Source organism: Pelagibius sp. 7325 (genome assembly GCF_037652055.1).
Taxonomy (GTDB): Bacteria; Pseudomonadota; Alphaproteobacteria; order Kiloniellales; family Kiloniellaceae; genus Pelagibius.
Genome location: NZ_JBBKAH010000002.1, coordinates 1239490 through 1353221 on the forward strand (window position 1 = coordinate 1239490; position 113732 = coordinate 1353221).

A 113732-nucleotide genomic window follows, 5' to 3' on the forward strand; every position below is an offset into this window, starting at 1 on the left:
CCTGGGCGTGGCGCGTGCCGCACAACGTCGCCGCGCCCTGCGCGCTCATCGGCACGTCCAACTTCTTTGAATTGGCCGTCGCCGTGGCGATCGGCCTCTTCGGGCTCAACTCCGGCGCGGCGCTGGTCACGGTGGTCGGCGTCCTGGTTGAGGTCCCCGTCATGCTTTCGCTGGTCGCCTTTGCGAACCGGACGCGAGGCCAGTTTCCGGCACAGGCCGAAGAGGTATCGGACACCGCTTCAGCGCCGCTGCGTGTGCAGGAGAGCAAGCGATGAAGGCTTGCCGCTTCAGGCGGCAGCTTTGAAGTAGTCTGGGTATTCGCGCCGCATCTCTTCGATGCGCTTGACGGAGCCGGCCAGATGGTCGCGCATGGCCTCCTGGGCGGCCAGCGGATTGCCCGCCTCGATCGCTTCCAGAACCGCCCAATGGCCCCGCATGATCTTGCGGACCTTGCCCTCTTTCGGCAGATCCAGTCGTCGCAGGCGGGAAAGGTGCCCGGCCTTGGCCTTCAGCATGGCATGCAGGTTCATCTGGCCGACACCGGCAAAGAGCGTCTGGTGGAACGCTTCGTCCAGGTCATTGAAAAGGCTGATCTCGTCGAGATTGTCTATCAGCGTCTCCTGCATGGTGAGGATCGCCCGCGCCTTTTTCAGTAGCACCGGATCGGGTGCCTCTGCCAGCCGCCGTGCCACCTCGGCCTCCACCGCAACACGCAGGAAGTGCACTTCGTAAAGTTGGGCAACGTCGATCTTCGTCACCACGGTCTTGGACTGCGGGATGATCCGGATCAGACCGTCCTGCTCCAGGCGCTGCATGGCTTCGCGGATCGGCGTCAGGCTCACGTCGAACTCCTTGGCCAAGGCGACGCGCGACAGTGTGGCCCCTGGGGGCAATTCCAGGCTGACGATACGCCCGCGCAGGATCTCGTAGATGCGCTGGGCCGCTGGCGCGGACTCCGTCCGGCTGGCGAGGAATCCCCCGGCCCGTGCCAGGCGATCTTCCGAATTCGGAAAGGCCATGTGAGCAGCCTGCTTTCTGCGCGAGACGGTCGAACAGGAACCTGGGCTCTAGATAGCGCAAGAATGTCGTTGATTCAACTAGTCAACTAATATACTAGTTGAGCGCTCAAACGAGGCTGCCGCGAAGCCGCCTCCAAACAAGAACGCTCCAAGGGGAGGAAGCGCTATGGAATTCAATAAATTCGCCGGATTCGCCAAAGTTCTGGCCGTCGCGACGGCCGTGAGCATCGGCCTTGGCGCCGCGGCCGAGGCAAGGACCCTCAAGGTGCAGACCAGTTCGACCGCCAGCCACTTCACGCTGGCTTTTCTGAACGAGAAATGGGTCCCGAAGCTGAAGGAAATGACTGGCGGCTCGCTGGAGATCGAACTGCTGCCGATCACGGCCGTGGTGCCGCACCGCGAGACGCCGGAGGCGGTCTCCATGGGCATCCTCGACGGCGATCTGACCTCGATCAACTACTTCGCCGGCCGCGATCCCGCCTTTGCCCTGATGGGCGATCTCATCGCCGGCTACGACAGCGCCGATCAGATCCAGACCTATTGCGCCGACGGCGGCGGCAAGGAAATGCTGCAGAAGCTCTACGACAAGTTTCAGCCGGGCGTGAAGGTCGTGGGTTGCGGCGCCTACGCGCGCGAGGCCTTCGTTGCCAAGGTACCGATCCGCGGCGTCGCCGACTTCAAGGGCGTGAAGGTGCGCTCGCCGGAGGGTCTCGCCGCTGAGATCTTCAAGCGCGCCGGCGCCGCGCCGGTATCGCTGCCCGGCTCGGAGGTCTACACGGCGCTGGAGAAGGGCGTCATCGACGCGGCCGACAATTCGGCCTATGCCAACAACGACGCCAACGGCCTACACAAAGTGGCCAAGTATCCGATCTTCCCCGGCATTCACTCGACACCGATTCTCCAATTCACCGTGTCGCAGAGCGCGTGGGACAAGATGACCCCGGCCGAGCAGGCTTCGCTGGAGACTTGGTACCTGGCCGCCTATAACGATATGCGCCGCATCGTCGACATGGAAGATCGCGCGCTGGTCGCTCGCGACAAGGCGGCCGGCGACCTCACCATCATTGATTGGCCGCAGGAGGAGCGCGACAAATTCCGTGAAATCGCCGTCGGTGCATGGAAGGACTTTGCCGCGTCCTCGGAGATGGCTCAGCAAGTCTACGACTCGCATATCGCGTTCATGAAACAACTCGGCCTGCTGGGACAGGATTTCTGAGCAACGGCTCGCGCCGGCTCCGGCTGCGCCGCTCGGCGTTGCCGGGGCCGGTATGAGCCTTGCCCCCCTGAGCCTCTTGCCTTCAGCGGGCTCGCCCGCGAACACGAAGGGCCTTCTTCACCCACCGCCGATCCGCCGTCTGGGCGGGCGGCAATGGTCGCAGCGATGACAAATTCTCCGCAAGCCCTCGCCGACACCGACATCGAGATCGCGTCTGACGATCCGTTGCATGACGACGTCGCGCTGCCGCGGTCGCGCTATGGCGTTATAGATCACATCAGTCACTTCTTCGGCCTTGTCGTCTCGGTGCTCTACCTGATCGCCGCCTGCGCCACCCTCTGGGAAGTGATCGCGCGCTACGTGTTCAATGCGCCCACCCAGTGGGCATTTGAAGTGGTCATGGTCCTCTGTGCCGCTTCATGGATGATCTCATCCGGCTACGTCACGCTAAAGCAGCGTCACATCGGCATCACCGTGTTTCACATCCTGGTTTCGGATCGGACACGCTGGTGGCTTGATCTTTTCGCAAACATCGTCGGCATTATCGCGCTCTTCCTGCTGTTGAGCGATGCGACGATCCGCGCCTATACCGCGCTCACCCACGTCGAGCGCACCGGCAGCGCCTTCAACTCGCCGATGCCGATGCTTCTGAAGTCGCTGCTCGTGGTGGGCGGCTTCCTCTACCTAGGGCAGCTGACGGTTAACCTGCACCGCCAGTTCACCTCGCCGGCCCTGCGCGGTGCAGTGAAGGCGCTCGGCGCCCTCATGGTCTTCTACTTCATCGTCGGCCTGCTCGGACACTATGGCGGCGCCGACAGTCCCTTCGCCGCCGTGCAGGCTTTCTTCTCGACTATCGGCGTGGCGCTCGACCCCAGCCAGGCGCTCGATGCGCGCTCCTACGACCTCGGCACCATTTCCCTGATCATGGTGGTGCTGCTGGTGCTCCTGATGATGACCGGCATGCCGCTCGGCATCGTCACCCTCATCGTCTCGGTGCTGATGGCAGTGGCTTTCTTCGGGCCGCGCGGACTCTACCTGGTGTCCACCAACGCCGCCGGCCTGCTCGACCACTACTCCCTGGTGGCCATTCCCTTCTTCGTGCTGATGGCCTCGATCCTGGAGCGCGCCGGCATCGCCGAGGATCTCTTCGACGCCATGTCGATTTTCGCCGGCAACCTGCGCGGCGGAGTCGCCGTGCAGACCGTGGTCGTCGCGGTCATTCTCGCTGCGATGTCTGGCGTTATGGGCGGCGAGATCGTCATGCTGGGGCTGGTCGCCCTGCCGCAGATGTTTCGCCTCGGCTACGACCGCAAGCTCACCATCGGCCTGATCTGCGCGTCCGGTGCCCTGGCGACGCTGATACCGCCGTCGATCATCATGATCGTCTACGGCCTCTCGGCCGAGGTCGGCATCGGCGATCTCTTCATGGCCGGCGCGGTTCCGGGCGTCATGCTGGCGGTCTTCTATGCGCTCTACGTTCTGCTCCGCGTGAACCTCAACCCGAAGCTGGCCCCGACCGCCAAGGAGGTCGAGGCCATGACCGGCAAGTCCAACAAGCTGTCGCGCGCGCGGATGAACGCGGTGATGCTCTGCATTGGACTGATCGGCGCGGTGATGGGCTCGATCTACGGCGGCATCGCCTCCGTAACCGAGGCGGCGGCCGTCGGCTGCATCGGCGCCATGGTGGTGGCGGCCGTCCGCCACGAGATGAAATGGCCGGTCCTGCAGGCGGCGCTTGTCGGCTCGATGGCCACCGTCGGCACCATCATCTGGCTGATCCTCGGTGCCATTTCGTTCGTCGGCATCTTCAATCTGGTCGGCGGTGGCGACTTCATGCGGTCGCTGTTCCTCGACCTCGGTTTGCCGGCGATGGGCGTCATCCTCGTCATGATGGCGATCCTGGTGGTGCTCGGCACTTTCATGGAATGGATCGCCATCGTCTTCATCACGGTGCCTGTCTTCGCGCCGGTGGTGATGAGTCTTGCGCCGGAACTGGGCCTCACCGAGGACCAGGCGAAGATCTGGTTCGGCGTCCTTTTCGTCATGAACATCCAGATATACTTCCTGTCGCCGCCCTTCGGTCCGGCCTGCTTCTGGCTGAAATCGGTGGCGCCCAAGGACGTCACGCTGCAGGAGATCTTCATCTCGGTTCTGCCGTTCATAGGCCTGCAGATCATCGGCCTTGTGCTGGTGATGATGTTCCCGCAGATCGCCCTGTGGCTCCCCGAAACTCTGAGCAACTGAACGAGAAGGCAAGGAGAGTGAGATGATCGGACGCGACAGCAAGGCGGATATGGATGCTTACGGGCTCTGGCCCTGGGCGGCTGGTGTCCTGCTGGCGGCGCTGCTGATCGGTGTGATGTTTGCCCTCGCCAAGGGCTTTGCGTGATCGAGTGATCCAATGACCGTGTCTAAGACGAGCAAGAAGAAGTACAGCGACCTGCGCAGCGCGCGCTGGATGGCGCCGGATGACCTGCGCTCCTTCGGCCACCGCTCGCGCACCATGCAGATGGGCTATGCGCCGGTGGACTGGGAAGGCAAGCCGATCATCGCCATCATCAACACCTGGTCCGATGCGCAGCCCTGCCACATGCACTTCAAGCAGCGGGTGGAGGACATCAAGCGCGGCGTCCTCCAGGCCGGCGGCTTTCCTCTGGAGCTGCCGGCGCTGTCGCTGTCCGAGAATTTCGTGAAGCCGACCACGATGCTCTACCGCAACATGCTGGCGATGGAGACGGAGGAACTGCTGCGTTCCCATCCTGTCGACGGCGCCGTTCTCATGGGCGGTTGCGACAAGACCACGCCGGGCCTGGTGATGGGCGCCCTCTCCATGGGCATCCCCTTCGTCTACGTCACCGCCGGGCCGATGCTGCGCGGCAACTACAAGGGCCAGGTGCTGGGTTCGGGAACCGATGGCTTCAAGTTCTGGGACGAGCGCCGCGCCGGCACCATGAGCAAGGAGGACTGGATCGGCGTCGAGGGCGGCATCGCACGCTCCTACGGCCACTGCATGACTATGGGCACGGCCTCCACCATGACGGCGATCGCCGAAGCGCTGGGCCTCACCCTGCCGGGGGCCAGTTCCATTCCCGCCGCCGATGCCAACCACCAGCGCATGTGTGCCGCTGCCGGGCGGCGCATCGTCCAGATGGTGTGGGACGACCTGACGCCGGACCAGGTCGTCACCGAGGCCGCAGTGAAGAACGCCGTGACCGTCGCGATGGCCATGGGCTGCTCGACCAACGCCATCATCCACCTGATCGCCATCGCCCGCCGCGCCGGCGTGCCGCTGGAACTGGACGACCTGGATCGGATCGGACACACCACGCCGGTGATCGCCAATGTCCGCCCATCGGGCAAGACCTACCTGATGGAGGACTTCTTCTACGCCGGCGGCCTGCGCGGCCTGATGAAGACGCTGGGGGACAAGCTCGACCTCTCGGTCCTCACGGTTTCCGGCGAAACGCTCGGCCAGGGGCTGGAAGGGGCGGAGGTCTACAACGCCGACGTCATCCGTCCGCTGGACAATCCGGTCTACCACGAGGGCTCGCTGGCCGTGTTGCGCGGCAACCTCGCGCCGGATGGGGCCGTCATCAAGCCGGCTGCCTGCGACCCGAAGTTCTACCGGCACAGCGGCCCGGCGCTGGTGGCCGACAGCTATGCGGAACTCAAGAAAATCATCGACGACGAGGATCTGGATATGAGTCCCGATACGGTGCTGGTGCTGCGCAATGCGGGGCCGCAGGGCGGGCCGGGCATGCCCGAGTGGGGCATGATCCCGATGCCCAAGGCGCTGCTGAAGCACGGTCATCGCGACATGCTGCGCCTCTCCGACGCGCGCATGTCCGGCACGTCGTTCGGCGCCTGCGTCCTTCATGTGGCGCCGGAAGCCTATGTTGGCGGGCCGCTGGCCCTGCTTCGGAGCGGCGACATCGTCGATGTCGACATTCCCAACCGCAGCCTCAACATGCGCGTCCCCGAAGCGGAACTGGCGCGCCGCCGCGCCGAATGGACACCGCCGCCGCCGCGCTACGGCCGCGGCTACGGCTGGATGTTTGCCAAGCACATCGAACAGGCCGACAAGGGCTGCGACTTCGATTTTCTGAAAGCAGAGTTCGGCCCGCCGACGGGCGAGCCGGAGATCAACTGAGATGGACGAGCGTACGATGACCGAGTTGAAGCCGCAGACCCGCGAGAAGCTGATGAACGTCTCGGTCGCCACCCTGGCGACCGCCCTCTTCAAACGGGGCTTCCGCAACCAGACGATCCAGGACGTCCGGCCGGTGCGGCCGAAGGGCCGCAACATGGTCGGCCCCGCCTATACCCTACGCTACATTCCGGCGCGCGAAGACCTGAACCAGATCGACGTGTTCAAGAATCCGGATCACCCGCAGCGCAAAGCGGTGGAGGTCTGTCCGCCGGGCGCTATCCTGGTGATGGACAGCCGCAAGGACCCGCGCGCCGCCTCGGCCGGCGACATCCTGGTGACGCGCCTGCAGATGCGCGGCGTTGCCGGTGTGGTGACCGACGGCGGTTTCCGCGACGCCATGAAGATCGCCGAACTCGACATGCCCGCCTATCACAACCGGCCGTCCTCGCCGACCAACCTGACACGCCACCAGGCGTTGGACCTCAACGTGCCGATCGGCTGCGGCGATGTGCCGGTCTTTCCCGGCGACGTCCTGGTGGGCGATGACGAGAGCGTCATCGTGATCCCGGCTCACCTGGCCGACGACATCGCCCAGGAGGCACACGAGATGACCGCCTACGAGGATTTCGTCTCGGAGCGGGTGAAGGCCGGCGCGACCATCGTCGGGCTGTATCCGCCCACCGATCCGGCGAACCTCGAGATCTTTGCCGCCTGGCGCAAGGAAAAGGGCCGCTGAGGCCATGTACATCGGGGAGCAGATCATCAACCCAACGGCGGAACGCCTGCGGCTCTCGACCCAGCTGGGCGTCGGACACGTGGTGCTCGATACGCGGCCCAATACGCAGATCGAAGGGGATGACGGCAATTGGGATGCCGCGAAAGTGGCCGGCTATCGCAAGTGGGTCGAAGGTTTCGGCCTCACTCTCGAGTGCCTGGCGCTCGACGTCGGGTCGTTCCTGCTCGACACGGTGTATGACCGTCCGCGTGCCGCTGGACGGGCGCAGAAGCTGCGCGCGGACATTCGCGCCGCGGCCGACGGCGGCCTCACGATGCTGAAGTATAACCTGCAGATGGTCGGAATCACCCGCACCGGGCGCCGTTCCGGACGCGGCGGCGTTCTCGAGAGTGCCTTCCGCGCCGCCGACTACACGGTGCAGGCCGACCGCGCCCACTCCTATTGGGGCGTCGGCCATCCCGGCGGTGGCGTTGCCGGCGCCGACATCGCGGTGAATGCCGTCGGCACCGCCGAGGCAGTCGGCCAGGTGATCGCCGAGGAGACCAGGGGCGTCACCGCTGCGCAGGCCTGGTCCGCCCTGGAGCAGCTGGTGGAGGCGATACTGCCGGCGGCGGAAAGGGCGGGCATCCGCCTCGCCGCGCACCCGCACGATCCCGCCTTTCCCAAAGGGGGACTCAACGGCGTCGAGCACGTCGTCGGCTCCATCGAAGGCATGGAGCGTTACCTCGACCTGGCGCCGGAAAGCGCGGCGCACGGCATCAACTTTTGCCAGGGTACTGTCGCCGAGATGTCGTCCGAGCCCTCGCCCTATGTCAGGGAGGCGATCCGCCGCATCGGCGGTCGCGGGCGCATCTACATGGTGCACTTCCGCAATATCAAGGGCGGCTTCTGCGACTTTTCCGAATGTTTCCCCGACGATGGCGACGTCGACATGGCTGCCGCCATCCGCGCCTACCGCGCGGTCGGCTACCAGGGCATCCTCTGCCCCGACCACGTGCCGGCCTCCGATCTGGATCCGGCGCGGGAACGCTTCTTCGCCTTCGCGCTGGGTTACACCAAAGGGCTGCTGCAGGCGGCATGAGTATGCAAAACCATTCGCCCGTCATCCGCCTCGATGCGGCCGACAACGTCGTCGTCGCCCGTGCCGATATCCCCAAGGGTGCCTTCCTCACGGCGGAAGGCGTGACGACCTTGCACGACGTGCCGCTGGGCCACAAGATCGCGACGCGACCCCTGGTCAAGGGTGAGCCGGTGCTGAAGTACAATACCGTCATCGGCTTCGCCGGCGAGGACATCGCGCCGGGCAGCTGGATGCACAGCCATAACGTGCTGATGGACGAGTTCCAGAAGGACTATCGCTTCAGCCAGGACTACCGGCCGACCGAACTCTTGCCGCCGGCCGAGCGTGCGACCTTCCAGGGTATCCGCCGCCCGGACGGCCGCATCGGCACGCGCAACTATATCGGCATCTTCATCACCGTGAACTGCTCGGCGACCGTCGCGCGTCGCATCGCCAATTACTTCGACGCGGAGCGTCTCGCCGACTATCCCAACGTTGACGGCGTGGTGCCCTTCGTGCACGAGCAGGGCTGCGGCATGGAGATGACCGGCGAGCCGATGGACCTGCTGCGCCGCACCCTGGCCGGCTATATCCGCCATCCCAATATGGCCGGTGCCGTGGTGTGCTCGCTCGGTTGCGAGCGCAACAACCTCGCCCGCTTCTTCGAGGAGCAAGCGCTGGCCACCGGCAAGACGCTGAAGACGGTGACGATGCAGCAGGTCGGCGGCACCGCGGCCGCCATCGAGGAGGGCAAGGCTCTGGTTCGCGATATGCTGGCGGAGGTCGACCAGGTGACCCGTGAGCCGTGTTCCGCCGAACACATCACCGTCGGCCTGCAGTGCGGCGGCTCCGATGGCTTTTCGGGCCTCTCGGCGAATCCTGCCCTCGGCAAGGCGGTCGATATTTTGGTGCGTCACGGCGGCACCGCCATCCTCTCCGAAACGCCGGAGCTTTTCGGCGTCGAGCACACGCTGACAGCACGGGCGAAGACGCCGGAGATCGGCCGCAAGTTCGTCGAGCGCATCGAATGGTGGCTCGACTACAGCAAAGGGCGCGACACCCAGATCAACGGCCGCGTGTCGCCCGGAAACAACGCCGGCGGTCTCGCCAACATCATCGAGAAGGCGCTGGGCGGCTCCAAGAAGGGCGGCTCCAGCGGCATCAACGCGGTCTACCGCTACGCTGAGACGGTCCGCGAGCACGGCCTCGTCATCATGGACACACCCGGCTACGACCCTGTATCCGCTACCGGCCAGATCGCCGGCGGCGCCAATCTCATCTGCTTCACCACGGGCCGCGGTTCCTGCTTCGGCTCCTTCCCGGCGCCGACCGTCAAGCTCGCCACCAACACGCCGATGTACCAGCGCATGATCGGTGACATGGACATCAACTGCGGCACGGTGATCGACGGTACCGCGACGCTGGACGAGATGGGAGAGGCGATCTTCCGCACGCTGCTGACGGTCGCCTCCGGGGAGAAGTCGAAGAGCGAGGCGCTTGGTGTCGGCGAGGACGAATTCGTGCCTTGGCCCATCGGCGTGCTAGCCTAGAGAGACCGATGGGACACAGATCAGTCGGAAGATACTCGACAAGCCGCCGACGCATCGGCAGGAATAGTCGATCACCCCTATTTCGCTCCGGCTGTCGCCTGGCATCGTCTGCGCCAGGCCGCGGAGCGAAGCAAGTAAGAGGACGGACAGGATGACTCTCGAACTGACCGGAAAGCACCTGATCGCCGGCGACTGGGTCGCGGGCAAGGAAACCTTCGACTCGGACCCTGCCACGGGGCCCAAGCGCGCCTTTGCCGTAGGCACGCCGGCCGACGTCGACGCCGCCTGCAAGGCGGCGGAGGAGGCGTTCTGGGATTATGGCTATTCGACCCGTGCCGCGCGCGCCGCCTTTCTCAACCGCATCGCCGACGAGATCGAGGCGCGCGGCGCGGCCATCACCGAGATCGGCTGCCAGGAGACCGGCCTGCCCGAAGCGCGCCTCAACGGCGAGCGCGGCCGCACCACCGGCCAGCTGCGGCTCTTCGCCAGCCACATCGAAAAAGGCGACTACCTGGACCGCCGCCATGACGCGGCACTGCCCGACCGCCAGCCGCTGCCGCGCCCCGACCTGCGCATGATGCAGCGCCCGATCGGGCCGGTCGCCGTCTTCGGCGCCTCCAACTTCCCGCTTGCCTTCTCGGTCGCCGGCGGCGACACGGCGGCGGCGCTGGCCGCCGGCTGCCCGGTGGTGGTGAAGGGTCACTCGGCGCACCCGGGCACCGGTGAGATCGTGGCCCAGGCGATTGCTGCCGCCGTGAAGGCCTGCGGCGTTCCTGCCGGCGTCTTTTCGCTGATCCAGGGCGGCAACCGCGCCGTCGGCCAGGCCCTTGTGCAGCATCCGCTCATCAAGGCGGTGGGCTTCACCGGCTCGCTGGCCGGGGGCAGGGCGCTGTTCGACCTCTGCGCCCAGCGGCCAGAGCCGATCCCCTTCTTCGGTGAGCTGGGCTCGGTCAATCCCATGTTCCTGCTGCCGCAGGCGCTTTCGGCGCGCGGTGGCGAAATCGCCAAGGGCTGGGCCGGGTCGCTGACCATGGGCGCCGGACAGTTTTGCACCAATCCGGGGATCGCCGTGGCCGTTGACGGTCCGGCGCTGCAGGATTTCGTCGCTGCGGCCTCCGCGGCGCTGGAGCCGACGGCACCGCAAACCATGCTGACCGATGGCATCGCCGCGGCCTACCGCAGCGGGCGCGATCGGGTGCGCGGCTCTGCGGGTGTGCGCGAAGTGCTGACCAGCACCTGCGATCAGCGCAATGCCACGCCCTACCTCTATTCGACGACCGGCAAGGACTGGCTGGCCAACGAGGAACTGGGCGAGGAGGTCTTCGGTCCGCTCGGCCTCGTGGTCGCGGCCAGCGGTTTTGACGAGATGGTGACTATTGCCAGGAGCCTGCAGGGCCAGTTGACCTGCACCCTGCACATGGACGACGGGGACAGCGGCGACGCGCGGCGTCTCATGCCGATCCTGGAGCGCAAGGCCGGCCGCATCCTCGCCAACGGCTTCCCGACGGGCGTCGAGGTCTGCGATTCCATGGTGCACGGCGGCCCCTATCCGGCATCGACCAATTTTGGTGCCACCTCGGTCGGCACCTTGTCGATCCGCCGCTTCCTGCGGCCGGTCTGCTACCAGAACATGCCCTCGGCGGTCCTGCCCGCCGACGTCGCCTGAGGGAGGTCTCGTCTTGCAGCTGCCCCGGAACGCCTTCAAACATGCCATTCTCTCCGGCAAACAGCAGGTCGGCCTGTGGTGCATGCTGCCCGGCAGCTTCGTGACCGAGGCGCTGGCCGGCGCGGGCTTCGACTGGCTGCTGCTCGACACCGAGCATTCGCCGGCTGATCCGCTGACAGTGCTGCCGCAGCTGCAGGCGGCGGCGGCCTATGACGTTTCAGCCGTGGTGCGGCCCGCCGCCAACGATCCCGTCCTCATCAAGCGCCTGCTGGACAGCGGCGCCCAGAGCCTGCTGGTTCCCTATGTGCAGTCGGTCGCCGAGGCGGAGGCGGCGGTTGCCGCCGTGCGCTATCCGCCTGAGGGCATTCGCGGCGTCGCCGGCCTGACGCGGGCCAGCCGCTTCGGCCGCGTTGCCGGCTATGCGCAGAAGGCGGCGAGCGAAATCTGTCTCCTGGTGCAGGTGGAGACGCAGAAGTCGCTCGACGCCATCGAGGACATCGCTGCGGTCGAGGGCGTCGACGGCATTTTCATCGGCCCCGGCGACCTCTCGGCGAGCCTCGGTCATCCCGGCGAGCTTTTTCATCCGGAGGTCGTCGCAGCGGTTGAAGGCGCCATTTCCCGTGTGGCGGCGGCCGGCAAGCCGGCGGGCGTGCTGACCTACGACATCGACTTCGCGCGTCGCTGCATGGAGCTCGGTTCCCTGTTCACGGCGGTGGGCGCCGACCTCGCGATCCTGACGCGCGGGGTCGACCGGCTGGCGGCGGAGTTCAAGAACGGCTAGCATGGCACCGTTGCCGCGGCGCCACGGCGGCAGCCATTCCTGATCGTTCGCCCACCATCAACTCCGCCGGGAGTGCCGCCCGAGGCATGTCCGAGTCATCCCGACTTTCCGCCGTGGCACAGCCTCTGCAGGGCCGCGACCGCTTTCTCGTCGCGCTGTGCCTGCTGGCGGTGATGGGGCTGGAACTGCTGGCGCGCCTCAGCGGGTCGCAGGCAATCCAGTACGCAGCCTATGCTGCGGTCGGTGCCACCGTGCTCGCCGCGGTGCGCGACCTCGGGCTGCGGGAGAAGTACCTGCTGACGCTTTGCATGGTCCTGACGCTGCTCACGCTGTGGCTGCATCCGGACCCGCCCGCGGTGCTGCTGGCGGGGCTCGATCAGGCTGCGTTCCTGATGGCTTTTCTGCTGCTGCTGAACCTGCTGCACGAGGCCGCGTCAACCTCGCCCGCCGTCGCGCGCTGCGGCGAGTATCTCACGCGCCAGCAGCCGGGGCGGCGCTATTACGCCCTCAACTTCGGTGCCGCGATCATGGCGGTGCTGTTCAATGTCGGCGTGGTCAGCTTCCTGGTGCCGCTGATCCAGCGGGGCATCGAGGCGGGGACGCCCGGCGATGCCCGCAACCCGATTCGCGAGCGGCGCCAGATCAGCGCCATGCTGCGCGGCTTTGCGTGGTGTGTTATCTGGTCGCCGACGGCGATCGCGCCCCTGGCATTGATGGAGTTGATCCCCGGCACCAACCGGCAGGTCTGGATCGCCATCGGCTTTTGCATCTTCGTCGGCCTGCTGGTACTCGGCGCGCTGGAGGACCGTTTCGTGTTCCGCGCCTACCGGCCGCAGACTAAGCCCGCGACCCCGCTCTTCCCGCGGCAGGCCGCCTTCCGCTTTCTGCTCGCCTGCAGTTGGCTGTTCGGCATGAGCGCTGTGGTCATGCTGCTGTCCGGCGAGACGGTGGTGTTCGGCCTCATGGTCTCTTGTCCGGTGATGCTGGTCGGCTGGCTGCTGGTGCAGAACCTGGGTGCGCCGGAAGGAGCCTGGGCCGCCACCGCGGGCCGGCTGCGGGTCATTGCCTTTTCGAACCTGGGCGGCGCCGCTCCGGTCGCCATCACCCTGGCCTGTTCCGGTTACGTCGGCCGCGTCGCGGCAGCGCTGATCCCGGCGGCTGCCTGGGCAGAAGTTCTCGGCCTCGATGCCATGCCCGACTTCGTCTTTCTCGCGCTGCTGCCGGTCGCTGTCGCCTCGCTCAGCCTGCTGGCGCTCAGTCCCATCATGATGGCGGTCTTCTTCGGCAGCCTGGTCGGCAGCCTGCCGGTACTGCCGGCCGATCCCACGCTGATTGCGTTGGCGATTTCCTGCGGCTGGGCGCTCTCTATGACTTTCTCGCCCTTTGCCACGGTCGTTTTGCTCATCAGCCGGGTGGGAGAGATCCCGCCCCGGCGGCTGACCTGGCAGTGGAACCTCGGTTTCACGGCGTTGGCGGCGGTTGCTCTCGTGCCGGTCTTCGCCCTGCTCACCGGCGGCCGCTAGATCCCGCGGCAGCCCGCACGTAGGGGGGCTTGACCTTCCCGTGACTGGAAACCCCATATCTGGGAGACCGGCCGGCAATCGCGCCGCTGGAACAAGTGGGATTCGTTTCATGTCAGGCACATCGCAGCCATCCCCCGTACGCGGGCATGTTCCTCATCATCATGAGGGGGAGGTACCCGTCGTGCGCGATCCGGTCTGCGGCATGACCGTCGACCCGGCCGCCGGCAAGCCGACCCACGAACATGACGGCCACGTCTTCCACTTCTGCAATCCCGGCTGCCGCGACAAGTTTGCCAAAGCGCCCGAGGACTACCTGACGGCCAAGGACCCGGTCTGCGGCATGAAGGTGGACCGCGCCGCTGCCCGCTACATGGCGAAGCATGAAGGACAACGCTTCTATTTCTGCTCGGCCGGCTGCCAGTCGAAGTTCGAGGCCGAGCCGGCGAAGTACCTGGACGGCCGCGCGAGGCCGGAACCGATGCCGAAGGGCACCCAGTACACCTGCCCGATGCACCCCGAGATCGTGCAGGACGGCCCGGGCGACTGCCCGCTCTGCGGCATGGCGCTGGAGCCCATGGGCGTGCCGACCGGCGAGGAGGGCCCGAATCCCGAATTGGTGGACTTCACGCGCCGCTTCTGGATCGGTGCGGCACTCACCTTGCCGGTGCTGGTTCTCGCCATGGCGCCGCATCTCGGTCTGCCGCTGCGCCAGATGCTGGGCGAGGCCACGGCTTCATGGGCGGAGCTGGTCCTCGCGACGCCGGTGGTGCTCTGGGCCGGATTGCCCTTCTTCGTGCGCGGCTGGAAGTCGCTAGTCAACCGCAGCCTCAACATGTTCACCCTCATCGCCATGGGCGTCGGTGCGGCCTACCTGTTCAGCCTGGTGGCGACCTTAGCGCCGGAGATCTTCCCGGCCGGCTTCCGCGACGCCCAGGGCCACGTCGCGGTCTACTACGAGGCCGCGGCGGTGATCGTGGTGCTGGTGCTGCTAGGCCAGATGCTGGAGCTGCGGGCGCGCGAACGCACCGGCGGTGCCATCCGCGCGCTGCTCGACCTTGCCGCCAAGACAGCGCGGGTGATTCGACCCGACGGCCGCGAGGAGGAGATCCCCCTGGAGGAGGTTAAGGTCGGCGACCACTTGCGGGTGCGCCCGGGCGACAAGGTGCCGGTCGACGGCACCGTGGTCGAAGGTCATTCCTCGGTCGACGAGTCCATGCTGACCGGTGAGCCGGTGCCGGTGGAGAAATCCAAGGGTGACAAGGTGACCGGCGCGACGATCAACGGCAGCGGGTCGCTGATCATCGACGCCCGGCGCGTCGGCGCCGACACCGTCCTGTCGCAGATCGTCGAGATGGTAGCCGCGGCCCAGCGCAGCCGTGCGCCGATCCAGAAGCTGGCCGACCAGGTCGCCGGCGTCTTTGTCCCGGCTGTAGTGGCGGTTGCCGTGGTCGCCTTCGTCGCCTGGTCGATCTGGGGGCCGTCGCCGGCAATGGCCTATGCCCTGGTGGCCGCGGTCTCGGTTCTCATCATCGCCTGCCCCTGCGCCTTGGGCTTGGCCACGCCGATGTCGATCATGACCGCCACCGGTCGCGGCGCGCAGGCCGGCGTGCTGATCAAGAACGCCGAGGCGCTGGAGCGCTTCGCCAAGGTCGACACCCTGATCGTCGACAAGACCGGCACCCTCACCCGGGGAAAGCCGGCGCTCTCCGCCGTGCTGCCCGAGGACGGCATCGAAGAGAATGAACTGCTGCGGCTCGCCGCCGCGCTGGAGCGCGGCAGTGAGCACCCCCTGGCCGAGGCTATCGTGAACGGTGCTGAAGACCGTGGCCTGTCCCTGCCGAAGGCCGAGGACTTCCAGGCGGTGACCGGCAAGGGCGTGACCGGCCGCGTCGAGGGCAAGGCTGTCGCTCTCGGTAACGCCGCCCTGCTGACCCACCTTGGCCTTGAGGGGCGCCACGCCGCCGAAGCGGCGGACGGCCTCCGAGATCAGGGCGAGACGGTGATGTTCGTAGTCATCGACCAGAAGATCGCTGGTCTGGTCAGCGTCGCCGACCCCGTGAAGGAAACCACCCCCGAGGCGCTCAAGGCGTTGCACGCGGAAGGGCTGCGGATCGTCATGGTGACCGGCGACAACGAGCGCACCGCGAGGGCGGTGGCGGGCCGTCTCGGCATCGACGAGATTCGCGCCGATGTGCTTCCCGAAGACAAGGCGCGCATCGTGAAAGAGTTTCAGGCCGAAGGCGCAAGAGTTGCCATGGCCGGGGATGGTGTGAACGACGCGCCGGCGCTCGCGCAGGCCGACGTCGGCATCGCCATGGGGACCGGCGCCGACGTCGCCATCGAGAGCGCGGGCTTCACGCTGGTGAAGGGCGACCTCACCGGCATCGTGCGGGCGCGGCGCCTTGCCCAGGCGACCATGCGCAACATCCGCCAGAACCTTTTCTTCGCCTTCGTCTACAACGCGGCGGGTGTGCCGATCGCCGCCGGAATCCTCTATCCCTTCCTCGGCCTCCTGCTGTCGCCGATGATCGCGGCGGCGGCAATGAGCCTGTCTTCGGTATCCGTCGTAGGCAATGCTCTGAGATTGAGAAGGGTGGATCTGTGATCCTCGGGGGTCTACGCATGCCTGCGCGACGGCCCTACGCGGTCAGGCTGCCGTAGATGAAGGAAGCGCCGCCGACGACGATTAGCACCTCGATGAACAAGGTGTGGATGCGGATGTCGGTGCGCTTGACGATCCAGGCGGCGACCCAGGTGCCGGGGATCGTGCAGAGGCCCATGATGAAGGCGATGACGAAGAGCGAGGGCGTCAGCGCCTCCAGGCTGCCGAAGAAGATGATCTTGGCCAGGTTCACGATGACGGCGATCGCGCCGTCGGTTGCCAGCAGCGCCGGACCGGTCAGGCCGAAGCCCATGAGAATCGGCAACACCAGCATGCCGGCGCCGACGATGATGCTGGAAAGGAAGCCGAAGGCCCCGGAAACCGCGATGACCATCGGCTTGCTCGGCTCCATCATGCGCCCGGCGGACCAGCGCCTGAGCGGCACCGAGGCGATGAGGATGGCGCCCAGTATGCCCTGTATCAGGTCGGACTCCATGCGTACGTAGAGCAGCGCGCCCAATGCCGAGGCGGGCACCGCGGTGCCTGCTATCAGCGCGATGCGCTTGGGCTGTATGTACTCGCGATAGAACCACGCACGGCTGGCATTGTTGATCAGCATCAGCACGGAGATCACCGGCACCACCGCCTTAGGCCCGATGATCGGCGTGATGAACAGCGTGATGATCATGCCCGATCCGACGCCGCTCATGCCGCCCAGCGCCGCCGCGACGAAACACACCCCGACCACCAGCAGGACGGTCAGCGGCGTCAGGCCGGGCAGCAGTGCGTCGAGCGTCTCCAAGCGGCGTTCCTGCCTCAGGAACCGGGCCGGCGCAGCGCCGCGGCGGAGAAGGGCGCAGCGTCATCGAACAGGCCGGTGGCAAAATTCTCCAGTGCCTCGGCGGCGCCGTCGGGACGCCCGGCAAAGCGGAGGTTGGCGCGCGCCTTGGCCAGCAGGTCCGCGCGGGTCATGCGTTCCTTGGCGCCGCCGCGCATCTGGCCCTGGCGTTCTTCCACCACGCGGCCGTCGGTCAGTTCGGCGCGGATGTGGCCGGTATAGTTGGCGGGATACTCGTTATCGGGATCGATGACGTAGGTGACCTTGCCGGCCAGCGCGAGCGCGCGCGGGTCGCGCACGGCCGCGTCGGTGAACTGGGCGAGGCCGGCATCGCCGTGGATGAAGCCGGCGGCAACGCAGTAGGGCGAGGAAAATTTGGCGGCGTAGGCCGTTGGGGGTGTCTGCTTCGAGGCCAGCGGCTCCCACAGGCGGTGCACCGTGCCCTCGCCCACCTCGCAAACGATCGACTTAACGTCTTCCGGCTTTACGCCCTGGCGTGCCAGGCGGATCGCGCAATCGACGTAGGGCTGGGTCATGGTGCCGCAGGCATAAGGCTTGAAAGCGACATTGGCGGTTTCCCAGCGGCTGCCCAGCGCACCGGTCAGCCACGCGAAGTCCGGCTGGATCGACGGCGCGAAGGCGCTGAACAGGCCGTGGGTTCCCTCAAAGACCGTAGCCGGTCCGCGGAATCCGGCGGCACCCATCTGGGCGGCACGCAGGCCCGCCTGCGCCGCCCAGCCGGGGTGCATGCGCTTGGTCCAGGTGCCGTCGGCGAGATACTCGATGATGCCGGAGGACATGGAGCCAGCGACGCCCAGGGTGTCGCGGATCTGCGCGCGGTTTTGGCCCATCGCGGCGGCCACACCGGCGGCCGCGCCCATGCAGCCGAGGATCGCCGTCGGATGGAAGCCCGCCGAATGCACCGCTTTCTTGGCGACCAGGCCCAGGCGGCAGGCGATCTCGATCCCGACGACGATGCCCTTGGCGACGTCACGCGCCGGAAGCTTCATCATCTCGCCAGCCGCCGCGAGGGCTGGCACGATGACCACGCCGGAATGCACCGGGCAGCCCTCGTAGGTGTTGTCGTAGTCCTCGCCGTGGCCGCAGGTGCCGTTGATGACCGCTGCCGCGGCGCTCTCGAAACCCTCGGCGAGACCGAAGACCGTGCAGTCGCCCCGCTGGTCGAAGGCTTTGCGCACCGCCTGGCCGTAGTCCGTATCTAGCGCCGCCACGGTCAGGCCGATGGTGTCGATGATGGTGTTCTCGGCCTCGCGCCGTGCCGCTTCGGGAATATCCGTCGCCGTCAGTCCCTCGATCCAGGTGGCGAGGGATTCCGAAACGCTCGGGACGGTAGAGTTTGCGGCCATGACTGATCCTTCGGACTGGTATTCGACTAGTGGCGGAAGCGGGCGAGGCCGGCGAGGTCGGGCTGTTCGCCGAGGTCCTGGCAGAAACTGAGCAGCGCCTCGGCTTGCGGCCGGCTCCAGCCGCCGTGAGCGGCATTGGCGAAAAACTTGGCGACGATGTCGGCGTCGCTCAGCGGCTCGTGCATGCCACCGCGCATATGCGGCTGGCGCCGCTCGACCACCTGGCCATTCTTCAGCGTTACCCTGATGTGGCCGCTATAGTTGCGCGGGTATTCGTTGTCGGGGTCGATGATGTAGGAAATCCTGCGGGCCAGGGCCAGGACGCGCACATCCTTGGCCTTTTCATCGGTGAACTGGGCGAGGCCGGCATCGCCCTCGTAGAAGGCGACGGCCATGCAGAAGGGCATGGAGAACTTTGCGGCGTAGCCCGATGGCGGCTGGTGCTTGGCGGCCAGGGGTTCCCACAGGCGGTGCACCAGGCCCTCACCGGTCTCGCAGACGATCGACTCGATATCTTCGCCTTTGATTCCCTGCTGTGCCAGTTGGATGGTGCAGTCGATGTAGGGGTGGATCATGGTCCCGCAGGCGTAGGGCTTGAACACCACGCGCTCCATATACCAATTCTCTCCCAGACCCTCAGTGAGATGGCTGTAGTCGGGCGTGGCGGTCGGCGCGAAGGCCTTGAAGAAGCTGTGGCCGCCCTCGAAGACCGTGCGCGGTGCGAAGAAGCCGGACCGTGCGAGCAGCGCGGCGCGGTAGCCGGACTGCGCCGCCCAGCCGGGGTGCAGCCGCTTGGTCCAGGCGCCGTCGGTCAGGTACTCGATGATGCCGGAGGCCATGGAAGCGGCGATGCCGAAGGCCATGGCGAGGTTCTGCGGCGGCAGTCCCAGCGCGACACCGGTGCCGGCCGCCGCGCCGAGGGCGCCGATGACGCCGACGGGGTGAAAGCAGGCGCGGTGCATATGCCCCGCCGCCACGTGATTGAGGCGGCAGACGGCCTCCATGCCGGCGATGATGCCCACCAGGGTCTGTTCGCCGCTGAGCCCGTAGCGCTCGGCGGCCGCCAGCACCGCCGGGATCACCATGGCGCCGACGCGGATCGGGGCACCTTCCAGGGTGTCGTCGAAATCCTCGCCGTGGATAGCCACGCCGTTCACCAGTGCGGCGCCCGCTGCGTCGAGGGCTTGGCCATGGCCGATCGCGGTGCAGGGGCCTTCGGAATCGCAGGCGGCGAGCACCTGCTGCACATAACGCTCGTTGCGCGACGCGAGACAGAGGCCGGCGGCATCCACCAGGTCGCGCAGGGCGACCGCCCGGGCCGGCGCGGGAATCCCTTTGAGAGTGAGTCCGGCGAGAAACCGCGCAAAGCTCTCGGAGAGCGTCTCTGCTTTGCCCGCGCCCGTTGCTGCCGTCGCTTCCATGGTCCCCACTGACTGATCCGGCCACCGGCCGCTTTCCCATAGGCGGGCAGACAATTTCACCTCCGCCCAAAACTGTCAACAATTGACGATATGGATTTTGCCGGTCATTGTCGCCGCCACGTTTCAAGACGGAAGGAAAGCAACGGCATGGCGCAAGCACGAGAGGCCCTTCTGGCCGGCAAGGTCGCCTTCATCACCGGCGCGTCGCGGCGCATCGGCCGGGCCACCGCCCTGGGCCTGGCGCGCGAAGGCGCGGATCTGCTGCTGAACGCGCGCAGCGCGCGTGACGAGGTCGAAGCCGTGGCGGAGGAGGTGCGCGGGCTCGGCCGCCGTGCTGCCGTCGTCATGGGCGACGTCACCGACGAGGCCGCGGTCGCCCGCATGGCGGAGGAGGCCAAGGCGGCCTTCGGACGCATCGACATCCTGGTGAACAACGCCGCGATCCGCCGCCAGGCGCCCTTCATGGAGATGTCCCTGGCGGAGTGGCGCGAGATCAACGCGGTGATCCTGGATGGCGCCTTCCTCATGTGCCGTGCGGTGCTGCCGGTGATGATCGCCGGGGGCGGCGGCACCATCGTGAACATCGGCGGTGTTTCGGCTCACATCGGCGCGAAAGAGCGCGCCCATGTCGCCGCCGCCAAGGCCGGCATCGTCGGCCTCACCAAGGCGCTGGCGGTGGAGTTCGCCGACCGCAACGTCACGGTGAACTGCGTCGCGCCCGGCAAGATCGGCGGCGAGCGTTCCAAGACAGCCGGCGAATCGCCCAAGATGCCGGCGGAGATTCCGCTCGGCCGCGAGGGAGAGATCGAAGAGGCTGCGGGCATGGTGGTGGCGCTCTGCCTGCCGCAGGCCCGCTTCATGACCGGCCAGACGGTCCACGTCAGCGGCGGCCTCTACATGCCTTGATGCCTTCAGGCCTGCAGCAGCGGCCTCAGCTTGCATAGGTCGTCCAGGCCCTCGATGCCGCGCAGTGCAGCGATGAGGTCTTCCGTCTGCCGGGCGCCCAGCACCGGCGCCATGAGGTCGCGCGCCTTCTCTTCCACCTGATCCGCCGTCATCGGGTTGTCCGGCGTGCCGAGCACCGCGCGGGTGCGATGCGTGAGGCTGCGGCCGTCGGCGCAGTCGATTTCGATGATCGCCTGGCGGGCCGGGCGGGCAGCGGTCAGCTCGGCGCTGGGGATCGCTTCGATGCGCTGGCGCACGGCCAGAACCGCGGGATCCTGCATGCGCCCATGGTCGTGGGTCGATGCGAAGGTGAGGCGGCCGTCGACCAGGGCGAGGGCCAGAAGGTGCTGCAGGCAGACGTCCGGCATATCCCGGTTGTTGACGATGGTCAGGCGGTCGTCCGGCATAATGGCGCGCAGAGCCACCACGTCGTCGGCTTTCAATTGATGTTCCGCAATCAAGGCAGTCACGGAATCGAGGGCGGCCTGGATCGGCGAGCCGACGCACCACTTCTTGATGGAAGCGGCGAGAATCTCGAAGCGTTCGCCGAGGGCCTCGGCCAGGGCTTCCGGACGCGCGTTCTCGGCAAAAGCGGAGATGTAGGAGAAGTCGCCGGTTAGGCTGCCCGGCACGCCGCTCGCCCCTGAGGCGACGAAAAGCGCGGCGAAGGTGCCGTTGCGCGCGCCCATGCCGCCGAAGTCGAAAGCCTTTTCCACGTGCTCCGAATCGCGCTGCCAGTAGGCGATGCCGCTGGCCTGCTGGGTGGCATAGGACAGAAGATACTCGCACTGCCGAGCGTCGAGCCCGGCGAGGGCGCCGGCCGCGGCGGCGGCACCGAAGTTGGCGCCCAGGCAGTGCGTGCTGTGCGTGCCGCTCCGCGGGCCGGAGAACCCGAGGGCCAATGTGGCGCGCGCGCCGATGTCGTAACCCAACGCGATAGCCTTCAGCAGCGCTGCGCCGCTCTTGCCGTTGCGCTCGGCGACGGCAAGCGCCGCCGGCACCACCGCGCAGCCCGGATGAAAGCGCCCGCCGAGATGCGAGTCATCGGTCTCATCGGCGTGGGCCGCCATGGCGTTGGCGAAGGCGGCATTGATCGCGCTGGTGACGACGGCGGTGCCGGGCAGGCAGGCTTCGGCAGTTCCGCCCTGGGTCGCGATGAACGCGCTGGCGCGTTGCCCCGCCTTCAGCCGCGTGCCGCTGACGATGGCGGCGAGACTGTCCAGCAGGTGGAGGCGTGCCCGCTCCATCACCGCCGGTGGCGGCGCTGCTTCCGTCGCGGTGGCCATGTAGGCGGCGACCTGCGCCGTGATCGACGTCGCTGCAGTCGACTGGCCCTTCATGCACGTTCCTTCCTTAGACAATCATGCCCTCCAGCGGGCCTTATCGTCATTCTCGTCAATTGTCGGCAATTGACAATCCATTCCGGACTTGAGACAAAGAGGGTAACAAGGCTGTCGATGCCTTCCTTCCCCATCCGCAGGAAAGAAGGCAAAAGAACCACCATGGGAGGAAAAAGATGGAATCCGGACTCCGGAACATTGCTGCTTCGGTCGCCGTTGCCGCGCTGCTGGCCGGTGCCGGCCAGGTTGCCGCGCAGAGCTATCCGATCGATACCGTCACCCTGATCACCCACTCCAAGGCGGGCGGCGGCACCGACGTATTCCTGCGCGAGATGACTAAGTATCTCGGCAAGCACATGGGCACCAACTTCGTGGTCGAGAACGTGCAGGGCGGCAGCGGCGCCAAGGCAATGGCCAAGCTGGCGACCGGGCCGGCCGACGGCTCGCTCTTCTATGGCACTACGCCCACCTACATCAATACCTCGCTGCTGAGCCAGCCGGACTACACCTACAAGGACCTTTCGGCGGTCACCAATGTGTTCCTCGACCCGCAGATCGTCTACGTGCGCGCCTCGAGCCCTTATAATTCGCTCGCCGAGGTGGTCGAGAAAGCGAAGGCGGATCCCAACTCCGTAAAGTTCGGCGTCACCACGCCGGGCTCGCTGGACCGCCAGGTAATGGAGAAGTTCAAGACGATCACCGGCGTCGAGGCGCCCGTCATCACCCATGACGGCGGCGGCGAACTGCTGATCTCCGTGCTGAACGGCACCGTCGATCTGGGCATCGGCGAGATCCAGGAACTTTCGGCACAACTCGAAGCCAACGAGGTCCGCGTCATCACGACCTACACGAAGGAGCGCCTGGAGCAGTTCCCCGACGTGCCGACCGCGCAGGAGCAGGGCATCGACCTGGTGGTCAACAAGTTCCGCGGCATCGCCGGCCCCAAAGACTTGCCGGACGAGATCTACGCAAAGTGGGAGGAGGGCATCCAGTCGGTGCTGAAGGATCCCGAGTTCCAGGAGTGGTACCGCGCGCAGAGCCTGGTGCCGCAGTTCATGCCGCACGAGGAGTACGCCCGGTTCATCGACGAGTTCGCCGAGGAACAGCAGGGCTTCTTCAAGCAGTACGGTATTACCGATTGAGGTGAGGGCGGCAGGCGAGGAAGGACATAGCAATGACTCGGGACGCCTGGATCGGCTTTGTCTTCCTTGCCTTCGCCGTCGTCTATTGGATCGCGGCTGACGGCATCCGTATCAGTCCGCTCGACGGACCGGTCACCGCGGCCGGTCTGCCGAAATCGCTGGCATATGCGCTGGGCGGTCTCGCCCTGCTGCTCATCCTGCGCAGCCTGGCGGTAAAGTGGATGGCCGCCGGCACCCGGCGGCCGCCCGCTGCCGCTGAGCCGGATGAGGAGGCGGGCTCGTCCAACTTCCGTGAGCACCTGCGCGCGGCAGGCATGCTGGGGCTGGGCATTGGCTACCTGCTGGTGGTGCCCTACCTCGGCTATACCCTCGCCATCGTCGGCCTGCTGCTGGCCACCGCGATCTACGCTGGCGCGCGCTTCGGGTTAAAGACCGCCGCCATCGCCGGCGCCGGCGGGCTGTTCTTCTACCTGCTTTTCGTCCAGTTCCTCCACATTCCGCTGCCCCCTGGCCTATGGCCCGAGCTGCTTCGCTCGCTGCAGGGCTGACGTCGGCGCAAACAGGGTAATCCAGTCCCATGGAAGGTCTCACCTACGCCTGGCAGGCATTGACCACCACGCCGGCCGTCTTCGCGGCGATGGGGGGCGTGGTTTGGGGCATTCTCGGCGGTGCGCTGCCGGGCATCTCGCCCTCGATCACCATGGCCTTGCTGCTGCCTTTCACCTACACGATGGAGCCGATCACGGCGATCGTGCTGCTGGCCTCGACCTACGTCGGCGCTGAGTACGGCGGCTCCATTCCGGCGATCCTGATTCGCACGCCCGGTACCAATGCCGCCGCCGCAACTGCGATCGACGGCTATGAGATGCAGAAGCAGGGCCGCGGCGGCGAGGCGCTCGGCATTTCGCTGGTGTCGGGCGTGATCGGCGGGCTCCTCGGACTGTTCTTCTTGGTGATGCTGACCAAGCCGCTGGCGCAGGTCGCGTTGCTGTTCACGCCGCCGGCCTACTTCGCTCTCGGCATCCTCGGCCTCAGCGTCATCGCGTCGCTGTCGAGCGGTTCTTTGGTCAAGGGTCTCATGGCCGGCGTGATCGGCCTGATGATCGCCACGGTGGGCACCGACCCGATCTCAGGCGTCGGCCGCTTCACCTACGGCAGCCCGGAGCTGCTCGGCGGCATCCCCTTCATCCTGGTGATGGTCGGCGTCTTCGCGGTGAGCGAACTGCTGGTGCAGGCCGGCAAGCCGGAGTGGACCAAGGCGGGCGAGGTGCAGACACGCATCAAGCTGCCGAGCTTCGCCATGTTGAAGAGGCTGCGCAAGCCGCAGCTGATCGGCAGCGGCATCGGCCTGTTCGAGGGCTGCATGCCGGGCGCGGGCGGCTCTATTGCCGCCTTCATGTCCTACAACGAGGCGCGCCGCTGGTCGAAGCACCCGGAGGAGTTCGGTAAGGGGTCACCGGAGGCGATCGCCGCGCCGGAGTGCGCGAACAACACTGTCGCCGGCACCGCGCTGGTGCCGATGCTGAGCTTCGGCATCCCCGGCTCCAACTCGACAGCCATCCTGCTCGGCGGCCTGCTGATCCACGGCCTGCAGCCAGGCCCGCTGCTGTTCGAGAAGCATCCCGACTTCATCTATGGCCTGTTCGGCGGCCTCCTCGTCGCCAACACCTCGCTGTTCTTCATCGGGATGCTGGTGCTGACACCGGCGATCTGGCTGGTGAACCGGCCGAAGCCCTACCTGATGGCGGCGATCTACGCGCTTATCTTTTCCGGCATCTATTCGATCGATCACAGTCTCTTCGACCTCTACCTGGTGCTGCTCGCCGGTGCGGCCGGCTACGTCATGCGCCTCTTCGGGTTTCCCTTTCTGCCGCTGGTGCTGGGCCTCGTGCTCGGTTACATGATCGAAGCCAATTACCGACGCTCGCTGCTGCTGACCAGTGGCGACCACGTCGTCTTCGTGCAGGATCCGGTGGCCGTCGGCCTGCTGGTGACCGCGTTGCTCTTCGTGGTGGGCTCGGCTTGGCGCGACATTCGCAGCGCGCGGAAAAAGGTGTCCGGCAAGGGGGACGGCGAGGCCAAGGCGTGAAAGTCCACGAAGTCCGCGTTCTGCGGCCTGGCCAACACCTGGACCGCGAAGAGCAACTCGCCTGGAAGATCGCGGCGGCCGCCGCCAATCCGGCGCCGCTCGATCCCGCCGCTGCCGCCATGGCTGTGAACCGAATCATCGACGACCATGCCGTGGCTCTGGCTGCCATCAATCGGGCACCGGTGGTGGCTGCGCGCGGACAGGCGTTGGCACATCCACGCGCCGGCGGCGCGACGGTCCTGGGCCTGCCGCGGGACCGGCGCTTCGACTGCGCCTGGGCCGGCTACGCCAACGCGACGGCGATCCGCGAGCTCGACTTCAACGACTCGTTTTTCGCCGAGGACTCGAGCCATCCCGGCGACACCATCGGACCGCTCATCGCCGTGGCGCAGCAGAAGAACCTGTCGGGACCCGACCTGCTGCGCGGCATCGTCACCGCCTACGAGATCCAGGTCGACCTGGTGAAGGGCATCGCGCTCAATCAGTATCGCATCGACCACATGGCGCACCTCGGGCCTGCCGTCGCCGGCGGCATCGGCGCCATGCTGGGCCTCGACACGGCCACGCTCTACAATGCCGTCAACCTGGCGGCGCACCTCTCGGTTTCGACGCGGCAGATCCGCAAGGGAACGATCTCCTCCTACAAGGCGAACGCGCCGGGTTACATCGGCCAGGTCGCCATGACGGCGGTGGACCGCGCCTTGCGCGGCGAGACCAGCCCGGCGCCGATCTACGAGGGCGACTACGGCATCCTCGCGATCCTGCTGGGCGGGCCGGAGATGGTCTGTCACGTCCCGCTGCCGGAGACCGGCGAGCCCAAGCGCGCCATTCTGGAGACTTACCCCAAGGAGCATTCCGCCGGCTATCACGGCCAGGCGCTCATCGATCTTGCCTTTCGCCTGCGCGGGAAGATCCCCGATCTGGAGGCAGTGGAGGAGATCGTCATGCACACCAAGCGCCTGACCCACGTGGTCATGGGCTGCGGCGCGGGCGATCCCGAGAAGTACGACCCCAAGGCAAGCCGCGAGACCCTCGACCACTCCATCATGTACATCTTCACCGTCGCCCTGCAGGACGGCGCGTGGGATCACGAAGCAAGCTATGCGCCCGGGCGTGCCGCGCGGGAGGATACCGTGCGGCTGTGGCACAAGGTGCGCACCGTGGAGGACCCGGAGTGGACGCAGCGGTTCACCGATCCGCTGCCGCTGGACAAGCACCATGGTGCCCGCGTAGTGGTGACCTTCAAGGACGGCAGCACCCTGGAGGAGGAGATCGCCGTGGCCGATGCCCATCCGCGCGGCGCGCGGCCCTTCCAGCGCGACGACTACGTGGCGAAGTTCAAGGCGTTGACACTGGACCTGGTGACGCCTGATGAGGCGGCGCGCTTTCTCGCCGCCGCCGATGCCCTGACCGAGGGACAGAATGAAGACCTCGGCGGCATCACCGTGACGCTGCAGCCGGAACGCCTCACTCTTGCGCCGCCCTGCGGCCTGTTCGACTGACCGGTCAGGTCGCCGTCGCCTCGCGCAGGCATTTGATGAGGGCCGACTTCTTCTCGAAGCCGATGCCCGGCGCGTCGGGCAGCGGAATACGTCCGTTCTCCACGCGCGTGTCGTCGGCGAAGCCGCCGAACGGGGCAAAGACTTCCGGATAGGATTCGTTGCCGCCCAGCTTCAGGCCGGCGGCGATGTTCAGGGACAGCTGGTGTCCGCCATGCGGCACCACGTTGCGCGTCGAGAAGCCGTAGTCGCCCAGCAAGGCGAGAGTGCGCAGATACTCGACGAGGCCGTAGCTGAGCGCGCAGTCGAACTGCAGCCAGTCGCGGTCCGGTCGCATGCCGCCGTGGCGCAGCAGGTTCCGCGCGTCCTGGTGGGAGAAGAGATTCTCCCCGGTCGCCATCGGCCCGCTGTAGTGCTTGGCGAGTTCGGCCTGCAGCGCGTAGTCCAGCGGGTCTCCCGCTTCCTCGTACCAGAATAGTTTGTAGGGCTCCATCGCCTCGCCATAGGCGATGGCGGTCTCCAGGTCGAAGCGGCCATTGGCGTCCACCGCAAGGTATTTGCCCTCCCCCACGATCTCCAGCACCGCCTCGATGCGGGCGATGTCCTCGTCCAGCGGCGCGCCGCCGATCTTCATCTTCACCACCTCGTAGCCCATGCCACGGTAGCGCCGCATCTCCTCCTGCAGGGCCGAGTGGTCCTTGCCCGGGTAGTAGTAGCCGCCTGCGGCGTAGACGAAGACCGAGTCGTCCACGGTGCCGTCGCCTTCGGTATCGGCGAGGTGGCGGTAGAGCGGCACCTCGGCGATCTTGGCGACGGCGTCCCACACCGCCATGTCGACCACGCCGACGGCGACCGAGCGCTCGCCGTGGCCGCCCGGCTTCTCGTTGCTCATCATGGTCGCCCAGATTCTTCGCGGATCCAGGTTGTCGCCGGAGTCGTTCAGCAGGCTGTCGGGCGCCGCCTCCTTCAGGCGCGGCAGGAAGCGCTCGCGCAGCAGGCCGCTGGCGGCATAGCGGCCGTTGGAGTTGAAGCCGTAGCCGATCACCGGCTTGCCGTCGCGTTCGACGTCGGTCACCACGGCCACCACGCTGGCAGTCATCTTGGAGAAGTCGATATAGGCGTTGCGCAGGGGTGAGGAGATCGGAACGACGGCGTCACGGATGTCGACGATACGCATAGGGTCTGGCCTTATTGTGTTCTGCTCGGGAAGGGGAAACGACGGAAGGTCAATCTAACCATCCACCCGCGTCTCGCGCCAGGCGTCGCGGTCCAACGTCAGGCCCAAGCCCGGCCTGTCGGGGATGGTGAGCCAGCCGTTTTCCGGCTTCGGCGCGTCGGTGAACAGGGTCTCGCCGACCGCGACCATGCCCAGGTGCCACTCGACGATCCAGCCGTTCATCATGCCGGCCAGCAGGTGCATGTTGAAGAGGGGCCAGCCGCCGCCGTTGGCGATCGGCATATTGTAGATCTGCGCCAGGTGCGCGACCTTGCGCGCCTCGGTATAGCCGCCGCAATAGGTGACGTTGGGCTGCAGGATGTCGACCGCCTGGTGCTCGACGAACTCGCGCAGGCGCCAGCGGTGGCCCTCCATCTGGCCGGCGGCCAGGGGAATTTTCGTCGAGCGGCGCAGGTCGGCCAGGGCGCGGGCATCGTTCTGCTGCAGCGGCTCTTCGAACCAGGTGAGATTGCAGTCTTCGATCTCGCGGCAGAGATACTTGGCCTCGACCGGATTGAAGAGGTAATTGGCGTCGATCATCAGATCGATGTCGTTGCCCACCGCGTCGCGAATCGCCTTCACGCGGCGGACGTCCTCGCGCCAGCCGCCCTTGTCGACGGCCACCACCGACTTTAGGGCCGTGAAGCCGTTCTTGACGTGCAGCTGCGCGGCCTCGCCCAGCAAGTCGCGGTCGTATTGCGGGAAGCCGAAGGTGCAGTAGGCCGGCACCTTCTGGCGCGCGTTGCCCAGCAGGGCGGCGATCGTCCGGCCCTCGGCCTTGCCCATGATGTCCCAAAGGGCGATGTCGAGGCAGGAGAGCGCCATGGAAATGGTGCCGGTCATGGCGCGCGGGTTGAGCCGGCGCCAGACCTTCTGGTGGATTGCCTCCAGGTCGCGCGGGTCCATGTCCCTGACCACTGGCAGCACGTGCTCCTGCAGGGCGACGATCACCGATTTGGCCAGGAAGTGCCCGGTCAGGCCGTAGCCGACATGGCCCTCGTCGGTCTCCACTTCGCAGAACACGAAGTGCGTCTGTTCCTCGCGGCCGTAACCCTCGACGCGGCCTTCCAGCAGCGGAATGGTGATGGAAAAGCCATGCAGGCTGGCTCGGATGTCCTTGATTTTCATCGGCGTCTCCCAATCCGTTGCTTGCCGAACAATCATGGACTTCTGTATGATTGTCAACAATCGACAACTCGAAAACGGAGCATCGCTGCCATGCCCGCAGACGCCGCGGCACCCCACGACCTTCTCCCCGGATTCGAACACCGCCGCTTCACCACCGCCGGGGCGGAGATCAACGCGGCGGTCGGCGGCGAGGGACCTCCGCTGCTGCTGCTGCACGGCAATCCGCTGACCCACGTAAGCTGGCACCAGGTCGCCCCGGCGCTGGCCGAGCGCTACACGGTGGTGGCCCCGGACCTGCGCGGCTACGGCGACAGCGCGAAGCCGGCCGGCGGCGGGGACCACGCCGCCTATTCCTTCCGCACCATGGGCGAGGACAACTTCGAGGTAATGCGCCAGCTCGGCTTCGAGCGCTTCCCGGTGGCCGGCCACGACCGCGGCGCCCGCGTCGCCTTCCGCATGGCGCTCGACAAGCCGGAGGCCATCGAGCGAGTGGCGGCCCTCGACATCGTGCCGACCCACCACGTGCTGACCCACGTCTCCCTCGGCTGGGGGCTGGAGAGCTATCACTGGTTCTTCATGGCGCAGAAGGCGCCTTTCCCGGAGAAGCTGCTGACCGCCGACCTTGACTATTACATCGACTACAAGCTGAACAAGAAGGGCGTCGGCCTATCCATCTTTGATCCGCGTGCCATGGCCGAATACAAGCGCTGCACCACGCCGGCGCAGATCCACGCGGTCTGCGAGGACTACCGCGCCACCGTCGGTGTCGACTTCGAGATGGACAAGGCCGACTACGGCAAGCGCAAGCTGTCCTGTCCCCTGCTGGTCATCTGGGGCTCCAACAGCCACTGCGGGCGTCATTTCAAGCCGATGGAAGCCTGGGCCGAATGGGCCGACGACCTGCGCGGCTTCGCGGTGCCGACCGGCCACTATCCGGCGGAGCAGCGCCCGGACTTGATCCTCGACGCATTCCAGGCATTCTTCGCCGGCGAGGAACCAGAGGAGCCCTTGGGGTGAGCCGGGACGTATCCGCTGAAGAGGCCAAGACCCTTATCCATGACGGCGCCGAGATCGCCTTTCTCGATCTGCGCGAGGCGGGTGAGTTCGGCGAGGGGCATCCGTTGTTCGCCATCCCCTGCGCCTACAGCAGCCTGGAGGCACGCATCACGGCGCTGGCGCCGCGGCGCAGCGTGCGGATGTTGCTCATCGATGGCGGCGACGGCGTTGCCGCGCGCGCGGCGATGGCCCTGGAAGCGCTTGGCTACAGTGACGTCATGATCGTGGCGGGTGGCACGCCCGCGTGGCGTGCCGCCGGCTATACGCTGTTTCAGGGCGTGAACGTGCCGTCGAAGACCCTCGGCGAGCTGGCCGAGCACGCCTGGCATCCAGAAACCATTGACGCACCGACCCTGAAGCGCTGGCAGGGCGAAGGCCGCGCGTTCCGTTTCTTCGACGCGCGCCCGCCGGCGGAATACGCCAAGATGCGCGTGCCCGGCGCCGTCTGTCTGCCTAACGGCGAGCTGGCGCACCGTTTCCCGGCGGCGGTGGACGGCGCGGACACTCCTGTCGTCGTCACCTGCGCCGGGCGCACGCGCGGCATCGTCGGCGTCCTCGGCCTGCGCCTCGCCGGCATTGACCAGCCGGTCTATGCACTGGAGAACGGCACCCAGGGCTGGCAGCTCGCCGGCTTCACGCTGGAGCGGGGCAACGCCGCGGCGTCCTATCCGGCGCTCGATGGCGCCGCCGCCGAGGCGACGCGGGCGCGGGCCGATGCGCTGATCGCGCGTCACAGCATCGCCACCGTCGGGGTCGCGGAGGTCGCCGCCTGGCACGCCGATCCCGCGCGCACCACCTATCTTTTCGATCTGCGCACGCCGCAGGAGACTGCCGCCGATCCGGCGCCGGCATTCCTGCCTGCCCTCTCGGGACAGCTGGTGCAGGCGACCGACCAGTGGGTCGGCGTGCGCCATGCGCGCCTGGTGCTGCTGGACGACCTCGGCCTGCGCGGCGCCATCGCCGCCTTCTGGCTGCGCCAGCTCGGCTACGAGGTGGCGGTGGCGCGTATCGACGACGGGCTGCGCGCTCTGGCGGCGCCGCCAGCGCCGCCGGCTCTGCCGGCTGTGGAGGAGATTCCGGCTGTTGAAGCCCTGCGGGCCTTCCGCGAAGGCGAGGCCCAGTTTGTCGATCTCCGCGGCTCCAGCGCCTATCGTGCAGGGCACGTCGCTGGAGCCCAGTGGTCCATCCGGCCACGCCTCGATCGCCTCTTTCTCGGCCCGGCCGCCACCGTCTGCCTCATTGGCGACGATCCCGCGGTGACGGCGCTGGCGGCCGGCGAATTGCGGGCGCCGGGTTTCCCGCCGGTGCGCGAGGTGCGCGGCGGTCAGCCGGCACTGGTCGAGGCGGGCGCGGCGCTCGAAGCCACGCCGGATACGCCTAGCCCGGCGGAAGCCATCGATTTCCTCTTCTTCGTGCATGATCGCCACGACGGCAATCTCGAATCTTCGCGCCGCTACCTGGCCTGGGAGCAGGGGCTCATCGCGCAACTCGACGCCGCCGAACGCGCCGCCTTCGTTCTGAGCGACCGAGGTCTCTAGCCGCAATCGTTCCTACGACCCGATCTCCTCTGAGGTCAGCGCCTCGGCAGCTGCGCGGCGGCGGCGCCGCCACACGGAGAAGCTGGTGATGCCGATCGACAGCAGCATCAGCGCGAAGATCAGCAAGGCGCCCGGCCGCTCCAGCGCGTAGGAGAGATCGCCGCGGCTGATCTGCCATGTGCGGATCAGGTTCTGTTCCAGCAGGCTGCCGAGCAGCAGGCCGACCACCACGGCGGCGACGGGGTAGTGGTAGCGCACCATAGCCCAGCCGATGACGGAGAAGATCACCAGGGTGATCGGGCCGGAGAGCGAGCCCTCGATGGCGTAGGAACCGAAGGTGGAAACCACCAGGACGCTCGGAATGAGGAAGCGCAACGGCACTCGCACCACGGCGCTGGCGGCGTAGACGAAGGCCAGGCCGACGAACAGCAGCAGGATCGCCTGCGCGAAGTTCGAAAAGATGATCGCGTAAACGATGTCCTTGTTGTTGCCGATGAAGCTCGGGCCGCCGACGATGTTGTGCATGGCAAAGGCGGCCAGCAGGATCGCCGTGGCGCCGCCGCCGGGAATGCCCAGTGCCAGCATGGTCGCCATGGCGCCGCCCTCGGAGCTGGAGTTGGCCGCTTCGGCGGCGATCACGCCTTTCGGATTGCCCTGGCCGAAGCTGTCGCTGTCGGGCGCGTTGCGCTTGGTCTCCGCGTAGGAGATCAGGTTGGAGATCGACGAGCCGACGCCCGGGATGGCGCCGATGATGACGCCGATAGTAGCGCCGCGAAAGATGATGGTCGGGTACTGAAAGGCCAGTTTCACGCCCTCGATGATGCGCGTGAAGCTGATCTTGCGGTCTGCCTCGTCTTCGATGAGGTAATGCGTGTTGATGAGGTTCAGCAGCTGGCTGGCGGCGAGCAGGCCCATCATCGCGGGGATTGTCGGAATACCGTCCAGCAGCCAGGGCACGCCCATGGTGCCGCGGACGAAGCCGGCGGTGTTCATGCCCACGGTGCCCAGCAGCACACCGAAGACGCCGGCCAGCAGGCCGCGCCACAGCGAGGTTCCGGCCAGGGCCCCGAGCAGCAGCATACCCCAGGTGGCGATGGCGAACATCTCCAGCGGTCCCATCTTCAGCACCACGGCGGCGACTGGGGCGATGAGGAACAGCAGCAGGATGTAGCTGGAGAGGGTGCCGACGACGGAGGAGGCCAGCGCCACGCCGAGTGCCTGGTTGTGCCGCCCCTGCCGTGCCATCGGATAGCCGTCGAAGGTCGTCGCCACGGCTGAGGAGGTGCCGGGAATGTTCATCAGCACTGCCGGTACCGAACCGCCGAAGCCGGCACCGGTATAGATCGACGTGAGGAAGATGATCGCCGGCAGGAAATCCATGTAGAGGGTCAGCGGCAGGAAGATCGCCATCGCCATGGTGATGGAGATGCCCGGCATGGCGCCGAAAAAGAGGCCGATGAGCAGACCCGGGATCAGGTAGATCCAGGCGATATAGGAAGACGACAGAATCGACAGCGCGTCGCCGATGGCGGTGAGATCGAGCATCGCGGCCTTCAGAGAATCCGGAGGGGGAAGGGATAGGGCACCAGCATCTGGTAGCCGTAGACGATGACCAGGGTGAAGACGGCGCTGAACAGCGCAATGACCCACAGCTTGCGTTCGCCGCAGATATAAAGGCCCAGCGCCACGAAGAGGAAAGTCGCCACGTCAAAGCCGGCGACCTCCAGCGACAGCGCGAAGGCGCCGAAGGCCGCAGCGAGAGCGGCGACCTTCGCGAGGTTGTGCCAGTTCTCGGGAGGCGAATCCGCCGCAGCGTCGCCGTCCTCGCTCTTGCGCCGGAAGCACTGCGGCAGCACGAAGGCGGCAAGGATGAGGGCGATGATCGCGGCGGGCTCGACCAGCAGCAGGTTGTTGATCTTCAAGGAGGTGGCGCGAGCGTCCAGCAGATAGGTGACGACCACGCCGCAGATCAGCAGCAACAGTGCCAGATGTCCCCAATCTATCCGTCGCTGACCCGATTGGGGGGGCGTGTCGTGGTCCTTCATCGCAGCCTCGCACTTGGAAAGTCGCAGTGGGTGCCGGCCGGGCCGGGAAAAACCGGCCCGAGAGTCGGCAGGCGCCGCCCCCGAGTTTGCCACCCGGAGCGCGGCGCCTGCCAGTCTACCTCAGGGCGGGGTCAGGTGCCCTTGAGCAGATCGATGTGATCGGCCATCACCTTGGCGGTGTTGCGCAGCGCCTTGTTGGAGGCGTCGGGCCCGGACCAGTCGGTCGCCAGCTGCTGATTGGTCAGCGATTCGATGACCTTGGGGTCCTTGCTGGTGCTTTCGATGGCGCTCAGCAAGGTCTGGTAGCGGTCCGGATGCTTCTCGACGAAGGTGGTGTGGACGGCCCAGCCGCGCTGTGAACCGGCGACGAACTGTGCGTCGGCGCCGTTCACCTCGGTGACCGGCGGGCAGTCCCAGCTGTCGCGCGGAGCATCGTCGAAGACGCAGAGCGGAGTGATCTTTTCCGCAAGCGGCAGGAAGCCCTGGCCGCCGACCAGGCCGATGTCGACAACGCCGCCCGCCGTGGCGTTGCGGGCCGGACCGCCGCCGTCGTAGGTCACGAGGCGCAGGCCGTCGCGCGAGATGCCGTTGGCATCGGCGAAGAGCATCATGTTGACCAGGTCCGCCGAGGACGGCTGGATGCCGATCGACAGGCTGCCCGGGTCCGCTTTAAGCTTTGTGATCACGTCCTGCACCGACTTGACGTCGCCATCGGCCGCCGCCGCCATCAGCGTATAGTCGCGCGACGGCAGGTTGATCATGTGGAAGTCTTCCAGCTTGAACGGCGCATCCTGGGTCAGAATGTTCAGCGGCAGATACGGTGCCGCCGAGGTGCAGAGGATGCTGTAGCCGTCGTCGGGCTGCTGCATGAAGTAGGAATGGCCGAGCAGCGCGCCGGCGCCGCCGCGGTTCACGATGACCAGCGGCTGGCCAAGGGCCTCCTGCAGAAAGGGCGCGAAGGCGCGGGCGAGGCGGTCGTTGTAGCCGCCGGTGTCGAAGGGGACGACGACGCTGATCGGCCGGTCGGGATATGCGGACTGCGCGCGCAGGACTGCGGGCGCGGAGATCGCGGCGGCGGCGAGGCCGCCGGCGCCGAGTTTCAGGGCAGTGCGGCGTGTGAACTTCTGAGCCATTCCTATTTCCTCCCAGGTGCCTAGGCAACACGGCACGGGCGACCTGCCGGCTGCCCGTGCGCGATTTCTCGAGTGCGGATCTAAAGGCCGCTTGCCGCCGCGGCAGGCTGCCTGACGGCAGATCCTTGGCGGCGCTTGCCCTGACGCTAGAAAGACAGCCGTCAACTGTCAACAATAATGCAGCCTAATTGACTTTCCGCCGGCAAATGCCTGAGTGATCCAGCCGTTCGCCCTGTCGTCCTCGGGGCCCACCGCCGTCAGGAGCAGCGGCGCCAAGCCGCAATGCAGTGATGGATTTGCTCAGTTTTCCGAACCATTTGGGGCGAAACCCGCAACGTCGCTGCCGGGGTCGGAAGCGCGGAAGCGATAAATGTTGACAATCGACAGGATTGTTTCTTACCTCTGTGCGCAGCGCAGGGGATGGCCGGCAAGGGGCCGTCCGCTGCTGCGGCGGCTGCCCAGCGGCGTCCTTGCGGCCCGCAGCCGGTGCCATCAACGACAACACAGTGGGTGAGGAAACAGACATGACGGCAGTGCGCAGCGGGTCCCAGACGGCAGTCAAGGCGGAGGCGGTTGGCGGAGGGCTGACCCACTACGTCGCCGAGTTCGTCGAAGAAACCCGCTTGGCGGACCTGCCGCAGGTCGTCATCGACAACGGCAAGAAGTCGATCCTGGACGGTCTCGGCCTCGCCTTGTCCGGTTCGGTTGCCAAGTCCGGCGAACTGGTGCGCCGTCACCTCGCCGACCTCAATCTCGGCAAGGGCCCGGCCACGGTGATTGGTTCGAACCTGAAGGTCGCGCCGCGCTTTGCTGCCTTTGCCAACGGCGTCGGCGTTCACGCCGACGACTACGACGACACCCAGCTGGCGGTCGCCAAGGACCGCGTCTACGGCCTGCTGACCCATCCGACCGCCCCGGCGCTGCCGGCGGCGCTGGCGATGGGCGAGGCCAAAGCGGCCTCCGGTGCTGAGGTCATGCTGGCCTACCACATCGGCGTCGAGGTGGAATGCAAGATTGCCGAGGCGATCAACCCGCGCCACTACCAGACCGGTTTCCACGCCACCGCCACCTGCGGCACCTACGCCGCGGCCTCGGCGGCCGGGCGCCTCATGGGCCTCAGCGTCGAACAGCTGGAGCGCGCGCTCTCCGTCGCCGGCAGCCAGTCGGCGGGCCTGCGCGAGAACTTCGGCACCATGACCAAGCCGTTCCACGCCGGCCGCTCGTCGGAGAGCGGCGTGGTCGCGGCGCAATTCGCGGAGTATGGCTGGACCGCGACCGACAAGATCCTGGAGGCGCCGCGTGGATTCTTCAGCGCGGCCGGTGGCGGCTACGACGTCAATGCCATTGCCGGCAAGCTGGGTGCGCCGTGGACCTTCGACAGCCCCGGCGTCTCCATCAAGCCGCATCCCTCGGGATCGCTCACCCATCCGGGCATGACCGAGATGCTCCGCCTCATCAAGGAGCACGGCGTCAAAGCGGCAGACGTCGAGCACGTGCGCGTCGGCACCAACTCCAATATGCCCAACGCCCTCATTCATCACCGCCCGACCAACGAGCTGCAGGGCAAGTTCTCCATGGAATTCTGCATGGCGATCCTGCTGATTGAGGGCCGCGCGGGCCTTAACGAGTTCGTCGACGAGGTCATCAACCGTCCCGACGTGAAGGCGATGATCGAGAAGGTCGACTTCGTGATCGACGAGCGTGCCGAGGCCGCCGGCTATCACAAGATGACCACCTACATCGATATCACCCTGAAGGACGGCCGCACGATCTCCGGCGTCGCCGACTTCGGCAAGGGCAGTCCCGCCAATCCGATGAGCTTTGAGGAAGTGTCGAAAAAGTTCCACGAGTGCGCCGAGTTTGCCTCGTGGGACAAGACCAAGGCGGAAGACGTGGTCGCCATGGTGCGGGACCTGGACAGTCTCCCCTCGCTGGACCGGCTGCTCGCCGCCCTCAGCAAGCACTGAGGCGGCGCGGAGAGAGGCCCGGAGATGGCGGCGGGCGAAAGCAAGGTGCAGGAAGTCAAACCGGCCGGCCCAAGGTGGAAAGATCCGTCCTGGTGGCTACGCTGCCTGATCACCTATGCGCTCGCCCTTGTCGGCGGCCTGGTTGCCTCCCGGATCTCGATTCCGCTGCCTTGGATGCTCGGCCCCTTCTTCGTCTGCGGCGCTTGTGCGGCCTTCGGCGCGAAGCTGGCTTTCCTGCCGATGGGACGGGAGTTCGGCCAGCTCGCCGTCGGTCTGGCCGTCGGTCTGCGCTTCACCCCGGCGACGCTGGCGGCCACTCTCGGCCTGCTGCCGGCGATGCTGGCGGCGACCGTCTATGTCATCTTCTTCACCTTCATCGCGGCGCTGATCTTTCGCCCGCTGGCCGGCGTTGACCGCGTGACGGCATTCTTCGCGACGGCGGCGGGCGGCGTCGCCGACATGGCGATCGTCGCCAAGGCGCACGGTGGCGACTCCAGTGCCGTGGCCATCGTCCATGCGCTTCGGGTCTCCAGCGTGGTGGCCATCGTGCCGGTGCTGGTGATCACATTCGGCGCGCCCGGCTCGGCACCCGACACCATGGCGACGGCCGGCCAGGACATTCTGCTGCTGGCCGGGGCGCTGGTCCTTGCCTACATCGTCGCGCGGCTCTTGAAGCCGACGCCCTTGCCCAACCCCTGGCTGGTCGGCCCGATCTTTCTTGGCCTCGCGCTCGGCGCTTCGGGCCTCATGAAAATCACCGTGCCGCCGATCCTCATCACCCTGGCACAGGTCGCCATCGGCACCTGGCTGGGCTGCCAGTTCAAGCGCGAGGTGCTGCTGTCGGTCCCGCGCGTCGCGGCCGCCGGCTTCGCCGTATCCCTATTCATGATCGCGGCGGCTGCCGCCGGCTGCTACGTCCTGGCAGCGGCGACCGACATGCCGATCACCACCGCCTTCCTGTCGCTGGCACCGGCGGCGGTGACCGAGATGGTGATCACCGCCAAGGTCATGCACCTCGATGCGGAGACCATCACCGCCTTTCACATCATGCGCATCGCCATCGTCTGTTCGACGGTGCTGCTGGTTTTCAAGTTCTATAGCTACGTGACGGGAGCGCTCTATGGATCTCGGATTTGACGGCCGCCGAGTCCTGATCGTCGGCGGCAGTTACGGCATCGGCCGCGCCGCTGCCGAGATCTTTATGCAGGAAGGCGCCGAGGTGATCATCGCCTCGCGCTCGGCGGAGAATCTTGAAGCCGCAGCCGCGGGGATCGAGCGGGCGGCCGGCAGGCGGCCGGAAACGCTCGTCGTCGACGTGACGGAGGCCAGTTCGGGCGACGACCTGGCGGCTGCGGTGCGACGGCGCTGGCAGGGTCGGCTCGACGTGCTGGTAACCGCCGTCGGCGGCAGTATCCGATCGGCTTTCGCAGATCTGAGCGACGACGACTGGATCGGCAATTATACGTTCAACGTGCTTTCTACGGTGCGCGCCATTCGCGGCCTGTTGGGCGCCCTGGAACAGGGCGAAGGCCCCTCGGTGGTGACCCTCGGCGCGGCGGCCTCCAAGATGCCCTACGCCCACCAGGTGGTTTCCAACGTTCACAAAGCAGGACTGCTCGGCCTCACCAAGACGCTGGCCGGCGAACTGGCGGACAAGGGCATCCGGGTCAATTGCGTGGCGCCGGGGCGCACCCTGACGCCGCTGTGGACCAACCGCGCGGCCAAGATGGCGTCCGAGCGCGGCAGCAGCGAAGAAAGCGTACTCGAAGAATTTTCCCGCGATATTCCCCTGCAACGCTTCGGCCGGCCCGAGGAGGTCGCGGTCATGGTGGTGTGGCTCGCCAGTCCGCGCGCCAGCTACGTGACCGGTCAGGCGGTGAACGTCGACGGCGGCATAGCGCGCGGTCTGCTGTAAGGCAGGCCTGCTCCAAGAAAGGAAACGACAATGACCGCGATGAAAGTGACTGCAGAACTGGCCGACTGGATCGTCGGCCTCAAGGGGACGGACATTCCCGCCGAGGTGCGCGAGGAGGGCGTGCGAACCTTCGTGAACTGGATCGGCTGCGCCGTCGGCGGCGCGCATCACGAGACCGTCGATGCGGCGTTGAGGGCCGTGGAGCCCTTCTCCGGCCCGCGCAAGGCGACGGTGCTGGGGCGCCGCGAGAAGCTCGACGCGCTGCACGCGGCTCTCTTGAACGGCATCACCTCCCACGTGCTGGACTACGACGACACCCATCTGAAGACCATCATCCACCCGGCCGGACCAGTGGCCTCCGCACTGATGGGGCTGGCCGAGATCCGACCCCTCAGCGGCCGCGACCTGCTGACCGCCCTCATCGTCGGCGTCGAGGTGGAATGCCGCATCGGCAACGCGGTCTACCCGGACCACTACGACCGCGGCTGGCACATCACCGGCACCGCCGGCGTCTTCGGGGCGGCGGCGGCGGTGGGCTATGCCATCGGGCTCGACGCACAGAAGATGCGCTGGGCACTCGGTCTCGCCGCCACCCAGTCGGCCGGCCTGCGCGAGATGTTCGGCACCATGACAAAGTCGTTCCACCCGGGCCGCGCCGCGCAGAACGGCGCGATGTCAGCCTTCCTGGCCGAGGCCGGTTACGACTCATCCGAGCAGGCCATCGAGGCCAAGCGCGGCTTCGCCAACGTGATGTCCGACAAGCAGGACTACAGCGAGATCCTGGGTGAGCTCGGCACCCGCTGGGAGGCGGCGCTGAACAGCTACAAGCCCTTTGCCTGCGGCATCGTCATTCATCCGACCATCGACGGCTGCCAGCAGATCCGTGACGAAATCGGCGGCGCGCGGGTGAAGGAGATCGCCAAGGTGCAGCTGACCACGCATCCCCTGGTGCTGGAACTGACCGGCAAGACCGCGCCGAAGACGGGGCTGGAGGGCAAGTTCAGCGTCTACCACTCGGCGGCCTGCGCACTGCTGCACGGCGACGGCGCGCCGACGGCCTTCACCGACGAGGTGGTGAATCAGCCGGAAATCGTCGCCCTGCGCGACAAAGTGAAGGCAACGGCGGATCCCAACTGCCACGAAGCCTCGGTGACCATCGAAGTTACCTTCAACGACGGCTCGACGCTGACCAAGCATGTCGAGCGCGCCATCGGCAGCCGCGACCTGCCGCTGACCAACGAGCAGCTGGAAACCAAGTTCATGAACCAGGCGACGCTGGTGATCGGCGATGCGCCTTCGCGCGCGTTGCTCGATCTCGCCTGGACGATCGAGGATCTCGACCGCGCGGCCGAGGTGGCCGAGGTGTCGGTGCCCACGGCCAAGCTGCAGAATGCCGCCGTTTGAGCGGCGGAAATCATAAAAGTTACCAGTTGAGGATTTGCCATGACATCCAGAAGTTTGCGCTTGGGCGTGCTCGAGGGCGACGACATCGGCCATGAGATCGTGCCGGCGTCGGTGCGCGTCGCCGAAGCGGCGGCCGCTCGCACCGGCCTTGCCATTGAATGGACCCAGGTGCCGATCGGCCGGCGCGCCCTGGATACCCACGGCAGCACCATGCCTGCGGGGACGCTGGACACCCTGGCCGCCCTCGACGGCTGGATCCTGGGGCCGATCGGGCACCGGGAGTATCCGAAGGTGGCGGAGGCGATCAATCCGCATCCGATCCTGCGCAAGCACTTCGATCTCTTCGCAAACGTGCGTCCGACGCGTTCCTATCCCGGCATCGGCTGCCTCTACGACGACATCGATCTGGTCATCGTGCGTGAGAACAACGAGGGTTTTCAGCCCGATCGCAACGTGGTGGCCGGCTCCGGCGAGTTCCGTCCGACCGAGGACGTCACCATCTCGGTGCGAGTCATCTCCAAGGAAGGCAGCCGCAAGGTCGCCCGCGCTGCCCTGGAACTGGCGCGCGCCCGCCGCAAGCACCTGACCCTCGTTCACAAGAACACGGTGTTCAAGCTGGGCTGCGGCATGTTCGTCGATTCCTGCTACGAGGTGGCCAAGGACTATCCCGACATCACCGTGGACGAGTGCATCGTCGATACCTTTGCGATGCGCCTGGTGCGCGAGCCGCAAGCCTTCGACACCGTGGTCACCACCAATATGTTCGGTGACATCCTGACCGACGAGGCGGCGGGCCTGGTCGGCGGTCTCGGCATGGCCCCGGGTCTCTGCATCGGCCGCGGGTCGCTGGCGATGGCGCAGGCGACGCACGGCTCGGCGCCCGACATCGCCGGCAAGGGTATCGCCAATCCCTACGCGATGATCGAATCGACACGCATGCTGCTGGATTGGCTCGGGCGTCAGCATGGTGTATCCCCGGCGGTGGAGGCGGCGGCGCTGATGCGCCAAGCGATGGACCATGCGCTGGCAGACCCGGCGACGCGCACCCGCGACATCGCCGGCACCGCCGACCTCGAAGGCATGACCCAGGGCATCCTGAACGCGCTGGGCAGCGAGGGAGGAAAGCGCGCCCATGCGTAAGTATAAGATTGCGGCCGTCCCCGGAGACGGCATCGGCCCGGAAGTCATCGAAGCGGGCGTCGAGGTGTTGAACGCCGTCGCCGGACTGGACGGCGGCTTTGCCCTGGAGACCGCGACCTTCGACTGGGGCTCCGACCGCTATCGCAAAGTCGGGCGCATGATGCCGGAGGACGGCGTCGACACTCTGCGCGGTTTCGATGCCATCTACTTCGGTGCCGTCGGCGACCCCAAGATCCCCGACCACATCACCCTCTGGGAACTGCGTTTGGCCATCTGCCAGGGCCTCGACCAGTACGCCAACGTGCGGCCGACGCGGCTGATGCCCGGCATGACCGGGCCGCTGCGCCCGGAGCTCGGCGCCAGGATTGACTGGGTGATCGTGCGTGAGAACTCGGAAGGCGAGTACGCCGGTGTCGGCGGGCGCGCCCATGTCGGGCTGCCCTTGGAAACCGGCATCGACGTTTCCGTCTTTACCCGCGAGGGCGTCGCGCGCATTTGCCGCTTTGCCTGCGAGCTGGCCATGAGCCGGCCGCGCAAGCGCCTCACCGTGGTCACCAAGTCCAATGCCCAGCGCCACGGCATGGTGTTCTGGGACAAGGTCTGCCGCGAGGTCCTGGCCGACTTTCCGGATCTCGACGTGGACTTCAAGCTGGTCGATGCCATGGCCGCGCTGATGGTCACCAGGCCGGAAGCCATCGATACCGTCGTGGCGACCAACCTGCACGCCGATATTCTCTCCGACCTCGCCTCGGCGCTGACCGGCAGCCTCGGCAACGGCGCCACCGCCAACATCAATCCGGCCGAAGGCGTGCCCTCGATGTTCGAGCCGATCCACGGCTCGGCCTTCGATATCGTCGGCAAGGGTATCGCCAATCCCATCGGCGCCTTCTGGACCGGCGCCATGATGCTGGAGGACCTCGGCGAATCGGACGCCGCGGCGCGCCTGATGACGGCGATCGAGAAGGTCACGGAGACAGGTCCGCGGACCCCGGACCTCGGCGGGCAGGCGGCGAGCGCGGATGTGACCAAGGCGGTGCTGGACGCGCTCGGCGGGTGATGGCCGTGTTCTGAGTGCTGAATCCCGGCTTTCCGCCGGTTTGAGGCCGCACATCTGCAACCGGACCGCGTAGCGGACCACGTTCTAAAGCTTTGCCTAGACGAAGCGGGCTGGTAAATTGTTTACAGTTTTCACAGTGACAGCGCGTGATCCCTATGGAAGACAATCTGACGCAGCCGCTCGACGACCTCACGGTCGTCAAGACTGTGTCCCTGACCAATGCCCTCGAAAAGCAGATCGAACGGCTGATCGTCGAAGGCGAGCTGGCACCTGGCGAACGTCTCAACGAGATCCAGCTCGCCTCGCGCTTCGGCACCAGCCGGGGCCCGCTGCGCGAAGCGACGCGCAGCCTGGAGGCCAAGGGATTCGTCGAGGTGATCCGCAACCGCGGCGTCTTCGTGCGGCAGCTGAGCGTCGCGGAGGCGCTGGAGGTCTACGACGTCCGCGCCGCGCTGTTCGGGCTGGCCGGGCGCCTGCTGGCGCAGAAAATGAACGACGAGCTGCTGGCCAAGCTGAACCGCCAGCTCGATGCCATGGAGGCGGCGGCGGCGAAGTCCGACTTCGACACCTACTATCCGCTGAACCTGGAGTTTCACCGCACCATCGTCGAATCGGCGGGCAACAAGACGCTCTTTGCCGAGTACCTGCGTTTCGTGAAGAAGATGCATCTCTTCCGTGCCAAGAGCCTGGTGCAGGGCGGCGGCCTCGCGGTCTCCAACCGGGAACACCGCGAGATGGTGGATGCACTCGCCTCCGGCGACGTGGAACGGGCTCATGCCTCCTGCTGGCGTCACGTCGAGCGTGCCAAGGCACGCCTGCTGGCGGCCTTGGAAGCGGCGCAGATTCAGCCGGCGGAGGGCGTTTCACCGGACGCGGCCAAATCGGCCTCACCGGTCTGATCTCAGCGGGCGCCGCGGCTGGGCGGCGCCCTCAACCAACAACAGAAAAGCTGCGTCGGCACCGGCGTCCCACTCCCCGCGTGCCTGGGGCGGGACGCCGTGCGCTGCGCGCGGTCGGTGGGAGGATAACGGCATGGTAACAGAGGCAACGGCATCGCAGGACGTCCACGCGACGGCGCCGGGGGAAGATCTCTCCGGCCTCACGGCCGCGGCCTCTCGCTTCGCGGCGGATATCACCTTCGCCGACCTCGACGCCGAGGTGCGGCATCTTTCCAAGCGCTGCCTCATTGATGGACTGGGTGTCATGCTGGCCGGCAGCGAGCAGCCGGGCATGGCCGCGCTCGAGGCTTTCATCGCCGGCGAGGGCGGCACCGGGGTGAGCCGCATGCTCGGCGCGGCCGCCCGTCGCCTGCCGGCGACGCGGGCCGCGCTTTGGGCGGGCACCGCCGGCCACGCCATGGACTGGGACGACACCCAGCTCGCCGAGGGGCCGGGGCGACCCTATGGGCTGCTCATGCACCCGACGGTACCGCCGCTCGCCGCCGCGCTGGCGGTGAGCGACCTCGTCGCCACGGAAGAGGGCAAGCCCGTCGGCGGCGAACGGTTCTTCACGGCGTTCAATGCCGGCTTCGAGGTCGCCTGCAAGATCGCCGAAGCAATCAACCCCGACCACTACATGCGTGGCTTCCACACCTCCGGCACCATCGGCACCTTCGCCGCGGCCACCACGGCGGCGAAGCTGCTGGGTCTCGATGCCGCCGGGATCGCCCGTACCCTGGGCGTGGCGGCCTCGATGGCCGCCGGCATCCGTGCCGGCTTCGGCACCATGACCAAGCCGCTGCACGTCGGCCGCGCGGCGGAAAACGGGGTCACCGCCGCGCTTCTGGTCCGCCAGGGCTTCACCGCCAACGAAGAGGCGCTGGACGGCAAGTGGGGCTATTTGGCGGTGGCCGGGCCGGGCGGCGAGCCGTCGCTGGTGCGCGAGCGCTTCGGCAAGCCCTTCACCATGGCCAGTCCGGGCGTCTCCATCAAACCCTATCCCTCCGGTGTGCTGACGCATCCCTCGATGGACGCGCTGCTGTTCCTGCTGCGCGAAGCGGGCCTTGCGCCCGACGACATCGCACGCGTCACCCTGCGGGCCGGGCGCAACGTGCTGGGGCCGATCCGCTACCGCATCGCCAAGACGGAACTGGAAGGCAAGTTCTCCTTCGCCTTCCTGCTCGCGGCGATCGTGCTGCGCGGGCGCTGCGGCAAGGCGGAGTTCACCGACGCATTCGTCGCATCGCCGGCGTGCCAGGCGATGCAGCAGCGCGTCGAGACCGCCTTCGACCAGCAGATCGAGGATATGGGCTGGGACCGCATTCGCTCTCGCGTGGTTGTGGAGACCAAGGACGGCCGCACGCTGGAGCGCTGGGCCGACGAGAACTACCGTGGCAGTCCGCACAACCCCTTGAGCGATGCCGAGGTAGAGGGCAAGTTTCGCGACTGCGCCGCCGGTCTGCTCGACGCCGCTGGGGTCGATGCCCTGTTGCAGTCGATCTGGAACAGTGACGGCCTGGACGACGCGGGCGTGCTGCTGGAACAGTTGAGCTGGCGCAAATAAGCTTCAGCATTCGGGGAGACATCCGATGATCGTGGTGCACGGCAGGGCCAATTCCACCAATGTCCAGAAGGTGCTGTGGCTGTTCGACGAGATCGGGCTGCCGTTCGAGCGCTTCGACCGCGGCGGCAAGTTCGGCGGCCTCGACGATCCCGACTACCGCGCGCTCAATCCCAACGGCCTCGTGCCGACGGTGATCGACGGCGACCTGGTGCTGTGGGAATCCCATGCCATTCTGCGCCACTACGCGCGCCAGAACCCCGGCGCCGCGCTGTTCCCCGGCGATGCGGCCGATGCCGCGCACAGCGATATGATGCTCGACTGGACCATTACCACCCTGTGGCCGCCGCTGCGCGTCGCCTATGTCGCGGTGGAACGCGAGGGCAAGCCGCTGGAATCGCCCGAGGTGCAGCAGGCGCTCGACAAGGCTCACCGCCCGCTCGACATTCTGGAGGGTCAGCTGGCCGGGCGCGATTATGTCGGCGGCAGCTTCGGCATCGGCGACATTCCCCCGGCGATCTGCCTGAGCCGCTGGCTGTACCTCGGCCGCGACCTCGCAGCCTGGCCCGCGGTCGAGGCGTGGTATGCGCGCTGCTCCGCTCGGCCAGCCTTCCGCAACCGCGTCATTGTGGGCGGCTGATCATCTTTGCCGACGAGCGCGACAGTTCGGTGATCTAGGCCGGGGGTGGGGCCTCTGTGTGCTCGACGGCCCCGGGAAGGCGCGCATCGAACGTCTGCGCGGCGCTCAGGTTGAGGGATCGTCGATCAGCGGCGAGGGCTTGGCCAGCTTGCGCAGGTCGTCCGGCTTGGTCAGGTGGATTTCGCGGCCGTTCACGTCGACGCCATAGGGCTTCAGGGTGGCGAAGGCGCGCGACAGGTTCTCCGGTGTCATGCCCAGCAGGGCCGCCAGGGTGCGCTTGTCGACCTGCAGCGTCACGGTGCCAGTGCCACCCTGTTCGGCATCGGCACGCAGCAGGCAGTTGGCCAGTCGCTCCACGGCGTTGCGCAGCTTGTGGTTCTTCAGCGACTTCACCACGCCGCGGTAGCGGGCGGACAGTTCGCGCACCACGGCGCGGGCGAAGACATGGTCGCGCGCGAAGATGGCCCGCACGTTCTCCGCCGGCACCATGAGAATTTGAGAGCTCTCGACAGTGCGCCCCGACATCAGGAAAGTCGCGTCGCGCAGTACGGCGGCGAGGATGAAGGTGGCGACCGGCCGCACGATCTCGATCGAGGTCTCGCGGCCGTTGTTGCCGGCGAAGAGCTCCACGCTGCCTTCGACCATGATGTAGAGGAAATCCGCCGGATCCCCTTCGGTGATCAATTGGACCTGCGGGGGAAAGCGCTGCAGGAAAGCGGCCTGCATCAACTCGTCGAAGTTCGCCTCCTCCATCTCGCGGAAGAGGTCCAACTCCCGCACCAACGGTATGTCGCGCACCCTCAAGTGGAGACTCTCCTGCACATCCGGCCCCAGCCCGAGTTAATCGCGTGATTTGACATTTATCAAGAGGCGAGATGAAAAATAAATGTGACAGAACAATAAATGCTAATTGCAAAGTCAAAGCACTACATCTTTGGGCTTTTTTCCTCGGATGAAGTACTTCGATTGACCTGTATCAAATAAACCGTGCGGCTGCACGAGAATGATCCTCCTTGCGTCAGAGGCATCGCCTCTGCGCCGACATTTGTCGGTTCGTTGTTCGAGGAGGAAGTCATGCAAGACCTGCAAGGCGTGACACGGGGCCAGCAGAACAGGGTCCTCGGGATGAGCACGCTGGCCTTCACGGTCTGCTTCGCGGTGTGGACGATCTTTTCCATCATCGGCGTGCGCATCAAACAGGACCTGGGGCTCAGCGATACGGAATTCGGCCTCCTGGCCGGCACACCGATCCTGACCGGCTCGCTCAGCCGCATCTTTCTCGGCATCTGGAGCGACCAGTACGGCGGTCGCATCGTCTACTTTTTCACCATGGTTCTGGCGGCCATCGCCACCTTCCTGCTGTCCTACGCAACGACCTACGAGATGATGCTGCTGGCCGCGCTGGGTGTCGGCCTCGCCGGTGGCTCCTTCGCCGTCGGCATCGCCTATGTCTCCAAGTGGTACCCGAAGGAAAAGCAGGGCACGGCGCTCGGCATCTTCGGTGCCGGCAACGTCGGCGCGGCGGTCACCAAGTTCTGCGCGCCCTTCGTGCTGGTCGCCTTCGGCTGGACCATGGTGGCGCAGGTCTGGGCGGCGGTCCTGCTGGTCATGGCGGTGGTCTTCTGGTTCACCACCGACGATGACCCCCAGCTCAAGGCCCGCCGCGCCTCGGGCGTCAGGGCCCCCAGCGCCTGGATGGAGCTGGAGCCGCTGCGCAACCTGCAGGTCTGGCGTTTCGCACTCTATTACTTCTTCGTCTTCGGTGCCTTTGTTGCCCTGGCTTTGTGGCTGCCGCGCTACCTCATCGGCGTCTACGGCCTGGACATCACCACGGCGGGCATGCTGGCCGCCTTCTACTCGGTTCCGGCGAGCATCTTTCGCGCTTACGGCGGCCATCTCTCAGACAAGTACGGTGCGCGTGCGGTGATGTACTGGACCTTCGGCGTCTCGGTGCTGGCGACCTTCATGCTCTCCTATCCCAATACCGATTACGTCATCCACGGCATCCAGGGACCGATCGCCTTTTCCACCAGCATGGGTCTGATTCCCTTCGTGGTGCTGATCTTCGTGCTCGGCTTCTTCATGTCGCTGGGCAAGGCGGCGGTTTACAAGCACATCCCGGTCTACTACCCGGGCCATGTCGGCGCCGTCGGCGGCCTGGTCGGCCTGATCGGCGGGCTCGGCGGCTTCGTGCTGCCGATCACCTTCGGTGTCATGCTCGACCTTACGGGCGTGTGGACCAGCTGCTTCATGCTGTTGTTCGCCATCGTCGCCGTGTCGCTGATCTGGATGCACTTTTCGATCCGCCAGATGGAGCGTGCGGCGCTGCAGGGCGAACTCGCCGCGCTGCCGCAGCTGCCCGAGATGCAGCCGATCCACGGCGGCGAGCAGGAAAAGGCCATGCGCCCGGCTGCGATCGAGGACTGGCGGCCGGACGACGATGAGTTCTGGCAAACCAAGGGCCGCGCGGTCGCCCGCCGCAACCTCTGGATCTCGATCCCGGCCCTGCTGCTGGCCTTCTCGGTGTGGATGGTGTGGTCCGTGGTGGTGGCCAAGCTGCCGGCCATCGGATTCACCTACACCACCGACCAGCTGTTCTGGCTGGCGGCGCTGCCCGGGCTTTCGGGTGCCACGCTCAGGATTTTCTACTCCTTCATGGTGCCGATCTTCGGCGGCCGGCTGTGGACCACGATCACCACGGCGTCCCTGCTGGTCCCGGCCTTCGGCATCGGCTACGCGGTGCAGAACCCCGATACGCCCTATTTAATCTTCCTGGTTCTGGCACTGCTGTGCGGTCTCGGCGGCGGCAACTTCGCCTCTTCCATGGCCAACATCTCCTTCTTCTTCCCTAAGAAGGAGAAGGGCAATGCGCTGGCACTCAACGCGGGACTCGGCAATCTCGGCGTCAGCGTCATGCAATTCGTCGTGCCGCTGGTCATCACTGCCAGTGTCTTCGGCGCCCTTGGCGGTGAGGCCAGGGAAGCCGGCGACGGTACCCGCCTCTGGCTGCAGAACGCCGGTTTCGTCTGGGTGCCGTTCCTGATCGCCTCCACGATCGCCGCCTGGTTCGGCATGAACGATCTCGCCACCGCCAAGGCCTCGTTCAAGGAGCAGTCGATCATCTTCACCCGCCGGCACAACTGGATCATGTGCTGGCTCTATACCGGCACTTTCGGTTCGTTCATCGGCTACTCGGCGGGCTTCCCGCTGCTCGCCAAGACGCAGTTCCCCGAGGTCGACTCGCTGCAGTTCGTCTTCCTGGGGCCGCTGGTCGGTGCGCTGTCGCGGGCGGCGACGGGCTGGGTCTCCGACAAGTTCGGCGGCGGGCGCGTCACCTTCTGGACCTTCCTGGTGATGATCGCCGCGGTCTTCGGTGTCCTCTACTTCCTCGGCATCAAGGATCAGCCGGGTGCCTTCTGGGGTTTCTTCGCGATGTTCATGCTGCTGTTCTTCGCCACCGGCGTGGGCAACGCGTCGACCTTCCAGATGATCCCGGTGATCATGCGCGAGCAGATGGGCGGCCTGATGCCGCACCTCAACCCGGCGGAGCGTGTCCGCCAGGCGGAGAAGGAGTCGGCGGCCATCATCGGCTTCACATCGGCGATCGCCGCCTACGGCGCCTTCTTCATCCCCAAGAGCTACGGCACCTCGATCGCCATGACCGGCGGGCCGCAGGCGGCGCTGTGGGGCTTCCTGATCTTCTACGTCAGCTGCGCCGTGCTGACCTGGGTGATCTATACGCGCCGGGGCGGCCTGCTGCACGACATCGAACGCGGACGCCCCGCCATCCCGCCGGCCGGCGTGACGGCAAGCTGAAAGAAGGAGATCGGGAATGAGCCAACTTCTGGACAGGTTGAACTTCTTCTCCAGCAGGGCGCTGGGCGAGTTCGCGGACGGTCATGGTGTCACCACCAGTGAAGATCGCAGCTGGGAGGACGCCTACCGCAAGCGCTGGCAGCACGACAAGATCGTGCGTTCGACCCACGGCGCCAACTGCACGGGCTCCTGCTCGTGGAAGATCTACGTGAAGGGCGGCATCGTCACCTGGGAGACCCAGCAGACCGACTACCCACGCACGCGGCCGGACCTGCCGAACCACGAGCCGCGCGGCTGCAGCCGCGGCGCCAGCTACAGCTGGTACATGTACTCGGGCAACCGGGTGAAGTATCCGCTGATTCGCGGGCGCCTCCTCAAGCTGTGGCGCGAGGCGCGCGCGGTAAGGACGCCGGTCGCCGCCTGGGCCGCCATCGTCGAAGACCCCAAGAAGCGCGCGGCCTATACCAGGAAGCGCGGTCTCGGCGGCTTCGTGCGGGCGAAGTGGGACGAGGTGAACGAGATCATCGCCGCCGCCAATGCCTACACCGCAAAGACCTACGGCCCCGATCGCATCATCGGCTTCTCGCCGATCCCGGCCATGTCGATGGTCTCCTACGCCGCCGGATCGCGCTACCTTTCTCTGCTGGGCGGCGTCTGCATGTCGTTCTACGACTGGTACTGCGACCTGCCGCCGGCCTCGCCGCAGACCTGGGGCGAGCAGACCGACGTGCCGGAGAGTGCCGACTGGTACAACGCGGGTTTCCTGATGATCTGGGGCTCTAACGTGCCGCAGACCCGCACACCGGACGCCCACTTCTATACCGAGGTGCGCTACAAGGGCACCAAATCCGTGGTGGTCAGCCCGGATTACTCCGAGGCTTCCAAGTTCGCCGACCTCTGGCTGCATCCGAAGCAGGGCACCGACGCGGCGCTCGCCATGGCCATGGGACACGTGATCCTGCGCGAGTTCCACCTGGACCGGCAGGCTGACTACTTCGAGGACTACGCCCGGCGCTACACCGACATGCCGATGCTGGTGCGCCTGACGAAGAAGGACGGCCACTACCTGCCGGAGCGCCTGCTGCGCGCTGCCGATCTCGACGGCAAGCTGGGTCAGGAGAACAATCCCGAATGGAAGACCCTTGCCATCGACGAGAACACCGGCGGCATCGTGGCGCCGCAGGGGTCGGTCGGCTTCCGCTGGGGCGAGCAGGGCAAGTGGAACCTGGAGGAAAAGGACGCCGATGGCCGCGCGGTGAAGCTGCGTCTCAGCCAGATTCTCGACAAGGACCACGACGACGTGGTCGATGTCGGCTTCCCCTACTTCGGCAACCGCGAGCACGACCACTTCAAGGGCACCGACCATCCCGACGTGCTGCTGCGCCGGGTGCCGGTAAAGGCGCTGAAGACGGCCGAGGGCGAAGCGCTGGTCGCCACCGTCTTCGACCTCTTCGTCGCCAACTACGGGCTCGACCGCGGACTAGGTGGCGGCATGGTCGCCAGGGATTACGGCGAGAACGTGCCCTACACGCCGGCCTGGGCCGAGGCGATCACCGGCGTGCCCGCCGATCACATCGTCACCGTGGCGCGCGAGTTCGCCGGCAACGCCGAGAAGACCAACGGCCGCTCCATGGTCATCCTGGGGGCCGGCCTCAATCACTGGTACCACATGGATATGAACTACCGGGGGATCATCAATCTCCTGGTCATGTGCGGCTGCGTCGGCCAGTCCGGCGGCGGCTGGTCGCACTACGTGGGCCAGGAGAAGCTGCGCCCGCAGACCGGCTGGCTGCCGCTGGCCTTCGCGCTCGACTGGGGCCGCCCGCCGCGGCACATGAACTCCACCTCCTTCTTCTATGCCCACACCGACCAGTGGCGCTACGAGAGCCTGGGGGTGAAGGATATCCTCTCGCCGACGGCGCCGGAGGGTCCCTGGGACGGCGCCCTCATCGACTACAACATCCGCGCCGAGCGCATGGGCTGGCTGCCCTCCGCGCCGCAGCTCGAGACCAACCCGCTGGGGATCGCCAAGGCGGCCGCCGCGGCGGGCCAAGAGCCCAAGGACTACGTCGTCGACCAGCTGAAGTCGGGCGGCCTGAAGATGTCCTGCGAGGATCCGGACAAGCCGGTCAACTGGCCGCGCAACCTCTTCGTCTGGCGCTCCAACCTGCTGGGCTCCTCGGGCAAGGGGCATGAGTATTTCCTCAAGCACCTGCTGGGCACCTCGCACGGCGTGCTCGGCAAGGACCTCGGCGAGGAGGGTGGCACCAAGCCGCAGGAAGCGGTGTGGCACGACGCGGCGCCGGAAGGAAAGCTCGACCTGCTGGTGACGCTCGACTTCCGCATGTCGACCACCTGCGTCTACTCGGACATCGTGCTGCCGACGGCGACGTGGTACGAGAAGAACGACCTCAACACCTCCGACATGCACCCCTTCATCCACCCGCTGACCGCGGCGACCGACCCGGCCTGGGAAAGCCGCAGCGACTGGGACATCTACAAGGGCATCGCCAAGAAGTTCTCCGAGGTGGCGCCCGAGGTGCTCGGCGTCGAGAAGGACGTCGTGTTGGTGCCGATCCTGCACGACACGCCCGGCGAGATGGCCCAGGCGATGGAGGTGAAGGACTGGAAGAAGGGCGAGGTCGAGGCCATTCCCGGCAAGACCATGCCGCAGGTGGCGGTGGTCGAGCGCGACTACCCCAACCTCTACAAGCGCTTCACTGCTCTGGGTCCGCTGATGACCAAGATCGGCAACGGCGGCAAGGGCATCTCCTGGAACACCGAGCACGAGGTCGAAGGCCTCGGCCGCCTCAATGGCGTCGTGCAGGACGAGGGGACGACCAAGGGCATGCCGCGCATCGACACCGATATCGATGCGACCGAGGTGATTCTCATGCTGGCACCGGAAACCAACGGCGAGGTGGCGGTGAAGGCATGGGAAGCCCTCGGCAAGGCGACCGGGCGCGACCACACGCATCTCGCGGTGCCGAAGGAAGACGAGAAGATCCGCTTCCGCGACGTGGTGGCGCAACCGCGCAAGATCATCTCTTCGCCGACCTGGTCGGGCATCGAGTCCGAAAAAGTCTGCTACAACGCCGGCTACACCAACGTCCACGAGCTGATCCCCTGGCGCACGCTGACCGGCCGCCAGCAGCTCTATCAGGATCACCTCTGGATGCGGGCCTTCGGCGAGGGCTTCTGCGTCTACCGTCCGCCGATCGACACCAAGACGGTGAAGCCGGTCATCGAGTCGAAGGACAACGGCAATCCGCAGGTGGTGCTGAACTTCATCACGCCGCACCAGAAGTGGGGCATCCACTCGACCTACACCGACAACCTGCTGATGCTGACCCTCAACCGCGGCGGCCCCGTGGTGTGGATCAGCGAGGTTGATGCCCGCAAGGCCGGCATCAAGGACAACGACTGGATCGAGGCCTACAACGTGAACGGCGCGCTGACCGCGCGCGCCGTGGTCTCCCAGCGCATGAAGGAAGGCACGCTCTTCATGTATCACGCGCAGGAGAAGATCGTGAATACCCCGGGCTCCGAAATGACCGGCCAGCGCGGCGGCATCCACAACTCGGTCACCCGCGCGGTGCTGAAGCCGACCCACATGATCGGCGGCTACGCGCAGCAGTCCTATGGCTTCAACTACTACGGGACGGTTGGCTCCAACCGCGACGAGTTCGTCATCGTCCGCAAGATGGACAAGGTCGACTGGCTCGAGCGCCCGGCTGGCGACGGCCAGGAATCTCTCAAGGGGGAGGCAGCAGAATAATGAAGATCCGCGCTCAAATCGGCATGGTGCTGAACCTCGACAAATGCATCGGCTGTCACACCTGCTCGGTGACCTGCAAGAACGTGTGGACGAACCGCGAAGGTATGGAATACGCCTGGTTCAACAACGTCGAGACGAAGCCCGGCATCGGCTACCCCAAGGAATGGGAGAACCAGAAGCGCTGGAACGGCGGCTGGGAGCGCACCGGCAACGGGCGCCTGCGGCCCAGGATCGGCGCCAAATGGCGGGTGCTGGCGAAGATCTTCGCCAATCCGGACCTGCCGGAGATTGACGATTACTACGAGCCTTTCACCTTCGATTACGAGCATCTGCAGACCGCCAAGGAGTCCCAGGCCTCGCCGACGGCCCGGCCGCGCTCCCTCATCAGCGGCGAGCGCATGGAGAAGATCGAATGGGGCCCGAACTGGGAGGAGATCCTGGGCGGCGAGTTCGAGAAGCGCTCCAAGGACGTGAACTTCGAAGGCATCGAGAAGGAGATCTACGGCGTCTTCGAAAACACCTTCATGATGTACCTGCCGCGCCTCTGCGAGCACTGTCTCAACCCGACCTGCGTGGCGGCCTGTCCGTCGGGCGCGATCTACAAGCGCGAGGAGGACGGCATCGTCCTGATCGACCAGGAGAAGTGCCGCGGCTGGCGCATGTGCGTCTCCGGCTGCCCCTACAAGAAGATCTACTACAACTGGTCGACCGGTAAGTCGGAGAAGTGCATCTTCTGCTATCCGCGCATCGAGGCCGGGCAGCCGACGGTCTGCTCGGAGACCTGCGTCGGGCGCATCCGCTATCTCGGCGTCCTGCTCTATGACGCCGACCGCATCGCCGAAGCGGCGTCGACCCAGGACGAGGGCGACCTCTACCAGGCGCAGCTCGATATCTTCCTCGATCCGAACAATCCCGAGGTGATCGAGCAGGCGCGCCAGGACGGCGTCCCCGAGACCTGGCTGGAGGCGGCGCGCCGCTCGCCGGTGTGGAAGATGGCGATGGACTGGAAGATCGCTTTTCCGCTGCACCCGGAGTACCGCACCCTGCCGATGGTGTGGTACGTGCCGCCGCTGTCGCCGATCCAGTCGGCGGCCGAGGCCGGCAAGATCGCCTGGGACGACGGCCTGCCCGACGTGAATGCTCTGCGCATTCCGCTGCGCTATCTCGCCAATCTCCTGACCGGCGGCAACGAGAAGCCGGTGGCCGAGGCGCTGCAGCGGATGCTGGGCATGCGCGCCTACATGCGCTCCAAGACGGTTGACGGCGTCATCGACGAGTCGCTCGCGACGCGGGTCGGCCTCACTCCGCAGCGCATCGAGGAGATGTACCACGTCATGGCGATCGCCAACTACGAGGACCGCTTCGTCATTCCGACGGCGCACCGCGAGATCGGCGAGGACGCCTATGACCTGCGCGGCTCCTGCGGCTTCAGCTTCGGCAACGGCTGCTCGGGCGGCGCCAGCGAAAACAACCTCTTCAGCGGTGGCCGCAAGAAGAAGGTGCAGACCCCAACGGAGGTGTTCTGATGAGCAGAACATTCAAGGTGCTCTCCCTGCTGCTGACCTATCCCGACGAGGATATCCAGGCAGCGGCCGAGGATATGAAGGAGATCCTCGCCAAGGAGAAGCTGGTGCCGGCGGACTGTCTGCCCGGCCTCATCGCCTTCGTCGAAGGCATCGGCGCCGGCGACCTCTACGATCTGCAGGAACGCTATACGCTCCTGTTCGACCGCACGCGCTCGCTCTCGCTGCATATCTTCGAGCATATCCACGGGGAGAGCCGTGACCGCGGCCAGGCGATGGTCGACCTCGCCGAGCATTACGCCGAGCATGGCATGGACATTTCGGCGCGCGAGCTGCCGGACTTCCTGCCGCTGTTCCTGGAGTTCCTCTCCACCCGGCCGCTGCCGGAGGCGCGCGAGCTTTTAGGTCAGCCGCTGCACGTCATCGCTGCCCTCGGCCAGCGTCTGCGCAAGCGCGAGAGCGCCTATGCCTGGGTCATGCTGGCCCTGGAGGGGATCGCCCGGGGAAAGGTGACGAAGGCCGAGCTTGAGGGCCTGCTCGCCGAGCGAGACGACGACCCCGAGGATCTCGAGGCGCTGGACCGTGCCTGGGAGGACCACCCGGTCACCTTCGGCCCGGGGTCCGCCGCGGGCATCGCTCCCGGCGGCGGCTGCCCGGCCGTTCGCGATACACTGGCGCGGATGGACTCACCCGCCGGCACCAAGCCTTCCTGAGGAGCAAGAACCATGGCTGCTTTCCTCAACACTCTGGTCTTCGGGATCTACCCTTACATCGCGCTGGCGGTGCTCGCCCTCGGATCGATCATCCGCTATGACCGCGAACCCTACACCTGGCGCTCCGGCTCCAGCCAGCTGCTGCGCCGGCGCCAGCTGGTCATGGGATCGGTGCTGTTTCACCTCGGCGTGCTGATCGTCTTCTTCGGGCATCTGGTCGGCCTGCTGACGCCGATTCAGCTGTTCGACCTGGTCGGCATCAGCCACACATTCAAGCAGATCCTGGCCATCGTCGTCGGCGGCGTCGCCGGCGGTTTCGCCCTCGTCGGCGCGACTCTCCTGGCCCATCGCCGTCTCTTCGACCCGCGTATCCGCGCGTCCTCCAGCTTCGGCGACAATGCCATCATCCTGCTGCTGTGGCTGCAACTCGCCCTCGGCCTCGCCACCATCCCGATCTCCTTGAACCATCTGGACGGCCACGAGATGGTCACCTTTATGGCCTGGGCGCAGGGCATTTTCACCTTCGACTTCGCCGCGTCCAGCTACATCGCCGGGGCGCATCCGATCTTCAAGCTGCATCTCTTTCTCGGCCTGACGATCTTCCTGGTGTTCCCCTTCACCCGCCTGGTGCACATGCTGAGCGTGCCGCTGCGCTACTTCTGGCGACCCGGCTACCAGATCGTGCGCTCACGCCGTCCGGCCCAGGCCGGGCGGATGCAGCGGCCGGCGGAGTAGGGCCATGCAGGCGATCCGCATCAATGACGTGACGATCCCGGCGGCGGCAGTGCTGTCGGAAGCCCAGAACCACCCGGCCGGAGACCCGGAGGCCGCGCTCGCCGCTGCCGCCGAAGCGCTGGCGGTGCGGGAACTGCTGCTGCAGGAGGCGCGGCGTCTCGGGGTCGAGGCCGACCGGCAGGCGGACGGGGAAGGCCGCCGGGAAACCGACGAAGACGCCCTGATCCGGTGTCTTCTGGAGCAGGAAGTGACGGTACCAGAGGCCGATGCTGCCACCTGCCGGCGCTACTACGACAACAACAGGGCGCGCTTCCGCAGCCCCGACCTGTTCGAGGCGGCGCACATCCTGCTGTCCGCGGCGCCGGATGACGATGCGGCCTACACCCAGGCGGTGGAGACGGCCAAGCGGCTCATCGCGGTGCTGCTGCAGGACCCTGCTGCCTTCGCCGGTCTGGCGGTGGAATACTCCGCCTGCACCTCCGCACAGAACGAGGGGCGCCTAGGCCAGGTTGCGCGCGGTGATACCGTGCCGGAGTTCGAGACCTTCCTGATGAACCTGGAAGAAGGCCAGCTCTGCCCGGTGCCGGTGCGTTCGCGCTACGGCGTGCATGTGCTGCGGCTCGATCGCCGCATCGACGGCCGCCAGCTGCCTTTCGAGATGGTCGAGCAGCGGATCGCCGATTACCTGCAGGCGGCGAGCTGGCAGCGGGCGCTGGCGCAATACATTCGCGTGCTGGCCGGCGCCGCCGAGGTGGAGGGGATTGAATTGGGCGGTGCGCAATCGCCGCTCGTGCAATAGGTAGGGGAAAGAAGCGGAGGCGGATCGTCATGAGTGCCGCGCGCAAGAGTCCGTCGCAGATCGAACCGACTTCCGTTGCGCTGCTCAGCGATCCTCTCGACTTTTTCTTCGCAGAGCATTTCCGCCAGCGCAAGCTGTGCAACCTCATCGAGCAGGTGGCGCTGGCCGAGCGACTCGACCCCCTGCTGGCTGCCGAGGTGTTCGCCTTTCTGCAGCACGATACGGTGCTGCATGTGCAGGACGAGGAGCAGGACCTCTTTCCCTTGATGCGCCGGCGCTGCCCGCCTGAGGACGAGATCGAACGGGTGCTCTCGGCACTGACCGCCGAGCATGCCGGTGACCGCCATCTCGCCGCCATCGTGATCGAGGGATTGCAGACCGCCCTGCGCGATGCGCAGGCTGTCTCTGACCTGCCCGGCCTGCGCGAGGCGATGGTGGATTTCGCGCGCAACGAGCGCCGCCACCTGGCCTTGGAGAATTCCGTGGTGTTGCCGCTGGCCCGCCTGCGCCTGACACCGGACGATCTGGTGCAGCTTTCGGCGCGCCTGCTGCAACGTCGCCGGCCGGGCGGCAAGGCGGTGGAGATGGAGGAGCAAGCGAAGTGAGCAGTAGTGGTGCAACGATGTCCCGGCGGGACTCCTACGACGGCCCGGCCCTGTTTCGTGACGGCTTCCGCCCGTTCTTCCTGGCGGCCGGCGTGTGGGCGGCGGTGGCGGTGCCCCTCTGGCTGTTAGTGTTCCAAGGGACGCTTGCCGTGCCCACGGCTTTCGACTTCGTCGCCTGGCACGCCCACGAGATGGTCTTCGGTTTTGCCGCGGCGGTGATCGCCGGCTTCCTGCTGACGGCGGTTCCCAACTGGACCGGGCGGCTGCCGCTGCGCGGCCTGCCGCTGGCGCTGCTCTTCGCCACCTGGCTGGCCGGCCGTTTCGCCGTCGCCGGCTCGGCCGCCGTCGGGGCGCTGCCCGCCGCCGCCATCGACCTCGCCTTCCTGGTGGTGCTGTTGGCCGTTGCCCTGCGCGAGATCATCGCCGGGCGCAACTGGCGCAACCTGCCGCTACCCCTCGGGCTCATCCTGCTTGTGGCGGCCAACGGACTCACGCACCTGCAGGCCGTCGGCTGGGCCGATCTCGGCGCGCTGGGTGAGCGTCTCGGCATCGCGGTGGTGGTGCTGCTCATTGCTCTCATCGGCGGGCGCATCATTCCCAGCTTCACGCGCAACTGGCTGGCCAAGCGCGGCGCCACGGCCCTGCCGGCGTCCTTCGGCGGCTTTGACAAGCTCTGCCTGCTGGCGACTCTCGGCGCCCTGGGCACCTGGGTCGCAGTGCCGGAGAATCCGCTGGCTGGCGCCGCCCTGCTCATCGCCGGTGGGCTCAACGGCGCGCGCTTGCTCCGCTGGCAGGGGCGCCAGACCCTCTCCGAGCCGCTGGTGTGGAGCTTGCACCTCGGTTTCCTCTGGGTGCCGCTCGGCCTGCTGCTGCTGGGCTTTGGTGTGCTGCGCCCCGGCGACCTGTCGCCGACGGCGGGCCTGCACGCGCTGACCGCCGGGGCCATCGGTGCCATGACGCTGGCGGTGATGACGCGGGCGACTCTCGGCCACAGCGGCCGCGCCCTGGCGGCGGACCGCTGGACCGCCGTGATCTACCTGGCCATCTTCGCGGCGGCTGCCCTGCGCGTCGCCGCGTCCTTGTCGGATGCCGCCTACCTGCCGCTGCTGCACAGCGCCGGCTTGCTCTGGGTTGTCGCCTTCGGCCTCTTCGTGCTGCGCTACGGGCCGCTGCACCTGTTCCGCGCGCGGCCTTAGTCGTAGTTGTCCTCGTGCCCGTCCTTGCGTTTCGAGCTAGGCGGCGGCAGCGCGGCCCGCTTGTGCACCAGGGCCAGCATGAAGGGCGTGGTGGGAATGATGAGGAAGATGCGCACCAGGTGAAAGGCGGTAATCAGCGCCACGTCCTCATGCAGGAAGCGCGCCGTCAGCGACATCTCGGTGACGCTGCCCGGCGCCGCGCCCAGCACCAGAATCTCCCAGGGGAAATCGGTCACCAGCGCCAGGCTGGCGGCGAAGGCCGTGCAGAGGACGACCAGCAGCATCGAGGTGATGGTGGTCGCCACCACCAGGCGCCCGGCATTGAGGAAGAGTTCGCGCCGGAAGGTCGAGCCCAGCCAGGTGCCCAGCAGCACCTGCGCGGCGGAGACCGCCTCGTGGGGGAGGGGCGCCAGCGGCAGTTCCAGCACCGTGCCGATGCAGGAGAATGCCAGCGGTCCCAGGAAGAAGGGGTTGCTGATGCGGCAGGCGCGGAACAGCATGGACGAGCCGACTGCTCCTGCGACGAGCAGTGCCATGCCGGCGAAGTCCATCGCGACCTCCGCCTCGGCCAGGTCGCCGCGCGTCTCGTGCAGCAGGTAATAGAGCGCCGCGGGCACGAAGATGACGATGGCGGAAATGCGAAGCGTCTGGGCGAAGACCACCGGGCCCGGATCGCCGCCGTACTGCAGCGCCATGTTGCCCATCTCCACCGGCCCGCCCGGCATGCTGGCGAGGAAAGCGGTGACGGGGTCGGTGCCGGTCATGCGCCGCAGCAGGCCGGACATCAGAAATCCGATGGCCGCCGTCGCCAGCGCGACGCCCAGGATCACTAGGCCGTGGTCGATGATCGCGGTCAGCGCCGCGGCGTTGAAATAGAGGCCGACATGGGCGGAGACGGTGACCTGGGCGACGGGCCGCGTTTTCTTCGGGATGTCGACGGGCTTCACCACCAGGCCGATCAGCGCCGTGGCGATCAGCGGACCGATCATCCAGGGCAACGGCAGGCCGAGCAGGTCGAAGAGATAGCCGGCGACAGAAGCCACGCCGTAACAGAGCGCAAGCTGGAGAAAGCGCCGTCCGTTCATTGCGCCCGACCGCAGCGGCTTGCCTGCCGCGGCTGCACCGGCGTCGTGCGAAGGATCGCCGCTGCGGCGCGTCCTTCGGCGCCGCGCGGCGGTTCGAAAATGTCAGGCACCCTCTGCGTATTCCCCCGGCCCCGACCAGGGCCGATGATTGAGCGTGGAAGCGTTGCCGTTGTCGGAACACGAACAGGCAAGCCTTTCTAATCTCTCGAATTTCCGCCCCATGTCAAATGCAGTTGGCAATGGGGTGCCATCGCCTGTCTGCATGCCTGGCCGCTCAGGCGGAGCGCGCCGGAACGCCGGGATCAATCGGCGGCCGGTTGAGCCTCGCTCCGCTAAACGCCTTCGAGGGCGATGGCGATGCCCTGGCCGACGCCGATGCACATGGTGGCCAGCGCCCGTTTGGCGGCCGTCTTCACGGTCAGCTCCAGCGCCGCTGTGCCGGTGATGCGCGCGCCGGACATGCCCAGCGGATGGCCCAGCGCAATGGCGCCGCCGTTGGGGTTCACGCGCGGGTCGACGTCGGCGATGCCGAGCTCGCGCAGCACGGCAAGGCCCTGGCTGGCGAAGGCCTCGTTCAGCTCGATCACGTCGAAATCCTTTGGTGACAGCCCCAGGCGCCGACACAGCTTCTGGGTTGCCGGCGCCGGGCCCATGCCCATGATGCGCGGCGGCACGCCGGCGGTAGCGCCGCCCAGGATGCGGGCCATCGGCGTCAGGCCCTGTGCCTTGGCCGCCGCCGCCGAGGCGATGACCAGGGCCGCCGCGCCGTCGTTCACGCCCGAGGCATTGCCGGCGGTCACCGTGCCGTTCTCGCGGAACGGCGTGCCCAGCTTCGCCAGCGCCTCCAGGGTGGTCTCGCGCGGATGCTCGTCCGCATCCACCACAGTCGGCGCGCCTTTGCGGTTGGCAATGCTGACAGCCACGATCTCCCTGGCCAGGCGCCCGGCCTTGATCGCTGCCGCGGCCTTCTGCTGGGAGCGCAGGGCGAAAGTGTCCTGGTCTTCGCGCGACACCTTGTAGTCCTCGGCGACGTTTTCACCGGTCTCGGGCATGGAGTCGACGCCGTGTGCCTTTTTCATCAGCGGATTGACGAAGCGCCAGCCGATGGTGGTGTCGTAGATCTCCGCGTTGCGCGAGAAGGCCTGGGTCGCCTTCGGCATGACGAAGGGCGCGCGGCTCATGGACTCGACACCGCCGGCGATGACCAGCTCGGCTTCGCCGGCCTTGATGGCGCGTGCCGCCGTGAGCACGGCATCCATACCGGAGCCGCAGAGCCGGTTGATGGTGGTGCCGGTCACCGTCTCCGGCAGGCCGGCCAGCAGGGCCGACATGCGCGCGACGTTGCGGTTGTCCTCGCCGGCCTGGTTGGCGCAGCCGAAGATGACGTCGTCGACGGCACCCCAGTCCACCGAGGGCAGGCGCTCCATCAGCGCCTTCAGCGGCGCGGCGCCCAGGTCGTCGGCGCGCACGGCGGAGAGCGACCCGCCGAAGCGGCCGATCGGCGTGCGCAGGTAGGCGCAGATGAAGGCCTCGGGCATCACGCGTCTCCCCCGGTCTTGCCGTGAGCGGCGGCGGTGCGCGCCTTCAGGTCACGCAGGGTCTTCAACTCCAGTGCCGTCGGCGCCGGGGTCTCCTCCAGCACCTCGGCGAAGCGCGCCGGCCAGCCGCATGTCTCGGCGACCTGCTCCCGCGTCACGCCGGGATGCAGCGAGGCGACGACGAACTCGCCGCTCTCCGGATCGGTCTTCCACACCGCGAGGTCGGTGATCAGCAGCGTCGGCCCCTTGGTCTTCAGGCCTAGTTTCTCGCGCGCCTTGCCGCCATCGCCGTGGCCGAAAGAGGTCACGAAGTCGATCTTTTCGACCATGCCGCGCTTGCTTTGCTTCATGGTGATGAAGATCTGCCCACAGGAGGAGGCGATCTCCGGCGCGCCACCGCCGCCGGGCAGGCGCGTCTTCGGCTTCGCATAGTCGCCGATCACCGTGGTGTTGATGTTGCCGAAGCGGTCCAGCTGCGCGGCGCCCAGAAAGCCGATGGTGATGCGCCCGCCCTGCAGCCAGTAGCGGAACATCTCCGGCACCGCGACGGTGGTGACCGCCGTCTCGCAGAGGATGCCGTCGCCGATCGACAGCGGCAGCACGTCCGGCGCGGTGCCGATGGTGCCGCTCTCGTAGATCAGGGTGATATCGGGCGCGTGGGTCAGGCGCGCGACGTTGCAGGCGGCCGAGGGCGCGCCGATGCCGACGAAGCAGACGTCGTCGTTGCCCAGCGCGCGCGCCGCGGCAATGGTCATCATCTCGTCGGGAGTAAAGCTCTGTTCGGTCATCTCGCGGCCCTCAGCCTGGCGACGCGCGTGGCGAAGTCTTCCGGCTTTGCGTTCAACACGTTGTCCTGCATCCACTGCTGGAAGCGCTCGCGGTCGGCGGCGATCTCGTCCCAGGCCAGGTAACTCTGGTTGTCGCGCTCGTAATAACCGTGGGCGTAGGAGGGATGCGCGCCACCCGGCACCACGGCGATGGCCTTCACGGTCCAGTGCGGCAGCACGCAGGCGTTGGGGTGCACGCCACGGAAGTCGTCGACCACCTCTTCCACGGTGACCACGGCGCGCTTGGCCGCCAGCACTGCTTCCTTCTGCACGCCGACGATGCCCTCGATCAGCACCTCGCCCCGCTTGCTGGCTTTCTGGGCATGGATGAAGGTGACGTCGGGGCGCAGCGCCGGCACGGCAGCCAGCACCTCGCCGCTAAAGGGGCAGGTGATCGACCTGATGTTGGGATTGACCTTCGCGAGATCGGCGCCCTTGTAGCCGCGGAACACCGCCAGCGGCAGACCGGCGGCGCCGGCCTCGTAGGCGTTGGCCATGGCGGCGTGGGAATGCTCCTCGATCTCCAGCGGCTGCGGCCAGCCGTTCTCCACCGCGTCGCGCAGGCGGCGCAGCAGGCCGACGCCCGGGTTGCCTGCGTAGGAGAAGATCAGCTTCTTCACCAGACCCATGCCGATCAGCTGGTCGTAGACCACGTCGGGGGTCATGCGGATCAGCGTGAGGCCGCCGATCCCCTGGCGGATCACCTCGTGGGCCGCGGCGTGGGGGATCAGGTGGGTGAAGCCTTCGAAGGCCACGCTGTCGCCGGCCTTGAGGTTCTCGTGGACCGCCTGGGACAGCGGCATAAAGACCGATGATCGGGCGGCGGACGATTGAGCGGCGGGCAAGGGGGCTTCCTCCTCACGTTTTCCTATTGGTCCCAAATCGCCGGCCCGGCCTCAAGGGCGTTTGTTCGATAATTGATATTTGTTCAAATATCGAACACAATGTGCCTGACGGCACAGCTTATATGGAGGCCGAAGGGCATGGAGAGGGACTGGCTGACCGACCGGCGGCCGACCGACGTGATGCAGGGTCTGGCCAAGGGGCTCGCGGTGATCGAGGCCTTCGGCGAGGGATCGCTGGGCCTGTCGGTGTCGGATGTGGCCGAACGCACCGGGCTCGACCGGGCGACGGCGCGGCGCTGCCTCCTGACCCTCGACGCCCTGGGCTATGCCGACTACGACGGCAAGTACTTCCGCCTGGCGCCGCGCACCCTGCGCCTGGGGCTCGCCTACACCCGCTCGGCCTCGCTGCCGGCCACGGTGCAGCCGGTGCTGGAAGGTATCTCCGAGCAGACCGGCGAGAGCGCCTCGGTCTCCCTCTTGGACGACACCGAGATCATCTACGTGGCGCGCGCCTCGCAGAAGCGGGTGATGGCGATCAACCTCATGCCGGGCAGCCGGCTGCCCGCCTACTGCTCCTCCATGGGCCGCGTGCTGCTCGCCGCGCTGCCGCCGGCCAAGGCGCGCGATGTGCTCGAACGCTCCGACCGCCACGCCCACACGCCGCGCACCGTGACGGACATCGACGCCCTGATGAAAATTCTCACCGACGTTGCCGCGGCGGGTTACGCGGGCATCGACCAGGAGCTGGAGCTGGGCCTCTGCTCCCTCTCCGTGCCGCTGCTGAACAGCGCCGGCGCGGTGGTCGCCGCCATGAACGTCGGTGCCAACCTCGTGCGCAGCCCGCTGCCGCAGATGATCGACACTTACCTTCCGCTGCTGCTGAAAGCGCAGGCAAGCCTGCGCCCGCTGCTCGACTCCCGGCTGTAACTTTCCCGTTGTGCCGCCAGAACCATCGGCCGCGCGTTCGGCATTCGCCTGCCAACGATCGCCGCCTTGGCATTTGACAGCCTCAGCCGATTGGTCAAAACTTCACGGTCATGTGCCGCCCGGCGGCGCGTCAGACGACATCGCGGGTGAACCGCAAGCGACATAGCGGACAGACCGCAAGAGGCAATGACGCCCCAGAGCCGCCCTGACTGCAGGGCCGGGTCAGGGGCGTTTTTCGTTGTTGGGAGAGGGCGTTGTCAGAACGGGAGATCCCGCTCGGGATCCTGTATTCGGTTACCGGGACCTATAGCCAGATCGGCCAGGCCTGCCTGGACGGGGCGCGCCTCGGCCTCGAGGAGGTCAACGCCGACCCGCGCTATCCCTTTACCTTCCGGGCGGAGATCGAGGACCCCGGCGCCAACATCGACGACTACCACGCGCTCAGCGAAGCCATGCTGCGCGAACGCGGCTGCCGCCACATCATCGGCACCATCACCTCAATCGGCCGCAAGGAAGTCATTCCGATCATCGAGAAGTACGACGCGCTGCTCTGGTACATGTGCCCCTACGAGGGCTTCGAGTGCTGCGAGAATGTGATCTACACCGGCGCCAGCCCGAACCAGCACATCGTCCCGCTGTTCCGCTACCTGCTGCCGCGCTACGGCAAGCGGGTCTACCTCGTCGGCTCCAATTATATCTGGGGCTGGGAGACCAACCGCACGGCGCGCGAACTGGTGCAGGCCTCCGGCGGCGAGGTTGTCGGCGAAAAGTACTTGCCGTTCAATGCTCTCGACGTTGAGCGCCTGATCGAGGACATCCGCGAGCAGCGGCCCGACTTCGTGCTGAACAATCTGGTCGGCACCACCAGCTATGCCTTCCTGGACGCCTACCACCGCGCCGCTCAGGCGGATCCCGCCTTCGCGCCCGAGAACCGCCCGGTGGTAAGCTGCAATCTGACCGAGGCGGAGCTGGACAGCATCGGCCCGGCGGCCGAGGGCCTCATTTCCACCGCCATCTACTTCGACAGCCTGGAGGGCCCGGCGAGCCAAGCCTTCCGCCGGCGGGTCGCCGAACGCTTCGGGCCGGGCCGGCGCAATTCCGTTTACATGGTAAACAGTTTTATCGCCGTGAAGCTGCTGGCCGAGGCGATCCTCGCCGGCGGCAGCGACGACAGCGAGGCGGTGAAGCAAGCGCTCTTCGCCCTCGCCCTGGAAACCCCGCTCGGCCGCCTGCGCATCGATGCCCGCACCAACCACGCGGCGCTGACCCCCTACATCGGCCGGGTCGAGTCCGACGGCCGCTTCAGGGTGATCGAGGCGGCGGCCTCACCCATCGCCGCCGATCCCTACCTGGTCGACTTCGACTCCCGCGAGTTCGGCGCCGAGGTGAACCGCCGCTCCGCTACTCATCTGAGGGTGGTGAAATGAGCGCATTCCGCACGCCCAACTTTCGTGGCTGGAAGGTGGTGGTGCTGCATCGCGAGGATGCCGGCCTGCAGCGCCTGGCGCGCCAGCTGGAGCGATTCGGCGTCACCGCTGAGTTCGCCTGGCCGAAGCTGGAGGCGCTCGATCCCACGGTGAAGGCCGTCTTCTTCGACGGCGACAGCGGCTATGACGGCCTCTTCCCCTGGCCGGCCGGCCAGCCGCCGGTGCCGCTCATCGCCCTCATGCGCTCAGAGGCGCCGGGCCGCCTGGAATGGGTGCTGGCCCAGGGCATCGCCTCGCACCTCATCAAACCGGTGCAGTCGACCGGCGTCTACAGCGCCCTGGTGCTGGCCAGCCACAGCTTCGCCCGCCGCCAGGAACAGGAAGCGCGCCTCGCGGCCCTGAAGCAGCGCCTGAAGCTGCGCCCGGAGGTGGTCCGCGCGGTGCTGGCGGTGATGCGCCTCGGCGAAATTGACGAGGACAAGGCCTTCGCCTGCATCCGCGCCGCCGCCATGGAGCGGCGCATCACCGTGGAGGCTTTCTGCGCGGCGGCCGACGAGGCCAGCCTGCGCGCCCTGTTGCCCCGGCGCCTGCAGAGCGGTGGCTTCGGCAGAGGATGAGGGTCCTGCGTGAACTGCTGCGGCGCAAGCTCGCGGCCTTCGGGCTCGCGGTCATCGCGCTGATCGTCGTCATGGCGCTGTTGGCGCCGGTCATCACGCCGTATTCGCCCGACGAGCAGCTGTTCGACGGCCTGACCCTGGAGGGCGCGCCGCTGCCGCCCGGTGAGACCTTCATCCTCGGTACCGACCTGCTGGGCCGCGACCTCTTCTCGCGCTTGGTCTACGGCGCGCGCACCTCGCTGGTCATCGGCATTGTCGCCAACGGAGTCGCCGTGCTGATCGGCGCCGTCATCGGCATCACCGCCGGCTTTCTGCGCGGCTTCATCGGTACCGTCCTCATGCGCTTCACCGACCTGATGATGGCCTTTCCGGCGCTGCTGCTCGCCATTGTGCTGGCGGCGGTCTTCACGCCCAGCCTGTGGATCGTGGCGCTGGTCATCGCGATGGTGAACTGGGTGCAGGTGGCGCGCGTCATCTATACCGAGACCATCTCGCTCTCGGAGCGCGACTTCATCGAGGCGGAGCGCAGCCTCGGCGCCTCGCGCCTGCGCATCCTGCTGCAGCACATCGCGCCTCATCTCGTCTCAACCATGGTGGTCTGGGCGACGCTGGGCATCGCCACCACGGTGCTGCTGGAGGCGACCTTGAGTTTCCTCGGCATCGGGGTGCAGCCGCCGACACCGTCGTGGGGCAACATCATCTTCGAGAACCAGACCTACTTCACCACGGCGCCCTGGCTGGTGTTCATTCCCGGTGCCGCGATCCTGCTGCTGGCGCTCGCCTTCAACGTGGTGGGCGACGCCCTGCGCGACATCCTCGACCCCAAGCAGAAGGGCAGGGCCTGATGGCGGCCTATCTCGCGCGACGCCTGCTGGGCTCGGCCCTGATCCTGATCGGGATCAGCCTCGTGACCTTCGTGCTGCTCTACCTGTTGCCGGCCGATCCGGCGCGCCAGATCGCCGGGCGCAGCGCCACCGCCGCGACGGTCGAGAACATCCGCGAGCAGCTGGGACTCAATCTGCCGTTCTACGAACGCTACCTGCGCTACCTCGGCGGCCTGCTGCAAGGCGACCTCGGGCGCTCCTACATCCAACGGACCGAGGTGAACACCCTGATCGCCTCGCGCCTGCCGCCCAGCCTGCTGCTGATGGCCGCCGGCATCGCCGCGGAGCTCGCGATCGGGCTCACGGTCGGGATCCTCGCCGCGGTGCGCCGGCGCACCAAACTGGACCAGGGCCTCATGGTGTTCTCCTTCGTCGGCGTCTCGGCGCCGCAGTTCGTCGTCGGCATTCTGCTGATCTACGTCTTCGCCTACTGGCTCGGCTGGTTCCCCTTGAGCGGCTACGGCACGCCGCAGCACCTGGTGCTGCCGGCGCTGACCCTCGGCTTCCTCGGCGCGGGCTGGTATGCCCGCATGATGCGCTCGTCCATGCTGGACGTGCTGCAGCAGGACTTCGTGCGCACGGCGCGCGCCAAGGGCCTCGGCAAGGCGCGCGTCGTGCTGCGCCACGCGGTGCCCAACGCGCTGCTGCCGGTCATCGCCATGGTCGGCATCGACATCGGCATCCTGATGAGCGGCATCGTGGTGGTGGAATCGGTGTTCGGCTGGCCGGGCATCGGCCAGTTGGCCTGGCAGGCGATCCAGCGCGTCGACATTCCCATCATCATGGGCGTCACCCTGGTGGCGGCCTGCGCCATCGTGGTCGGAAATCTCATCGCCGACATCCTGGCGCTATTCATGGACCCCAGGATCAAGCTGCGATGAGTTCAAGCAAGGGGAGGAACGTCTTGCGGCGTTCTTTTGGTCCAAATTGGGCAATCTTAAAACAGGGAGAAGCGAAATGAAGAAGTGGTTGCTTGCGGGTGCGGCGGCATTCCTGCTGTCCGGCCCGGCGATGACGTTGGTGACGACTCCTGCCCACGCTCAGGTGAAGCAGGGCGGCTCGATGACCGTCACCTACAAGGACGACGTGTCCACCCTCGACCCGGCGATCGGCTACGACTGGCAGAACTGGTCGATGATCAAGAGTTTGTTCGACGGGCTGATGGACTATAAGCCGGGCACCACCGAACTGGTGCCGGACCTCGCCGAGAGCTACGAGATTTCCGACGACGGCCTCACCTATATCTTCAAGCTGCGCCAGGGCGTGAAGTTTCACAACGGCCGCGAGATGACGGCGGCCGACGTGAAGTACTCGCTGGAGCGCGTGGTGAATCCGGCGACCCAGAGCCCCGGCGCCGGCTTCTTCGGCGCCATCAAGGGCTTCGACGCCGCCTCGGCCGAAGCGGGGACGGCATTGGAAGGCGTCACCGCGGTCGACGACGCCACGGTGAAGATCGAGCTGTCGCGGCCCGACGCCACTTTCCTGCATGTCATGGCGCTGAACTTCGCCCACGTGGTCCCCGCCGAAGAGGTGGAGAAATATGGCGCCGACTTCGGCAAGCATCCGGTCGGCACCGGCGCCTTCAAGCTCGCCGAGTGGACCCTCGGCCAGCGCGTGGTGTTCGAACGCAATGCCGACTATTACCACGAGGGCCTGCCGCGGCTTGACCAGATCGTCTTCGAGGTCGGGCAGGAGCCCATCGTCGCCTTGCTGCGTCTGGAGCGCGGCGAAGTCGACGTCGCCGGTGACGGCATTCCGCCGGCCAAGTTCCTTGAGACCAAGAACGACCCCAAGTTCAAGGACATGATCGTCGAGGGCAGCCAGCTGCACACCGGCTACGTCACCATGAACGTGAAGATGCCGCCCTTCGATAACCTGAAGGTGCGCCAGGCAGTGAACATGGCGATCAACAAGGACCGTATCGTGCGCATCATCAACGGGCGCGCGGTACCGGCAAACCAGCCGCTGCCGCCGCTGATGCCGGGCTACGACGAAAGCTACGAGGGCTTCGCCTTCGATCCCGCCAAGGCCAAGGCCCTGCTCGCCGAAGCGGGTTTCGCCGACGGCTTCGACACCGAGCTCTTCGTCGCCAATACCGATCCGCAGCCGCGCATCGCCCAGGCGATCCAGCAGGATCTGGCGGAGATCGGCATCAAGGCGGCGATCAAGTCCCTTGCGCAAGCCAACGTCATCGCTGCCGGCGGCGAGGAAGACCAGGCACCGATGATCTGGTCGGGCGGCATGGCGTGGATCGCCGACTTCCCGGATCCCTCCAACTTCTACGGACCGATCCTGGGCTGCGGCGGCGCCGTGCCGGGCGGCTGGAACTGGTCCTGGTACTGCAACGAGGAGCTGGACGCCCGCGCCGTGAAGGCGGACTCGATGGCCGATCCGTCGCAGGCCGACGCCCGGATCGAGGAGTGGAAGAAGATCTTCACCGCAATCCAGGACGAGGCCCCCTGGGTGCCGGTCTTCAACGAGCAGCGCTTCACCATCCGTTCCGACCGGCTGGCCGGGCCGGACGGGATCTTCGTCGACCCGGTGCACATCCCCGTGCACTACGACTACGTCTACGCAAAGGACGCGCAATAACGATGTGCAAAGCCCATGACCACACCATTCATGGCGCGCACCATCATTTCGGGTGGGATCATTCGATCCCACCCGTCTTGACCGTCGCCCCCGGCACGACCATCGAGTTTGAGTGTCTGGACGCATCCGGCGGCCAGCTGACCAAGGACTCGACTCTGGCCGACGTCGGTGGTCTCGACTTCGGCAAGGTGAATCCGGTTACCGGTCCCGTCTTCATCGACGGGGCCGAGCCCGGCGACGCGGTGAAGGTGACGATCCATGAATTCAAGCCGTCCGGCTTCGGCTGGACGGCCAACATTCCCGGCTTCGGCCTGCTGGCCGAGCAGTTCACCGAGCCGGCGCTCCACATCTGGACGTACGATGCGGGCTCGCTCGCTCCGGCGCTCTATGGGCCTGGCGGCAAGGTGCCGCTGAAGCCTTTCGCCGGCACCATCGGTCTGGCGCCGTCCGAGCCCGGGCTGCACTCGGTGGTGCCGCCGCGCCGGGTCGGCGGCAATATGGACATTCGCGACCTTGCCGCGGGCACCGAACTCTATCTGCCAGTGGAGGTCGCCGGGGCGCTGTTCTCGATCGGCGACACTCATGCCGCCCAGGGCGACGGCGAGGTCTGCGGCACCGCCATCGAAAGTCCGATGAACGTGGTGCTCACGCTAGACCTGGTGAAGGACGCCAAGCTGAAGATGCCGCGCTTCACCACGCCGGGGCCGGTCAGCCGCCACCTCGACGAGAAAGGGTACGAGGTGACAACCGGCGTCGGCAGCGACCTCTTCGAAGGCGCGCAGGCGGCGGTTGCCCAGATGGTCGACCTGCTGGCGGCGCGCCACGGCCTGGCGCCGGTCGATGCCTACATGCTGTGCTCGGTCTGCGGCGACCTCAGGATCAGCGAGATCGTCGATCAGCCGAACTGGATCGTTTCCTTCTACTTCCCGCGCGTCGTGTTGGACTGATGGGCAAGGAAGACGCGCGCAAGGTCCTCTCGGTCCGCGGCCTGGTCACCGCCGTTTCGGGCGAGGGCGGGGCGCGTGCCGTGCTGGACGGCGTCGGCTTCGACCTCCACGAGGGCGAGACCCTCTGCATCGCCGGCGAGTCCGGCTCCGGCAAGTCGATCACCGCGCTCTCGCTCATGGGCCTCTTGCCCGAAGGCGCGGCGGTCACCGCCGGCGAGGCCTGGCTGGGCGAGAGGAACCTCTTCGCGCTGCCTGAGCGCGAGATGCTGAAGGTGCGCGGCGGCGAGATCGCCATGATCTTCCAGGAGCCGATGACCTCGCTGAACCCGGTGATGACCATCGGCGCGCAGCTGGTCGAGGCCTTGCGCGCCCATCGCGCGCTTTCCGCCACCGCCGCCAAACAGGAGGCGGTCGATATCCTGGGGGCCGTGCGCATCTCCGATCCCGGGCGGCGTTTCCGCCAGTATCCGCACGAGCTTTCCGGCGGCATGCGCCAGCGCGTGATGATCGCCATGGCGCTGTGCTGCAATCCCAAGGTGTTGATCGCCGACGAGCCGACCACGGCCCTCGACGTCACCATCCAGGCGCAGATTCTGGCGCTGATGGAGGACCTGCAGAAGGAATTTGGCACGTCGATCGTGCTGATCACCCACGACATGGGCGTGGTGGCGGAGATGGCCGACCGCGTCATCGTTATGAATCAGGGTCGCGTGGTGGAGGCTGGCGATGTCGAGAATCTTTTTGCCGCGCCCCGTGATCCCTATACGCAGAAGCTGCTGGCCGCGGTGCCGCGGCTGGGCAGCATGGCCGGCCGCGACCGCCCGCTGCGCGCCAAGGCCGGGCGCCAGGCCGCGCCCAAGCCGGTGGTCCGTGTTCGTGACCTCACCGTACGCTTCGATATCCTGGGCGGCCTCCTGCAGCGTCCGCAGCGGCGTGTCCACGCGGTCGAGCGGATCTCCTTCGACATCGCCGCCGGCGAGACCCTGGCGCTGGTGGGCGAGTCCGGCTGCGGCAAGTCGACCACCGGCAAGGCGCTGTTGAACCTGGTGCCTTGGCAGGGCGAGATCGCCATCGCCGGGCGGAACATCGCCGGCCTGTCGGCGGCCCAGATGGCGCCGGTGCGCCGCGACATCCAGATGATCTTCCAAGACCCCTTCGCCTCGCTGGACCCGCGCATGACCGTGGGCCGGCTGGTGGCCGAGCCGCTGGTCATCCACAGGATCGCCAAGGGGCAGGAGCTCGAGGACCGCGTGGTCGAGCTGTTTCGCCGCGTCGGCCTGGGCGCCGATGCGGTGCGCCGCCATCCGCACGAATTCTCCGGTGGCCAGCGCCAGCGCATCTGCATCGCCCGCGCGCTGACCCTCAATCCCAAGGTCATCGTCGCCGACGAGAGTGTCTCGGCGCTCGACGTCTCGGTCCAGGCCCAGGTGCTCGACCTGCTGCAGGAACTGCAGGACGATCTTGGGCTCTCCTTCCTCTTCATCTCCCACGACATGTCGGTGGTCGAGCAGGTGAGCCACCGCGTCGCGGTCATGTACCTCGGCCAGATCGTCGAGATGGGGCCGCGCGCCGCAGTGTTCGAAAACCCGCAGCACGACTACACGAGACGCCTGCTGGCGGCGGTGCCGGTGGCGGATCCGACGCGCCGGCGCGACGACCGCAGGCTGCTGACCGGCGAAGTGCCGAGCCCCGTGCGTGCCCTGGATTTTGCGCCCGACTTCGTGCGCCTGAAGAACCTCGGCAACGGCCACCTCGCTGCCGTGTAGCCGCGCCGGGCGTGGCCCGCCAACCGGGGGTGGTGCGCGGGCGCAGCCGCCGGTGGAATTCCTTTGTCAGCAAATAGGTCACCGTAGGTGCGCGTGTATTTTTCGCGGAATTCCAGGCTTGTCATGGCCGTGACGCGGATCCAATATTGGAACCAATAATATTTGGTTCCGCTCAGGAGCCAGTGCAACACAGGGATTTCCATGTCGCCGCATGGCAAGCCGACACAGCGCAATTCCAGCCTCGCGCTGGAACGCCTCCGGGTCCTGGTCGACCAGCTGGAGACCGAGGGGCGTGCCCAGCTGCCGACCGAGCGCGAGCTGGCCGAGCAGATGGGGGTCGGCCGCCGCGCGGTGCGCCGTGCGCTAGAGGTGCTGGAAGCCGAGGGCCGGATCTGGCGCCGCCAGGGCGCCGGCACCTTCGTCGGCACCGAGCCGCACCAGCCGGAACGCCACCTGAAGAAGCTGCCTGAGGTCACCAACATGCTGGAGGTGATGGAGGTGCGTCTGCGCCTGGAACCGGCGCTGGCGCAGCTCGCGGCGCTGCGTGCCACTGCTGCCGACGTTGCCTGGATGCGCCAACTCGCCGCCAAGGTGGCCACTGCCGACGACATGGACAGCCGCGAGCTGTGGGACGGGGCGCTGCACCGCGCCATCGCCACCGTCGCTGGCAACAAGCTGTTCCTCGCCCTCTTCGACGTGGTGGACCGCGTGCGCCAGGACGACACCTGGCGCCACGTGCGCGAGGCGCTGCGCACCGAGGCGCGCCTCTCGCTCTACAAGTCGCAGCACATGGAAGTTCTGGACGCCATCGAGCGCCGCGACCCGGCGGCGGCGGAGAAAGCCATGCGCCAGCACCTGCTGGCCCTGCAGGAGCGGCTGCTGCAGACATCCGGCGGGCTCAGCGATGCAAGCTGAAGCCGTCCTTACGACGGGCAACGACGCCCGGCCGGCGCCGCTGCTGACGGTGGAGCGGCTCGCGTTACGCCTGAAAGGCGGACGCGCCAACATCGTCGACGGCGTATCCTTTACCGTCGCCCCGGGCGAGACCCTCTGCATCGTGGGCGAGAGCGGCTGCGGCAAGTCGGTGACCGCGCTGTCGCTCATGGGCCTGCTGCCGATGCCGCCCATCGAGCTGGTCTCCGGCAGCGCCGATTTCGACGGACGGGACCTGCTGGGCCTCACCTCACGGCAGATGAGCGCCATCCGCGGCGACCGCATCTCGATGATCTTCCAGGAGCCGATGACGTCGCTGAACCCGGTCTACCGCATCGGCGACCAGATCGCCGAGGTGGTCCTGCGCCACCGCGACGTCACCCGGTCACAGGCGCGCGCCCATGCGCGGGAGATGCTGGAGCGGGTGAAGATCCCGGCGGCCGCACAGCGTCTCGACGAGTATCCGCATCAGCTTTCCGGCGGCATGCGCCAGCGGGTGATGATCGCCATGGCGCTGGCCAACGACCCGGCCCTGCTGATCGCCGACGAACCGACCACGGCGCTGGACGTCACCATCCAGGCGCAGATCCTGGAGCTCATCCGCACGTTGCAGCGCGAGACCGGCACCGCGCTCATCCTGATCACCCACGATCTCGGCGTGGTCGCCGAGGTTGCCGACCGCGTCGCCGTCATGTACGCCGGCCACATCGTCGAGCAGGGCCCGGTCGGTGCCATCTTCGACGACCCGCAGCACCCCTACACCATCGGCCTGATGAACTCCGTGCCCGCGCTGGGCGGGCGGCGCGGGCGTCTCACCACCATTCCCGGCATGGTTCCGCTGATCGATGCCATGCCGGCCGGCTGTCGCTTCGCGCCGCGCTGCCCCTTCGCCACCGAAGCCTGCGGGGCGGCGGTACCGCCGCTGCGCAGCTTGGCCCCCGGGCATGCCGCCGCCTGCATCCACGCGCCGCTGGAAGCGGCCTTCGCGGAGGCCGCCCGATGACGGCGCACAAGGAACGGCCGGACATCATCCTGGAGACGCGCGACGTCTGCCGCCTGTTCGGCGACAAGGCCGCCTGGTTCGGCGAGAAACGCGTGGTGCGCGCGGTGGACGGGGTGAGCCTGGGCATCCGCCGCGGTGAAACCCTGGCGGTGGTCGGCGAAAGCGGCTGCGGCAAGTCGACCCTGGCACGCCTGCTGGTGCGCCTGCTGCGGCCGACCTCCGGCGCGGTGATCTACGAGGGGCGCGACATCGCCGCCCTGTCGGACTCCGAAATGCGTGGCCTGCGCCGCGACCTGCAGTTCGTTTTTCAGGACCCGTTCTCCTCATTGAACCCGCGCATGACGGTGGGGGCTCTCATCGAGGAGCCGCTGCGTGTCCATGGCCTGGGCAACCGGGCCGAACGGCGGCGCCGCGTCGCCCAGCTGCTGGAGCGCGTCGGCCTCAGCCCGGAATTCGCCGGCCGCTACCCGCACGAATTTTCCGGCGGCCAGCGCCAGCGCATCGGCATCGCCCGGGCGCTGGCCAGCGGCCCCAAGGTGGTGATCGGTGACGAGCCGGTCTCGGCGCTCGACGTCTCGATCCAGGCGCAGGTCATCAACCTACTGGAGGACCTGAAGGAGGAGTTCCACCTCACCCTTATCCTCATCGCCCACGACCTGGCGGTGATCCGCCACATGAGCGACCGGGTCGCCGTCATGTATCTCGGCGAGATCGTCGAGCTGGCGGAGACCGATGACCTCTACGCGCGCCCGCTGCATCCCTATACCCAGGCGCTGATGCGCGCGATTCCGGTGGCCTCGCCCCATGTCCCGGCCATGCAAGCCGGCCTCAAGGGCGACGTGCCCTCGCCGCTGGCGCCGCCGCCGGGCTGCCGCTTTCACACCCGCTGTCCGCTGGCGACGTCCCTCTGCGCCGAGCGCAAGCCCGCTCTGGCCGCTGTCGGGGAGGGCCGCTTGGTCGCTTGTCACCACTGGCGCGAGGCCGCCGAGGCCGCGCCGGAGCTGCGCCGGGAGCCGCCGCGCTCGCCCGCGGCCGAGCGGCGTTTCGCGTTGTATCAGGAGAGAAGTGAACAACAGGAGAGGCTTCGGACAGCCCCGGCTGCCGGGTCGCAATCACAAAGAGGAGAACCGCAGAATGCATAAACTACTGCTTGCTGCGCTGCTCGCCGGCAGCGCCGTCGCATCGCCCCTGCTCACCCAATCCGCCGCCGCGGCGGATCTGCGCATCGGCTTGCAGGAAGATCCGGACGTGCTCGACCCCGATCAGTCGCGCACCTTCGTCGGCCGCATCGTCTACACCTCGTTGTGCGACAAGCTGGTCGACATCACGCCGGAGCTCAAGATCATCCCGCAGCTGGCGACCGGCTGGAAGTGGTCGGCCGATGGCCTGACCCTCACCATGGACCTGCGCGAAGGCGTCACCTTCCACGACGGCACGCCGTTCAATGCCGAAGCGGTGGTAGCGAACATTGAGCGCTCCAAGAACATGCCGGAAAGCCGCCGCAAGAGCGAGGTGAAGTCGATCGAGAGCGTTACCGCGAGCGGGCCGTACCAGGTGGAGATGACCCTGGCCGCGCCGGACGCGACGCTGCTGGCTCAGCTCGCCGACCGCGCCGGCATGATGGTGTCGCCGACCGCCGCGGCGGCCGCCGGCGCCGACTTCGGCAACAAGCCGATCTGCTCCGGACCCTTCAAGTTCGTCGAGCGCATCCAGCAGGACCGTATCGTGCTGGAGAAGTTCACCGACTACTGGAACGCGGACGCTTTCCACTTCGACAAGGTGACCTTCCTGCCGATCCCGGACACCACGGTGCGTCTCGCCAACCTGCGCTCCGGCGACCTCGACATGCTGGAGCGCCTGGCCGCGCCCGACGCCGCCGGGGTGAAGAGTGACGCCAACCTGCAGTATGCCGAAGCGGTGAGTCTCGGTTACCAGGGCATCACCATCAACGTCGGCAACGGCGACCGGGCGAAGAACCCCTTCGGCGAGGACGCCCGCCTGCGTCAGGCGCTCGAGCTGTCGATCGACCGCGAGGCCCTCAACCAGGTGGTCTTCGAGGGCGTCTTCGCCGCCGGCAACCAGCCCTTCCCGCCGACCAGCCCGTGGTACGACAAGGACGTGCCGGTCCCGGCGCGCGACGTCGAAAAAGCCAAGGCGCTGATGAAGGAGGCCGGCTTCGAAAGCTTCGACCTGGAAGTCCAGGTCGCCAACAACCCGGTGCAGACCCAGGTCATGCAGGTGGTGCAGGCCATGGCGGCGGAAGCCGGCTTCAACATCTCCCTGAAGTCGATGGAGTTCGCCACCCTGCTGCAGGAGCAGACCGCCGGCAACTACCAGGCCAGCCAGGTCGGCTGGTCGGGCCGCGTCGATCCCGACGGCAACATCCACCAGTTCATGACCTGCAAGGGCGGCATCAACGACTCCAAGTACTGCAACCCGGAGGTCGACAAGCTGCTGGACGCGGCGCGCACCAGCACCGACGAGGCCGATCGCAAGGCGAAGTACGACGCAGCGCGTGAGATCCTCGCCAAGGACCTGCCGATCATCTACCTCTACCACCAGACCTGGATCTGGGCGCTGGACGAGAAGGTCGAGGGCTTCGTCGCCTATCCGGACGGCATGATCCGCCTGGAGAACGTGAAGTTCAAATCGTAAGTCCTGCGGGGGCCGGTCTCGCGCCGGCCCCCGCTTCCTTCTGCCGCGCGGACACCCAGCCCCATGCTGTCCTTCATCCTCAGACGCCTCGCCATCGCGGTGCCGACGCTGATCCTGGTGTCGGTCTTCGTCTTCACCCTGCAGAAGCTGCTGCCGGGCGACCCGGCGCTGATCCTGGCCGGCGAGGACCGCGATCCGGCGGCAATCGAGTTCGTGCGCGAGAAGTATCACCTGAACGAACCCATCATCACCCAGTACGCCTACTGGGTGCAGGGCGTGGTGCAGGGCGACATGGGCGTGTCACTGCGCACCAACCAGCCGGTGCTGACCCTCATCGGCGACAAGCTGCCGGTGACCATTCAGCTCGCCGCCATGGCGCTCATCATCGCCTTCGTCATCGGCGTGCCCGCCGGCATCCTCTCGGCGGTGAAAAAGGGCACGGCGATCGACTACGCCGCCAACATCGTGGCGCTCTCCGGCCTTTCCATTCCCAATTTCTGGCTCGGCATCATGCTGATCCTGCTGGTCTCGGTACAGCTCGGCTGGCTGCCGGCCTCGGGCTACGAGTCGCCCTTCGTCGATCCCCTGCGCTCGCTGGAGACCATGATCATGCCGGCCTTCGTGCTGGGCACCGCCCTGGCGGCGACGCTGATGCGCCACACCCGCTCGGCCATGCTGGGCGTCCTCAAGGCCGACTACGTGCGCACCGCCCGGGCCAAGGGTATCCGCGAGGTGCCGGTGATCCTGAAGCACGCCTTCCGCAACGCGCTGCTGCCGATCGTGACGCTGACCGCGCTGCTGTTCGGCGAACTGCTGGGCGGCGCCGTGCTGACCGAGCAGATCTTCACCATCCCCGGCTTCGGCAAGCTGATCGTCGACGCCGTCTTCACCCGCGACTACGCGGTGGTGCAGGGCGTGGTGCTCTGCGCCGCGGCCGGTGTCATCCTGGTCAACCTGGTGGCCGACGTCCTCTACTTCGTGGTCAACCCGCGCATGAGGGCCTCGCTGTGAGCGCCGTCAGCGAAACGCCGGCACCGGCCTACCGCGGCGGCAGCCGCAGCTGGCGCAAGCTGCGCTCGCACCGAAGCGCGCTGGTCGGTTTCGTGATCGTCGCTTTCTTCGTCACCGTGGCGCTCTTGGCGCCGGTGTTGCCGATCGCCGATCCGGCGGCGACCAGCTGGTCGGCGGTGCGCAAGGCGCCGTCGGCGGAGTACCTGCTGGGCACCGACGAGATCGGCCGCGACATCTTCTCGCGCATGATCTGGGGTGCCCGCGCCTCGCTCATCGCCGGCGTCATCTCGGTGCTGCTGGCGGTGGCGCTGGGCGTTCCCTTCGGCCTCGTCGCCGGCTACTTCGGCGGCTGGATCGACCAGGTGGTCTCGCGCGTCACCGACGCCCTGCTGGCGATGCCTTTCCTCATTCTGGCGGTCGCGCTCGCTGCTTTCCTGGGCCCCAGCCTCACCAACGCGATGATCGCCATCGGCCTCGCGGCGATGCCGATCTTCGTGCGCCTGACGCGCGGCCAGGTCCTCAGCGTGAAGACCGAGGATTACGTCGAGGGCGCGCGCGCCATCGGCCTCACGCACTTCGCCATCATGCTGCGCTACATCCTGCCGAACGTCTTCGCGCCGGTGCTGGTGCAGGCGACGCTGACCATTGCCACGGCGATCATCCTGGAGGCAGCGCTTTCCTTCCTTGGCCTTGGCCAGCAGCCGCCGGCGCCAAGCTGGGGTTCCATGCTGAACGTGGCGAAGAACTTCCTGACCCAGGCCCCCTGGATGGCCTGGTGGCCGGGGGCGGCGATCTTCCTGGTCGTGCTCGGCTTCAACCTGCTGGGCGACGGCCTGCGCGACGCGCTGGATCCGAAAGAAACCTGACCCCGCATACCCTTTCTGTTTTCAAGAACGATAGATCTATTGGGATAAGAGATGTCCACCTTCACCACACGGCCTGAAATCGCCGGCACCTTCGGCGTCGTTACCTCCACGCACTGGATCGCCTCCGCTGTCGGCATGAGCATTCTGGAGCGCGGCGGCAACGCCTTCGATGCCGCCGTCGCCACCGGGTTCGCGCTGCAGATCGTCGAGCCCAACCTGAACGGCCCCGGCGGCGACATGCCGGCGGTGATCTACAGCACCGCCAAGGACAAGGTGGAGGTCATCTGCGGCCAGGGCCCGGCCCCGGCCAAGGCGACCATCGACCACTACAAGAGTGTCGGCGTCGATCTCATTCCCGGCTCCGGCCTGCTGGCCACCGTAATTCCCGGCGCCTTCGACGCCTGGATGCTGATGCTGCGCGACTACGGAACCATGAGCGTCCGCGAGGTGCTGGAGCCGGCGATCCACTATGCCGAGCACGGCCATCCGATGCTGCCCCGCGTCGCCGATACCATCGCCGGCCTTGCCGGCTTTTTCCGCGCCGACTGGCCGACCTCCGCCGAGGTCTGGTTGCCGGGCGGCTCGGCCCCGGCGCCGCGCAGCCTGTTCCGCAATCCGGCGCTGGCGCAGACCTGGAAGCGGCTGCTGCGCGAAGCGGAGAGCGCTTCGGGCCGCGAGCAGCAGATCGAGCGCGCGCGCGATACCTTCTACCGCGGCTTCATCGCCGAGGCGATCGACGGCTTTTTCCGTGATGCCGAGCTGCGCGACGGCAACGATCTGGAAAGCATCAACAAAGGCGTGCTGAGCGGCGACGACCTTGCCGGCTACAGCGCCACCGTCGAGCCGCCGCAGAGCTACGACTATCATGGCTGGACCGTTTGCAAGACGGGGCCATGGGGCCAGGGGCCGGTGCTGCTGCAGGCCCTCGCCCTGCTCAAGGGCTTCGACATCGCCTCGCTCGACCCGGCCGGACCCGAATTCATCCATCTGTCGGTCGAGGCGATGAAACTCGCCTATGCCGACCGCGAGATCTACTACGGCGACCCGGCCTTCGCGGATATCCCGATGGATCACCTGCTGTCGGACGCCTACAACGCCGAACGCCGCCAGCTCATCTCCGACCGCGCCTCCCATGACCTGCGTCCCGGCACCGTGCCGGGCTACGAAGACCAGCTGGCGCGCACCATGGCGGTGATCGAGGCCGCCGGCATCTCGAAGACCGGGGTCTACGAGCCGACCATGGCGCACCTGGCGGAACAGTCCCACGCGGAGTTCCTCGCGGCGGAGAAACCCGGCGACACCGTGCACATCGACGTCATCGACCGCTGGGGCAACATGGTCTCGACCACGCCGTCCGGCGGCTGGCTGCAGTCCTCGCCCAGCATCCCGGGCCTCGGCTTCCAGATGAACTCGCGCGCCCAGATGTTCTGGCTGACCGAAGGGCTGCCGACCTCGCTGGCGCCCGGCAAGCGTCCGCGCACGACGCTGACGCCCAGCCTCGCGCTCTTCGAGGGGCGGCCGTGCTTTGCCTTCGGCACCCCCGGCGGCGACCAGCAGGACCAGTGGCAGCTGCCCTTCTTTCTGCGCGTCGCCCACCATGGCCTCAACCTGCAGGAGGCCATCGACCTGCCGTTGTTCCACACCACCCACTTCCCGGCCTCGTTCTATCCGCGCCAGCGTCAGCCCGGCCACATCATGGTGGAGAAGAACGTCGGCACGGCGACGCTGGACGTGCTGCGCCAACTCGGCCACTCGATCGAGGAGGCGGAGCCATGGTCGGTCGGCCGCCTCACCGGCGCCAGGCGCGAGGCCGACGGCATCCTGAAGGCGGCGGCGACGCCGCGCCTCATGCAGGCCTACGCCATCGGCCGCTAGGAAAAGGGGAGACGCTGCCGTGACCTATTCCATCGTCGCCCGCGATGCGGAGACCGGGGCCTACGGCGTCGCCGTCGCCAGCCGTTTCTTCGCGGTCGGCGCGCTGGTGCCGCACCTGCGCGGCGGCATCGGCGCCATCGCCACGCAGGCCTTCGTCAATCCGCTCTACGGCACCGACGGGATCGATCTGCTGGCGCAGGGCGGAAACGCGGATGAGGTTCTAAAGGCGGTGACCGAGCGCGACGCGGGGCGGCAGCACCGCCAGGTCCACCTGGTCGACGGGCAGGGCCGCGCCGCCGCCTTCACCGGCGAGAGCTGCATCGACTGGGCCGGGCATCGCGTGGGTGACGGCGTCTCGGTCGCCGGCAATATGCTGGCCGGGCCCCAGGTGGTGGCGGCGACCTTCGAGGCCTACCGGGCGAACCTCGGCCTGCCCTTCGTCGAGCGCCTGCTGACCGCGATGGAGGCGGGCGAGGCGGCCGGCGGCGATAAGCGCGGCAGGCAGTCGGCGGCGCTGAAGATCGTCCACGGCGAGGCCTATCCCTGGCTCGACATCCGCAGCGACGACCATGCCGACCCGCTGCCGGAACTGCGGCGGCTCTACGCCGTGGCCCAGGAGCGCTTCCTGCTGTTTGCCGAACTGCTGCCGACCGCCGGCAACCCCTCCGGTGCCCTCGACCGCGCCGACATCGATCGCCGCATCGCTGAGCGCGAGGCGCAGTGCCTGGCGGAGGGCCGGCCGTCGCCCTCCCATGCCACCGGCTCCGCCGTCATCAAGCCGGCCCCCAGGAACGCCTGATAGCGGGATTTTCCTTTCCTCTCCCAGGGCCTAGAGTAACCGTCCCCTTTCGCAACCCCTGGACCTTAGGCGGATGACGGCTCCCCGGGCGAAGACCACGGCACTGGCGCGGCAGATCCTCGAGATCGCCCGGCGCGACGGCCTGGCCGCCGGCACCCACCTGCCGGAGGTGAAGCTGGCCGAGCGTCTGGGCGTCTCGCGCTCGCCGGTGCGCGCGGCGCTGGCCCTGCTGAAGGACCGCGGCGCGGTGAAGCTGGCGCCGGGGCAGGGATACTCCCTCGCCCTGGACAGCGACGGACCGGCCTTCGCCGCCATTGCCCTGCCGGAGCCTGAGGAGGCGGTGATCTATCGCGACCTGGTGCGCGCGCGCTTTGCCAACCTCATCCCGCCGCAGGTCGCGGTCAGCGACGTCATGCGCCGCTACGACTGCGACCGAGCCACCGCCAACCGGGTGCTGGCGCAGATGTCGGAGGACGGCGTCATCGAGCGGGCGCCGGGTCGCGGCTACCTCTTCGGGCCGGTGCTGAACGATGCCAGGGCCTACGAGGAGAGCTACCGTTTCCGGATTCTGGTCGAACCGGCCGCCGTGCTGGAGCCGGGCTTCCGCCCCGACCCCAAGCGCATGAAGCAGCTGCGCGCGCGCCACGAGGACCTGCTGCGCGCCGGCATCGAGACCGTGCCCATGGCGGCTCTCTTCGAGGCCGACGCCGCCTTCCACGAGGCCATCGGCGACTTCTGCGGCAACCGCTTCCTCGCACACGCGATCCGCTTGCAGACCCGCCTGAGGCGGTTGAGCGAGTACGAGAACTACAACGACCGCGAACGGCTCAGCGCGTCCTGCCACGAGCATCTGGCCATTCTCGATGCCTTCGAGGCCGGCGACTTTCGGCGCGCCGCCGAGCTGCTGCGCCGCCACATCGCGGTGTCGCAGGAAATCCGCCCCAACTTCGACAAGGTGCGCGCCCTGGCGCACCGGCGGCTGACAAGAGTCTAGCGGCGCACCGCCGGATTGGTCTCCAGCGCGCGTTTCTGGGCGGCGATACGGAACTGGGCGTTTGCGGCGCCGTAGCCGCGGTAGCCGCCGCGCCGTTCGACGATCTCGAAGAAGAAGCCTTCGCCGTAGTTGGGCCCGTAGAGCTGGAAGTACTCGCCGTGCTCGTCGCGGTCGTAGAGGATGTTGGCGGCCTTCAGGCGGTCCAGCAGGTCGGCGTCGAGGGCGAAGCGTGCTTCCAGATCGTCGTAGTAATTGGGCGAGATCGCCAGCGGCGTGAAGCCGTTCTTCGCCAGCTGTGCGGCGGTGGCGAAGATATTGCCGGTCTTGAAGGCGAGGTGCTGGACGGCGGAGCCAAAGCTCTCGGTAATGAAGCGTCCGGCCAGGGTCTTGCGATTCTCGGCACCGTTGAGCGTGATGCGCAGGCTGCCCTCGGCGTTCTCGATGACCTGGCTGCGCACCAGGCCGGCGGGGTCGACGACGTCGACCATCGGTGTTTTATGGGTCCTGAAGATCGCGGTGTAGAACAGCAGCCAAGTCAGCATCTCCTCGTAGTTCATCGTCTGGGCGATGTGGTCGACGGCTATGAGGCCGGCGTCCGTCGACGCCTCCGGATCGTCCATCGACTCGAACTCGATCTCCCACACCCGGCCGAGATCGCTGCGGTCGTCGATGAAGTGCATGATGCCGCCGCCGACCCCGCGGATGGCGGGGATCTTCAACTCGCCGGGGCCGACCGGCTGATCGAAGAGGCTGGCGCCGAGCGTGCGGGCGCGCTCCACCGTGGCGGCGGCATCCTCGACCTTCAGGCCCAGGTCGCAGACGCTGGTGCCGTGCACCAGGTAGGAGGAGTGGGCGAAGCCCTCGCGCTCGGTGTTGATCACGATGTTGATGCCGCCCTGACGCCACAGTTCGACGTCCTTGGCGATGTGGCGGCCGGCGCGGCGGAAGCCCAGGGCGCGCAGCAGGTTGCCGAGTTCGTCACCTTCGCGCTCGTCGGCGGCGAACTCGATGAACTCGATGCCGGAGACCGGCACCCGGTCCGGCATGGCCGGCACCGAGATGGCGATGCCGGGCTCCCGACGTTTCACCCGGTCCATCAGGTAGAGCAGCGAGCGGTGGCCGTCGACGGAGATGGTCTTAGGCGAGCCGCCGCGGAACTGGTCGTTGAAGATTTCGAGCGAAACCACGCCGTCGTAGCCGGTGGCGGCGACCGCCTGCATGAAGCCGGTGACATCCAGGTCGCCCTCGCCCGGCATGTTGCGGAAGTGGCGGCTCCAATACAGCAGATCCATGTCGATGCGCGGCGCATCGGCCAGCTGCACGAAGAAGATGCGGTCGCCTGGGATGGAGCGGATGGAATCCGGGTCGAGGTCGCGCGCCAGGGTATGGAAGGAATCGAGGATGAGGCCGATATTCGGATGATCGGCGCGGCGCACGATCTCCCAGGCGTCGCGGTGGTCGCTGACGTGGCGGCCCCAGGCCAGCGCCTCGTAGCCGATGCGGATGCCGCGCGCGGCGGCGCGTTCGCCGAGTTCGGCGAAGTCGGCGGCGGCGCGGTCGATGCCGCCGAGCGACAGCGACGAGACGTTGGAGCAAACCAGCATGAGCTCTGCGCCCAGCTCGCCCATCAGGTCGAACTTGCGCTCGGCCCGTTCGAAAGCGCGGTCGCGTTGCGGCTCCGGCATGCCCTCGAAGTCGCGGAACGGCTGGAACAGCATGATTTCCAGCCTGTGGTCGCGCACCAGCTGGCCCGCCTCGCGCGGCGAGCCGTCGAAGGCGAGAAAGTCGTTCTCGAAGATCTCGATGCCGTCGAAGCCGGCAGCGGCAATGGCGGCCAGCTTCTCCTCGAAGTCTCCTGAGATCGAAACGGTCGCGATGGAGCTACGCATAGGTCCCTTTCCGCGGAAGTCGTTAGAGGGCGGCGCTATTCACGCTTGCGGTCCCGCACCGGACTCGCCCAGAAGGCGGCGCAGTTGTGTCGGATCGACCGGGCAGTCCGCGAAGAGCCGCCAGGCGTCGACACCCTGGTGGAAGAACAGCTCGTAGCCGCTGATGATCGTGCGGCCCTCGGCGGCGGCCTCGGTCAGGAACTGCGTGTCGAGCGGCGTGTAGACGGCATCGAAGGCCCAGCCGGGGCCGCCCATCCGCGCTCTCGGCAGCGGCGTTCCCCCGTATCCGACCATGCCGACCGGCGTGCAGTTGATGACGCCGTCGATCCTGTCCGGCAACCCTTCCACGCTGTCCGCGAGGGTTACCGGCAGCCCCGGCGCGGCGGCGCCCAGGCGCGCTTCCAGATCCGCGGCCTTGGCGCGGTCCAGATCGACGATGCACAGCGCTTGCACACCGAGTTTGAGCAGGCCGAAAGCCACCGCCTTGCCCACCCCGCCGGCGCCGAACAGCCCGACGCGGCCGGCGCCGTCCGTGCCGCGGACCTGGCGGTAGGCGGCGATGAAGCCGCTGTAATCGGTGTTGAAACCGTGCGCCCCGTCCGGTTCGAAGATCACGGTGTTGATGGCCCCCATGGCGCGGACCAGCGGATCCTCGACGCGGACTCGGCGCGCTGCCTTTTCTTTGTAGGGATAGGTAATGTTGAGCCCGCGATAGCCGTCCGCCTCACATCGCGCGAAGAGATCGTCGAAGCCGAGGCCGATCTCGCGCGGCACGAGACGCTCGTAACTGACGGCGATGCCGGCGAGCTGACCGGCCAGGCTATGCAGCAGCGGCGCTTTCGAGTGGGCGATGTTGTCGCCGATCAGCCCGAGCTTCAGGGGCGGCGCGCCTGCACGGGAGCTCTTGCGCTCAGGCCGCAGGCCCTTGCCGCGCTCATCGCTTTTCAACATGCCGCACGATCATATCGACGATGCCTTCGCGCAGCGAAGCCAGCGACTGCGGTGAAGCCAGGTCGCGCTTGAAGATGCTGGAGAAGGTCGAACGGTTGGAAACGTTGAAGAAGCAGAGCGCGCTGATCTTCCAGTGCAGTTCGATGGGGTCGATGCCTGCGCGGAAAGCCCCCTCGCGCACCCCGCGCTCCAGCAGGCGGCCGATGGCGTCGATCGCCGCGAGGTTCAGCTTCCGGATCGCGGAGGACTGCGCCAGGTACTCCGCGTGGTGGATGTTCTCGATCATGACGAGGCGGATGAAGTCCTCGTTACTGTTGTGGTGGTCGAAGGTGAAACGGACCAGCCGCTCCAGCGCCGCCACCGGCTCCAGGTCATCAAGATGCAGATCCGCCTCGAAGTGACGCACCTTGCTGTAGGCGGCCTCCAGCACACGGAGATAGAGGCCTTCCTTGCTCTCGAAGTAGTAGTAGATCATCCGCTTGCTGCACTTTGTCTTCGCGGCGATCTCGTCGATCCGCGCGCCCGAGAGTCCGCGGTGGGCGAATTCTTCGGTCGCTACCTCAATGATGTTGCGCCTTGTCCCTTCCGGGTCGTTGGTCCGACCCGTTGCGGCGCCCTTCTTCATCGTTTCGACGGCCATTCCTTTGTCCCTCAACTGAACCCCAAACAGTCGTGCCGACTTTAGAGGCGGCGCCGCACCAAGCCCAGTAGCGATCGCCAGTCTGGACAGCCGGGCCCGTCCCCCGGCAGGCCCAGGAACGAGGACCATTGACATAAACTAACTAGTTCGTCCATTCTTCCTTTCAAAGGCGGGCATGGCAAGTCCGTTCGACCCGCCGCCATAGGGAGGAATGACCATGAATTCAGCTGTTTCACGGCGCTTTGCGCTGTTCCTGGGCGTGGCGCTGGGCGCCGGGGCCCTGACCGCCGGCGTCGCGAGCGGTGCCGCCGCGCAGGACAAGCCCGTCCTCAAGTTCGCGGCAGTGTTCAGCGACACGGACATCCGCGCCGACGCCATGCGCCAGCTTGGCGAGGCGCTGTCCGGCGACTTCACTTTCCAGCCGCACTTCGGCGCCACCCTCTTCAAACAGGGCACAGAGCTGGTGGCCCTGCAGCGCGGCAACCTGGAAACCGGCATCGTCGCACCGCAGGACATCGCCAAGCAGCTGCCGTCCTGGTCGATCCTGACCGCCGCCTATCTGTTCCGCGACGCGGGCCATCTCAAGCAGTTCTTCGAGAGCGAGGCCGGCCAGGAAATGAAGGCCATGGCCGAGGAAAAGCTCGGTATTCACATCATCGCGCCCGTCTACTTTGGCGCGCGGCAGGTCAACCTCAAGCCGGAGAAGACCATCGAGACCCCGGCCGACATGGCCGGCATCAAGCTGCGCATGCCCGGCGGCGACGCCTGGCAGTTCCTCGGTAGCGCGCTCGGCGCGAACCCGACGCCGATGGCCTACTCGGAGGTCTACACCGGCCTGCAGACCGGTGCCATCGACGGTCAGGACAATCCCTTGCCGAACGACTACAACATGAAGTTCTACGAGGTGACGTCGCAGATCGTGCTGACCAGCCACCTGATCGGCTACGATCTCTTCGCCGTTTCCGGCGAGACCTGGAAGGCGCTTTCCGACGAACAGCGTCGAACGCTTGAAAGCGAAGTCGAGAAGGCAGTCGACTGGAGCACCCAGAAGCATCTCGACGAGGAAGCCCGCCTTGTCCAGTTTTTCAAGAACGAGGGGCTGAAGGTCTACGAGCCGGACCTCGATGCCTTCCGCAGGCACGCTCAGCAGATGTACCTGGAGTCCGATTTTGCCAAGGACTGGCCGGAGGGCATGCTGGACAAGATTAACGCCCTCTAAGGAAAGAGGCTCGCCGCAGCGTTGCTGTGAAAGCCGCCGTGCTATGGAAGCTGTCGCGGAGTCCGCGTGAAGCACGTCTTGCCGAGCGGCAGGATCACGCGGCCCGGACGGCGTCGCCGCGTCGCGTAGGGAGACTGCGGGAATGAGGGGCAGGCTCTTAAAGCTGGCAGGCTGGCTGCGCCGCCGCGCCGAAAACATCGCGGCGGCGCTGTTGGCGGTGGTCTTCGTCTCCTTCATCCTGCAGATCGTCTTCCGCTATGTGCTCGGCTGGCCGGTCGGCTGGACCCTGGAGGTCAGCACCCTCGCCTGGATGTGGCTGGTGCTCTGGGGGGCCGCCTTCGTGGTGCGCGAACGCGACGAGATCCGTTTCGACATCCTCTTCAGCACGGTCTCTCCGCGCCTGCGCCGCGGCTTCGTCGTGATCGCGGGTGTGGTCCTGGCCGGGGTGTTCGCGATCTCCCTGCCCGCCGTGGTGGACTACGTGACCTTCATGCGGGTTGAGAGCGTTTCCTACATCGACCTGCGCCTCGACTACGCCTTCTCCATCTACATTCTCTTCGCCCTCGCCGTGATCGGGCGTTGCCTCTACCGGATCGGAGCGGCGCTGCAGGGGAAGTCACCCGAGACGGCCGACCTCGCTCTCCATAGGGAAGAATAGCGCCGGTGAGCCCCTTTTCCGTCTGCCTCATGGCGATCGTCGCCCTTGCGATCCTGGGGCTGCCGGTCGGCTACGCGATGATCGCCGGCTCGATCGTCTATCTGCTGGTCGCCGGGCAGGACCTCAGCATTGCCGCCGAGCAGCTGCTGCAAGGGCTGCGCGGCAGCTTCGTGCTGCTCGCGATTCCGCTGTTCATCATGTCCGCCGAGCTGATGAACGTCGGCAGCCTGTCCAACCGCCTGCTGCACTTCTGCAATGCCATCGTCGGCCGCTTCAGGGGCGGCCTGGGGCACGTGAACGTGGTGCAGAGCGTGATCTTCGCCGGCATGTCGGGCTCGGCCATCGCCGATGCCGCCGGCGTGGGCCGGCTGATCATCAGCCTGATGACCCGCGAGGGGCGCTACACCCGCAGCTATGCGGCGGCTATCACCGCAGCGTCGGCGGTGGTCGGGCCGATCATTCCACCGTCCATTCCCATGGTGCTCTTCGCCTTGGTCTCCGATGCCTCCATCGGATACCTCTTCCTGGGCGGCGCGGTGCCGGGGCTACTCATGGCGGCGGCGCTGATGGCCCTGAACAGCGCCATGGCGCGGCTGCGCGGCTTTCCCGTCGAAGAAGCGGTGCCGCTGCGGGCGGTGCCCCGAATCACGTTCCGCGCCTTCCCGGCCCTGATGATGCCGGTCATCCTGCTCGGCGGCATCTACGGCGGCATCACCACGCCGACCGAGGCCGCCGCCGTGGCCGCGGCCTACGCATTCCTCATTTCCCTGGTGCTCTACCGCGACGTGACCTTCGCGCAGGCCTACGAGGCGGTGCTGACCAGCGCCCGCTCCAGCGCCTCCATCGGCATCCTCATCGGCGGCGCCCTGGTCTTCAACTACGTGGTCACCATCGAGAACATCCCGGCCGATCTCAGCGCCTTTCTGGCCGACTACGAGCTCTCGGCGGTGAGCTTTCTGTTGATGGTGAACGTGATTCTGCTGATTCTCGGCTGCTTGCTGGAAGGCATCACCATCCTGCTGGTCATCGTGCCGATCTTCATCCCGATGGCGCAGGTGCTCGGCATCGACATGGTGCATTTCGGCGTCGTCGTGGTGGTCAACCTGATGATCGGCCTGATCACGCCGCCCTATGGCCTGCTGCTGTTCGTCGTCGGCAGCGTCGCCGAGGCGCCTCTGCTCGCCATCATCCGCGACGTCCTGCCGTTCCTCGCCGCGCTGCTCTGCGCGCTGGCAATCATCACTTTTGTGCCCGACGTAGTCCTCTGGCTGCCGCGACTGCTCGGCTACAACGGCTGAAGGAGCTCCCATGGCAAAGCCCGTCTTCGTCCTGAATGGACCCAATCTGAATCGCCTCGGCACCCGCGAGCCGCAGATCTACGGCACCACGACCCTGGCCGACATTGAGGCGCTGTGCCGTGCGGCGGTCCCCGAACTCGCCATCGACTTCCGGCAAACCAACCTGGAGGGCGAGATCATCGCGTGGATCCACGAGGCCATCGACGATGCCGCCGCCATCGTCATCAACCCCGCCGCCTGGTCCTTTACCTCCATCGCGCTGCTCGACGCGCTGAAGATGTTTCCCGGCCCCATCGTCGAGGTCCACATCTCGAACATCCACAAGCGGGAAGCCCATTACCACCACTCCTACGTCTCGCTGGTCGCCACGGCGGTCATCGCCGGCCTGGGGGCCGAGGGCTACGGGGCGGCGGTGCGGGCGATCCCGGCCTTGCTTCGGCCGTAGCCCGGTTCCCGCCGCCAGCCTTGGGGTGATTCCCACCCGGCCGCCTTGCGGTTGTCTGTTGTACTTTTTTCAAAATCAGTACAGCATAAGCGCCGTGGCCCGCGCGGCCAGCCAGAGCCGGAATCACCGGCCGACCGCGCCGGCAGCAGGGAAATCAGCGACGCTACGGGGAATGGGAGACAGGGAAACATGGGAAAATTCAATAAGTTGGCTTCCGCGCTGCTGACCGGCGCGGCGGTCCTGACGCTGGCCGGCACGGCCCCGGGGGCGGCCTGGGCGGCGGGCAAGATCGTGATCTCCAACTGGGACGGCTACATGCCGGCCGACATGCTGGAGCGCTTCACCGCGGAAACCGGCATCGAGGCCGAGCTGGCGGTGCATGCCACCAACGAGGAGATCATGGGCAAGGTGGTGGCCGGCAAGGGCAAGGGCTACGACGTGCTGTTCGTCTCCTCGCCCTTTGTCGAGGCGCTGAAGAACCTGGGGCTGGTCGCCGAGCTGGACCACGCGAAGATCCCCAACATGAAGAACCTCTATCCGGAGGCCATGAAGCTGGAATACGACCCCGGCAACACGGTCTCGGTGCCTTACGCCTGGGGCACCACCGGTCTCTGCTACCGCGCCGACCTGGTCAGCGGAACGCCGGACAGCTGGATGGATCTGCTGAAGCCGGCCGACGCGTTGAAGGGCAAGGTCACCATGCTGTCGACCGACCGCTGGCTGATGGCCGCCGCATTCCTGGCCGAGGGCAAGTCGGTGAACTCCACCGACGACGCCGACCTCGCCGCCGCCAAGGACCTGCTGATCGCCGCCAAGAAGGACCTGCTGGCCTACGACGACACCACCTTCTATGCCAAGCTGGTCTCCGGCGAGGCCTCGCTGGTGCAGGCCTGGGACGGCTGGTGCAACTACGGTATCGCCGAGAACGCCGACATCAAGTACGTCATTCCCCAGGAAGGTTCCGACCTCTGGGTCGACACCATGGTGGTGACCGCGGCGTCCGAGAACAAGGACGCGGCCATGAAGTTCATCGACTTCATCCTGCAGGCCGACAACGGCGCCTGGGTGCCCGCCAACATCCTCTACAAGGTACCGAACAAGGCGGCCATGGAGGCACTCGATCCGGCGCTGCTGACGCAGTTCCCCAACCTCGCCATGAGCCCCGAAGACCTGCTGAAGCAGGAACAGCTGCGCGATCTCGGCCAGGGCCAGAAGGCCTTCTCCAAGACCGTCACTGAAATCCTCGCGTCCAACTAGGTAGGGTAGGACCGGACGCAGGGCCGCCGCCGCTCCCATCGGTGACCCCGGGAGCGGCGGCGGCATCCTTCCGGGAATAACGATGCCCCGCTCTCTCCTCAGAGACTGGCTGCTGCTCGGTCCCGGCCTTACCTGGCTGGCGCTGTTCCTCGTCGTGCCTTGCGGCATCGTCTTCGTCTTCGCCTTCTTCGAGCGCGGCGTCTACGGCGGCATCGACTATCTCTTCACCCTGGAGAACTTCTCCCGCGCCGTCGATCCGCTCTACCTCTCGATCTTCCTCACCTCGGCGAAGATCGCCGGGCTCGCCACCCTCATCGCCCTGCTGCTCGGCTATCCGGCGGCCTACGCCATCGCCCGCGCACCGGCGCGGCGGCAGACCGCCTACCTGGTGCTGGTCATGCTGCCGTTCTGGAGCAACTACCTGATCCGCACCTATGCCTGGATCGTGTTGCTGAACCGCGAGGGCCTCATCAACAAGGGCCTCGGCTCCCTCGGCCTGATCGAGGCGCCGCTGCCGCTGCTCTACAACGAGTTCGCCATCGTGACGGGCCTGGTCTACAACTACCTGCCCTTCGTGGTGCTGGCGATCTACGCCTCCATCAGCCGTCTCAATCCGGAGGTGCTGGAAGCTTCGGAGGATCTCGGTGCCTCCGCGCCGCGCACTTTCTGGCGCGTCACCCTGCCGCTGACGTTGCCGGGCGTCGCCGCCGGCGCGGTCTTCGTCTTCGTGCTCTCCATCGGCAACTTCATCACTCCGGACCTCCTGGGCGGCGGCCGCCTGCAGATGGTCGGCAACATCATCTACGACCAGTTCCTGACGGCGCGGGACTGGCCTTTCGGCGCAACCCTCAGCTTCCTGCTCATCGGCGTCATGATGGTGCTGTTGTTTTCCCAGGCGCTGCTGGTGCGCAAGGCGCAAGGGGAGGGTGGTGCCGCGCATGCCTAGCCTCACGAAACTCTGGCTCGGCGCGCACCTGCGCCTGGTCTACCTCTTTCTCTACCTGCCGATCGCGGTGCTCATGGTGTTGAGCTTCAACCGCGCCGGCCTGCCGACGGCGTGGAGCGGGTTCTCGGTCGAATGGTATGGCGCGCTTCTGGACAACAAGGCGATTCTCAACGCCGCCCTCAACACCCTCATCGTCGCCGTGATCTCCACGCTGCTGGCGACGCTGCTGGGCGCGCTGCTGGCCATCGGCATGGAATACCGCCGCCGCAGCGCGGCGCTGGAGGCGGTGCTCTTCGCGCCGATGATCATTCCCGATATCGTGCTGGCCATCGCCCTCCTGTCGTTCTTCACGCTGCTCGATTTCACGCTGGGTCTGCACTCGATCATCCTCAGCCACGTGGTCTTCAACATCGCCTTCGTCTGCGCCGTGGTGCGCACGCGCCTGCGGCAGTTCGACTGGGCGGTCTTCGAGGCCTCGGTCGACCTCGGCGCCTCGGAGATCACCACTTTCCGACGCATCATCCTGCCGATGATCTTTCCCGGCGTGCTGGCCGGTGCGATGCTGGCCTTCACCCTCTCGGTCGACGAGTTCATCATCGCCTACTTCACGGCGGGCGCGGGGCAGTCGTCCACCACGCTGCCGATGCAGATCTATTCCATGATCCGCTTCGGCGTTACGCCGGAGATCAATGCCTTGGCGACGGTGATCATGCTTGTCAGCTTCACCCTTGTGCTGCTGGCGCAGCGCGTGAACAGGGGGGCGGTCGGCGTATGAAGACTGACGCCCGCACCGTCATCGCCATCCAGGGTCTCACCAAGCGCTTCGGCGAAGTGATCGCGGTCGATGCGGTCGATCTGAACCTGGCGGAAAACGAGTTCTTCGCGCTGCTGGGCCCTTCCGGCTGCGGCAAGACCACGCTCTTGCGCATGATCGCCGGCTTCGCGCGCCCCGATGAGGGCCGCATCCTGCTGGACGGCCAGGACATGACGGCGGTGCGGCCCAGCCGCCGCCCGGTCAACCTGATGTTCCAGTCATACGCGCTCTTCCCGCACATGACGGTGGCGCAGAACATCGCTTACGGACTGGAGATGGATGGCTGCGGGCGGGATGAAATCAAACGCCGCGTCGGCGCGATGCTGGAGATGACCGAGCTGGCGGCCTATGGCGGGCGCAAGCCCGACAGCCTTTCCGGCGGCCAGCGCCAGCGCGTGGCGCTGGCCCGCGCGCTGGTGAAGCGCCCGCGCGTGCTGCTGCTCGACGAACCTCTGGGCGCCCTCGACAAGAAGCTGCGTGAGCAGATGCAGCTTGAGTTGAAACGCATGCAGCATGAGATCGGCATCACTTTCGTGATCGTGACCCACGATCAGGAGGAGGCGCTGGTCATGGCCGACCGCATCGCCGTGCTGCGGGACGGCAGAACCATGCAGGTCGGCAGCCCGCGCGAGCTCTACGAGTTTCCCACCAGTCGCTTCGTCGCCGGCTTCATCGGCAAAATGAACTTCTTTGCCGGAGCGCGCACCTCGCAGGGCGTCGCTTTCGGTGGTGGTGTTCTGGCGGGAACGGCAGCGGAGGCGGCTTCGGCCAACGGCGCGGCCGTTGCCGCCGTGCGTCCGGAGCGGCTACGCCTGGCGACGGCGCGGCCGCAGGGCACCGAAAACGCCGTAGCAGGCCGCATCGTCGACATTGCCTACCACGGCCAGGACCTCAACGTGCATCTGGCGGTCGAGGGCGCGGGCGAAGAAGGAAACGAGCGGGTGCTGGTGCGCCTGCCGGCGGGCGAGGCGGAGGGCGGCGATTGGCGTCCGGGCCTGGATGTCTGGTGCTGCTGGGACGCGGCGCACACCCGCATCCTGGCGGTCTGAAGACCGATGAGACAAGCAGAGCAGAACAGCGAGGCAGCGAGATGAGCGACAAGAAGACCATCGCATTTTTCCCCGAGGCGGCATTCGGCCCGGCCCTCAATTCGGTCGGGATCGCGCAGGCCTGCGAGAAGCTGGGCCACAAGGCGGTGTTCCTCACCGACCCCGGCATGGCCGGCGTCTACGCCGGTTACGACTTCGACGAGCACATGGTGAACATGTCGGAGCCGATGCCGCCGGAGGAGATGGCGAAGTACTGGTCCGATTTCATCAACGGTCATATCCCTAACTTCAACAAGACGCCCTACGAGCAGCTCGACACCTACGTAAAGGACTGCTGGGAAGCCATCGTCGAGACGGCGATCTGGGCGGAGAAGGATCTGCCCGGCGTGCTCGCCAAGGTGAAGCCGGACGTCATCTGCGTCGACAACGTGATTCTTTTTCCGGCGATCAAGCGCTATGCGCGGGAAAACGGCAAGGCCTGGGTGCGCGTCATCTCCTGCTCGGAGAACGAGATCGTCGACCCCGATATCCCGCCGCACCTTTCCGGCTGCGGCGAAAACGACCACGCATGCTTCGAAAAGTTCGACGCCAGGTTCAAGCAGGTCGTGAAGCCTTGCCACGACAAGTTCAACGCCTTCCTGAAGGACTGCGGCGAGGAACCCTATGAGCTGGGCGAGTTCTTCGAGGCCTCGCCCTTCCTCAACCTGCTGCTCTATCCGGAGCCGGTGAAGTTCAAGCGGCGCAACCCGCTGGATCCGGCACGGTTCCAGTATCTGGAAGGCTGCGTCCGCGAAGAGAAGCCCTACGACATTCCGGACTTCGGCGGCTACAACGACAAGCCGCTGGTCTACGTCAGTTTCGGCAGCCTTGGGTCCGGCGACGTCGGCCAGTTGAAGCGCCTCGTCGCCGCGCTGGGCAAGATGCCCCTGCGCGTCCTGATGAACGTCGGCGACTACAAGGACCAGTACGGCGATCTGCCGGCCAACGTCCACATCGAGAGCTGGTTTCCACAGCCTTCCGTCATCAAGCAGGTCGACGCGGCGATCCACCACGGCGGCAACAACTCCTTCAACGAGTGCCTCTACTTCGGCAAGCCGGCGATCGTCATGCCCTTCGTGTGGGACGGCCACGACAACGCGACCCGCGTGCAGGAGACCGGGCACGGACTCCACATGCACCGCGCCAACTGGACCGAAGAAGAGCTGCAGGCGGCGGTGAACCGCCTGCTGACCGACAAGGACATGGCGGCGAAGCTGGCCGCCACCTCGGCCCACATGCAGGGCCGCCATGGGCCGACTAAGGCGGCCGGCCTGCTCGACAAACTGGTGAAAGGCGTCTGATGGCGACGGATGATCTTCCGGCGAGCCTCGCATCCTCGGCGCCGCACCTGCCGGGTGCGCGTACGTGGGCGGAGAGTCTGGCTGACTGGGGCCTCCAGCCGGATGCCCTGGCGGGACAGAGCCGCAGCAGCGGGCGCCTGCTGTGGAAGGGCGAGGGCGGGCGGCCCGAGGTCGGCCTCTGGGTCTGCACGCCGGGGCGCTGGCGCCTCAGCCTGCCGGCGGACGAACTCTGCCACTTTGTCGCGGGAAGGGCGACCTATCGCTCCGACGACGGCGAGGTCATCGAGGTGACGCCGGGTACGGTGGTGCACTTCCGCCAGGGCTGGACCGGCGAATGCGAGGTGACCGAGACCATGCGCAACCTCTACATGCTTGTGTGATGAGCGCGAATTTCAAATCCTCCGCCCCGCACATCCACGGCGTCTCCACCTGGAACGGCGAGATGACCGACTGGGGCGGCCACCTGGAGCCGATCGACGGGCGCTCGATGAACCGCGGGCGCCTGCTGTGGAAGGGCGAGGACGGCCTGCCGGAGGCGGGTCTGTGGATCTGCACGCCAGGCAGCTGGCGGCTCACCCTGCCGCGCGACGAAATGTGCCACTTCGTGGAAGGCCGTGCGGTTTACCGGGGCGACGACGGCGAGGTGATCGACATCGCGCCCGGCACGGTGGTGCACTTCCGCGAGGACTGGACCGGCACGGTGGAAGTATTCGAGACGATCCGCAGCGTCTACATGCTGCGCTGACGAGGACGAAGACGATGACCGATACCAAGACGACGACCCCGGTGATGCGCAACCCGCTGGACATCACCGACACCGTGGACTGGGGACCGATCCCGACGATGATCGAAGGCGAGTCCCGCACCTCCGGCAAGCTGCTGTACAAGGGCCCGGGCGGGTCGCCGGAATCCGGCATCTGGATCTGCACGCCGGGATATTGGAACTGCCACGTCACCTCTGACGAGTTCTGCCATTTTCTCGCCGGGCGCTGCACCTATACGCACGAGTCAGGCGAGGTGATCGAGATCACGCCGGACACCGCCGCCTTTTTTCCCAAGGGATGGAAGGGCACCTGCCGGGTGCACGAGACCGTGCGCAAGGTCTACATGATCCGCTGATCGGACACGCAATGATGGCCGCTTTCGATCCCGCGGTACCCTGCCTCTTCGCCGGCAACGCCTTCCGCGCGCCGGGCAGCGGCGCGGCCTTTACCGTCATCGACCCGGCCTCGCTGGAGACGGTCGGGCAGGCGGCGCGCTGCAATGCCTCCGATGTCGCGGCGGTGGTGGCCGAGGCGAACGCGGCGCAGAAGGCCTGGAAGCGCCTGGATGCCAAGAGCCGGGCGGCGCTGCTGCACCGCCTCGCCGATTCCATCGAGCAAGGCGATTTTCACGATGTGGCGCTGCTGATGGTGCGCGAGATGGGCAAGCCCTATCCCGAGGCGACCGGTGAGCTGGCGAACTGTGCCGGCATCTTCCGCTATTACGCCGAGATGGCGCGCGACGAGGCCGGCAAGGTGGCGGGGACCACCCAGGCGGGCTCCTTCCAGCATTCCCGTTACGAGCCCTACGGCGTCTCGGTGCACATCATGCCGTTCAATTTCCCGATCCTCTTGATGTGCTGGACCGTCGCCGCGTCGCTGGCCGCCGGCAATGCCTGCATCGTGAAGCCGGCCGAGGCGACGACGCTCTGCACCCTGAAGTTCATGGAGCACTTCCGCGTGCTGGCACCGGGCCTGGTGTCCTGCCTGCCCGGCGGCGCGGAGACCGCGCAGGCCCTCATCGCCTCCAAGCGCACTCACGCGGTCGCCTTCACCGGCAGCGTCGCAGCCGGCCGCAAGGTCGCCGTCGCCTGCGCCGAGCGGATGAAGCCCTGCGTCATCGAGGCCGGCGGCAGCGATCCCATGATCATCTCGGCGCACGCCCCGCTCGACGTCGCGGTGCCCGGCGCCGTCACCGCCGCCTTCCACCTCTCCGGCCAGATCTGCACCTCGGCGGAAAGGTTCTATGTGCACGAAGCGGTGCACGACGAGTTTGTCGGGCGTTTTGCCGAGGCGGCAAAGAAGCTGCGCCTCGGCCCAGGCCTGGGACAAACGGAGATCGGCCCGCTGGTCAGCGCAGCCGCGCGCGACAAGGTGATCCGCCTGGTCGACGCGGCGGTCGCCGCCGGCGCCACCGCCGTCTGCGGCGGGCGGGTGCCGCCGGCCTTCAACACCGGCTGGTTCTATGAGCCAACCGTCCTGACCGGCGTGACCCCGGATATGCCGATCATGCAGGAAGAGATCTTCGGCCCGGTCGCCGCCGTCTGCAAAGTCGCGTCCTTCGAGGAGGCGCTGGAACGCGCCAATGCTTCCGACTTCGGCCTCGGCGCCTCGGTCTTCACCACCTCGCTGGCCGAGGCGATGAAGGCCGCGGAGACCCTGGAGGCGGGCATGGTGTGGGTGAACAACCCGCTGATCGACAACGACGCGCTGCCCTTTGGCGGCTGGAAGATGTCCGGCCTGGGGCGCGAGCTCGGGCGCCAGGGGCTCGATGCCTTCCGCCAGTCCAAGATGGTCATCATCGATGCCGAGCCGGCGGTGCAGGACTGGTGGTACCCCTATCCCGACGACTGGTTCTACGACGGCGCCGGGCGTCGCTTCGAGCCGACGGAAGAGTAGCTAGCGGCCCTTCCACTTCGGGTCACGCTTCTCGGCGAAGGCGCGGAAACCCTCCATCTGGTCCTCGCTGTCGTAGAGCAGGTCCACCGTCGGAAACTGCCGCTTGGTGATGCGGTTCATGGCGTCCTGGAAGGACAGCGCCTCCGACTCGCGCGCGACCTCCTTGATGGCGGCGAAGACCAGCGGCGGTCCGCCCTCCAGCAGGCGGGCGATCTCCCAAACGCGATCCAGCAGCTTTTCCTTCGGCAGGATCTCGTTCACCAGGCCCCAGCGGTGCGCTTCCTGGGCATCCATCCAGCGGCCGGTGAACAGCAGGTCCATGGCGATGTGATAGGGCATGCGCTTGGGCAGCTTCACCGTCGCGGCGTCGGCCAGGGTGCCGGCGCGGATCTCCGGCAGCGCGAAGGTGGTGTGCTCTGCTGCCAGGATGAGATCGGCGGAAAGAGCCAGCTCGAAGCCGCCGCCGACGGCCATGCCGTTCACCGCCGCGATCACCGGCTTGTTGAGCCCGCGCAACTCCTGCAGGCCGGCGAAGCCACCGACGCCGTAGTCGCCGTCCACCGCGTCGCCGCCGGCCGCTGCCTTCAAGTCCCAGCCGGCGGAGAAGAACTTGTCGCCGGCGGTGGTGAGAATGGCGACGCGCAATTCCGGATTGTCGCGGAAGGCCTTAAAGGTCTCGCCCATCAGCCGGCTGGTGGCGAGGTCGATGGCGTTGGCCTTGGGCCGGTCGAGGGTCACCTCCAGAATGCCGCCCTCGCGGCGGCAGCGGATCACATTGGAGTCGGGATCAGGCATCGGATGTCTCCTTCCTGACGATCAGGGCGTCGGCAGCGAAGGCGCCCCGGCCCTCGGCTGACACGATCAAGGGATTGATTTCCAGTTCGACGATGGCGTCCTGCTCGGCCAATACCAGGCGCTGCACCGCCTCGATGGTCTCGATCACGGCCACCAGATCGCCTTTGGCACGGCCGCGGAAGCCGGCCAAGAGCGGGGCCGACTTGAGGTTCGCGAGGGCCGCTTCGAGCTCCGCGCGGGTTGCCGGCAGCGGCAGGGTGACGGTATCGCGCAGCAGCTCGACCAGCACGCCGCCACTGCCCAGCGTGAGCACCAAGCCGAAGGGCGGGTCGGCGGTGATGCCGACGATGAGCTCGGAGAGCGGGTCGGCGACCATGCGCTCGACGTAGAGTCCGCTGCCGATGCCGGCCAGCGCCGTGGCCGCTTTGCGCAAAGCCTCCGGGCCTGCGAGGTTCAGGTGCACGCCGCCGGCCTCGGTCTTGTGGGCGAGGCCGAGGGCCTTCAAAGCCACCGGGTAGCCGAGGCCCTCTGCGGCTGCGATGGCCTCCTCGGCGTTGGCGACGCGGTGGCCGGCCGGCACGGCGACGCCGTGGCGCGCCAGCAGGTCCTTGGCCGCGACCTCGTCGAGCGTCTTGGTCGTGCCCCCGGTCGTCGTCGCCAGCGCGACCGGCGGCGGCGCCTCGCGTCGCCAAGCGGTGCCGATGTCGGCGGCTGCTTCTGCCGCGTCGAGCGCCTCGCCGATCCCGCCCAGCGGCACCAGGCCGCGTGCCAGAATGTCCGCCGCCTGTGTCTCCGAGATGTTCTCCGGCAGGCTGGCGACCACCGCGCCCTTGGCGCTGTGAGCTTTCAGCGCGGCTTCGAAGGCGCGCAGGGTCGTCCACCAGTCGGTGTCGGCGCAGCGGTCACCGCGCGGAAAGTCGAGCACCAGGAGGTTGAGGTCGAAGCCGGCGCCGACCATGGCGGTGAAGGTCGCCGTCATCGCCGGCTCGTCGGCCCAGATGAAGGTGTGATAGTCGAGCGGATTGGCCACCGTCACCAGCGGCCCGAGGGTCGCCTTCGCGGCGCTGGTCTGTGCCGGGGTCAGCGCGCGGTAGAAGACGCGCCGGCCTTCGGCGGAATCCGCCATGACCGAGGCCTCGCCGCCCGAGCAGCTCATCGACGACAAGGCATAGCCCGCGAGCGGCCCGGTGACGTGCAGCAGCTTCAGGGTCTCCAGGAAGGCGGGGATCGAGTTCAGCCGCGCGATGCCGAGGCGGCGCAGGAAGGCGTCGGAGGCGGCATCGGAACCCGCCAGCGAGGCGGTGTGCGACAGCGTCGCGGCGCGCGCCTGTGCAGAGCGGCCGAGCTTCATGGCGACCACCGGCTTCTTCAGCGCGCGGGCCTTGGCGGCGACGGTCTCCAGGGCGGTCAGGGAATCGAAGCCTTCGATGTGCAGGCCCAAGGCGGTGACCCGCGGGTCGTCGAGCAGTCCGAGCGCCAGTTCCGAAAGGCCGGTCTGTGCCTGATTGCCGGCCGTCATCACGTAGGCCAGCGGCAGGCCGCGGCGCTGCATGGTCATGTTGATGGCGATGTTGGACGACTGCGTGACGATGGCGACACCGCGCGCGTCCTTGGCGAGGCGCTGGCCGCCGTGCTGATCGGGCCACAAGAGGGCGCCGTCGCCGTAGTTGATCATGCCGTAGCAGTTGGGGCCGATCATCGGCATGGCGCCGGCGGCCTCCACCAACGCCGCCTGCAGGCTCTCGCCCTCGGCGTCCTCGCTGCCCGCCTCGCGGAAGCCGGAGGCGTAGCAGACGGCACCGCCGGCCCCGCGCGCGGCAAGCTCGCGAACCACATCGATGGTGAGGTGCCTGTTCACCGCGACGAAGGCGGCGTCCGGCGCGCCGGGCAGGTCAGCGACCGAGCGGTAGGCGCGGCGGCCGGCCACTTCGTCCTTACCCGGATGTACCGGCCAGATCTCGCCGGTGTAGCCCATGCGATCGCATTGACGCACGACCTCCGCCGCCGGGCCGCCGCCGATGACGGCGATGGTGCGGGGCCGCAAAAGGCGTTCGAGGGAGCGCGGCGGTCTCAGCATCCGAGCGGCCGCAGCAGTTCGCGCGAGATGATGTGGCGCTGGATCTCCGAGGTGCCGTCCCAAATGCGCTCGACCCGGGCGTCGCGCCAGAAGCGCTCCAGCGGAAGGTCGTCCATCAGTCCCATGCCGCCGTGGATCTGGATCGCCTCGTCGGTAACGCGCGCCAGCATCTCGGTGGCGTAGAGCTTGGCAGAGGCGATCTCGCGGTTCGCCGGCAGACCCTGGTCGAGGCGCCAGGCGGCGGAAAGCGTCAGCCAGTCCGCCGCATCGATCTCCGTCACCATGTCGGCGAGCTTGAAGGAGACGCCCTGGAAGCGGCCGATCTTCTGGCCGAACTGCTTGCGCTCGGCGGCGTAACCGACCGCATAGTCGAAAGCGCGCCGCGCGCGGCCCACCGCCATGGTGGCGACGGTGAGGCGGGTGGCGTAGAGCCAGTCGTTGGCGATGTCGAAGCCACGGTGTAGTTCGCCCAGGATCTGGCCCTTGGGCAGGCGGCAGTTGTCGAAGCTGAGGATGCAGTTGTGGTAGCCGTGGTGCGAGACCGAGTTGTAGCCCTTCAGGATCTCGAAGCCCGGGGTGCCGCGGTCGACCAGAAAGCAGGTGATCTTCTTTTTCGTGCCGGCGGCGGTTTCCTCCTCGCCGGTGGCGATGAAGACGATGACGAAGTCGGCGATGTCGGCGTGGCTGATGAAGTGCTTGCTGCCGTTGACGATCCAGTCGTCGCCGTCGGGCCGTGCGCTGCACTTCATGCCGCGCACGTCGGAGCCGGCATCGGGCTCGGACATGGCGAGCGCGTCGAACTTGTCGCCGCGCACTGCGGGCAGCAGGTAGCGCTCGCGCTGCTCGCCCTCGCAGGCCATGAGGATGCCGGAGGGCCGCCCGAAGAACACGGTGAGCGCCATGGAGGCGCGGCCGAGTTCACGCTCCAGCAGGGTGAAGTCGAGATGGCCGAGACCGCCGCCGCCGACGTCCTCCGGCATGTTGGCGGCGAAGAAGCCGATGTCGCGGCACTTGCGCGCGATCTCCAGGCCCAGCTCGCGCGGCACGGCGCGGTCGCGCTCGACCTGCGCCTCATGCGGGTAGAGCTCGTTCTCGACGAAGCTGCGCACGGTGTCGACGATCATCTGCTGTTCTTCGCTGAGACCGAAGTTCATCGCGGAAATCTCCCTTTTCGTGCTACCGGGCCTGGCCGACGGCGCGGCCGGTGCCTTCGGGACGTTCCAGCCTTGCGTGGGCCGCCGCCAGTTCAGCCGCCTTGGCGGCGATGGCCGGCGCCGGGTCGGCGGCGCTGCGGGTCTTCAGGCTGACGTGGATCAGCATGTGCTCGCCGGTTGCCAGCAGACGCCCATCCTCGTGATAGAGCCGGTGGAAGAGATGCAGCTTCTTGCCCGCCGCTGCCAAGACCTGGGTGGTCGCCTTCACGGGCTCCAGTGCCGCCACCTCGTCCAGGTGGCGGATGTGGGTCTCGACGGTGAAGTAGGAGCCGCCGTTTGTCACGTAGTCGGCGTCGACGCCGATCAGCCGCAGCAGCGCGTCGCTGGCGTCGGCGAAACACTGCAGGTAGCGGCTCTCGGTCATGTGGTTGTTGTAGTCGGTCCAGTCGGCCGGTACCCGCATGTCGAGGGTCGGGACCGGCTGCGAGGGATCGAAGTCTGCTGCCCCGGCCACTGCGGCGCCGGCGGCGTCGACCAGACCGCGCTCGTAGGCCGCCAGCGCCTTGCCGGCGCCCCAGTCCTTCACCTTCAGCGCCTGCAGGATGGCGATGAGGTTGTCGTCACGGATACGCTCCAGCTCGCGGATGGAGTATTTGCCGGACTGTTCGTCGGACTGGCTGGACACCAGGTCGACCAGCTCGTCGGTGAAGTCCGGCACGTTGGTCAGCTTGGTCCAGGGCCACTTCAGACAGGGGCCGAACTGCGCCATGAAGTGGCGCATGCCGGCCTCGCCGCCGGCGATGCGGTAGGTCTCGAAGATGCCCATCTGCGCCCAGCGCAGGCCGAATCCGTAACGGATGGCGTCGTCGATCTCCGCGGTGGTGGCGATGCCGTCGGTGACCAGCCAGAGGCACTCGCGCCACACCGCTTCGAGCAGCCGGTCGGCCACGAAGGCCTCGATCTCCTTCTTGATGTGCAGCGGATGCATGCCGAGGGCGGTGTAGATCGCCTTGGCGCGCTCAATGGTCACCGGCGCCGTCTTGGCACCGCCGACCAGCTCGACCAGCGGCAGCAGGTAGACCGGATTAAAAGGATGAGCGACGAGCAGACGCTCGGGCAGCATCATCTTCGCCTGCAGATCGCTGGGCAGGATGCCGGACGTCGAGGACGCGATGAGCGCGGTCGGCAGGGCGGCGGTCTCCACTTCGGCGTAGACCGCCTGCTTGATGTCCAGGCGCTCGGGAACCGATTCGACGATCAGTTCGGCGTTCCTCACCGCCTCGGCGATGCTGGCCGCGAAGGTGAGGCGGCCCTTGGACCGGCGCGGCGCCAGGGTCAGCTTGGCATAGGCGCGCTCGGCGTTGTCGAGCACCGCCTGCAGGCGCCGTTCGGCCTCCGGCGCCGGGTCGTAGACCGCGACGTCGATGCCGTTCTCCAGCAGGCGGGCGACCCAGCCCGCGCCGATCACGCCGCCGCCGATGGCGGCCGCCTTCTTGATGATGCTCATCGGTCTACCAGCGCTTCTGCAGCTTCAGTTTCTCGCGCACCTCGGCCGGGCCGAGGAGTCGGCTGCCCATCGCCGTGGCGATGGTCGCCGCGCGCTCGACGAGCTGGCCGTTGGTCGCCAGGACGCCCTTGCCCAGCCAGATGTTGTCCTCCAGGCCGACGCGGATGTTACCGCCGGCGAGCACCGCCATGGCGGCGTAGGGCAGCTGGTTGCGGCCGATGGAGAACGCCGAGAACACCCAGTCGTCGGGCAGGTTGGCCGTCATCGCCATGAGGGTCGCAATGTCGTCCGGCGCGCCCCAGGGGATGCCCATGCAGAGCTGGATCATCACCGGGTCGTCGATCAGCCCCTGGTCCTTCAGCCACTTGGCCAGCAGCACGTGGCCGGTGTCGAAGGCCTCGATCTCCGGGCGCACGCCCAGCGCCTGAACCTGCCGGGCCATCTCCTTCAGCATGGCCGGCGTGTTGGTCATGATGTAGTCGCCCTCGCCGAAGTTCATGGTGCCGCAGTCGATGGTGCAGATCTCCGGCAGGATCTGGCGCACGTGGTCCAGGCGCTCGCTGGCGCCGGCCATGTCGGTGCCGCTGCCGGACGGCGGCAGCGGCTGCTCGACGCTGCCCAGCGTCAGGTCGCCGCCCATGCCGGCGGTCAGGTTCAGCACCATGTCGACGCCGGAGTCCTTAATGTAACCGACGGCCTCGGCATAGAGCGCCGGGGCGCGCGCCGGCCCGCCGGTTTCCGGGTTGCGCACGTGGATGTGGACCACGGCGGCACCGGCCTGAGCGGCCTCGATGCAGGCGTCGGCGATCTGGCGCGGCGTCACCGGCACCTTGTCGGAGCGCCCGGTGGTGTCGCCGGCGCCGGTCACGGCGCAGGTGATGAAAACGTCGCGGCTGGGCTGCAGGGCCATCTCTGGTTCTCTCCGATCTTCTTTTGGGGCCGGTGTGACATCCGGCCCCCGATGATGACGCCCTTGCCGAATTAGAATTGACGATTTACGAATACAAATTGATGAAAAGCGAAAGCTCGATCTTTGCGCCCGCGGACGATCCCCTCGCGGTGACCCTGCTGCTGCTGCCCGATTCCTCGATGCTGTCGCTGGCATCGACGCTGGACCCTCTGCGCGCGGCCAACCGCCTGGCACGCCGCCCGCTGTTCTCCTGGCGCATCGTCACGCCCGACGGCAGCCCGGCGACACTCACCTGCGGCGTGCCGGTGGCGGCCGAGGGCGCGCTTACCCGCCAGCTTTCCGGCGACGTCCTCATCGTCGTCGCCGGGTTTTACCAGGAGCGCCATGCCGGCAGGGAGGTTCTGACCCGGCTGCGCGCGGCGGCGCGCAACTTCCGTGCCCTCGGCGGCATCGAGGCCGGCAGCTGGCTCCTGGCCCGCGCCGGCCTGCTGGACGGGCGCGCGGCGACCACCCACTGGGAAGATCTGGAGGACTTCGGCCAGCGCTTTCCGGAGGTGAACCTGCTGCCGGACCGCTTCGTCATCGACGGGCGGGTCTTCACCGCGGGCGGCGCCTCACCCAGCTTCGATCTGATGCTGCACCTGATCCGCAGCCGCTTCGGCTATGCCCTGGCGCTGGAGGTGGCCAGCGTCTTCATCTACGACGAGGCCCACGCGGCGAGCGACGCCCAGCCTTTGGTCTCGCTCGGCCGCCTTGCCGGCTACGAGCCGCGGGTCGCCGCCGCCATCCGCCTGATGGAGCAGCGCCTCGACAGCCCGCTCACCACGGCGGCCATCGCCAAGCGGCTGGAGGTTTCCGTGCGGACCCTGGAGCTGCTGTTCAAGCAGGCGCTCGGCATGGGCCCCGGCACCTATTACCTGCGCCTGCGCCTACAGGCCGCCCGCCGCCTGCTGCTCGATACCCGCCTTTCCATGCAGGTCATCGCCGTGCGCTGCGGATTCGGTTCGCATTCCGCCTTCTCGCGCATCTTCCGCCAGCACTTCGCGGTCAGTCCCAGCGCCTATCGCCGCGGTCCCCGCGGCAGCGTGGCGTGAGGTATTTGCTGGCTGAATCGCGCTATTGTATGTCTTAGTCTCGCGAGACAGGCAGGCCTCAAAGGGCACAAGCTGGGCGGCAGAGCGAAACAGCTGCCGAAGAGGCGCCGATGCATGAGCGGCTGAATTTCCTTTTCCTGAACCTGGGTCATTTCTTCGACCATTTCTTCATTCTGATCATCGCGACGGTCGTGCTGGCGCTGGGTCCGCAGTGGGGCATGGATTACGATGCGCTGATCCCCTACGCGACGCCGTGCTTCGTCATGTTCGGCCTGGGCGCGATCCCGTCGGGCTGGCTGGCGGACAAGTGGAGCCGGGAAGGCATGATGATCGTCTTCTTCACCGGCATCGGCGCCGCGTCGATTCTGGCCGGCTTCGCGACGACGCCGCTGGAACTCGGGGCCTGCCTTTTCCTCGTTGGCGTGTTCGCCTCCATCTACCATCCCGTCGGCATCGCCATGGTGGTGCACGGCCGGCAGAAGGCGGGCATGCCGCTGGCGGTCAACGGCGTGTTTGGCAACCTGGGCGTGGCGTCTGCAGCGCTGGTCGCCGGCTTCCTGGTCGACACCAAGGGCTGGCAGGCCGCCTTCATTCTGCCGGGCCTTGTCTCGATCGGGCTGGGCGCCGCCTATGCTCTGCTGGTTTGGAGCGGCCGGCACGCACGGGCCGAGGCGATCCGCAGCGGTGCCGCCGCGGCGCGGGCATCGGCGGGCACGGTACAGGTCGAGCGCCAGACGCTGATCCGCATCTTCACGATCGTTTTCCTCACCACGGCGCTGGGCAGCATGATCTTCCAGTGCATGACCTTCGCGCTGCCCAAGATCTTCGACGAAAGGCTTGCGGACTTCGCCACCACGCCGACCGAGGTCGGCTGGTGGGCTTTCCTGGTCTTCGCGGCGGCGGCTCTGGCCCAGCTCGTGGTCGGCTACCTGCTCGACCGCCACTCGGCGCGCACCATCTTCCTGCTGGTCGCCGGCTTCCAGGCCCCGCTGTTTTTCGTGACGATGAATCTGGCGGGCGTGCCGGCGCTGGTGACGGCGCTGGGATTCATGCTGCTGGTGTTCGGGCAGATCCCCATCAACGACGTGCTGGTCGCCCGGGTCAGCAAGAGCGAATGGCGCAGCCGCGCCTTCGCCGGCCGCCTGATCGTCGGCTTCGGCATCAGCTCGACCGCCATCCCGCTGGTATCCTTCGTCTACCGCGAAGGGGGCTTTGCCGTCCTCTTCGCGATCATGGCCGTCCTCGCGATGGCGATCTGCCTGGCGGTGAGCTTCCTGCCGCGCACCGGTGCCGTGTTTTCCCAGCAGGTCGCCCCGGCGGAATAGGGGCGGCCCCGCGGCGGAGTCTGGGCTTGATCCCGCTATGGTCCTGGCCGACACTCAATTTCGTGCATGCCAACCTGCAACGGTCCCGCAAGCCGCAAACCAAGGTCATGAGATGCATCGCGTCGGCATAATCCCCTTCGATACGAGAGACACCGCCGTGGCGGTCCTGTTCGTCACCTCGCAGACCCGCGGGAGATGGATTCTGCCCAAAGGCAAGATCAAGCCGAACGAGACGCACCTGGAGGCCTGCCTGCGCGAAGGTTTCGAGGAAGCCGGCGTGAAGGGCATCGTTCTCGCGGACTTTCCGATAACGGTTGTCGTCACCAAGCAAACCACTTCCGGCAAGGTCGCGTTGCCGGTCACCTACTACCCGCTGCTGGTGACCGAGCAGGTCGACGAATGGCCGGAGAAGGATCGGCGTCAGCGGCACTGGGCGTTGATCGAGGACGCGCCGCGAGTCGCCTACCGCGAGGATCTCCTGCCGCTGATCAAGCAGTTCGACGACCTGCGGCCGTGGATCACAGAAGCTGCAGGCCGCCATAAATCAGCGCAGCCAGAAGCGCTGACGCCGGCACGGTGATTACCCAGGCGGAGGCGATGGAGAACACGAAGCGCCGCCGCACGAGCAGCCGCACGGAGCGGAAGCCACGGCTGTTGAAGGCATCCTCGGCGGTCGCGTTCAGCTTGTGGCCGGGCCTGAGTTTGCGCTTGTTCGGGTTTTCCAGGAACTCGCGGAGGAAGCCGACGCCGAACACCGCGCCGACAGCGATGTGCGTCGAACTGACGGGCAGCCCCAGGGTCGTGGCGATCAGCACCGTCACCGCCGCCGACAAAGCGACACAGTAGGCGCGTGGCGAGTTCAGCCGCGTGATCTTCTCGCCGACGACCGCGATCAGCTTCGGCCCGAAGAGGCCGAGGCCCAGCGCAATGCCGAAGGCACCGACCGCCATCACCCACAGCGGAATCGTAACCTGGGTTGCGATTCCGCCCGACTGCTGCACGGTCGAGACGATCGCGGCGAGCGGACCGACCGCGTTGGCGACGTCGTTGGCGCCGTGGGCGAAAGACAGCAGCGCGGCGCCCGCGATCAGCGGGACGTCGAACAGCTGGTTGATGTCGGACCGCTTGTTGCCCAGGCCGCGGACGCGCGCACGGACATAGGGGCGCGCTGCGGCATAGGCCGCCACGAAAGCCAGGCCCGAGAGGAGGACAATCTCCACCGCGCCGGGATGCCAGACCTTGTTGAGGCCTTTCAACAGCATGTAGGCGGTGAAGGCGCCGGCCATCAGCGCGATCAGGACCGGCACCCAGGTCTTCGCGGCGGTAAGGCGATCCTCGGCATAGAGGATCTTCACCTTGATGAAATAGAGAATCAGAGCGGCGAAGCCGGCGCCGAACGCAGGCGAGATCACCCAGCTCGCAGCAATGGCGGCCATCGTCGTCCAGTTGACCAGGCCGAAGCCCCCCACCGCGATGCCGGCGCCGAGAACGCCACCGACGATCGAATGCGTCGTCGAAACAGGGGCATTGAGGATCGTCGCCAGGTTGATCCACAGGGCGGCGGCGAACAGCGCGCTGAGCATCAGGTCCCGGAACATCGCGACGCTGACGTCCGGCCCCGGCGAGATGATGCCCTTGGAAACGGTCTTCACGACGTCGCCACCGGCAAGCAGCGCCCCCGCAGCCTCGCAGACCGCGGCGATCACCACCGCCGCCAGGACGGTCAGCACCTTGCCGCCGACGGCGGGGCCCATGTTGTTGGCGACGTCGTTGGCGCCGATGTTCAGGGCCATGTAGCCGCCGACCACCGCAGCGACGGCGACGATCAGCCAGTCTTCGCTGATCGTGCTTTGATAGCCGGCGACGGCGCTGCCGACCACTGCCAGGAACAGAACCGAGAACCCGAGGGGCACAACGATCCTGCGCAGGTCGAAGAACAGCGACTGTCCGTAACCGTAACGCCTGAGATCGTTGACGTAGCGATTCTCACGTTTTTTCTCAGAATATGCCAAGCGACCAGACCGCGCCCTTTGGATGACCAACAGCGACAGAGATCACAGATGCGCGCCGACTTGTCCAGAATCGATGGGCACGCCGCCTCCGGGCGGGCCGGTCTGCCGGCCGCTCTTGGATAACCCGGCCGGCGACAGGGCGCGCGCACCATCTAACATCTTGTTCCGCAGCGGATATTTCCGAAGTCTTCGGATCGCCGGCTCGCGGCAGGTGACAAGGCCTCGGCAAGGTGATAATTTAATTGAGCGCTCATTTAAATAACGGAGACGCTCGGTGCGTAACTCATTGGAAAAACTTGAAATCCCGGAGGGGTGGGATCGTTCCGGGCTGCCGGGCTGGACCTATTTCAACGACGAACTGCTGGACCTCGAAACCGAGGTGCTGTTCCGCCGCCACTGGCAGCTGGCCTGCCACGTGGGCGACCTGCCGGAACCGGGCGACTACGTCACCTTCGACATGTGTGGTGAGCGCGCGCTCATCGTGCGCGGCGACGACGGCGTCGTGCGCGCCTTTCACAACGTCTGCCGCCACCGCGGCTCGCGCGTGGCCACCAAGACCAAGGGGAAGTGTCGCTCGGCGATGGTCTGCCCCTTTCACGGCTGGAGCTACAATCTGGACGGCACCCTGCGCGGCGCCGCCAAGCCGAGGAGTCTGCCCAAGCTGGATCCGGTAGAGTTCGGCCTGAAGCCGGTCGAACACGAGATCTGGCAGGGCTTCGTCTTCGTGCGCTTCAAGCCCGGCCCGCAGCCGGCGGTGAAGGATGTCATGGCGCCCTTCGAGGCCGAGGCGGCGCTCTACAACGTCCCGGAAATGGAACCGGCCTACCGTGGCTATTGGAAATCCGAGACGGCGGTGAACTGGAAGGCCGTGCGCGACGTCGACAACGAGGGCTACCACGTGCCGATGGCGCATCCCGGCCTGCAGGACCTCTACGGCCACGGTTACTTCGACGAGCCGATGGCAAAGGGGGCCAACCGCTCCTTCGGTCCCTTCAACGAGGGGCCGGGCAAGCTGTGGAGCGTGCGCGCCTACAAGAATATCGTGCCGGACATGCCGAACCTGCCGGCGAGCCACAAGCGCGCGTGGGTCTACCTCGGCCTGTTCCCCAACACGGTGATGACCTTCTATCCCGAAAGCGTGATGTTCTATCAGGAGTTCCCGGTGCACGCCGGTCTCACCCTGCAGCGCGGCGCGACCTACAAGTACAAGAACGAGACGCGCGAGATGCGCCTCGCCCGCTACCTCAGCACCCGCATCGATCGCGACACGGTGCTGGAGGACGTCCAGCTGACCATCTGGTCCTGCGAGGCCGCCAAATCGAGCGGCTACGATGGAATCATGCTTTCGGATCTGGAATACGGCGTGCGAAGCTATCATGACCAGCTGCGCGAACTGCTGCCGATCCTGAACCAGAAGCAGGCGCCGGCGCCGGGAACAATAAAGCGGCTGGCCCACGACATCGCGACGTCGGGCGTGGCGTGACGGATCCCGCCGGAGGGCGGCGGACGAACCACAAAAGCAGGGCCGGCAACGAACCGGCTAAAGGGGGCCAGGGAGTGAATCAGGCATCTGCCGCCGGGCGCGGCAGTCACGGCTTTCGCCAATGCCGTAGGCGCCGCCTAGGGCCGCGACCATGGTCGCGATGAGCGGCGGGACTCTGGCCGCGCGGGCGGAGGGTCTTTGGGCGCGGCTCTCGCGCAACGAGAGCGCACGCGGTCTGGCCCTGGTCAGTCCGACCTTCCTCTACGCCCTGCTGCTGCTGGTGGCGCCGATCCTGGTCATCATCGCCTTCAGCTTCTGGACCCAGGACTACCTGACCATCGACCGCACGGCGACCCTCGCCAATTACCGCGAGGCCTGGAGCGATCCGCTATACCGCACTCTGATGTTCCGCTCCCTCGGGGTGTCAGCCGTGGTGACGGCGATCACCGTGCTGCTGGCCTATCCGATGGCCTACTATCTGTCCTTCCACGGCGGCCAGCGCAAAGCGCTGTGGCTGTTTCTCATCACCATCCCGTTCTGGACCAGCTACCTGCTGCGGGTCTTCGCCTGGAAGATCATCCTCGGCTACAACGGCGTGGTGAACGCCAGCCTGATGGAGCTAGGGATCCTGGCCCAGCCGATGGAATTCCTGCTCTACAACGTGAACGCCGTGGTGATCACCCTGGCGCACGCCTGGGCGCCCTTCGCCATCCTGCCGATCTTCGTGTCGCTGGAGAAGATCGACCGCAGCCTGCTGGAGGCGGCGACCGACCTGGGCGACGGGCCACTCCGGCGCTTCCTGCGCATCACCCTGCCGCTATCGCTGCCCGGCGTGGTGGCCGCGGCGCTCATCGTCTTCATTCCGACGGTCGGCGACTACGTGACGCCGCGTCTGGTCGGCGGCAAGGACGGCCTGATGATCGCCAACATGATCCAGGTACAGTTCGGCAAGGCCAACGACTGGCCGCTCGGCGCCGCGCTGGCGGTGTCCACCATGGTCATCGTCACCGCGGCTTCGCTGGCCTTCGCCCTGCTGGTGCGCCAGCTCGGCACGCGGTTCCGATAGCGGAGTGCCCTCATGAAGATCCGGCCGCTTGGCATCTACGCCCTTCTCTACCTCGTGTTCCTTTACCTGCCGGTGCTGTTCCTGCCGATCTTCTCGTTCAACGATTCCGCCATCGTCGCCTTCCCGCTGAAAGGCTTCACCACCCGCTGGTACGAAAACCTGTGGTCCAACGAGGCCATGCAGGGCGCGCTGTGGAACAGCCTGGAGGTCGGTATCGCCACCTCGGTGATTTCCACCGTTCTCGGCATCTGTGGCGCGCGGGCGCTGACCCGCTACCGCTTTCCCGGCAAGGGCGGTATCGCCGCCCTCATCATGCTGCCGCTGGTGCTGCCGGAGATCATCGTCGCCATCTCGCTGCTCGTCGTCCTCCTGCAGCTCGGCTTCAGCCTGTCGCTGTTCAGCGTCATTCTCGGCCACATCCTGATGTGCGTGCCGTTCTCCATCGCCGTCCTGTCATCCAGCTTCGAGGGCTTCGAGCGCAGCCTCGAGGAAGCCTCGCTCGATCTCGGTGAGGGGCCGGCGATGACCTTCTTCCGCGTAACACTGCCCATGGTGGCGCCGGGCATCTTGTCCAGCCTGCTCATCACCTTCACCATCTCGCTCGACGAATTCATCGTCGCCTTTTTCCTCAGCGGCACCGAGCCGACACTGCCGGTCTACATCTGGAGTCAGCTGCGCTTTCCCTCCAGGCTGCCCGACGTGCTGGCGCTGGGTAGTCTGCTGCTGGTCGCCTCCTTCTTCCTGCTGTCGGTTGCCGAGATCATGCGGCGGCGCGCGGCGCGCCGGGCCGGCGCCAGTTCCACCGGAGGATTTCTGTGAACGACAGGAACATCATCGAAATCGACCGCGTAACGCGCAAGTTCGGCGAGTTCACCGCCCTCGACGACGTTTCGCTGCAGATCCGCGAGGGCGAGTTCTTCTCGCTGCTCGGCCCGTCGGGTTGCGGCAAGACGACCCTGCTGCGCCAGATCGGCGGCTTCGACGATCCCACTTCCGGCGCCATCCGCATCGACGGCCAGAACATGACCGGGGTGCCGGCCAACCGCCGACCGACCAACATGGTGTTCCAGAGCTACGCGATCTTCCCGCACCTCACGGTGGCGCAGAATGTCGCCTACGGTCTGCGCAAGCTGCGCCTCGACCGTCAGGAGCGCGACCGCCGGGTGAAGGAGGCGCTGGCGCAGGTCGACATGGCGCACCTGGGGGCGAGGCGCAGCAACGAGATCTCCGGCGGCCAGCGCCAGCGCGTGGCGCTCGCCCGTGCCCTCATCATGCGTCCCAAGGTGCTGCTGCTGGACGAGCCGCTCTCCGCCCTCGACAAGAAGCTGCGCGAGCAGATGCAGGTGGAACTGCGCCACCTGCAGCGCCAGGTCGGCATCACCTTCATCCTGGTCACCCACGACCAGGAGGAGGCGCTGACCATGTCCGACCGCATCGCCGTGATGTTCGGCGGCAAGATCGCCCAGTGCGACCGGCCCGAGGAGATCTACCAGCATCCGCGCAACCGCGTGGTGGCCGAGTTCATCGGCGGCATGAACTTCCTGCAGGCCGCGATGCTGCGCGAGAGCGACGACATGATCGAGGTCGACGTCGCCGGCTTCGGCCGCGCCGAGGTGAGAAAGCCGGCTGGCGTCACCTATAACGGATCCACCCTCGCGAACGGCGGGCTCACCATCGGCGCGCGGCCGGAGCGGATGACCCTGGTGTTCGACGGCGACGGCGGGCACAACCGGGTGGTCGAGGGCACCGTGGTGGAGGCCTCCTACTACGGCGACATGACTTACTACTCCATCGCTATCGGTTCGCTGGAGAAACCCATCGTGGTCTCCATGCGCAACACCATCGGCCGGCGCAGCCTCGCAGCCGGCGAAAAAGTGCAGGTCGGCTGGGGGCCGGAGTCGCTGGTGCCGCTGCTCTGAGGCGCCAAGGCCGAGGCGCCGGCGTGATTTGTCTCTTGGAAGTCATCTTCGATGATGCCGGATCGATCTTCAGGTGGTTTGCAGCCGGCGCGGCCGGACTGGCTGCCGCTCGTGGCCCTCTTCACCAGCGTGTTCTCGTTCTGCATCTCCTTCGGCGGCCTGACGCCGCTGATCTCGCTCACCCTTGAGGGACAGGACGTCGACGGCGCGATCATCGGCCTGGTGGTCGCCGCGCAGCCCGTCGGCACCATCGCCACCGCCTCGCTGGTGCCACGCCTGCTGCGCCGCTTCGGCACGGCCGACACCATCCTGGTCTGCGGGCTCATCTCCATCCTTTCCATCGCCCTGCTGCCGGTGTTCTCCTCGGTGTCCGCCTGGTTTGCCCTGCGCCTCGTCGCCGGCTTCGCCGCTGCCGGTCCGTGGATTGTGACGGAGACCTGGATCAATGCCGCCGCCGCTGCCGGCGGCCGCGGCCGCCTCGTCGCCCTCTACGGCAGCGTGATGGCGATGGGCTTTGTCGTCGGGCCGCTGCTGCTGACGGCGCTGGGCAGCGCGGGATCGCTGCCCTTCCTCGCCTTTGCCCTGATCAGTGGCGCGGCTCTGCTGCCGATCCTGCTGGTGCGCGGACGCGCGCCGCGGCTGGAGGTCGCCCGCAAGGCGGCCTACGCCGGTATCCTCTTCGCCGCGCCCGCGATCTTCGCAGCGGCGATCCTGGCCGGCGTGGTGGACATCGCCTTCTTCAGCTTCCTGCCAATCTGGGGCATCCGCAACGGCCTGGAGGAGAGC

At 67.0% G+C, this 113732-nt stretch carries 98 protein-coding genes (2 of these 98 only partly in view); 74 read left to right on the top strand and 24 right to left on the bottom strand.

Annotated elements, in window-relative coordinates; genetic code table 11:
- Window positions 1-275: the 3' portion of an ACR3 family arsenite efflux transporter gene (arsB, locus tag WDC82_RS07815; protein WP_340116690.1), read on the top strand. It extends 817 nt beyond the left edge of the window; only the last 275 of its 1092 coding nucleotides appear in the window; its start codon lies off the left edge, out of view; it ends in the stop codon at window positions 273-275.
- Window positions 276-287: 12 nt separating this feature from the next.
- Here arsB and WDC82_RS07820 read toward each other — a convergent pair whose 3' ends face one another.
- Entirely contained in the window at window positions 288-1019 is a 732-nt protein-coding gene (locus WDC82_RS07820; protein WP_340116691.1) for a GntR family transcriptional regulator, read from the bottom strand.
- A gap of 166 nt (window positions 1020-1185) precedes the next feature.
- Between WDC82_RS07820 and WDC82_RS07825 the strand changes: the two genes are divergently transcribed.
- From WDC82_RS07825 to WDC82_RS07875, 11 genes are all read left to right on the top strand, one after another.
- Entirely contained in the window at window positions 1186-2235 is a 1050-nt protein-coding gene (locus WDC82_RS07825) for a TRAP transporter substrate-binding protein (RefSeq protein ID WP_340116692.1), read from the top strand.
- Between the two features lie 165 nt (window positions 2236-2400).
- On the top strand, window positions 2401-4479 hold the full coding sequence (locus WDC82_RS07830; RefSeq protein ID WP_340116693.1) for a TRAP transporter large permease subunit: 2079 nt from the start codon (window positions 2401-2403) through the stop codon (window positions 4477-4479).
- Between the two features lie 22 nt (window positions 4480-4501).
- On the top strand, window positions 4502-4624 hold the full coding sequence (locus tag WDC82_RS07835) for a hypothetical protein (protein WP_340116694.1): 123 nt from the start codon (window positions 4502-4504) through the stop codon (window positions 4622-4624).
- Window positions 4625-4636: 12 nt separating this feature from the next.
- Window positions 4637-6385 (top strand): L-arabinonate dehydratase, encoded by a 1749-nt coding sequence (gene araD / locus WDC82_RS07840; RefSeq protein WP_340116695.1) that lies wholly within the window; start codon window positions 4637-4639, stop codon window positions 6383-6385.
- 1 nt (window position 6386) lies between these two features.
- The gene (locus tag WDC82_RS07845) at window positions 6387-7121 is read left to right on the top strand and encodes a ribonuclease activity regulator RraA (RefSeq protein WP_340116696.1); all 735 of its coding nucleotides are present in this window, start codon (window positions 6387-6389) and stop codon (window positions 7119-7121) included.
- A 4-nt stretch (window positions 7122-7125) separates the two neighbouring features.
- Window positions 7126-8202 carry a mannonate dehydratase gene (locus tag WDC82_RS07850; RefSeq protein WP_340116697.1) on the top strand — a complete coding sequence of 359 codons (1077 nt, stop codon included), beginning with the start codon at window positions 7126-7128 and terminating at the stop codon, window positions 8200-8202.
- Window positions 8199-9731 carry an altronate dehydratase family protein gene (locus WDC82_RS07855; protein ID WP_340116698.1) on the top strand — a complete coding sequence of 511 codons (1533 nt, stop codon included), beginning with the start codon at window positions 8199-8201 and terminating at the stop codon, window positions 9729-9731. The genes WDC82_RS07850 and WDC82_RS07855 overlap by 4 nt, the downstream gene beginning before the upstream one ends.
- 151 nt (window positions 9732-9882) lie before the next feature.
- A complete protein-coding gene (locus tag WDC82_RS07860; protein WP_340116699.1) occupies window positions 9883-11397 on the top strand; it encodes an aldehyde dehydrogenase (NADP(+)) in 1515 nt (504 codons plus the stop codon).
- A 13-nt stretch (window positions 11398-11410) separates the two neighbouring features.
- Window positions 11411-12178 (top strand): aldolase/citrate lyase family protein, encoded by a 768-nt coding sequence (locus WDC82_RS07865; protein WP_340116700.1) that lies wholly within the window; start codon window positions 11411-11413, stop codon window positions 12176-12178.
- Between the two features lie 86 nt (window positions 12179-12264).
- On the top strand, window positions 12265-13701 hold the full coding sequence (locus WDC82_RS07870; RefSeq protein WP_340116701.1) for a hypothetical protein: 1437 nt from the start codon (window positions 12265-12267) through the stop codon (window positions 13699-13701).
- A gap of 181 nt (window positions 13702-13882) precedes the next feature.
- The gene (locus WDC82_RS07875; protein ID WP_340116702.1) at window positions 13883-16306 is read left to right on the top strand and encodes a heavy metal translocating P-type ATPase; all 2424 of its coding nucleotides are present in this window, start codon (window positions 13883-13885) and stop codon (window positions 16304-16306) included.
- 34 nt (window positions 16307-16340) lie between these two features.
- On the opposite strand, the gene WDC82_RS07880 is transcribed toward WDC82_RS07875, so the two are convergent.
- The 3 genes from WDC82_RS07880 to WDC82_RS07890 are packed head-to-tail and all read right to left on the bottom strand — an operon-like array spanning window position 16341 to window position 19929.
- On the bottom strand, window positions 16341-17105 hold the full coding sequence (locus WDC82_RS07880; RefSeq protein ID WP_340116703.1) for a sulfite exporter TauE/SafE family protein: 765 nt from the start codon (window positions 17103-17105) through the stop codon (window positions 16341-16343).
- A gap of 14 nt (window positions 17106-17119) precedes the next feature.
- Window positions 17120-18508, bottom strand: coding sequence for an MmgE/PrpD family protein (locus tag WDC82_RS07885; RefSeq protein WP_340116704.1), 1389 nt, complete (start codon window positions 18506-18508; stop codon window positions 17120-17122).
- Between the two features lie 26 nt (window positions 18509-18534).
- On the bottom strand, window positions 18535-19929 hold the full coding sequence (locus WDC82_RS07890; protein WP_340116705.1) for an MmgE/PrpD family protein: 1395 nt from the start codon (window positions 19927-19929) through the stop codon (window positions 18535-18537).
- A gap of 147 nt (window positions 19930-20076) precedes the next feature.
- Here WDC82_RS07890 and WDC82_RS07895 point away from each other — a divergent pair, with 147 nt between their 5' ends.
- Window positions 20077-20835: an SDR family oxidoreductase gene (locus WDC82_RS07895; RefSeq protein WP_340116706.1), complete on the top strand. Its 759-nt coding sequence runs from the start codon at window positions 20077-20079 to the stop codon at window positions 20833-20835.
- A gap of 5 nt (window positions 20836-20840) precedes the next feature.
- Here the strand turns inward: WDC82_RS07895 and WDC82_RS07900 are convergent, their stop codons facing one another.
- Window positions 20841-22214, bottom strand: coding sequence for an MmgE/PrpD family protein (locus WDC82_RS07900; RefSeq protein ID WP_340116707.1), 1374 nt, complete (start codon window positions 22212-22214; stop codon window positions 20841-20843).
- A 176-nt stretch (window positions 22215-22390) separates the two neighbouring features.
- On the opposite strand from WDC82_RS07900, the gene WDC82_RS07905 reads away from it, so the two are divergent.
- Genes WDC82_RS07905 through WDC82_RS07920 form a run of 4 tightly spaced genes read left to right on the top strand, consistent with a single transcriptional unit; the run spans window position 22391 to window position 26947 of the window.
- Complete coding sequence (locus tag WDC82_RS07905) at window positions 22391-23356, top strand: tripartite tricarboxylate transporter substrate binding protein (RefSeq protein ID WP_340116708.1); 966 nt, start codon at window positions 22391-22393, stop codon at window positions 23354-23356.
- Between the two features lie 32 nt (window positions 23357-23388).
- Window positions 23389-23904, top strand: coding sequence for a tripartite tricarboxylate transporter TctB family protein (locus WDC82_RS07910; RefSeq protein ID WP_340116709.1), 516 nt, complete (start codon window positions 23389-23391; stop codon window positions 23902-23904).
- A gap of 29 nt (window positions 23905-23933) precedes the next feature.
- A complete protein-coding gene (locus WDC82_RS07915; protein ID WP_340116710.1) occupies window positions 23934-25445 on the top strand; it encodes a tripartite tricarboxylate transporter permease in 1512 nt (503 codons plus the stop codon).
- The gene (locus WDC82_RS07920; protein WP_340116711.1) at window positions 25442-26947 is read left to right on the top strand and encodes an MmgE/PrpD family protein; all 1506 of its coding nucleotides are present in this window, start codon (window positions 25442-25444) and stop codon (window positions 26945-26947) included. Before WDC82_RS07915 ends, WDC82_RS07920 begins: the two co-directional genes overlap by 4 nt.
- Before the next feature lie 4 nt (window positions 26948-26951).
- On the opposite strand, the gene WDC82_RS07925 is transcribed toward WDC82_RS07920, so the two are convergent.
- Both WDC82_RS07925 and WDC82_RS07930 read right to left on the bottom strand, forming a co-directional pair.
- Complete coding sequence (locus WDC82_RS07925) at window positions 26952-28121, bottom strand: mandelate racemase/muconate lactonizing enzyme family protein (RefSeq protein ID WP_340116712.1); 1170 nt, start codon at window positions 28119-28121, stop codon at window positions 26952-26954.
- A gap of 54 nt (window positions 28122-28175) precedes the next feature.
- Entirely contained in the window at window positions 28176-29288 is a 1113-nt protein-coding gene (locus WDC82_RS07930; protein WP_340116713.1) for a mandelate racemase/muconate lactonizing enzyme family protein, read from the bottom strand.
- Between the two features lie 90 nt (window positions 29289-29378).
- On the opposite strand from WDC82_RS07930, the gene WDC82_RS07935 reads away from it, so the two are divergent.
- Entirely contained in the window at window positions 29379-30305 is a 927-nt protein-coding gene (locus WDC82_RS07935) for an alpha/beta hydrolase (protein WP_340116714.1), read from the top strand.
- The gene (locus WDC82_RS07940) at window positions 30302-31882 is read left to right on the top strand and encodes a rhodanese-like domain-containing protein (RefSeq protein ID WP_340116715.1); all 1581 of its coding nucleotides are present in this window, start codon (window positions 30302-30304) and stop codon (window positions 31880-31882) included. The genes WDC82_RS07935 and WDC82_RS07940 overlap by 4 nt, the downstream gene beginning before the upstream one ends.
- A 12-nt stretch (window positions 31883-31894) precedes the next feature.
- On the opposite strand, the gene WDC82_RS07945 is transcribed toward WDC82_RS07940, so the two are convergent.
- From WDC82_RS07945 to WDC82_RS07955, 3 genes are all read right to left on the bottom strand, one after another.
- Entirely contained in the window at window positions 31895-33427 is a 1533-nt protein-coding gene (locus tag WDC82_RS07945; RefSeq protein WP_340116716.1) for a tripartite tricarboxylate transporter permease, read from the bottom strand.
- An 8-nt stretch (window positions 33428-33435) separates the two neighbouring features.
- Window positions 33436-33927: a tripartite tricarboxylate transporter TctB family protein gene (locus WDC82_RS07950; RefSeq protein ID WP_340116717.1), complete on the bottom strand. Its 492-nt coding sequence runs from the start codon at window positions 33925-33927 to the stop codon at window positions 33436-33438.
- A gap of 131 nt (window positions 33928-34058) precedes the next feature.
- Entirely contained in the window at window positions 34059-35060 is a 1002-nt protein-coding gene (locus WDC82_RS07955; RefSeq protein ID WP_340116718.1) for a tripartite tricarboxylate transporter substrate binding protein, read from the bottom strand.
- Window positions 35061-35584: 524 nt separating this feature from the next.
- On the opposite strand from WDC82_RS07955, the gene WDC82_RS07960 reads away from it, so the two are divergent.
- The 9 genes from WDC82_RS07960 to WDC82_RS08000 all read left to right on the top strand — a co-directional run bounded on the left by WDC82_RS07960 (window position 35585) and on the right by WDC82_RS08000 (window position 45682).
- Window positions 35585-37027: an MmgE/PrpD family protein gene (locus WDC82_RS07960; protein WP_340116719.1), complete on the top strand. Its 1443-nt coding sequence runs from the start codon at window positions 35585-35587 to the stop codon at window positions 37025-37027.
- Window positions 37028-37051: 24 nt separating this feature from the next.
- Window positions 37052-38164 carry an AbrB family transcriptional regulator gene (locus tag WDC82_RS07965; protein WP_340116720.1) on the top strand — a complete coding sequence of 371 codons (1113 nt, stop codon included), beginning with the start codon at window positions 37052-37054 and terminating at the stop codon, window positions 38162-38164.
- Window positions 38148-38942 carry an SDR family oxidoreductase gene (locus WDC82_RS07970; RefSeq protein WP_340116721.1) on the top strand — a complete coding sequence of 265 codons (795 nt, stop codon included), beginning with the start codon at window positions 38148-38150 and terminating at the stop codon, window positions 38940-38942. Before WDC82_RS07965 ends, WDC82_RS07970 begins: the two co-directional genes overlap by 17 nt.
- 30 nt (window positions 38943-38972) lie before the next feature.
- On the top strand, window positions 38973-40346 hold the full coding sequence (locus WDC82_RS07975; RefSeq protein ID WP_340116722.1) for an MmgE/PrpD family protein: 1374 nt from the start codon (window positions 38973-38975) through the stop codon (window positions 40344-40346).
- A gap of 39 nt (window positions 40347-40385) precedes the next feature.
- Window positions 40386-41486, top strand: a complete 1101-nt coding sequence (locus WDC82_RS07980) for an isocitrate/isopropylmalate family dehydrogenase (RefSeq protein WP_340116723.1) — start codon at window positions 40386-40388, stop codon at window positions 41484-41486.
- Window positions 41479-42543 (top strand): tartrate dehydrogenase, encoded by a 1065-nt coding sequence (locus tag WDC82_RS07985; protein WP_340116725.1) that lies wholly within the window; start codon window positions 41479-41481, stop codon window positions 42541-42543. The genes WDC82_RS07980 and WDC82_RS07985 overlap by 8 nt, the downstream gene beginning before the upstream one ends.
- Window positions 42544-42698: 155 nt before the next feature.
- Window positions 42699-43442, top strand: coding sequence for an FCD domain-containing protein (locus WDC82_RS07990; protein ID WP_340116726.1), 744 nt, complete (start codon window positions 42699-42701; stop codon window positions 43440-43442).
- A gap of 133 nt (window positions 43443-43575) precedes the next feature.
- The gene (locus WDC82_RS07995) at window positions 43576-45045 is read left to right on the top strand and encodes an MmgE/PrpD family protein (RefSeq protein ID WP_340116727.1); all 1470 of its coding nucleotides are present in this window, start codon (window positions 43576-43578) and stop codon (window positions 45043-45045) included.
- Between the two features lie 25 nt (window positions 45046-45070).
- The gene (locus WDC82_RS08000; protein ID WP_340116728.1) at window positions 45071-45682 is read left to right on the top strand and encodes a glutathione S-transferase family protein; all 612 of its coding nucleotides are present in this window, start codon (window positions 45071-45073) and stop codon (window positions 45680-45682) included.
- Between the two features lie 105 nt (window positions 45683-45787).
- Here the strand turns inward: WDC82_RS08000 and WDC82_RS08005 are convergent, their stop codons facing one another.
- The gene (locus tag WDC82_RS08005) at window positions 45788-46480 is read right to left on the bottom strand and encodes a cyclic nucleotide-binding domain-containing protein (RefSeq protein ID WP_340116729.1); all 693 of its coding nucleotides are present in this window, start codon (window positions 46478-46480) and stop codon (window positions 45788-45790) included.
- A gap of 276 nt (window positions 46481-46756) precedes the next feature.
- Between WDC82_RS08005 and WDC82_RS08010 the strand changes: the two genes are divergently transcribed.
- Genes WDC82_RS08010 through WDC82_RS08045 form a run of 8 tightly spaced genes read left to right on the top strand, consistent with a single transcriptional unit; the run spans window position 46757 to window position 58847 of the window.
- On the top strand, window positions 46757-49498 hold the full coding sequence (locus WDC82_RS08010) for an MFS transporter (protein ID WP_340116730.1): 2742 nt from the start codon (window positions 46757-46759) through the stop codon (window positions 49496-49498).
- 16 nt (window positions 49499-49514) lie between these two features.
- The gene (locus WDC82_RS08015; RefSeq protein WP_340116731.1) at window positions 49515-53276 is read left to right on the top strand and encodes a nitrate reductase subunit alpha; all 3762 of its coding nucleotides are present in this window, start codon (window positions 49515-49517) and stop codon (window positions 53274-53276) included.
- Complete coding sequence (narH, locus tag WDC82_RS08020) at window positions 53276-54802, top strand: nitrate reductase subunit beta (protein WP_340116732.1); 1527 nt, start codon at window positions 53276-53278, stop codon at window positions 54800-54802. The genes WDC82_RS08015 and narH overlap by 1 nt, the downstream gene beginning before the upstream one ends.
- Complete coding sequence (gene narJ / locus WDC82_RS08025) at window positions 54802-55512, top strand: nitrate reductase molybdenum cofactor assembly chaperone (protein WP_340116733.1); 711 nt, start codon at window positions 54802-54804, stop codon at window positions 55510-55512. The genes narH and narJ overlap by 1 nt, the downstream gene beginning before the upstream one ends.
- Window positions 55513-55524: 12 nt before the next feature.
- A complete protein-coding gene (gene narI / locus WDC82_RS08030) occupies window positions 55525-56247 on the top strand; it encodes a respiratory nitrate reductase subunit gamma (protein WP_340116734.1) in 723 nt (240 codons plus the stop codon).
- Between the two features lie 4 nt (window positions 56248-56251).
- Complete coding sequence (locus WDC82_RS08035; RefSeq protein WP_340116735.1) at window positions 56252-57046, top strand: peptidylprolyl isomerase; 795 nt, start codon at window positions 56252-56254, stop codon at window positions 57044-57046.
- A 29-nt stretch (window positions 57047-57075) separates the two neighbouring features.
- Window positions 57076-57651, top strand: coding sequence for a hemerythrin domain-containing protein (locus WDC82_RS08040; RefSeq protein WP_340116736.1), 576 nt, complete (start codon window positions 57076-57078; stop codon window positions 57649-57651).
- A gap of 17 nt (window positions 57652-57668) precedes the next feature.
- Window positions 57669-58847: an NnrS family protein gene (locus tag WDC82_RS08045; protein ID WP_340116737.1), complete on the top strand. Its 1179-nt coding sequence runs from the start codon at window positions 57669-57671 to the stop codon at window positions 58845-58847.
- Here the strand turns inward: WDC82_RS08045 and WDC82_RS08050 are convergent.
- The 4 genes from WDC82_RS08050 to WDC82_RS08065 all read right to left on the bottom strand — a co-directional run bounded on the left by WDC82_RS08050 (window position 58844) and on the right by WDC82_RS08065 (window position 63142).
- Window positions 58844-59932 carry an AbrB family transcriptional regulator gene (locus WDC82_RS08050; protein ID WP_340116738.1) on the bottom strand — a complete coding sequence of 363 codons (1089 nt, stop codon included), beginning with the start codon at window positions 59930-59932 and terminating at the stop codon, window positions 58844-58846. The genes WDC82_RS08045 and WDC82_RS08050 overlap by 4 nt on opposite strands.
- 332 nt (window positions 59933-60264) lie before the next feature.
- The gene (pcaF, locus tag WDC82_RS08055) at window positions 60265-61470 is read right to left on the bottom strand and encodes a 3-oxoadipyl-CoA thiolase (protein WP_340116739.1); all 1206 of its coding nucleotides are present in this window, start codon (window positions 61468-61470) and stop codon (window positions 60265-60267) included.
- Complete coding sequence (locus WDC82_RS08060; RefSeq protein ID WP_340116740.1) at window positions 61470-62258, bottom strand: CoA-transferase subunit beta; 789 nt, start codon at window positions 62256-62258, stop codon at window positions 61470-61472. Before WDC82_RS08060 ends, pcaF begins: the two co-directional genes overlap by 1 nt.
- Entirely contained in the window at window positions 62255-63142 is an 888-nt protein-coding gene (locus tag WDC82_RS08065) for a CoA-transferase (protein ID WP_340116741.1), read from the bottom strand. The genes WDC82_RS08060 and WDC82_RS08065 overlap by 4 nt, the downstream gene beginning before the upstream one ends.
- 138 nt (window positions 63143-63280) lie before the next feature.
- Between WDC82_RS08065 and WDC82_RS08070 the strand changes: the two genes are divergently transcribed.
- The 17 genes from WDC82_RS08070 to WDC82_RS08150 all read left to right on the top strand — a co-directional run bounded on the left by WDC82_RS08070 (window position 63281) and on the right by WDC82_RS08150 (window position 82438).
- Window positions 63281-64069: an IclR family transcriptional regulator C-terminal domain-containing protein gene (locus tag WDC82_RS08070; protein WP_340116742.1), complete on the top strand. Its 789-nt coding sequence runs from the start codon at window positions 63281-63283 to the stop codon at window positions 64067-64069.
- Between the two features lie 254 nt (window positions 64070-64323).
- On the top strand, window positions 64324-65496 hold the full coding sequence (locus WDC82_RS08075; RefSeq protein WP_340116743.1) for a transporter substrate-binding domain-containing protein: 1173 nt from the start codon (window positions 64324-64326) through the stop codon (window positions 65494-65496).
- On the top strand, window positions 65493-66113 hold the full coding sequence (locus WDC82_RS08080; RefSeq protein ID WP_340116744.1) for an ANTAR domain-containing protein: 621 nt from the start codon (window positions 65493-65495) through the stop codon (window positions 66111-66113). Before WDC82_RS08075 ends, WDC82_RS08080 begins: the two co-directional genes overlap by 4 nt.
- Window positions 66110-66958 carry an ABC transporter permease gene (locus WDC82_RS08085; RefSeq protein WP_340116745.1) on the top strand — a complete coding sequence of 283 codons (849 nt, stop codon included), beginning with the start codon at window positions 66110-66112 and terminating at the stop codon, window positions 66956-66958. The genes WDC82_RS08080 and WDC82_RS08085 overlap by 4 nt, the downstream gene beginning before the upstream one ends.
- A complete protein-coding gene (locus WDC82_RS08090) occupies window positions 66958-67878 on the top strand; it encodes an ABC transporter permease (protein ID WP_340116746.1) in 921 nt (306 codons plus the stop codon). The genes WDC82_RS08085 and WDC82_RS08090 overlap by 1 nt, the downstream gene beginning before the upstream one ends.
- A 76-nt stretch (window positions 67879-67954) precedes the next feature.
- A complete protein-coding gene (locus WDC82_RS08095; RefSeq protein WP_340116747.1) occupies window positions 67955-69589 on the top strand; it encodes an ABC transporter substrate-binding protein in 1635 nt (544 codons plus the stop codon).
- A 2-nt stretch (window positions 69590-69591) separates the two neighbouring features.
- The gene (locus tag WDC82_RS08100) at window positions 69592-70536 is read left to right on the top strand and encodes an acetamidase/formamidase family protein (protein ID WP_340116748.1); all 945 of its coding nucleotides are present in this window, start codon (window positions 69592-69594) and stop codon (window positions 70534-70536) included.
- Window positions 70536-72302 (top strand): ABC transporter ATP-binding protein, encoded by a 1767-nt coding sequence (locus WDC82_RS08105; RefSeq protein WP_340116749.1) that lies wholly within the window; start codon window positions 70536-70538, stop codon window positions 72300-72302. The genes WDC82_RS08100 and WDC82_RS08105 overlap by 1 nt, the downstream gene beginning before the upstream one ends.
- 201 nt (window positions 72303-72503) lie before the next feature.
- Entirely contained in the window at window positions 72504-73217 is a 714-nt protein-coding gene (locus tag WDC82_RS08110; RefSeq protein ID WP_340116750.1) for an FCD domain-containing protein, read from the top strand.
- Entirely contained in the window at window positions 73207-74238 is a 1032-nt protein-coding gene (locus WDC82_RS08115; protein WP_340116751.1) for an ABC transporter ATP-binding protein, read from the top strand. The genes WDC82_RS08110 and WDC82_RS08115 overlap by 11 nt, the downstream gene beginning before the upstream one ends.
- On the top strand, window positions 74235-75380 hold the full coding sequence (locus tag WDC82_RS08120) for a dipeptide ABC transporter ATP-binding protein (RefSeq protein ID WP_340116752.1): 1146 nt from the start codon (window positions 74235-74237) through the stop codon (window positions 75378-75380). The genes WDC82_RS08115 and WDC82_RS08120 overlap by 4 nt, the downstream gene beginning before the upstream one ends.
- Window positions 75373-76893, top strand: coding sequence for an ABC transporter substrate-binding protein (locus WDC82_RS08125; RefSeq protein WP_340116753.1), 1521 nt, complete (start codon window positions 75373-75375; stop codon window positions 76891-76893). Before WDC82_RS08120 ends, WDC82_RS08125 begins: the two co-directional genes overlap by 8 nt.
- A 63-nt stretch (window positions 76894-76956) precedes the next feature.
- The gene (locus WDC82_RS08130; protein WP_340116755.1) at window positions 76957-77904 is read left to right on the top strand and encodes an ABC transporter permease; all 948 of its coding nucleotides are present in this window, start codon (window positions 76957-76959) and stop codon (window positions 77902-77904) included.
- Complete coding sequence (locus tag WDC82_RS08135) at window positions 77901-78770, top strand: ABC transporter permease (RefSeq protein ID WP_340116756.1); 870 nt, start codon at window positions 77901-77903, stop codon at window positions 78768-78770. Before WDC82_RS08130 ends, WDC82_RS08135 begins: the two co-directional genes overlap by 4 nt.
- A gap of 51 nt (window positions 78771-78821) precedes the next feature.
- Complete coding sequence (locus WDC82_RS08140) at window positions 78822-80645, top strand: gamma-glutamyltransferase family protein (protein WP_340116757.1); 1824 nt, start codon at window positions 78822-78824, stop codon at window positions 80643-80645.
- A 19-nt stretch (window positions 80646-80664) separates the two neighbouring features.
- A complete protein-coding gene (locus tag WDC82_RS08145; protein WP_340116758.1) occupies window positions 80665-81444 on the top strand; it encodes a DUF1028 domain-containing protein in 780 nt (259 codons plus the stop codon).
- Between the two features lie 73 nt (window positions 81445-81517).
- Window positions 81518-82438 (top strand): GntR family transcriptional regulator, encoded by a 921-nt coding sequence (locus tag WDC82_RS08150; RefSeq protein ID WP_340116759.1) that lies wholly within the window; start codon window positions 81518-81520, stop codon window positions 82436-82438.
- Here the strand turns inward: WDC82_RS08150 and WDC82_RS08155 are convergent.
- The 3 genes from WDC82_RS08155 to WDC82_RS08165 are packed head-to-tail and all read right to left on the bottom strand — an operon-like array spanning window position 82435 to window position 85918.
- Window positions 82435-84327: a TIM barrel protein gene (locus WDC82_RS08155; protein ID WP_340116760.1), complete on the bottom strand. Its 1893-nt coding sequence runs from the start codon at window positions 84325-84327 to the stop codon at window positions 82435-82437. The two genes, WDC82_RS08150 and WDC82_RS08155, sit on opposite strands and share 4 nt — an antisense overlap.
- Before the next feature lie 39 nt (window positions 84328-84366).
- Complete coding sequence (locus WDC82_RS08160; RefSeq protein ID WP_340116761.1) at window positions 84367-85278, bottom strand: shikimate dehydrogenase; 912 nt, start codon at window positions 85276-85278, stop codon at window positions 84367-84369.
- Window positions 85262-85918, bottom strand: coding sequence for a TetR/AcrR family transcriptional regulator (locus tag WDC82_RS08165; RefSeq protein WP_340116762.1), 657 nt, complete (start codon window positions 85916-85918; stop codon window positions 85262-85264). Before WDC82_RS08165 ends, WDC82_RS08160 begins: the two co-directional genes overlap by 17 nt.
- Before the next feature lie 217 nt (window positions 85919-86135).
- Here WDC82_RS08165 and WDC82_RS08170 point away from each other — a divergent pair, with 217 nt between their 5' ends.
- The 13 genes from WDC82_RS08170 (at window position 86136) to WDC82_RS08230 (ending at window position 97604) form a co-directional block, all read left to right on the top strand.
- On the top strand, window positions 86136-87137 hold the full coding sequence (locus tag WDC82_RS08170) for a sialic acid TRAP transporter substrate-binding protein SiaP (RefSeq protein WP_340116763.1): 1002 nt from the start codon (window positions 86136-86138) through the stop codon (window positions 87135-87137).
- Between the two features lie 142 nt (window positions 87138-87279).
- Complete coding sequence (locus WDC82_RS08175) at window positions 87280-87795, top strand: TRAP transporter small permease subunit (protein ID WP_340116764.1); 516 nt, start codon at window positions 87280-87282, stop codon at window positions 87793-87795.
- 5 nt (window positions 87796-87800) lie between these two features.
- Window positions 87801-89093 carry a TRAP transporter large permease gene (locus tag WDC82_RS08180; protein ID WP_340116765.1) on the top strand — a complete coding sequence of 431 codons (1293 nt, stop codon included), beginning with the start codon at window positions 87801-87803 and terminating at the stop codon, window positions 89091-89093.
- 10 nt (window positions 89094-89103) lie between these two features.
- Entirely contained in the window at window positions 89104-89538 is a 435-nt protein-coding gene (locus WDC82_RS08185) for a type II 3-dehydroquinate dehydratase (protein ID WP_340116766.1), read from the top strand.
- Window positions 89539-89727: 189 nt separating this feature from the next.
- Window positions 89728-90795: a spermidine/putrescine ABC transporter substrate-binding protein gene (locus WDC82_RS08190; protein WP_340116767.1), complete on the top strand. Its 1068-nt coding sequence runs from the start codon at window positions 89728-89730 to the stop codon at window positions 90793-90795.
- 82 nt (window positions 90796-90877) lie between these two features.
- Window positions 90878-91741 (top strand): ABC transporter permease, encoded by an 864-nt coding sequence (locus WDC82_RS08195; protein WP_340116768.1) that lies wholly within the window; start codon window positions 90878-90880, stop codon window positions 91739-91741.
- Entirely contained in the window at window positions 91734-92516 is a 783-nt protein-coding gene (locus WDC82_RS08200; RefSeq protein WP_340116769.1) for an ABC transporter permease, read from the top strand. Before WDC82_RS08195 ends, WDC82_RS08200 begins: the two co-directional genes overlap by 8 nt.
- Entirely contained in the window at window positions 92513-93604 is a 1092-nt protein-coding gene (locus tag WDC82_RS08205) for an ABC transporter ATP-binding protein (protein WP_340116770.1), read from the top strand. The genes WDC82_RS08200 and WDC82_RS08205 overlap by 4 nt, the downstream gene beginning before the upstream one ends.
- A 41-nt stretch (window positions 93605-93645) precedes the next feature.
- On the top strand, window positions 93646-94944 hold the full coding sequence (locus WDC82_RS08210) for a glycosyltransferase (protein WP_340116771.1): 1299 nt from the start codon (window positions 93646-93648) through the stop codon (window positions 94942-94944).
- Window positions 94944-95324, top strand: coding sequence for a cupin domain-containing protein (locus tag WDC82_RS08215; protein ID WP_340116772.1), 381 nt, complete (start codon window positions 94944-94946; stop codon window positions 95322-95324). The genes WDC82_RS08210 and WDC82_RS08215 overlap by 1 nt, the downstream gene beginning before the upstream one ends.
- Window positions 95324-95689: a cupin domain-containing protein gene (locus WDC82_RS08220; protein ID WP_340116773.1), complete on the top strand. Its 366-nt coding sequence runs from the start codon at window positions 95324-95326 to the stop codon at window positions 95687-95689. Before WDC82_RS08215 ends, WDC82_RS08220 begins: the two co-directional genes overlap by 1 nt.
- 14 nt (window positions 95690-95703) lie before the next feature.
- Window positions 95704-96063 (top strand): cupin domain-containing protein, encoded by a 360-nt coding sequence (locus WDC82_RS08225; protein ID WP_340116774.1) that lies wholly within the window; start codon window positions 95704-95706, stop codon window positions 96061-96063.
- 14 nt (window positions 96064-96077) lie between these two features.
- Window positions 96078-97604: an aldehyde dehydrogenase family protein gene (locus WDC82_RS08230; protein ID WP_340116775.1), complete on the top strand. Its 1527-nt coding sequence runs from the start codon at window positions 96078-96080 to the stop codon at window positions 97602-97604.
- Here the strand turns inward: WDC82_RS08230 and WDC82_RS08235 are convergent, their stop codons facing one another.
- Genes WDC82_RS08235 through WDC82_RS08255 form a run of 5 tightly spaced genes read right to left on the bottom strand, consistent with a single transcriptional unit; the run spans window position 97605 to window position 104047 of the window.
- The gene (locus WDC82_RS08235; RefSeq protein ID WP_340116776.1) at window positions 97605-98399 is read right to left on the bottom strand and encodes a carnitinyl-CoA dehydratase; all 795 of its coding nucleotides are present in this window, start codon (window positions 98397-98399) and stop codon (window positions 97605-97607) included.
- The gene (locus tag WDC82_RS08240) at window positions 98392-100476 is read right to left on the bottom strand and encodes an acetate--CoA ligase family protein (RefSeq protein ID WP_340116777.1); all 2085 of its coding nucleotides are present in this window, start codon (window positions 100474-100476) and stop codon (window positions 98392-98394) included. Before WDC82_RS08240 ends, WDC82_RS08235 begins: the two co-directional genes overlap by 8 nt.
- Window positions 100470-101630: an acyl-CoA dehydrogenase family protein gene (locus tag WDC82_RS08245; RefSeq protein WP_340116778.1), complete on the bottom strand. Its 1161-nt coding sequence runs from the start codon at window positions 101628-101630 to the stop codon at window positions 100470-100472. Before WDC82_RS08245 ends, WDC82_RS08240 begins: the two co-directional genes overlap by 7 nt.
- Window positions 101631-101652: 22 nt before the next feature.
- Window positions 101653-103137 carry a carnitine 3-dehydrogenase gene (locus WDC82_RS08250; RefSeq protein ID WP_340116779.1) on the bottom strand — a complete coding sequence of 495 codons (1485 nt, stop codon included), beginning with the start codon at window positions 103135-103137 and terminating at the stop codon, window positions 101653-101655.
- Between the two features lie 4 nt (window positions 103138-103141).
- Window positions 103142-104047, bottom strand: coding sequence for a 3-keto-5-aminohexanoate cleavage protein (locus tag WDC82_RS08255; RefSeq protein WP_340116780.1), 906 nt, complete (start codon window positions 104045-104047; stop codon window positions 103142-103144).
- Window positions 104048-104148: 101 nt separating this feature from the next.
- Here WDC82_RS08255 and WDC82_RS08260 point away from each other — a divergent pair, with 101 nt between their 5' ends.
- The 3 genes from WDC82_RS08260 (at window position 104149) to WDC82_RS08270 (ending at window position 107046) form a co-directional block, all read left to right on the top strand.
- Entirely contained in the window at window positions 104149-105141 is a 993-nt protein-coding gene (locus WDC82_RS08260; protein ID WP_340116781.1) for a GlxA family transcriptional regulator, read from the top strand.
- Window positions 105142-105251: 110 nt separating this feature from the next.
- Window positions 105252-106466 (top strand): MFS transporter, encoded by a 1215-nt coding sequence (locus WDC82_RS08265; RefSeq protein ID WP_340116782.1) that lies wholly within the window; start codon window positions 105252-105254, stop codon window positions 106464-106466.
- Window positions 106467-106578: 112 nt separating this feature from the next.
- The gene (locus WDC82_RS08270) at window positions 106579-107046 is read left to right on the top strand and encodes an NUDIX domain-containing protein (RefSeq protein ID WP_340116783.1); all 468 of its coding nucleotides are present in this window, start codon (window positions 106579-106581) and stop codon (window positions 107044-107046) included.
- On the opposite strand, the gene WDC82_RS08275 is transcribed toward WDC82_RS08270, so the two are convergent.
- Window positions 106985-108478 (bottom strand): inorganic phosphate transporter, encoded by a 1494-nt coding sequence (locus WDC82_RS08275; protein WP_340116784.1) that lies wholly within the window; start codon window positions 108476-108478, stop codon window positions 106985-106987. The genes WDC82_RS08270 and WDC82_RS08275 overlap by 62 nt on opposite strands.
- Before the next feature lie 274 nt (window positions 108479-108752).
- Here WDC82_RS08275 and WDC82_RS08280 point away from each other — a divergent pair, with 274 nt between their 5' ends.
- The 5 genes from WDC82_RS08280 to WDC82_RS08300 all read left to right on the top strand — a co-directional run.
- Window positions 108753-109961: an aromatic ring-hydroxylating dioxygenase subunit alpha gene (locus tag WDC82_RS08280; RefSeq protein WP_340116785.1), complete on the top strand. Its 1209-nt coding sequence runs from the start codon at window positions 108753-108755 to the stop codon at window positions 109959-109961.
- A gap of 151 nt (window positions 109962-110112) precedes the next feature.
- Entirely contained in the window at window positions 110113-111027 is a 915-nt protein-coding gene (locus tag WDC82_RS08285; RefSeq protein WP_340116786.1) for an ABC transporter permease, read from the top strand.
- 12 nt (window positions 111028-111039) lie between these two features.
- Window positions 111040-111846, top strand: a complete 807-nt coding sequence (locus tag WDC82_RS08290) for an ABC transporter permease (RefSeq protein WP_340116787.1) — start codon at window positions 111040-111042, stop codon at window positions 111844-111846.
- The gene (locus tag WDC82_RS08295) at window positions 111843-112946 is read left to right on the top strand and encodes an ABC transporter ATP-binding protein (protein ID WP_340116788.1); all 1104 of its coding nucleotides are present in this window, start codon (window positions 111843-111845) and stop codon (window positions 112944-112946) included. Before WDC82_RS08290 ends, WDC82_RS08295 begins: the two co-directional genes overlap by 4 nt.
- A gap of 51 nt (window positions 112947-112997) precedes the next feature.
- Window positions 112998-113732: the 5' portion of an MFS transporter gene (locus WDC82_RS08300; RefSeq protein WP_340116789.1), read on the top strand. The gene runs 450 nt beyond the window's last position; 735 of the gene's 1185 nt are visible here — the first part of the coding sequence; its start codon is at window positions 112998-113000; its stop codon lies beyond the right edge, outside the window.

What these genes read in the sequence shown, in the direction of transcription:
- pcaF (WP_340116739.1), bottom strand. Translation starts at nt 61,470, where the DNA reads ATGCCCGAGGCCTTCATCTGCGCCTACCTGCGCACGCCGATCGGCCGC.
- WDC82_RS08215 (WP_340116772.1), top strand. Translation starts at nt 94,944, where the DNA reads ATGGCGACGGATGATCTTCCGGCGAGCCTCGCATCCTCGGCGCCGCAC.
- WDC82_RS08230 (WP_340116775.1), top strand. Translation starts at nt 96,078, where the DNA reads ATGGCCGCTTTCGATCCCGCGGTACCCTGCCTCTTCGCCGGCAACGCC.
- WDC82_RS07970 (WP_340116721.1), top strand. Translation starts at nt 38,148, where the DNA reads ATGGATCTCGGATTTGACGGCCGCCGAGTCCTGATCGTCGGCGGCAGT.
- WDC82_RS07965 (WP_340116720.1), top strand. Translation starts at nt 37,052, where the DNA reads ATGGCGGCGGGCGAAAGCAAGGTGCAGGAAGTCAAACCGGCCGGCCCA.
- WDC82_RS08225 (WP_340116774.1), top strand. Translation starts at nt 95,704, where the DNA reads ATGACCGATACCAAGACGACGACCCCGGTGATGCGCAACCCGCTGGAC.
- WDC82_RS08255 (WP_340116780.1), bottom strand. Translation starts at nt 104,047, where the DNA reads ATGGCCCTGCAGCCCAGCCGCGACGTTTTCATCACCTGCGCCGTGACC.
- WDC82_RS08235 (WP_340116776.1), bottom strand. Translation starts at nt 98,399, where the DNA reads ATGCCTGATCCCGACTCCAATGTGATCCGCTGCCGCCGCGAGGGCGGC.
- WDC82_RS08060 (WP_340116740.1), bottom strand. Translation starts at nt 62,258, where the DNA reads ATGACCGAACAGAGCTTTACTCCCGACGAGATGATGACCATTGCCGCG.
- WDC82_RS08240 (WP_340116777.1), bottom strand. Translation starts at nt 100,476, where the DNA reads ATGCTGAGACCGCCGCGCTCCCTCGAACGCCTTTTGCGGCCCCGCACC.
- WDC82_RS08245 (WP_340116778.1), bottom strand. Translation starts at nt 101,630, where the DNA reads ATGAACTTCGGTCTCAGCGAAGAACAGCAGATGATCGTCGACACCGTG.
- WDC82_RS07985 (WP_340116725.1), top strand. Translation starts at nt 41,479, where the DNA reads ATGCGTAAGTATAAGATTGCGGCCGTCCCCGGAGACGGCATCGGCCCG.
- WDC82_RS08090 (WP_340116746.1), top strand. Translation starts at nt 66,958, where the DNA reads ATGGCGGCCTATCTCGCGCGACGCCTGCTGGGCTCGGCCCTGATCCTG.
- WDC82_RS07930 (WP_340116713.1), bottom strand. Translation starts at nt 29,288, where the DNA reads ATGAAAATCAAGGACATCCGAGCCAGCCTGCATGGCTTTTCCATCACC.
- WDC82_RS08035 (WP_340116735.1), top strand. Translation starts at nt 56,252, where the DNA reads ATGCAGGCGATCCGCATCAATGACGTGACGATCCCGGCGGCGGCAGTG.
- WDC82_RS08210 (WP_340116771.1), top strand. Translation starts at nt 93,646, where the DNA reads ATGAGCGACAAGAAGACCATCGCATTTTTCCCCGAGGCGGCATTCGGC.
- WDC82_RS08220 (WP_340116773.1), top strand. Translation starts at nt 95,324, where the DNA reads ATGAGCGCGAATTTCAAATCCTCCGCCCCGCACATCCACGGCGTCTCC.
- WDC82_RS08045 (WP_340116737.1), top strand. Translation starts at nt 57,669, where the DNA reads ATGTCCCGGCGGGACTCCTACGACGGCCCGGCCCTGTTTCGTGACGGC.
- WDC82_RS08205 (WP_340116770.1), top strand. Translation starts at nt 92,513, where the DNA reads ATGAAGACTGACGCCCGCACCGTCATCGCCATCCAGGGTCTCACCAAG.
- WDC82_RS08080 (WP_340116744.1), top strand. Translation starts at nt 65,493, where the DNA reads ATGAGCGCATTCCGCACGCCCAACTTTCGTGGCTGGAAGGTGGTGGTG.
- WDC82_RS07915 (WP_340116710.1), top strand. Translation starts at nt 23,934, where the DNA reads ATGGAAGGTCTCACCTACGCCTGGCAGGCATTGACCACCACGCCGGCC.
- WDC82_RS08150 (WP_340116759.1), top strand. Translation starts at nt 81,518, where the DNA reads ATGACGGCTCCCCGGGCGAAGACCACGGCACTGGCGCGGCAGATCCTC.
- WDC82_RS07850 (WP_340116697.1), top strand. Translation starts at nt 7,126, where the DNA reads ATGTACATCGGGGAGCAGATCATCAACCCAACGGCGGAACGCCTGCGG.
- WDC82_RS08000 (WP_340116728.1), top strand. Translation starts at nt 45,071, where the DNA reads ATGATCGTGGTGCACGGCAGGGCCAATTCCACCAATGTCCAGAAGGTG.
- WDC82_RS07960 (WP_340116719.1), top strand. Translation starts at nt 35,585, where the DNA reads ATGACGGCAGTGCGCAGCGGGTCCCAGACGGCAGTCAAGGCGGAGGCG.
- WDC82_RS08200 (WP_340116769.1), top strand. Translation starts at nt 91,734, where the DNA reads ATGCCTAGCCTCACGAAACTCTGGCTCGGCGCGCACCTGCGCCTGGTC.
- WDC82_RS07955 (WP_340116718.1), bottom strand. Translation starts at nt 35,060, where the DNA reads ATGGCTCAGAAGTTCACACGCCGCACTGCCCTGAAACTCGGCGCCGGC.
- WDC82_RS08010 (WP_340116730.1), top strand. Translation starts at nt 46,757, where the DNA reads ATGCAAGACCTGCAAGGCGTGACACGGGGCCAGCAGAACAGGGTCCTC.
- araD (WP_340116695.1), top strand. Translation starts at nt 4,637, where the DNA reads ATGACCGTGTCTAAGACGAGCAAGAAGAAGTACAGCGACCTGCGCAGC.
- WDC82_RS07900 (WP_340116707.1), bottom strand. Translation starts at nt 22,214, where the DNA reads ATGAAGGGCCAGTCGACTGCAGCGACGTCGATCACGGCGCAGGTCGCC.
- WDC82_RS08125 (WP_340116753.1), top strand. Translation starts at nt 75,373, where the DNA reads ATGCATAAACTACTGCTTGCTGCGCTGCTCGCCGGCAGCGCCGTCGCA.
- WDC82_RS08070 (WP_340116742.1), top strand. Translation starts at nt 63,281, where the DNA reads ATGGAGAGGGACTGGCTGACCGACCGGCGGCCGACCGACGTGATGCAG.
- WDC82_RS08120 (WP_340116752.1), top strand. Translation starts at nt 74,235, where the DNA reads ATGACGGCGCACAAGGAACGGCCGGACATCATCCTGGAGACGCGCGAC.
- WDC82_RS07885 (WP_340116704.1), bottom strand. Translation starts at nt 18,508, where the DNA reads ATGGCCGCAAACTCTACCGTCCCGAGCGTTTCGGAATCCCTCGCCACC.
- WDC82_RS08290 (WP_340116787.1), top strand. Translation starts at nt 111,040, where the DNA reads ATGAAGATCCGGCCGCTTGGCATCTACGCCCTTCTCTACCTCGTGTTC.
- WDC82_RS07950 (WP_340116717.1), bottom strand. Translation starts at nt 33,927, where the DNA reads ATGAAGGACCACGACACGCCCCCCCAATCGGGTCAGCGACGGATAGAT.
- WDC82_RS07825 (WP_340116692.1), top strand. Translation starts at nt 1,186, where the DNA reads ATGGAATTCAATAAATTCGCCGGATTCGCCAAAGTTCTGGCCGTCGCG.
- WDC82_RS08110 (WP_340116750.1), top strand. Translation starts at nt 72,504, where the DNA reads ATGTCGCCGCATGGCAAGCCGACACAGCGCAATTCCAGCCTCGCGCTG.
- WDC82_RS07820 (WP_340116691.1), bottom strand. Translation starts at nt 1,019, where the DNA reads ATGGCCTTTCCGAATTCGGAAGATCGCCTGGCACGGGCCGGGGGATTC.
- WDC82_RS08160 (WP_340116761.1), bottom strand. Translation starts at nt 85,278, where the DNA reads ATGTTGAAAAGCGATGAGCGCGGCAAGGGCCTGCGGCCTGAGCGCAAG.
- WDC82_RS08105 (WP_340116749.1), top strand. Translation starts at nt 70,536, where the DNA reads ATGGGCAAGGAAGACGCGCGCAAGGTCCTCTCGGTCCGCGGCCTGGTC.
- WDC82_RS07995 (WP_340116727.1), top strand. Translation starts at nt 43,576, where the DNA reads ATGGTAACAGAGGCAACGGCATCGCAGGACGTCCACGCGACGGCGCCG.
- WDC82_RS07990 (WP_340116726.1), top strand. Translation starts at nt 42,699, where the DNA reads ATGGAAGACAATCTGACGCAGCCGCTCGACGACCTCACGGTCGTCAAG.
- WDC82_RS08155 (WP_340116760.1), bottom strand. Translation starts at nt 84,327, where the DNA reads ATGCGTAGCTCCATCGCGACCGTTTCGATCTCAGGAGACTTCGAGGAG.
- WDC82_RS08130 (WP_340116755.1), top strand. Translation starts at nt 76,957, where the DNA reads ATGCTGTCCTTCATCCTCAGACGCCTCGCCATCGCGGTGCCGACGCTG.
- WDC82_RS08265 (WP_340116782.1), top strand. Translation starts at nt 105,252, where the DNA reads ATGCATGAGCGGCTGAATTTCCTTTTCCTGAACCTGGGTCATTTCTTC.
- WDC82_RS07905 (WP_340116708.1), top strand. Translation starts at nt 22,391, where the DNA reads ATGGAATCCGGACTCCGGAACATTGCTGCTTCGGTCGCCGTTGCCGCG.
- WDC82_RS07890 (WP_340116705.1), bottom strand. Translation starts at nt 19,929, where the DNA reads ATGGAAGCGACGGCAGCAACGGGCGCGGGCAAAGCAGAGACGCTCTCC.
- WDC82_RS07830 (WP_340116693.1), top strand. Translation starts at nt 2,401, where the DNA reads ATGACAAATTCTCCGCAAGCCCTCGCCGACACCGACATCGAGATCGCG.
- WDC82_RS08260 (WP_340116781.1), top strand. Translation starts at nt 104,149, where the DNA reads ATGAAAAGCGAAAGCTCGATCTTTGCGCCCGCGGACGATCCCCTCGCG.
- WDC82_RS07860 (WP_340116699.1), top strand. Translation starts at nt 9,883, where the DNA reads ATGACTCTCGAACTGACCGGAAAGCACCTGATCGCCGGCGACTGGGTC.
- narI (WP_340116734.1), top strand. Translation starts at nt 55,525, where the DNA reads ATGGCTGCTTTCCTCAACACTCTGGTCTTCGGGATCTACCCTTACATC.
- WDC82_RS07980 (WP_340116723.1), top strand. Translation starts at nt 40,386, where the DNA reads ATGACATCCAGAAGTTTGCGCTTGGGCGTGCTCGAGGGCGACGACATC.
- narH (WP_340116732.1), top strand. Translation starts at nt 53,276, where the DNA reads ATGAAGATCCGCGCTCAAATCGGCATGGTGCTGAACCTCGACAAATGC.
- WDC82_RS08100 (WP_340116748.1), top strand. Translation starts at nt 69,592, where the DNA reads ATGTGCAAAGCCCATGACCACACCATTCATGGCGCGCACCATCATTTC.
- WDC82_RS08175 (WP_340116764.1), top strand. Translation starts at nt 87,280, where the DNA reads ATGAGGGGCAGGCTCTTAAAGCTGGCAGGCTGGCTGCGCCGCCGCGCC.
- WDC82_RS07845 (WP_340116696.1), top strand. Translation starts at nt 6,387, where the DNA reads ATGGACGAGCGTACGATGACCGAGTTGAAGCCGCAGACCCGCGAGAAG.
- WDC82_RS08170 (WP_340116763.1), top strand. Translation starts at nt 86,136, where the DNA reads ATGAATTCAGCTGTTTCACGGCGCTTTGCGCTGTTCCTGGGCGTGGCG.
- WDC82_RS08190 (WP_340116767.1), top strand. Translation starts at nt 89,728, where the DNA reads ATGGGAAAATTCAATAAGTTGGCTTCCGCGCTGCTGACCGGCGCGGCG.
- WDC82_RS07910 (WP_340116709.1), top strand. Translation starts at nt 23,389, where the DNA reads ATGACTCGGGACGCCTGGATCGGCTTTGTCTTCCTTGCCTTCGCCGTC.
- WDC82_RS07975 (WP_340116722.1), top strand. Translation starts at nt 38,973, where the DNA reads ATGACCGCGATGAAAGTGACTGCAGAACTGGCCGACTGGATCGTCGGC.
- WDC82_RS08040 (WP_340116736.1), top strand. Translation starts at nt 57,076, where the DNA reads ATGAGTGCCGCGCGCAAGAGTCCGTCGCAGATCGAACCGACTTCCGTT.
- WDC82_RS08270 (WP_340116783.1), top strand. Translation starts at nt 106,579, where the DNA reads ATGCATCGCGTCGGCATAATCCCCTTCGATACGAGAGACACCGCCGTG.
- WDC82_RS07835 (WP_340116694.1), top strand. Translation starts at nt 4,502, where the DNA reads ATGATCGGACGCGACAGCAAGGCGGATATGGATGCTTACGGGCTCTGG.
- WDC82_RS08050 (WP_340116738.1), bottom strand. Translation starts at nt 59,932, where the DNA reads ATGAACGGACGGCGCTTTCTCCAGCTTGCGCTCTGTTACGGCGTGGCT.
- WDC82_RS08250 (WP_340116779.1), bottom strand. Translation starts at nt 103,137, where the DNA reads ATGAGCATCATCAAGAAGGCGGCCGCCATCGGCGGCGGCGTGATCGGC.
- WDC82_RS08140 (WP_340116757.1), top strand. Translation starts at nt 78,822, where the DNA reads ATGTCCACCTTCACCACACGGCCTGAAATCGCCGGCACCTTCGGCGTC.
- WDC82_RS08085 (WP_340116745.1), top strand. Translation starts at nt 66,110, where the DNA reads ATGAGGGTCCTGCGTGAACTGCTGCGGCGCAAGCTCGCGGCCTTCGGG.
- WDC82_RS07855 (WP_340116698.1), top strand. Translation starts at nt 8,199, where the DNA reads ATGAGTATGCAAAACCATTCGCCCGTCATCCGCCTCGATGCGGCCGAC.
- WDC82_RS08285 (WP_340116786.1), top strand. Translation starts at nt 110,113, where the DNA reads ATGGTCGCGATGAGCGGCGGGACTCTGGCCGCGCGGGCGGAGGGTCTT.
- WDC82_RS07895 (WP_340116706.1), top strand. Translation starts at nt 20,077, where the DNA reads ATGGCGCAAGCACGAGAGGCCCTTCTGGCCGGCAAGGTCGCCTTCATC.
- WDC82_RS07935 (WP_340116714.1), top strand. Translation starts at nt 29,379, where the DNA reads ATGCCCGCAGACGCCGCGGCACCCCACGACCTTCTCCCCGGATTCGAA.
- WDC82_RS07870 (WP_340116701.1), top strand. Translation starts at nt 12,265, where the DNA reads ATGTCCGAGTCATCCCGACTTTCCGCCGTGGCACAGCCTCTGCAGGGC.
- WDC82_RS08015 (WP_340116731.1), top strand. Translation starts at nt 49,515, where the DNA reads ATGAGCCAACTTCTGGACAGGTTGAACTTCTTCTCCAGCAGGGCGCTG.
- WDC82_RS08185 (WP_340116766.1), top strand. Translation starts at nt 89,104, where the DNA reads ATGGCAAAGCCCGTCTTCGTCCTGAATGGACCCAATCTGAATCGCCTC.
- WDC82_RS08095 (WP_340116747.1), top strand. Translation starts at nt 67,955, where the DNA reads ATGAAGAAGTGGTTGCTTGCGGGTGCGGCGGCATTCCTGCTGTCCGGC.
- narJ (WP_340116733.1), top strand. Translation starts at nt 54,802, where the DNA reads ATGAGCAGAACATTCAAGGTGCTCTCCCTGCTGCTGACCTATCCCGAC.
- WDC82_RS08115 (WP_340116751.1), top strand. Translation starts at nt 73,207, where the DNA reads ATGCAAGCTGAAGCCGTCCTTACGACGGGCAACGACGCCCGGCCGGCG.
- WDC82_RS08195 (WP_340116768.1), top strand. Translation starts at nt 90,878, where the DNA reads ATGCCCCGCTCTCTCCTCAGAGACTGGCTGCTGCTCGGTCCCGGCCTT.
- WDC82_RS08165 (WP_340116762.1), bottom strand. Translation starts at nt 85,918, where the DNA reads ATGGCCGTCGAAACGATGAAGAAGGGCGCCGCAACGGGTCGGACCAAC.
- WDC82_RS07925 (WP_340116712.1), bottom strand. Translation starts at nt 28,121, where the DNA reads ATGCGTATCGTCGACATCCGTGACGCCGTCGTTCCGATCTCCTCACCC.
- WDC82_RS07945 (WP_340116716.1), bottom strand. Translation starts at nt 33,427, where the DNA reads ATGCTCGATCTCACCGCCATCGGCGACGCGCTGTCGATTCTGTCGTCT.